The organism is Paenibacillus allorhizosphaerae, from assembly GCF_042659105.1.
Taxonomy (GTDB): domain Bacteria; phylum Bacillota; class Bacilli; order Paenibacillales; family NBRC-103111; genus Paenibacillus_G; species Paenibacillus_G allorhizosphaerae.
Genome location: NZ_JBHSRV010000006.1, coordinates 1 through 113,082, shown reverse-complemented (window position 1 = coordinate 113,082; position 113,082 = coordinate 1). Strand labels below are relative to the sequence as shown.

Sequence of the window (113,082 nt, the reverse complement as noted above, 5' to 3'; positions counted from 1 at the left end):
TTTCAGCGCCCGGATTTGTTCTTCCACTTCTTTTTTGCCGTACTTGATATGTCCGGGTACCCAAGTGGCGGTAAAGTCCTGAATCCAGGGCCGTATAATCGGCTTGAGGCTTTGCAGCGGCTCCAGTTTCTTGTGCGAATCTTTCGTCGCGCCGTTAATGGTAGCGTAGGGCTGCGCATCCGGTATGTTCGAGCCGAACCAACCGGTGGAGTAATGGCTAGGATAAATCATCGGACAAATGACGTCTACCTGCTGCGCAATTTTCTCAAAATCTTGACCGATACCTTCCGCCGCCGGAACGGACGCGGCATACCCGAATATATCGACCGATACGCGTACGCCGAGCGGGGTCAATTGCTCTCGCGCATATTTGATGAATTGCGCTATCACATCGATCCGTGCGCGGTCGTCTTTCGTATATTGGAGGGTGTCAGCCCGTTTCTCGAATCCTTCGGGAAAACGGACGTAATCGAATTGAACTTCTTTGAACCCGGCTTTAGCCGCTTCCTTAGCGATCGCGATGTTGTAGTCCCATACTTCTTTCATATACGGATTGACGAAACTGTCGGGCGGATTTTTGCCGTTGCCCCACAAGGAGCCGTCTTCGTTGAGAAAAGAGAGATCAGGCCTTTTTTTGGCAAGCACGGTATCCTTGAACACGACAACCCGGGCAATGGGATACACGTCATGCTCCTTTAACGTATTCATCAGCTTTGGCATGTCGGTAATAATTTTTTGCGTCGTCTCCATGGCTTGCAATTCGGGGTTGCCCGTATCGTAAGTGATGTAACCCCAGTCGTCCTTCACGTCGACCACCACCGCGTTTAGCTCGGTATCGTCCATCAGCTTGAGCAGCGTGTTCATTCTTGCTCCGCCGGCACTGTGGGCCGTGGCATAAACGCCCTTCACCTTCGGGGCGTTTTGCTGCGGATCGATTTTATTGTCCGGCTTCAGGCTGTCCATCGAAGGAGCTTGCTGCGCAGCGGTATTGCCTGAATCGATCGCCGCCTGCGCAACCTGTTCAAAGGTCATGTCGGGATGATCGGCGCTGACGCCGCCCCAAGCGAGCAAAAAAGCCGCTAGTAAAAGTTCCATTTCCATCCGTCTCCTTGCTAGTTTGCTATAATTCATTATAATAGAGTAGGCTGTCAAACGAACAGAGAATAAGGATGCATTTTGACGAAAAATATGGTCAATTCGACAAAGGATCGATATGATGAATAAACAAATATGGACGCTGCGTGGACTGAACTTCTCGTACTATGCCACCACGGCGGTTCTCATGCCTTTTCTGCCAATCTACTTCGAGAGCCGGGGATACTCTTCCTCGCAGATCGGGCTTTTAATGATGATCGGTCCTTTCGTCACGTTGTTCGCTCAGCCGTTCTGGGGTTATTTGAGCGACCGCTACCATACGCTGAAGCTGCTCATCTTCGGTTTGTGGGTCATGACGGTGCTGTCCAGCGTGGGCATTTTTCAAACGACGGGATATACGTTTGCTCTCCTGTTTATGCTGCTGCTCTACTTTTTCATGCAGTCGTCGGTGCCGCTCTTGGATACGATGGCGATCAAATCTACGGCCAAAGCGAAAGTGAACTACGGGACGGTGCGCATGTTCGGTTCGCTTGGCTTCACCTTACTGGCGATGTCAACGGGACCTCTGCTGCAGGCGCTCGGAGGACTGGATCATATACCGTATTTGTATTGGACGATCTGGATACTGCCGCTGGGGCTGCTCCTGCTGCTTAAAGACGACAAAGGGGCGGGAGGACGGCGCGCATCGCTGACGGACTTCGGCAAACTGCTCGGGAACAAACATTTCTTATGGTTTTTACTGCTGGTCTTCGTGCTTACGGTTCCTCACCGGATGAACGACGTTTTACTCGGACTGTACTTGAAAGACCTCAAAGCGACCGACACGATGGTAGGGTTGGCTTGGGCGCTGGCGGCGGCGAGCGAAGTTCCGACCTTCGCCTTGCTAGGCCGCTATATGCATAAATTCAACGAACTGGCGCTGCTTGGGGTCATTGGTTTGCTTTATACCGTCCGCTGGCTGCTATACGGATATGTGACAGATCCATTCGTCTTGCTGCTGCTTCAGGCGTCGCATTGCATCACGTTTGCGGCCTTCTGGATTACGGCTGTCCATTATGCCGTTAGGCTCGTACCGATGGAACTGCAATCCACGGGACAATCGATGCTGTCGATGGTGTTTCTCGGATTGGCGGGAATTACGGGAGGCCTCGCCGGCGGCTGGGTCAAGGATCATATGGGCGGGGCTGCCATGTATCAACTCGGTGCCGGGATGGCACTCGTTGCTGCCGTTCTGCTGCTGGGCACCCATGCGTATTACCGCAAAAAAAACCATCCGCAGTAACTGCAGCGGATGGTCGGATTATAAGCAAGCATTAGAATGTATAAGTTTTCAGCGGCACTGAACCATTCTGATGGTTCAAGAAAAGCTTCGACTAAAACACACGAATGTATCTTGATCGATAAGGCTTCGGTCAAATGCTTATCTTATTTGCCGGAGGTCGGGTGAGTCTGGGGAGCTTCGACTTGTACGGGAGCGGCCGCCAATTCCTTCTTGGGTGCTTCCGGTTCGCGCGGCAGCTCATCGGACGAGCTTCCGCTGTTTCCGCTGGTCGCGTCCTTGAATTCGCGGAACATTTTGCCGAATCCACGTCCAAGCTCAGGCAGTTTGCTTGGGCCGAACAAAAGCAGCGCGACGACGACGATTAATATTATATGCATGGGAGTCAACGCGTTAAACATAGTTTGGACACCTCCGAAATGGTTCAGCTACATCATAGCATGAATCTAATGGTACTGTAACATAAATTTATTACGAATCCATAACATTTTGTTTTAACGGTACCGTATCTTTCAAAAATGTATGCTATGTAATAGATGATTCAAAGCTTTTCTTGTTTAAAAAAAACGCCTCCTTCATTAATGAAGGAAGGCGTCTTTCTGATGTTCGGAAATGCTGTACTGAATAATTTCCATCGCATCCTCTGCCATTAACGATGCAAGACCGTTACGAAGGACGATTTCGGATTCCAGCTCAATCTTCGTAAGCGTAGGATACAAATCTGGGGTTAATTTCATTACAATCGTCGCTAACCTTACTGTTTCCACAAGCATCACCCTTCCCGTCGTCATCTGGTGCACAAGGTTCCGGAGCGAATTACGAGTAACAGAGGTAAAGCCATAGGAATCGAAATGAAATTGTAAGCTTTATGCTTCTCTCATTATACCATAAAAGCAATGCTTATGTATGGTCTCTTATACACATTTATGGATCGTTCTGCCAAAATATGCATTAGGTGCGCCGAAATAAGCCCATGACCCCCAACGTTTGAGTTACGTTCACAAACGCTTGCGGATCCCACTGCCGTACCAACTGTTGCAGGTCGTTCAGCTCATAACGGGTCGTGACGGTCATCAGCATATGCTGAGGCTCTTTCATATAGCCGCCTTCCGTCTCGATGACGGTGACGCCGCGATGCAGCTTATGCATTTTGCGCAGCAGCAAATCTTTTTTTCTCGTTACGATAAAGACGGTCACTTTCAAATGCCGGATATGGATCGTATCCATCACTTTGCCCGTTATAAACATCGAAAGCATGGAATAAAGCGCCAAATCCCAGTTTTGCTTGTAGTAGCCGAGGGACAGAATAACAAAGCCGTTAATGACAAACAAGAACGTGCCCAGCGAAAAATCGCGCTTCCGCGTCAGGATGGACCCGATAATGTCGAACCCGCCGGTCGAGCCGCCCGCTCGCATGGATAAACCGGCCCCGATCCCTATCAGTACGCCGCCGGTTACCGCAGATATGATCAAATCCTGGCCTACCGAACGAATCGGAATCAACTGCAAGAACCAAGTCGTCAATAAAACCGAAATAACGCTTAAAATGATAAACTTGCGGCCGATGGAGAGCATGCCCCAGACGAGTACCGGCAAATTGAGAATGAAATAGAGCAGCGAAATGTTAACGTCGGTAAAATAACCGACGATCATGGCGATGCCCGATATTCCGCCGCTGAGCAGCTGATGCGGGATCAGAAACAAATTAAAGCTTGCCGCTACGAGCGCGGAACCGATTACGGTGAACAAGACCGCCCCGGTCAAGGAGCGCTGAACCATGGCCAGCATACGTCACACCTCCCGTTACTAGTATGAGTCTTTTGTGGCTCTAGCAATTCAAATGCCGGGCAAAAGGGGAGAGGTATGGGCCAAACACCGGTTAAACGAAAAACAAGCTTTCCGGTATGGCCGAAAAGCTTGCTTTATGTCGATCGTTATTTGCGTTTAAAAGAACCGGAACGGCTGCTTGTGCTTGGTTTGCTGCCGGAAGGCGCTTTGTAGGTCGGTTTGGAGCCGTCGTTGCCGCGAATATTCGAAGACGATGAGGAGCTCGATTTAGGCGGCGTCGTCACCGAAGAGCTTGACTTCGGCGGCGTAGTCGAGGTCGAGCCGGAACTGGCAGGCGGTGTCGTCGTCGTACCTGACTTGGGCGGCGTTGTGGTAAAGCTGCCTTTTCGTTCCGAGGTGGTTGGCTGCTGAGTTTGCGCCGGTGTTTTGGACGATGTGCCGCTTGAACCCGCCGGGTACGGGGCAGCCTGGTATTTTCCGTAGTCTTCGTAACGCTTGCTGGACGTATATCCGCGATAATCGTAACCACGGCTGGAGTTAAACCACCCTCCGCCGAGCACCGACTGAAGAATGGAGGCCGTTAAGTAGCCTTGCAAAAAGGATGAATCGTAATTTTCCTTGGCATATTGAATGGAGTCGAGCTCTACCAGTGTATTCGCTTCGTTGCTCGGATCCTTTTGCACATTGATGATTTTGTTGTCGTAGACGAGAAACATACTGTCGAGCGATTCTTTGCTCACCTCTGACGGCTTCTCTTTGTCCGCCAATTCTTTCGCGACGGTAGGCACGTCTTTGCCTTCCACGACGTATACTTTTGCCGTACTTTTGCCTTGACCCTGGACATCGATTAACGAATAGTTGTCCTTGACGTAGTTGCCGGCGTCGCCGCATCCCGCCAAAAGCGCGAAAGCGAGCAATAAGGCTAGCCATTTATATGCTTTGTTCATGATGCGAAGGTCACCTCCTGTACACGCACCTGAAGCGATATATTCGGTATGAATAAGATAAATCCGGTACCATAATCGTCGTTAGCTCTGCGAGCCTTTGATAAATTTAATTTGTCCTGCAGGCGTGCGGCAGCCTTCCATCGCCACATATTTGCCGTCCTGCCACTGCAGGAAAAAATATTGATCTTCTCTGCCGAAATAACGCCAGAACAGCACCTGGTCGTTCGCGCGAAAGTCCGTATTCCCGTCGGAGCGAACCGTATCGCTTCGGTTATGCTCGAGCTCGTAGGTGAAATCGCCGCCAACGTCGAGCGAAGACGGGACATCGTTCGGATCGTCCAGCGACCCTTCGACAAATTCGCAAAGGAAGCATTCGTACGTGCGGCCTTTTTCCACCACCAGACAAGAAATATGCTTGCCATTCTGCAAATAGTACGCGAAACGGTGGGGGGCAAAGCCTCGGTCGAAATAAGTTAACTTGCCGGATACTACATATTCCTCGAGATCAACGGTAATAATATCGCCGAGTTGCGAATCCTCAAGCGGATTCGACGGTTTAGCTTCCGGTTCCTGCTTGTTGCTCTTCAGGATGGAACCTACTCTTTTCCATATCGACATGGATTTTCACTCCTTCTATTGTACTACCTGTATGTGAATGATGGTATCCATATTGTTATCCAATTGCAATTATATACGATCTGAAATGATTTAGGGTTTCAATTTGATCGATTATGGAATATGGATAACGATTATGGTATAATACTAAAGATATTCTTAAGTACGGCCTTTACTGTTCATTTTTAAACACGGCTCGGGAAGTGTTTATGAAGAGAAGAAATATATGGAGATAGGAGTCGCACTTAAGGGTATAGATATAATGAGAACCCTAAAAGACAAAGGAGACTGAAAACATTTGAAAACATTTAGTGAATTCGGCTTGGAGCCAAAGGTACTGCGCGCTATTACTGAGATGGGCTTTGAAGAATCAACCCCGATTCAGGATAAAGCCATTCCGGTAGCAATGGAAGGCCGCGACCTGATCGGCCAGGCACAGACAGGAACAGGGAAAACCGCCGCCTTCGGGATTCCGTTGATCAATAAGATCGATATTAAAGAAGAACGGATCGTGGCGCTCATCATGTGTCCGACGCGGGAGCTTGCCATACAAGTAGCTGAAGAGATCGAGAAGCTCGGGCGGTTCAAAGGCATCCGATCCCTTCCAATTTACGGCGGACAAGATATCGTGAAACAAATCCGCGGGCTCCGCAAAAAGCCGCAAATTATTATCGGTACGCCGGGTCGTTTACTCGATCACATTAACCGCAAAACGATCAAGCTGGACGACGTTCAAACCGTTATTTTGGATGAAGCCGACGAAATGCTCGACATGGGCTTCATGGACGATATTCAAGCGATCCTGAAGCTTGTACCTGAAGAGCGCCAGACGATGCTGTTCTCCGCTACGATGCCGATCAATATTCAGAAGCTGGCGCAGCAGTTCCTGCGCAATCCGGAGCATGTGTCCGTTATTCCGAAGCAAGTGAGCGCGCCGCTGATCGACCAGTCGTACATCGAGCTTCACGAGCGTCAAAAATTCGAAGCGTTGTGCCGATTGATCGATATGGAATCGCCGGATTTGGCCATCATCTTCGGACGGACCAAACGCCGTGTCGACGAGCTTGCCGAAGCGCTGCAAAAGCGAGGCTACACCGCCGAAGGCTTGCACGGGGACTTGTCCCAAAATCAGCGCGATAACGTAATGCGCAAATTCCGCGACGGAAGCATCGACGTGCTTGTTGCTACCGACGTTGCGGCGCGCGGCCTTGACGTTTCGGGCGTAACGCACGTCATTAACTTTGACCTGCCGCAGGATCCGGAAAGCTACGTACACCGGATCGGCCGTACCGGCCGTGCAGGGAAAGAAGGCGCGGCTTATACGTTCGTTACTCCGCGTGAGATCGACCATCTGCACTTCATCGAGAAAATTACGCGCCACCGCATCACGCGCAAGCCGATGCCGAGCCTCGCGGAGGCGATCGAAGGCAAGCAAAAGGTGACCGCGGAACGCGTGCTCGAAATTTTGCAAAATGACGAGCATAACGAATATAAAGGTTTGGCGATTTCTTTGCTGGAGCAGCATGATTCGGTTCATTTGCTGGCCGCTGCGCTCAAGCTGCTGACAGGCGATAAGAAGGAAATCGAAATCGAGCTGACGCCGGAAGATCCGATCCGCGCCAAGAAAAGAAGACCTGACGTTCGCAGCAGCGGACGCCGTCCTTCCGGTCCTTTCGGTACTGCCGGAGGCGCACGTCGCAACGATCGTCCGTATGACCGCGACCGCGGCGGTTACCGTGGCGGTGGCGGCGGAGACCGTTCGCGCCGTGACGGAGGTCGTGATAACCGCGATACCCGAGGCCGCTCGGATAACCGTGATCGTGGCGGCTATTCCCGTCCATCCAACCGGACCAACGAGGAAACGCTCGTATAAAAAGTCATGCACGGAGGCAAGCGCGCTCAGTTCGTTACGGCGTGCTTGCCTTTTTTGTACATAAAAAAACGGCAGACACCGCTTCCGCTAAACGGACGGAGGCGTCTGCCGATTTGCCAATCGCCTTCGGCTCTTAGTACAACAGACCGCGGCTCACAATCACAAGCAGTATAAACAATACGAGGATCGTACCTGTAGAAGTCCAGAAACCGCCATACGCTATGTGACTCATTGAACATGCCCTCCTTGACTCAGTTGTGGTTTGAGTGGGTACTATACTATCAACATATGCCCACCACGGGCGAATGGTATAGACGGGTACCTAGATCGCCATAAATAAGCTATAATGGATAATATATCGGATTTAGGAGGTCAAACGATTGGAATTTCGTGGACTAATGGGTGGACTATACCGCATTACGGAATGGATCATGCGGCTTTCCGTCATCAACTTGCTTTGGGTGCTTTGCTCCCTTCCGTTTTTTTTACTCGGCTTGATCCTGCTGCAAGCGCAAACCTCTGATCAAGTATTTCAAATGTTCTTTTTAATGTGCGTCGTATCGCCTTTTACGCTGTTTCCATCCACGACCGCGATGTTTAGCGTTGCCCGCAAGTGGCTAACGGGCGAAGAGGACGCGCCGCTGCTCAAAACCTTTTTCCGCGGTTACAAAAGCAACTTTTTGCAAAGCATGCTGGGAGGATTAATTTACATCATCCTGGGCGTTATTTTATATACCAACTACCGGTTTTACGGGGGCCAGTCCAATACGTTCGGCATATTGCGCTTTCTGGTGCTTTCGCTTTCCGTCATTTTGGCGATATCGCTGTTTCACTTTTTCTCGATATTATCGCATTTGCATATGAAGCTGCTGCAAATAATAAAAAATGCGCTCTTGATTACGATCGGCAGTCCGATTCGCTCGTTGTCGCTCATCGTGTTGATCAGTGTCATTGTGTATATCAGCTTCTTTAAATTCACCTTTTTAATTCCGTTTTTTATGGGAAGCTTGATCGCTATCGTTTCTTTCTGGCATTTCAATCTCATTTTCGGCAAGCTGCAGATGAAGCAGCAGGAATTGCTCGAGAAGGAAGCGGAAACTGCAGAGGCAGACCCGGAATCGGAGAAGAAACAAGACGGCAGCGAGGACGAGCACGAAACCTCAACCGAACCGAAAGCGCTGCGGTCGGAAGAAACACCGGCGGATTTGCGAGGGGAAGCGACGTCATCACCGGGGAATGATCAACGGGAATCGGAGCATACTAAGAAAGAGCAGCCGTGATTTTCCGCTTATTCCATAACAAATATGGCGTCATGAGGTTTACTTTCATTAGTGAAACCACTATAATGTAAATACAACAAAATCCTGCGATGTGCGTTTCGGTTTTCAGTTGTTTTGAACCAATGACTGTTTCACGGGAGACCTATATTGAATCGCGGCTGACATGCCCTCGAAAAGGGACTTCAAAACCGATTCTGCGGACACCCACCTGCGAGAGCGGGTTTGAAACACGAAATCGGACGGCATATGCGGGTTTTTTTTGTGCTTAAATGGTCGTATACATAGGAGAAAGGGTGTTAGAAATGAAGCTGTTCATCGATACAGCGAACGTGGATGAGATCCGCATGGCGCATGAGCTTGGTGTCATTGCCGGCGTTACAACGAATCCGTCGCTGATTGCGAAAGAAGGCAAAGATTTTTTTGCAACGGTTAAAGAAATCGTGTCCATCGTAGGCAATATGCCGATTAGCGCGGAAGTCATTAGCTTGAAAGCCGATGAAATGGTGGAACAGGGCAAGAAGCTCGCTGCACTCGGCGAAGGCATTGTCGTCAAAGTTCCGATGACCGAGGAAGGCTTGAAGGCGACGAACCAGTTCGCGAAGCTTGGGATCAAAACCAATGTCACGCTCATTTTCAGCTCTCCGCAAGCGCTGCTTGCCGCACGGGCGGGTGCAACTTACGTATCGCCGTTTGTCGGCCGTTTGGACGACATTAATCAAATCGGTATGAAACTGATCGAGGAGATCAGCCAAATCTTTAAAATGCACAGCATTACTTCGGAAATTATTACTGCTAGCGTACGCACGACAACGCATGTTATTGAGGCGGCGCTGCTCGGAGCGGATATCGCTACGGTTCCTTATAAGGTAATCCAGCAAATGACGAAGCATCCGCTTACGGATGTGGGCATTGAACGTTTTCTGGCCGATTGGAAGGGCGCAAACCTCTCGTCTTTCTAAGCGAATCATTGGGGTTTGCAGTTCCTATACAAATGAGAAGAGCAGTGCTCGCATTCCCGAAACAGGGAGCGCAGGCGCTGCTCTTCTTATTTATTATAGCATCAGAGCTTACAGTTTTCAGCGAAAAGGGTTCGATCAGAAAATTTTCATATGAACACTAAGCTAGGGTGTTTTATACCAGATCGTGAAGCCGGTGGAACGTGTCTTTCAATGTCCCGTAAAGCGAACGGTACACCGAATAGTACGCTTCATACCGCTCTTGATTCGCCGGGTTCGGCTCCACCCGGTCTACAACGCGAATCCACTGCTCGCAGAGCGTCGGGATGTCTTTCTGCATAACGCCGGAAGCTGCCATGACGGCGGCGCCGTAGGCCGGGCCGTCCGTTGAATTGACCGTGACGACCGGATATCCAAAGATGTCGGCGATCATTTGGCGCCAGAACAAGCTTCTGGCCCCGCCGCCGTTTACCCGCAGCTCCGTAATTTCGATGCCGGATTGCTTCACAAGCTCAAGCGAATCGCGCAGTCCGAACGTGATGCCTTCCAGCACGGCGCGGGTCAGATGCGCTTTCGTATGCCTCAGGTTGAGCCCGATAAAGCCGCCGCGCGCTTTCGGATCCGGGTGCGGCGTTCGTTCCCCGGTCAAATAGGGGAGGAACAGCAGTCCTTCGCTTCCGAGCGGGGCCGTTTGTGCGAGCGCCGTCAAATATTCGTACACGTCGCGGCCTTCGGTCGCGGCCTGCTGCAGTTCTTCATACGCGAAATGGTTTTTCCACCACTGGAACGAGCCGCCGGCCGCGAGCATGACGCCCATGCGATGCCATTTGCCCGGGACGCCATGGCAAAACGAATGCAGGCGGCATTCGGGATCGGCCTCATACGCGTCGTCGTGGACGAACACAACGCCGGAGGTGCCGAGCGCGACGGAGGCGATGCCGCGGGAGACGACGCCGACGCCGACAGCGCCGCACGCCTGATCCCCGCCGCCGGCGACGACCGGCGTACCGGCGATCAGGCCGGTGCGGTTCGCCGCTTCCGGCAGCACGCGGCCGGCCACGGCGTTGCTCTCGTACAGCGGCGGCAGCCATTCCGCTGGAATGTCCAGCCGCCCCAACACTTCCTGCGACCAGTGGCGGCCGGCCACATCAAGCAGCAGCGTGCCGCTGGCGTCCGCGAGATCCATACCGAAAGCGCCGGTCAGCCGGAGGCGGACGTAATCCTTCGGCAGCATCAAATGCGCCGTCCGCTTATAATGATCCGGCTCGTGATTGCGCAGCCATACGACCTTCGGCGCGGTAAACCCGGTGAGCGCCCGATTGCCGGTCAACAGGCCGAGCGTTTCTTTGCCGATCGTCCGTTCGATCCAGTCGCATTCCGCGGCTGTGCGCTGATCGCACCATAGCAAAGCCGGACGAACGACGGCCAGCTGCGAATCCAAAAACACGGAGCCGTGCATTTGTCCCGATAAGCCGATTCCTGCAACTTCTTCTCCGTTCACGCCGGACTGGGCAAGGAGAGCGCGAATGCAATCCGCGGTTCCGTTCCACCAGTCTTCGGGATGCTGCTCCGCCCAGCCCGGCTCGGGCTGAAGCAGCGGGTATTCGACGCTGTGACCGGCTTTCACCGAACCGGCTTCGTCAACCAGTATGCATTTCACGGCGGATGTGCCCAAGTCAATGCCTAAAAAATATGCCATTGCGATCACCTCATACAACTTTATTTTTGATTCATGCTTACCAAAGAACTTAGTTTATCGATTAAACAAATGCTGCATTTATTATATTCGCATCCCAATACCGAATTCCTGCCGAACCTATCATTTTTGTTAAGATTTCAGGAATTTTAACTTCGATATGCGCAAAGCGCGTAAAAAACTTTCTCCTCGCAAAAAAAGATCCTTTTCATCACGAATGTATCTTCATCGAAAATGCTTCGTTCCGCAGCGTTTGTTACAAAAATCGTAACAAATTGCCCATTTCCTCTTTCTCTTCTTAGCAAACAATGTTATCATAAGAAATAGTGTTAGCCCGGGTTTATACAACCTCATAGACCATGCTTACGAAGCAGTTTTGCTGAAAGCGCAGAACATATAGGAGGGAAGGCTTTGTTAAAGCGAACCTTAATCGGACTCATACGAAGCGCTGAAACAACAGGAGAAAAAGCAAAAGACCCGGCATTGAAAACCCGGTACTATAAAATCTCCATGGATCAGGCTTGGGATGAAATCATCAACATGTTTAAAAAATTGAACGGGTACAAATTGCTTCACGAAGTAAGAAACGTGGGGGAGATTGTCGTAGAGAAACGAACGATTACCGGAAGAACGCAAGATATTACGGTAACGTTGTTTTCGATTAATCCGCTGAAGACGGCGGTCGATATTTATTCGGCATCACGTGGTTCTTTGGGCGATTTAGGCTCCAATTACCGGACGATTCTTGATATTTACAAGCATATCGATAAGAAGCTCGCTGCTCATAAAATAAATAATTAGCAACAAAAAAACAGCGTGGGAGCTTTGGCGGCTCCCCGCTGTTTTTGCATGCACGTCGTGATTAAACCAGTTTCTTAACGGCTTCGACGGCGGCTTCGTAGTTCGGATGCTCCGTCATTTCCTTCAAGTATTCTACGTATTGAATCGTGTCGTTCGCATCGATGACGAAGATCGATCTCATGTCGAGTTGGAACTCTTCGATCAGAACGCCGTATGTTTTACCGAAGGAACGATCCTTGTAGTCGGACAGCGTTACAACTTTGTCGATGCCGGCAGCGCCGCACCAGCGGGATTGAGCGAACGGCAAGTCCACGCTGATCGTAAGCACGACCACATTGTCGCCGAGTTTCGCAGCTTCTTCGTTGAAACGGCGAGTTTGCGCATCGCATACGCCCGTATCGAGAGAAGGCACTACGCTGATCAACTTCACTTTTCCTGCATAGTCGGAAAGGGAAGCCGTTTCAAGCAAGTTTTTGCTGATGGTAAAGCTCGGAGCTTTGTCTCCGACTTTCAATTCCGGTCCGATCAATGTAATCGGATTGCCTTTGAATGTAGCTTGTGCCATATGTACATGGACCTCCTTCAAATGTATAGGAATGATTGGTATTCCACCGATTTTTATTATAAGCTTTTCATAAGGAACTTGTCCAATGGATGATACGAAAGGAAGTAGCGCTCTTGGAACTTAGACAGCTGCAATATTTTGTGAAAGTAGCGCGTAAACAACACGTCACCCAGGCGGCCGAGGAGCTTCACGTCGCCCAATCCGCGGTAAGCAGACAAATTCACCAGCTCGAAGAAGAGCTCGGAGTACAGCTTTTTGTGCAAAAAGGCCGTAATTTGCAGCTGACCTCCGTCGGCAAACTGTTCTTAAGCCGCGTGGAAGGCATTCTCACCGATTTGGAGCGGGCGGTAAACGAGATACACGAATATTTGGATCCGGAGCATGGCGAAATTCGCATCGGATTTCCGCACAGCCTCGGCATTTATTTACTGCCGACCGTCGTGGCGCACTTCCGCAAATCGCATCCCGGCGTAAAGTTCCGTCTGCGGCAGGGGACTTATAACAGCTTGATTCGCGATGTGCTGAAAGGCGAAATTGATTTGGCGTTCATTTCACCTTTTCCCGAGAAGCATGAACGCGTGTGCGGGGAACTGCTGCTGCAGGAAGAGCTGTATGCGATTTTACCGCAGGGGCATCTGCTGGCGGAATACAAGCAAATTCGGCTTGAGCAGTTGAAGGACGATTCTTTCGTCATGTTCAGCGAAGAGTATTCGCTGCGCTCGATTGTGCTTGACGCGTGCGCCCAGGCCGGCTTTACGCCTCAGATTGGGTTCGAAGGGGAAGAGACGGATACGATACGCGGTCTGGTCGCGGCGGGAATGGGCGTCAGTTTGCTGCCTGAGATGGCGCTTACGGAAATTAGTGAGCTGCAGCCGGTGAAAGTTCGGGTCGTCGATCCGCAAGTAACGCGGAGCGTAGGCCTCATTCATCGAAGCGGCGAGAAGCTGCCGCTCGTTGCCGGCGTGTTTCAGCGGTTTTTGATTGATTTTTTTCGCGATAAATGAGCTATGCATTCCGGCAGGAGCATTTCGAGTACGTTCAAAAGAAAAACCGGAGAGTTGGCTTCTCCGGCATTTTATAATATAAACATCAGGCTGGCAGCTGCGGTACCGAGCAGCCAATCCATCAGCGGCACCTGCGCGTAAAAGGTGCTTTTTGTTTTTTTATCGGCTTGTTGGATGTTTTCTTTCATTTGCATTTCAAGTTCGAATAAATTCATCATGGTTTGTCTCCTCCTGTTGATGCGGCTTTGAGTGGAACGGTTCATACTCCGTTAACTCTCGCTGCATTTGGTATACTTTTATTATAGCTTGATAAAGATGAACAAAAAGTGTAGCATAATATTTATTACTTTCATCTTTTATGGGGGGATCGCGAAAATGGATCAGTACTACATGAAATTACGTAAGCGCTATCCTCAGATGATCGAAGGCGATGAGATTGAAATTACGATGGGCGAGCTGACGGAGTTGTTTCAGTGCACCGGGCGCAATGTGAATCTTGTGCTTCGGCGCATGGGGGAATCCGGATGGATTGAGTGGATTCCCGGACGTGGGAGAGGCCATCGCTCCAAACTCGTGTTTTTGGCCAAAAGCGAAACCGTCGTACTCGAGAGCGCCCAGGCGTTTGTGGAACGAGGCGACATTCAGCAGGCATTTGCGCATCTCGACGAGCACTCGTACCTTCCTGCCATTAAAGACCAGTTCGTGTATTGGCTTGACACGCATTTTGGATTCAGTCCCGAGATGAAGAACGAGCAAAAAACCGACACTTTGCGACTTCCTTACAGCAAACCTATTGAAACGCTGGACCCGGCTTTTATTACCTATGTCGTGGAATGCCATATGGTACAGCAAATTTTCGAAGTGCTTGTAAAATACAACGAGAAGACGGACACGATCGAGGGCAATTTGGCGCATTACTGGACCAGTTCGAACAAAGAGATGGAATGGACGTTTTTTTTGCGAAAAGGCGTATATTTCCACCATGGCAAAGAAATGACGTCCGCGGATGTGAAGTTTACGTTGGAACGAATCAAGAACGAAGAGATGGGTTCTCCGTTTCACTGGCTGTTCGACGACGTGGAGCGAATTGAAATATTGGATAAATACGCGCTGCGGATTTACCTCAGCAAAGCGAATCCGCTGTTTTTGCACCATTTGAGTCTGGACCGGGCTTCCATCGTGCCGGAGGACGCCGCCAAAGAAATGGGGAGCCGGTTTCGGCGAATGCCGGTCGGAACGGGCCCGTTCAAGGTGGTCCGAAACGACGACAGCATGCTTGTGCTGGAGGCGTTCCCGCGTTATTTTGACCGGAGAGCTCACCTGGACCGGATCGAAATTTGGTTTACGCCGGAGCTCGAGCGCAAGGCCAGCCATTTGTCCGCGCCATCGTACCAAATGCATTATCAGTGCCATATCGACGGCGAAGTTCCAAACGATTGGCAGGCGATCGAGACGATCGGGCGCGATTGCAGCTTTGTTACGTTCAACATGGATTTGCCCGGTCCGCAGCAAAATTTGTACTTTCGGAAAGCGTTTCTGCACGGACTCGACCGGAAGCAGTTGAATGTCGCGGGGCTGGGGGAAGTATCACTGGCCAAATGGTTCCATGAACTGTCCCGGGAGCATAGCGACACGGATGACCAGTATGATCCGATGACGGCGAAACAATGTTTGACTCAGAGCGGGTACAAAGGGGAGACGCTGCTCCTGACGTATTCATCCAACTTCCGAAACATTGCCGAGAGCATTCGGGATCAGCTAGACGAGCTTGGCATTCGAATGGAATTGCGGCAGATGGATTCGTCCAAAAATGTGGAGCATCGTATGCGGCAAATCCATCAATCGCATTTTTGCTTATGCCGCAATGTGGTGGAACAGGACTTGGAGCTTTCGGTGATTGAGCTTTTTTTGGCGGCGACTTGCCATGTAAGGGCGCATCTCGGAACGGAAATGCAGCAGCAGACCGATTGGCTGATCCGCCGGTTGTATCAGGAAGGCTCGTCCGTCATTCGCAGCAGCTATTTGAACCGGTTGCGCAGTTTGGTTACGGACCAGGTGTATGTGTTGTTTTTGTTCCAGCACACGCAGCGAACGGTATTTCATCCGTCTTTGAAAAACGTATCGCTTAACGCGATCGGATGGGTGCAGTTTCGCGAATTATGGTTTGAGCCGACAGTAGGTCAGGTTGCGGCTGTCGCGGAATGAGCCGGGGAACCGGCTGTATCCAAGTCAAATTCATATTTTTTTCAATCCCTGACTGTATTTGTCAGGGATGTTTTTATATAATGCAGGCAAGGGGAGATGAGGATGAATAAAAAGGTTGGCGAGCTTCCGATTTTATTTTGCCGCGACCAGGCGGATTTTGAGAACTGGCTTGCGCAGCAACATGACGTTTCTCCAGGCGTACGGTTAAGGATGGCTAAAAAAAATTCGGGATTGGCCTCGGTCACTTATGACGAAGCATTGGAATGCGCTTTGTGCTATGGATGGATCGACAGCCAAAAGGAAGCGTACGACGACGAGACCTGGATTCAACGTTTTACTCCGCGCGGGCCAAAGAGCATTTGGTCGAAAGTAAACAAGGACAAAGCGGAACGGCTTATCGCTAGCGGCCGAATGATGCCGTCCGGGCTTGAAGCGATTGAATCCGCGAAGCGGAACGGTTTATGGGACAAGGCTTACGAATCGCAAAGCGTTGCTTCGGTACCGGACGATTTGGCGGCTGCGCTGGAAGCAAGTCCCGCGGCGAAGGCGTTCTACGACCGTCTGGACAAGCAGAATCAGTATGCGATCAAATTCCGCATTCACCAAGCCAAGAAGCCGGAGACAAGAGAACGTCGCATCCGGCAATTTATCGAAATGCTGGAAAAAGGCGAAAAAATTTATCCTACGAAATCCTAGCATACGAACCTCAAAATCTCGTTTCTTCGGACAAGGGCCCAACTGGCTGGTATTTGTAATTGTGGAATTGGACAAACAACGATGTGTGAATAGAAGGAGGATGACCATGCGTAAATTTGCGATGTATGGAAAATTTAAGGCACATCCGGGGAAAGGCGAGGCTTTGGCCGAAATACTGCTTGAAGCGGCGGAGCAATGCAAATCCGTGGAAGGCTGCGATCTCTACATCATCAACGTGTCTGAGGATGACCCGGATACGATCTGGGTAACGGAACTGTGGAACGATTTGGAAGCGCATGACGCTTCTCTGCGCAACGAAGACGCGATTGCTATGATTCAGCGCGCCAAACCGCTGATTGCCGGTGTCGAACCGATTAAGCTCAAGCCGCTCGGGGGCAAAGGGTTTTAAACGGTGAACCTACCAAGGAAGCTTCTTGAAATACATTCGCAAAAAAAAGACCGCCATGTGGCGGTCTTTTTTTTATGATCATCCATTAATCGTCGCTGCGGTTTGTAAAGATCATAATGTACTTGACGAGTTCCAGCAAAGAGATGAGCGCTGCGGCAACATAAGTAAGTGCGGCCGCATTCAGCACTTTGGCAACACCGCGCTCTTCATCGTTAGTGATAAAGCCTTCCGCGATCATCAAATCGCGGGCACGGTTGCTGGCGTTGAACTCGACCGGCAGCGTAACGAGCTGGAACGCCACCGCTGCGGAGAAAAATATAATCCCGAGGCCAAGCAGGAAGTTAAACTGCTGGAAAATCAAGCCGGCGATAATAAGCAGCGGCGCGACGCCGGAAGTGAAATTAACCGCCGGGAACATGCGGTGGCGCAGTACGAGCATAGGATAGTGTACTTTATGCTGTATGGCATGGCCGACCTCATGGCACGCAACGGATACGGCCGATATCGAGTTTTCATAGTATACCGGCTCCGACAGCCTTACCGCACGTGCCATCGGGTCGTAATGGTCCGTCAAAGCGCCTGGTACGGGTTCGACAGGCACGTCGTACAGTCCGTTCGCATCAAGCATGCGGCGTGCCGCTTCGTATCCTGTTATTCCGGATGCGACCGGAATGTCGGACCATTTGTTGAATGTCCCCTTCACGCGGAACTGAGCCCAGATCGACAGTCCGAAGGCGATGAAGATCAAGTAATCCATCGGATGAAACCACATAGAATCCATTCCTCCATATATTTATTTATTAGGAAAGGGGTCCTTTACCTAGCAGTAACAGAAGCGCTTCAATGCAGGCCGCTGCAGGCGGCGTCAACATCTTGTGCAGATTTTTCATCTGCGACGGCTTAAGCTTATCGAGCAGCGGTCCTACTTCCTTCGCTTCTTTTTCAAGCTGGTTCAGCAGCAGCTGCAATGATGTAAGCTTATCTGTCACGATTTCATCTCGGCTTACCTTATTTAAACGCGATAGGCTCGCCTTGATTTCCTCCAAGGTATACTTCTCCCTTTTCATATTTTCAATACGTTTCAGACGCGTTAAAGTTTCATCGCTGTACAGACGATAGTTTGTTTCCGATCTGGATTCCGGTTCGATCAGCCCGAGCTTCGTGTAATAGTCGATTGTTCTGGGACTGACTTCCGATAAGCGGGCCAGCTCACCGATTTTATACAGTCTCATATCCCCATCTCCCATCACCTCTTTACCCATTAATATGTGGCAACCCGTTTCGTTAGTATTAATGATACCTGAATCCAAACCATACAGTCAAACGTTATGCTTTCCATAAGGTGGTGCGCAGGCTTGGGGTGGCGGGAAATGTGAATATTCCTGGGCGTTCGCCCTTTAAAGAAAGCTGTGAAAACGGTAAAGCTCAAGTGTTACTGCCAAAACCCGAATTTTGTCATATATATGTGAGCTTATTTTTCGCATTTCACGAATAATTTTTCAGAAAACGTATTGCAAATTGAAATATCTATATTATAATGACATTAAGATTTTCAGTAAATGTTATAAAAACTAACATTAATGAGGAAGTGGTCAACATGGTTAAAAAATTATTATTATCCATGGGCTTTATGTCAGCATTCATGCCGGCAATGGCATTCGCTGCTGATGATGCAACACCCGCTCAGCTGCAAGGCGCTATTGATGCGGTATGGGTTATGTTAGCGGCCATACTCGTCATCTTCATGCAAGCCGGTTTCGCATTGCTTGAAGCAGGCTCCACCCGGATGAAAAATGCCGGTCACGTAGCCGGAAAAACCGTATTGACTTTCGGCTTGTGCGCCATTGCGTTCTGGGCGATCGGCTTCGGCTTTGCGTTCGGCGACGGTAACGGTTTTTTCGGAACAACAGGCTTTTTCGTCGACGGAACGGAAGAGCAGGCGCAAGCGGCATTCAACTCCTTGGCGTTTTCGGATGTGCCGATCGCGATTAAATTTTTGTTCCAGCTCGCCTTTGCTGGCGTATCGCTTGCGATTGCGTGGGGCGGCTTTGCCGAACGCGGCAAGCTTCCGGTTTACTTCATCTTCGGTATTTTATACACTGTACTCGTATATCCGATCGTTGCGCACTGGGTATGGGGCGGTGGCTGGCTGTCCAAAATCGGCATGCAGGATTTCGCCGGCTCGACGGTCGTTCATCTGCAAGGCGCGACGGCAGCGCTTGTCGCTACGCTGCTGCTCAAACCGCGGATCGGCAAATACAATAAAGACAATACGCCGAACCTGATTCCGGGTCACAACCAAGTATTGTCCGTCCTCGGCGTCATCATTCTCTGGATCGGCTGGTTCGGCTTCAATCCGGGCTCGACGCTCAGCGCAATGAACGACGGGTTCTTCGGGTACATTGCGCTTACGACGAATTTGGCCGCTTCGGCCGGTGCAGTAGCCGCGTTAGTCGTATCGTGGCTGTACTTCGGCAAAGCGGATATTCCAAGCATGCTGAACGGCGTCCTGGCCGCACTGGTGGCGATCACCGCATCCTGCGCCTTCGTGACGCCGCGAGATGCAGTCATTATCGGGGCTATTTCCGGCATTCTTACATTTTTCACGGCGCAATGGTTTGAGAAAGCCGGCGTCGACGATCCGATCTACGCTTTCTCCGTACATGGGATCGCCGGGGTTTGGGGTACGCTGTCGACAGGCATATTCGCAACGCCGGAGCTCGCAGAGAAGGTTGGCGTCGGCAAAGCGGGTTTACTGTACGGCGGCGGATTGGAGCAATTGGGCGTGCAGGCGCTGGGCGTTTTCGGCGCGTTCCTGTTCGTGCTTATCCTTTCCTACATTATATTGTATGTCATCAAACTGACGATCGGTCTGCGCGTCACCGAGGAAGAAGAAATAACCGGTTTGGACTTGTCCGAACATGGCACTTACGGGTATCCCGAACAAATGAGAAAAACGACCGACAGCGTCTCGCATACGGTCTAATTGACGGGCCTCTTCGACACTTGATTACAAACAAAGGAGATACTTTATGGAACGTCTCTCGTCGGAATGGATTCTTCAGGAAATCGCCAAGGCCCGTAATGTAACGGAGCTGCGCGCGTTCCGGGATCAGGCGCATGAGGAGTTTCAGCGGCGTCTCCTTTTCTCTCCCCCGCTCGATTGGAGCCGGGAAACGAATGCGTTCCATGATGCCGTGATCCGGCGTGCCGTGGAATGGGCGGAGCAGGAACTGAAAGACGAAGGAGCGGGCACGGCCCCGCTGCCCTATGCTTTTTTGCTCTTCGGCAGTGGCGGGCGGAGCGAACAGACGCTCTGGAGCGATCAGGATAACGGATTGGTATATGCCGACCCGGCGACGGAAGAAGAAAGGTTGGCCGCGGAACATTATTTTCCAAAGCTGGCGGCAAAAATTTACGCGATGCTCCTATCGGCCGGGTATCCGCCATGCAGCGGCGGGGTCATATGCACGAATGAGCGATGGCTGAAACCGTTAACGGCTTATCGCTCCATGCTGCTCGATTGGTTCGGCGAACCGGATTGGGAGCATGTGAGATATTTGCTGATCACGGCCGATCTGCGGGCGATTTACGGCGATACTTCGCTAGGCGATCAAATTATGGATGTGTTTCATCAATATTTGATCGACCGGCCCGAAATGATTGAGTATTTGCTGCGCAACACGCTTCATCATAAAGTTTCGATCGGACTGTTCGGGCAATTGATCAAGGAACGGTACGGGGAAGATGCCGGCGGCGTGGACATCAAGTACGGCGCATATATTCCGATTGTGAACGGCGTCCGGCTGCTTGCCCTTGAAGCCGGCGTTCGCAGCAGTTCTACGGAGGAGCGAATCCGTCAGCTGATCGCGGCTCGCGTGCTCGAGGAGGAGTTGGGAGACGACTTTCTGGAGGCGCTCGCGATCGCCATGAAGCTGAGGTCCATGACCCCGTTCCAAATCGAAAACGGTCACTACATGACGCGCGGCAAGCTGACGGCCGAACAACTGACGAAGGAACGGGCGTCGGAGCTAAAGCTTTGCTTGCGGATCGGAAACGATTTGCAAAAGTACGTTAAAAAGAAAGTACACCGGGAGTTGTGAGAAAAAGGTTAGGTGATCGGTAATGAAAGATAGGAAACCTGCTGGCGGAATGTGGAGTTTATATAAAATGGGAGGGCTGACGCCGGCCATCACTTCGATGTTCGATGTGCGGAGCGCCCAACAAATGGCTTTCATTCGATCCATGATGAAGGAGCAGCGCAAAAACTCGCTCTACGAAATTTCGTTGGACTCGGTGGAACTGGTTGTTTTCGATTTGGAAACTACCGGTTTTTCGCCGTATAACGGGGATGAGATCATTTCCTTCGGCGCCGTCTCGGTAACGGGGAGCGTCATCACGGAAGACACGTTTTACAGTCTCGTCAACCCGAAGCGGAACATCCCGAAAGAGATTGAAGAGCTTACGGGCATATCGAACGAAATGGTTCTGGAAGCGCCGGATGTACTGCACGCATTGAAAGGATTTCTAGAATTCGTCCAGTCCAAAATATTGATTGCGCACGGCTCGGGTCACGATAAGCACTTCCTCAATTCCGCCTTATGGAAAACGTCGAAAGTCAATTTATCGCATCGCCTGCTGGATACGATGATCATCGCCAAATGGCTGAATCCGAAGCTTCCTTCGTATGATCTGGATTCGATGCTGGACTTATATGGCGTGGAAACGACGATTCGCCACCATGCGCTGGAAGATGCGGTCATGACAGCCCGGCTGTGGGGGAAATTGCTGCAGGAAATCAGATCCCGCGACGTTCATACTCTGGGTGATTTATATTTGCAGCTAAGCCATCATTAATAAAGAGTCTTCAAGCATGCCGCGCTAGCGGCAAAGCCGGAGGCTCTTTTTGTTATAGGCTCCAAACGGAACTCGGATTGCGCTCAGCCATGTCATCGAATTTAGGACAAACCTGTGGTACACTGCTACTAAAGTGTTAAAGAACAAGTATGGAAAATTCGAAAGTAATTTCGTTATAATCGGAAGACGATTTGCATCAAGCGTAAAATCTCCGGCCGTCGGGTTCGAATTGAGAGAGAAGGAGACCAACACCCATGCGATCATTTTCCTTTTTGGATTACAAGCACATGCGGATCCGCAACAAGCTGTTTTTACTGATCGCATTCATAATCGCGCTGTCGCTGACGTTTACGATTTTGGTGCAGCAATATGCATTCTCGATCTACGACGGGCAAATTTACGACAAATCGTCGCGGGTGCTTAATTTGTCTTCTTCCGCGATTGAAACGGAGCTGAAGCGGCTTCGGCAGCTTTCGTACAATCTCGCTACGGATGTGTCCATTCAAGGGTGGCTGACTTCGTTGTCTGAAAGCGCTTCCGATAATGACAGGCTCATTATTCGCCAACACTTGGTCGATCGGCTGTTCAGCTACACGGGATCGGAGAAATATTTATACTTGGAGATGGGATGATTTCATTAACCCGCTGCTGTACTTGAACAAACCGGAATTGTATCCTGTATCGCTTGCTCTTAAGCTGTTTCTGGACGGGGAATCGCTTAATAACTGGGGCGGCATGTTCGCCATGGCGACGCTGTCGTTAGTGCCGATCTTCGTCGTGTTTCTGTTTTTCCAGCGATATATCGTAGAAGGTATCAGCACAAGCGGAATGAAAGGATAAGCCTGGTAAATCGCTAGGAGTTAAGGAGTGATCACGATCGGAAGTTCAGACCAAGTGAGCGTACCGTCATCTAGTTTCGAATACGCGTATGCTTTTGTGCTCGCGACATCGCCGTGAAGCGACACGATCCAATGACTTATCGCTTGGCGCCATGGGGTAAGCATGTCTTCGGCGGAAGGAACGGGGGGAGCTTGAGGATGGGAGTGAACGATACCGAGCAAAACGAGGTCGTCCGCCTCCATTTCGTAAAGGGCGCGCACCACCTCATGCGGTTCCATGTCAAAATGCAGTTCCGGCCGCGGCGACCGGTTTGCCACCGGGATAAAACGGCCGATCCGATTCGGACCGGAACAATCGCCTCGATAACCTGACAAAAAGCCGCATGCTTCATGCGGCCGTTGTTTCATGCAATAGTCGATCATATCGCGGTAAGCTCGATTGTTAATAAGAAGCATGACGTTTCTTCCTTTGCCGCTTTTACATCTCATTATAACCGCAGCAGTGATTAACCTCCAACTTTACCTTTCGGTTTGACGAGGAAGAAAACAAGCCCCAGTGTAATAAAGGCCATCGTAGAGACGGTAATGAACACCATCTGGTGCGATTTCTCCATCATCCACCCGAATAAAGGAGGACCGGCGGCTACGCCCAAAAAGCGCAAGCTGTTATATATGGAAGTAATCATCCCGCGCTGCTCTCGTTTGACCGAGCCTGTAATCATCGTATTCAAGCAGGGAAGAAGCAGACCGGTTCCGATACTGCTCAGCGTCAGCAGGCCGATGAACAAATAAATGTTTTTATTGTAAAGGAAGATGCATAATCCGAGAGCGACCGTCATGATCATGAGCCCGATATTAATAAGCCAGCGCATCACCGTGCCGTTCTTCTTAATCAGCGAGCCTGTCGTATACGAGGTGGCGACCAGTCCGAGCAGCGGAATGGCAAGCACTAACCCTTTCATCACGCCATCAATATTGTAAGGAGCTACCTCCAATATATCCGATAAGTAAAAGAGCACGCCGAACAAAACAAAGAGGGAGACCGAACCGGCAATGAATGATGTAATCAGCCATCGGCCCTTTTCCTTCAACACTTTGCCGATACTTCGCAAATATTCGCCAAGCTTCATCGGTTCTTTCGTTTTCTCGGGTTCTTTAATTAAGAACATGATCGCCAATAGGGATAACGCGCAAAAAATGGGAAAAGCAAAAAAAGCGGCGTACCATACGATGAGAGCGAGCAAAGACCCTATAATCGGACTGACGACTTTGCCCGTGCCGTTCGACGCCTCCGTTAAACCGAGCGCTTTACTTTCCGTTCCTTCCTTATATAAATCGCCGGCGAGAGCCATCGCAATCGGTGCCGTCCCGGCGGCACCAAGTCCTTGAATTGCCCGGGCAATTATGATCGTTGTATAAGAGTTCCAAACGGCGCCGAATCCTGCCAATACGCCGGCTGCCCCGTAAATGATAAGCGACGGAATCATGATGCCCTTTCTTGAAAATCGGTCGGATAAATAACCAGAGATCGGGATGACTAAACCGGCCGTTACGGAGAACAAGGTGATGACCAAGCTGCTTTGGAATTGGCTGATGCCTAGACGCTCCTGCATATCGGGCAAAATAGGGACCAGCATTGAATTGCCGAGCACAAGAACGAGCGGAACGGAAGCGATCGCAATGAATTCCCAAATTCTCCCTTTTGATTCTCCGCCTTTTTTCTCTTTGTTCTCCTCTTGCCCGCGGGACCGCCCCTTCGGTTTCCAGCTTACGTCGCTTTCAAACGTAATATCGAGTCTTCTTTGCTTCGTTTTTTCCATTACGTCATCCTGCTCCTCTATTTACCTAAGATGAACATAATGTACCCGAATCAATAACTTACCATGCTTTTTGCTTATACCTAATGAAGGAAAACAAGAGCAGCGTAACGTTTGCCGATGTTTTGGAGATACTGGAAAAAGAAGCGGGTTCAATCCGATGAGTGACAACAAGGAGAGAGTAGATGAAAAAAATCGCATTATTGACAGCCTTAGCGGTTGTATTGGTTGTGCTGGGCGTGTACCAAAGCAATGCAGGGGACGGAACGGCCGCAATAGCGCAGGCATCCGCTTCCAGGCCGGAGCTGAAGCATGGTCTGGCCGTACCTTCGTTTTCTTTAAAAGCGATGGACGGGGCCGACTATCATGTAGGCGGTCCGCGGGACAAACCGCTTATCGTCAATTTTTGGGCTTCCTGGTGCGGACCTTGCCACGAGGAAGCTCCCGACTTGGCGCAGCTGTACGAGCGTTACAAAGGGGAAATCGATCTGTACGCCGTTAATGTAACGAAAGGGGACAGCTTGAAAGACGCGCGAAGCTTCGTCAAGCAATACGGGTATCGTTTTCCGGTCCTGCTTGATTCGCAAGGGGAAGCGGCGGCCGCATACCGGATCTTATTTGTCCCGACCAGTTTCTTGATCGATAAGCACGGGAATTTAAGAGAAATCATCCATGTGCTCCCACGCGAGGAACTCGAGAAGCGTATTCAGTCCTTAATCGAAGCCTAGTACAAATAAAAGCTGCGGCATCTCCGTCTATAGTACGGAAAGCCCAGCTTTTATTTGGAAAGGAAAAGTTTTCGGTTACATGCAATAATCAATGGTTGACGAGTCCGACACGCTCGCGCTGTTCTTCTGGTTGATGATCGGTGCGCGATTGCGAGAGCAGCGCGTAGCGCATGCTGTCGACCAAGGCTTGCCAGCTCGCTTCGATAATATTTTCCGAAACGCCGACCGTGCTCCACGAATTTTTGAAATCGGACGATTCGATCAGCACTCTCACTTTGCCGGCCGTCGCATTTTTATCGTCCAGAACGCGTACTTTGTAGTCGGCCAGATGCATATTTTGAATGCCGGGATAACATTTCTCCAAACATTTGCGCAGCGCATTGTCCAGCGCGTTGACCGGCCCGTTGCCTTCCGCCGCATTGTACACGGTTTCCCCGTGCACTTTCACCTTGACGATCGCTTCGGATAGAACAGGGTGGCCCACCGATTTGGTAACCATGATCTTGAACGATTCGAGCGTAAAAATTTCTTCCAACAAGCCGTACGCGTTGCGCATCAACAGCTCCAGCGTCGCATCCGCCCCTTCGAACTTGTAGCCTTGATGTTCCATTTCCTTGATTTGCTCGATGAGCTGCTTGGTTTGTTGATTGTTCGTATCGAAATCGAGGCCCAATTCCTGCGCCTTGAATACCAGATTGCTTTGCCCGGCCAGTTCGGATACGAGTACGCGCTGCTTGTTGCCCACAAGCTCAGGCGTAATGTGTTCGTACGTACTGGAATCCCGCAATATGGCAGAAACGTGAATGCCGCCTTTGTGGGCGAATGCTGCCGAGCCGACGTACGGCTGGTTGATTGGCATATGCATATTGGCGATTTCGCTCACATAACGGGCAATGCTGCTCAGGCTTGCCAACTGCTCGGAGGAGATCACGTCGTAGTTCAGCTTCAGCTGCAAATTCGGGATAATGGACACCAGATTGGCGTTGCCGCATCGTTCGCCGTAGCCGTTAATCGTGCCTTGAACCTGCCTAGCGCCGGCCATCACGGCAGCGATGCTGTTGGCTACGCCCAGCTCGCAATCGTTATGCGCATGAATGCCGATCGGGGTACGAATGTTTTGACATACGGTCTTCACGATTTCCGATATTTCATGAGGGAGCGTCCCACCGTTCGTGTCGCACAGGGCGATCCAATCTGCGCCTGCCGCTTCCGCTTGCTTGATCGTGGCCAGCGCATATTCGGGATTGGTCTTATAGCCGTCGAAGAAATGCTCGGCGTCGTAAATGACTTCCAGACCGTTGGTTTTCAGAAAGTGGACGGAATCGTAAATCATCGCCAAATTTTCTTCAAGCGTCGTCTGAATCGCCGTATGCACCTGGAAATCCCAGGACTTGCCGAAGATCGCCGCGGCGGCTACGCCGACTTCAAGAATCCGGTTCAAGTTCGGGTCGTTCTCAGCCCTTGTGCCTTTGCGGCGCGTGCTGCCGAAAGCCGTTACTTTTGCCTGCTTGAAGGAGAGTTCTTTCACTCGAATGAAAAACTCAATGTCTTTGTTGTTGCTGCCCGGCCAGCCGCCTTCAATATAAGAAACACCCAGCGCGTCGAGCTTCTGGGCGATTTTCAATTTGTCTTCGACGGAAAGGCTGATTCCTTCGCCTTGGGTGCCGTCCCTGAGTGTCGTATCGAATATTTTGATCGTGGTGTTCATAAACTGGCCTCCTGATCCATCAACCTCTGTTGCGCTGATACGGGGTATTGAATCGCATTTTTGATTGAATTTCCGTTCTCAACCGCAAAGTATATTACATAATTATAGCACAATTTTCCCGGGGGAGTGTACTCTTTTTCGGTCAATGGTCCCTCGTTCTTCTTGACCTTGATTAGGGGTGTAGGTATGCTGAGAGAAGATGATATTCGCCGGAGGTGTTCCGAATCATGGCGAACCCGGGTTCAAGCGGTTATCCCGTCAATGGAAGAGTAATCTTGCATATCGATATGAACGCGTTCTACTGCTCGGTTCACGAAGCGGTAGAGCCGGAATTATATAAAGGCAAGCCGCTTGCCGTAGCTGGAAGCGTGGAGCTTCGCAAAGGCATAGTCGTGACTTGTTCTTACAAAGCGCGTGCCGTCGGCGTCAAAACGGGCATGCTGGTGAATCAAGCACTCCGATTATGTCCGGATTTGGTTCTGATCAAACCGGATTTCGACTTGTACAGGCAGTTTTCTCGCCGGTTTATGAAAATCGCATACGAGTACTCGCCGCTAGTCGAACCCGTTTCGATCGACGAGTGTTATGTCGATATCACCGGCTCCAAAATATTCGGTGCGCCGCTCGATATCGCACACATGATTCAGGTTCGCATTCGCGAGGAGCTGGGGCTTCCTTGCTCGATCGGCGTTGCGCCCAACAAGCTGCTTGCCAAGATGGCATCGGACATGAAAAAGCCGAACGGCATTTCCGTGCTGCGGAAGCGGGATGTTCCGCATGTATTGTGGCCGCGGCCGTGCAACGAATTGTTCGGCATCGGACGAAAGACGGCCGAGAAGCTGAAGAAGCTGCAAATTCATACGTTAGGCCAGCTGGCCAAAGCGGACGAACGGCTGCTTACCGATCGCTTCGGCGTCTATGGAGCCCACTTGCTGCTTGCGGCTAACGGGGAGGATGACTCGCCCGTCAATCCCGAGCGGGAGCAAAGCAAATCGATCGGGCATACGACGACACTGCCGGTCAATATGAAGGACAAGCATGATATCCATCGCGTATTTCTGAATTTGGCCGATCAGGTCGGGCGCCGTTTGCGAAAGCAAGGGCTTCTGGCTCATACGGTGCAAATTACGATCCGCGATCCGGACATGAAGACGATTACCAGAGCGTCCAAGCTGCCGCGCGCCTCCGAGAACGCCGATGAATTCTACAGAGCGGCGTGCAAGCTGTTCGATTCGCAGTGGAAAACCGGAGAGCCTGTGCGTTTGCTCGGGATTACGCTGCAAAATTTGGAGGCAAAGCGTGAGGCCGCCGTGCAGCTCGATCTGTTCGATTACGAGAAGCAGCCGCTCAAGGAGAAGCTGAACAAGGCGATGGATGCGCTGCGCGACAAATACGGCGAAAGCGTCATTCTTACAGCCGGCATGCTGAGCGACGATCCGTCCGCATTGATACGTAACAGTAAAGTGCGCGGGACTTCACTGCAAATGGACCACTTGAAGCTGAAAGGGCTGGATGAAGAATGACGAAGGTGATCGGCTTTGCCGGTTTTTCCGGCAGCGGGAAGACGACGCTAATCGAAAGGCTCGTTCCGCGGCTCGAAGCAGGCGGCCTGTCGGTTGCTGTGATAAAGCACGACGGCCACGGGCACTATAAGGAAGTCGCGGGTGCGGATTCAACGCGCTTCATTGATGCCGGCGCTTCGGCCGTCGCCGTCGTATCGCCGCACGCGCTCCATCTGTACGAACGCTCCGTCTCAACGCTGCACAGCCTGATCGAGCAGTGGAACGGAAGGTACGACCTTGTCCTGGTTGAAGGGTTCAAGCGGGAACCGTTTCCGAAAATAGCCGTATTCCGTTCCGCCCAGCAAGCGGAAGTGCTAGCGCAGCTGTCTGAAAGGCCTCTGGCTTTGGTCGCGAAAGACGCAGGCCACGCTCCGGAACCACCGGTCGATATTCCCGTCTATGATCCCGACGATATTGAAGGGATCGCCTGTTTCATTGAGCGTCGTTTCTTATACGATTGACGGTAGCTGCGTTCCATAGCAAGAAGTTATCATATCGTTCTCTACTTTCTATTTGAACTTTCAAGGCATTTATATTATATTTTAGGATGAGGCTGCACATTTAAGGAGGAATATGAGTCATGGCTAAATACACATGGGTGGAGAAAGACACCTGTATCGCCTGCGGCGCTTGCGGCGCAACCGCCCCTGACATCTACGATTACGACGATGAGGGTCTGGCAGAAGTTATTTTCGACGGCGACAGCAACACAGGTAACACAGAAATTCCGGAAGATCTTTACGATGATCTGCAAGATGCGCAAGACGGCTGCCCTACCGATTCCATTAAAGTAGCGGATGCTCCTTTTAATAAATAATCGGTTTTTGCGACGATGGAAAGAGCCTGTCCCTTTGTGAAAAGGGGATAGGCTCTTTTGATTATGTAGACCCCGCGGTCGTGGAAACTTTTACGGAAATGAAGCGGAAGCGTTAGCTGGAAGAGTAAACGCATCACTGGCAGTATGATGCCAGGCTAACCGTCCTGCGAATTTGAATAGAGCAATTAAGGCTGAATAACCTTTCCGATGGCGTTTCCCGCTTTCGGGAAGGTTTTTTTCTCAATGATCGCTTAACAAAAACCGATATAGAAAAGGAGAAGCCGGAAAGAGAGGGTTCGCTTGTCGTGAAAACGAAACCATCGGATGAACAATTGGAGCTGTTTTTCAAGCAGGACCCGATGTATTTGAAAAAATACGTCAAGGCACATCCGGAAAATAAAATGGCATGGTACCTGCTGGGCCGGGAATACGAGTCGCAAGGGAAACAGGGAAAAGCTCTCTACTGCTATGCACAGGCCGGGGAGATTTACGAAGCCTACGAGAATCAAAAGATAAGTTTGCCGGCGGAAGAGCTGGAAACGATCGAACGCTGGAGTACAAGCCGGAAACGGACGCGGAAGCGGAGCTTGCTGCGCATCGCGGTCATGCTGCTTTTCGCCATAGCGTCTGTATTGATCGCACCAGGTTCATGGCGGCAGGAACAACTAGACCGGGAAATGCCGCTTCCGCAAGGAGTGAGCAGCGCCCAGGTGCAGGAAACGAAAGTATATTATTTATCCAAAGGCAAAAGCAAGGAAACAGTTGGCGCCGCGCTTCAGGAAATGCTGCTCAAGGAGCGGGTCAGCAGCTTCGCGCTGCTGGCGCGAGGACTTCCGCTGGGCGGAACTTCGTGGATCGGCTGGCAGAAGAAGCCGCAGCTCATCCTTTCGGTCGAAGCGAAGCAGGATGCCTCGCAGCAGCAAATATATTATCATGACGCACAGAGCTGCGAGTGCGAGCCGAGCGACCCGGCGAAGGCGGAAGCGATTGTGAATGCTTGGATGACGACGCAGGAACAGGAGCTTGTATTGAAGTCCGCGTTGGCGGCTTACATCGGGCGGAACGGCCGGATGCCGAAGCAGAGCGCCGAGTTGACCGCGGCATACCCTAATAATATACTGCCGGGATTAACGCCGTACATGCAGGAACGGTTTGATCGGCAAAAGGAAGAGTTTGGCACAGAACTCACTGCTGCGGCAAAGCAAACCGCGGCAACCGCCGTCAGCGCGCTGCCCGAAGCGGGTAACGGCGGCTTGACCAAGCCGTTGAACGAACCGATGCGCATTATCGTGGACAAGACGGCGCATCGTCTCGCCGTGGTGAGCGGCAACATCATCGTGCGCAATTATGCCGTCGGCTTGGGCGGTTCCCGCACGCCGGAAGGAAGCTTCAACATTTCGGAGAAAGTGCGCAACCCGAACGGCAAATCGGACGGCGAGTTCGGCAGCCGCGGCATGACATTGTCCGATACGAATTACGCCATTCACGGAACGAATAAACCGTCCAGTATCGGAAAAGACCAATCACTAGGATGTATAAGAATGCGCAAGGAAGATATAGAAGAGCTATTCGATCTCGTGCCGCTCGGTACACAGGTGACGATCGGAAAAGGGCTGCTTCCGCTGGAAGAAGTGCGTTCAAGCAAGCCGTTCCTGCTGCCTGTGGCAAGCGAAGATACGAATCCGGGTAAAGTGTACCGTTGGCTGAATTAAGGCGTTACGTATTGCTGCTTGCACAGTTGAGGCGACTGCGATTCGTCCGATGATGCAGGGGACTTCCGTGGATCGGCATTTACGGGTTCAAGATGAGCAGCACGGTCATCGCGATAATAATGAGCGCGAATATGGAGCTGATCCAGATGATCAGCTTCTTGTTCGGCTCGTCTTTTTGTTTGCGCTGGGCATAAGAGGATTTCTTTTTAGGCATGCGGATCAGTCCTGCCTTTTCTAGGTTTTAAGCCTATTTTAGCATAATCGGGCCTGTTTCGCTGATGCAGTTTTCACATATGCCTACTTTATTTTTAAGCGATAAAACGATAAACTGTCAAAAGAAGGGTTGCACTAGGATACGCGGCTTTAGAGGGAGAGAACATACAGATGCTTTACAAGAAAATAGCAAAACCGGTGCTGTTTCGGATGGATCCGGAAAAAGCGCACCACCTTACGATCGACGGACTCCATACGATCGGAAATGTGCCGGGCGGCCGCAGGCTGCTCCGCGCCATGTATGGAGTGAGGCTGAGTCCGGAACTGCAGACGGAGCTGTGGGGGATTCGCTTCGACAATCCGGTCGGGCTCGCCGCAGGTCTCGATAAGAACGCGAAGGCGGTTCCGGGCTTCTCGAATATCGGATTCGGCTTTATGGAAGTCGGGACGGTAACGCCCAAGCCGCAGGAAGGCAACGAGCAGCCGCGATTGTTTCGGCTTCCGCAGGATGCGGCGCTCATCAATCGGATGGGCTTCAATAATGTAGGGATTGAAGGCATGAAGCGGAATCTCCGTAACCAGGGACACCGTTCCATCCCGCTTGCGATCAACATCGGCAAAAACAAAATGACGCCGAACGAACAGGCGGAAGACGATTATCGCGCTTGCATTCAGGCGCTGTATGGTTACGGCGATTTTTTCGTGGTCAATATCAGCTCGCCGAACACTCCGGATTTGCGTAATCTTCAGCATGGCGACGACTTATCCAGACTGCTTGCAGCGGTAACTAGCGAAATTCGTGCGCAGCATGCCAAGTTCGGAGGAAGGCAAAAGCCGGTGCTCGTGAAAATCGCGCCTGATTTGACGCCGGAGGAAGTAGAGTATACCGTGGCGACCATCGAAAGGAGCGGCGTGTCCGGGATCATCGCTTCGAACACGACGCTATCCCGCGACGGCTTGTCCCACGAGAACCGGAAGGAAGCCGGAGGACTTAGCGGAAGACCGCTTACCGAACGTTCTACTGAGCTCATACGGACGATTTACCGGCTAACGGACGGGAAGCTGCCGATCATCGGATCGGGCGGCATTTTCTCAGCGGAGGACGCCTACGAAAAAATACGGGCCGGGGCCAGTCTGGTCGAAGTATATACGGCACTTATTTATGAGGGTCCGGGGCTTCTGCGCAAGCTGAACGACGGGCTCCGAACGCTGCTGCGCAAAGACGGGTTCACCCGAATCGCGGAAGCGGTCGGATCGGCGCATCGGACGAAGTAGCGCAGTGGGCGGCCGATCTATCGATTCGAGGAAAGTTGCCATTGTTGGCAATTTTTCCTCTAAAGCGTATTGGAGGAAGTTGCAATTGTTGACAACTTCCCTCTAAAAGATTATTAGAGGAAGTTGCAACGTAGGAGGTTGACAACAATGGAAGGCTGGGACTGGAAAAAATTTCTTTTGCCCTATGAGCAAGCGATTGAAGAACTGAAAGTGAAATTTAAGACGCTCCGTACCGAGCTGAAAAGCCGGGAAGAATATTCACCCATCGAATTTGTTACCGGCCGCGTGAAAAAGGTATCCAGCATTCTGGAAAAAGCGAAGCGGCTCAATGTGCCGATGGAGCAGCTGGAAACCGGTATCGAAGATATCGCCGGCATTCGAATTATGTGCCAATTCGTTGAAGACATCGACCGGCTGGCGGAGTTGATCCGGCAGCGCGAAGATATGACGCTCCTCTATGTAAAAGATTACATTAAAAATAAAAAGCCAAGCGGTTACCGAAGCTATCATATTATTGTAGAATACCCGGTTCAAACCGCGCTCGGAATGAAGCGAGTGCTTGCGGAAATCCAGTTGCGTACGCTGGCGATGAATTTCTGGGCGACGATCGAGCATTCGCTGAACTATAAATACCGCGAAAGCTTGCCGCAGGAAGTGGTGAACCGGCTGAGTAAAGCGGCCGAGGCGGCGTTCCTGCTCGATCAGGAGATGAGCAGCATCCGCGAGGAAATTATGGAAGCGCAAAAGCTGTTCGAGGATAAGTCGAACATTATATCCAAAGTATTGAATGGCATCCATGAGCTGTACTTTTTCCATCGCGTGAGAGAGGCGGCGCAGTTCCAAATGCGGTTTAACGAGCTGTGGGATACCGATGACGTATGGCTGCTGAAGGAGCTGCTCGGCCAGGTAGAGGAAGCGATCGTCCGCGCGAAAAAGGGCAACGCCTCCAAATGACGCTCATGCGAACGAGGGAGATTCGGCGACATGCAGACGTATGACCGATTGTATGTTCAATTTATATATTACTTTAATATCGCCCGGGATTATTTTGAATGCCATGAGGTACTGGAGGAGCTGTGGCTGGAAGAAGGCCGCGACCCGCTGTATCAAGGGCTGCTGCAGGTGGCCGTCGGACTGTATCATCATCAGAACGGCAATGTGAGCGGCTCGATCAAGCTGTTCACGGCGGCGCTGGAGAAGCTGGAGGGTCATCCCGCGGAGACGCTTGGGATCGATCTCGAGTCGCTCCGGGAGCAAAGCCGTCTTTATTTGCAAAAGCTGCATCGTTTGCAGCAAGAACCGTTCGCTTTTTACGACTTGGACATTCGCATTGTCGATCCGATGCTCGAAGAAGGCGTGGAGGCGCTTCGATTGCATCCGCCGGGTGAGTACGAGACGGGACAGGACCATTAACCGTTAAGCTAATGAAGAATCACTGATCGAAACGGCACATGATATAAATGCAAAAAGTACTGGATCATTAAGATTCCAGTACTTTTTGCATTGGACGAATAGCGCTTTATGACTTGTGCTTGGAAATGAAATTTTTGAACGTGTCGGCCGTTTGCTCGCCTTCGATGCGTTCGACTTCCTTGCCTTCTTTATAATAAATCAGGGTCGGCGTTGCTTGAATTTTGTATCTGTCCCAGCCGTTTTTGAATTCTTCCAGATTAAACTGCTTGATGTCCGCATTCAAGGATTTGGCAACCGGTACGAGAACCGGAGTGGTTGCTTTGCAATGGACACAGGTGGAGGCAAAGTAATACAGGAAAAAGCTTTCTTTTGCCGCAATCTTTTTGTCCAGGGCGTCGGGTAAAATAATGTTCTGGTAATTCGGATCGTCGAGCTGCTTGATTGTCTCCGGATGGAGCTTATCCGGCGCAATTCCATATACATTGTTGGCATATTTGCCCAGCTTCGCCTCGGTGGATTGTTGGTTGACAATATACATTGCGCCAAAGAGTACAACAATGATCGATAAATAAATAGCCAGTTTCTTCATCTTGCTCCTACTTTCTTTTGGAAATGTAAAAAACAATACGTTTACCTGAAAAACATACGTTACTAAACAAATGTTCCTAACCTGATCATACACCAAACAGGAAGGAATTTCGACTGCCTTGTGGAATTAAAATTAAACAGATTTGCGAACATGAGCCGCAATCATGGATATAAACGACTAGGGAGGCGCAGGGGGATCCATGATCAGAAACATATCGGTGTATCTATGGTACTTGTTCGGCTTCAGTTTGTCGCTCTTGCTGTTTCTCGGCTTGTACTTGATCAGCGGTTCCTCCACGACGACAGGGTCCGCCATGCGGCCTGAGAACGCCGCGGACATGGTCACCATATTAACGGGTGCTCAAAGCTATCATGTCATCGATGCATTTAAGGTTGAGAACGCCACGGCGCCGGTATATGAGTTTCCTGCGCTGGCGGCATCCAAATCGAAAATTACGAAAGGGACGCTTTTCACCTTAAAAGACAAGGCACATGTTGTTGAGCAGTACGGCGTGCCGGATCACAATAAAATCGTTTATTTTGTTATGCGAACGGAAGAGCAGGACGGCGGGGTATGGAATCAAACGGACGCGGTGACGATCGATCCGAAAATGCAAACGATGCAGAGCGATCCGATCGGATATTCATACGGCAGTTCCCCCGAAGAAGTCGCGCAGGTTACGAAACTGCTCGGGTTTGTCAATAACGATGAATTTCTATACATTACGCTGAAAAACGAAGGCAGTGAACGGGTGCTCCGCGTGAACCGGTTTTCGGTTGCGAAGCGGACGGTTACGCCGGTGCTCGATCTGTATCGCTTCAAGGACGGAGACGGCGCACTTTCGTCGATAACCATTGCGGAGTCGGCCGTATCGCCGGACGGTCGGCGGCTGCTCGTGAAAGACAGCCGTAAAGGCATTGTCAGCTATGATATGAATACGGGCGCCGCGAAAGTGATTGCGCCGCCGGCGGAGCTTGGAGTCAGGGACAAGCTGTTCGTGTCCCGGGAGGCAGGGGTTGCATTGTATGAAGCCGGTTTATTCCGGAACGATGTCCGGTGGATCGATCTGAATTCGTCGGAGGCGAAGCTTCCTTTTGCATCGGAAACGGGGCTGCTGGAGGCTGGTATGGACGCGAGCCGCAAGCTGCTGTATTACAACTTCACGTACGACCGCGAGGTGAGGAACTTTAGTCTGAACGATAAAAAAGCGATGCTCTATTCTTACGGTGTGCAAATGACGGATTTGAAGGGCGTGCCGATCCAACGTTTCAGTTTGCCGAAGGAATCGCAGGAGCGTTTGGAATACGGGGGATGCTACAGCGAAGACAAGAAGATCGTACTGCTTCACCGATTCACGGTGGAAACGAACAGCAAAGGAATGCCTTATAAAAAAACGACAGGCTGGCTTACCGGCGACCTGGCGACGGGAACGATGACGGTGCTGCAAAAAATCGACGTACCCGACAGCTGGGAACGGAAAGATATGTTGTTCGGCAGCGTCTTCACTGATGTGAACAACGACACGGCTGCCGAGCAAGTGTTTGTGAACACGCTCGAACGTACGTACTATACCTCCCGGTGGAGGACGAAAGAAGCGGTGCTGCTTCCCGAAGAAGATGCGATCATGTTCGCGGATGAAACGAGCAAGCGTATATTCGTCAGTTCTTTTACCCGGCCGGACCTGATCGTTGCAGTGAACAATTATAAGAAGTACAATTGGGATAATCGCGATTTTGTTTGGCTGAGCGGGCACTGGTTATCCAGATATCATACGCAGCCGGAGGGCGACAAAATTTATTTCTTCCAGATACCTACGGAAACGAGTTGAATGTTGATGACAGGGCCGGTTGCGCCTGATGCGTTTTTAGAGCGAATGAAAGCAATGCTTGGGGCCGAGTATTCGGCCTTCTTGGCGTCTTACGAGGAAGACAGACTGTACGGGCTGCGGGTGAATACGCTCAAGGCTGCCGTTCCCCGCCTGCTGGAATTAACGGAGCTCAAGCTTGACCCGGTGCCATGGACGGAAACGGGCTTTTATTATAATGAGACGGCTCGTCCCGGCAAACACCCCCATTACCATGCCGGTTTGTATTATATTCAAGAGCCGAGCGCCATGGCGCCGGCAGAGCTGCTCGGCATAGAGCCCGGAGACTATGTGCTTGATCTTTGCGCCGCACCGGGCGGCAAAACGACGCAGCTCGCGGCGAAGCTGCAAGGAACGGGATTGATCGTAGCCAACGACGTGCACCCGGACCGGGTCAAGGCGCTCGTTAAAAATATCGAGCTCAGCGGGGTGACCAATGCGGTCGTACTCAATGAGGACCCGGAACGAATGGTTCGTCCGTTTGCCGGCTATTTCGATAAAATTCTCGTCGACGCGCCGTGTTCGGGAGAAGGGATGTTCCGCAAGGAAGAAGATATGGCCAAAGCTTGGCAGCCTGGGTGGGTGGATAAGTACGCGGGCATGCAGCGGACGCTGCTGCGTCAAGCGGCGCAAATGCTGCGGATGGGCGGACGGCTCGTCTATTCGACCTGCACGTTCTCGCCGGAGGAGAACGAAGCGATCATCGCCGAATTTCTCGACGAGCATCCGGCGTTCGAGGTGGTGCCCGCGATCGCCGGGCACGCAGGCTTTGCCCCCGGACGGCCGGACTGGCTGGCCTCGGGCCGTTACGCCCGAGCCGGCGAAGTGGCCGGCACGGCGCGCTTGTGGCCCCACCGCCTGCGGGGCGAGGGCCACTACGCGGCCGTGCTGCGCCACCGCGGCGAGGCCGATGCGCCGCGGGCTGCGACAGCGCCGCCGCGCGAGGCGTCGCCCGCGCGTGCACAGCGCGGCGGCGGCGGCTCCGCTCGCGCAGGCCGTGCGGCCGCGGCGGCAGCCGACCCGCGCGAGGCGCTGGCCCGCTTCGCGCGCGAGCATTTGGCCGCGGCGCTGCCCGCGGCCCTGGAACTGCGCGGCGAGCATGTATATGCCGCGCCGGAAGGGCTGCCGCCGCTGGACGGCATCCGGGTCATCCGACCCGGATGGTATCTCGGCGGCGCGGTCAAGCAGCGCTTCGTGCCTTCGCACGCGCTGGCAATGGGGCTGCGCGCGGAGGATGCGCTACGCCGCATTATGCTGACGGCTCAAGATCCGCGGGCCGTACGCTATCTCAAGGGCGAGACGCTGGAGCTCGCCCCGGGAGACCTGCACGCCGCGCATGACAGCGTGGAACCGAAAGGCTACTGCCTCGTCTGTGTCGACGGTTATCCCGTCGGCTGGGGCAAATGGCTGGACGGCCTGCTCAAGAACGAATATCCCCCCGGCTGGAGGTGGACATAAAGATGAAAGCAACGATGCGTCTGGACAAGCTGCTCGCGCATACCGGATTCGGCACGCGTAGCGAAATCAAGCAGCTCGTGAAACGCGGCGCTGTAACCGTCAACGACAAGCCGGCCAAAGACAGCGGCATGCAGGTGCAGCCGGATCGCGACCGCATTGCTGTCGAGGGAGAGCCGGTTGCGTACCGCCAGTTCGTATATTTGATGCTCAACAAACCGCAGGGCGTTGTTTCGGCCACGGAAGATACAAGAGACCGAACGGTGCTTGACCTGCTGGACGAAGAATACGCGCACTTCGAAGTGTTTCCTGTCGGGAGGCTGGACAAAGATACGGAGGGGCTGCTGCTGCTGACCAACGACGGGAAACTTGCGCACAACCTGCTGTCTCCCCGGAAGCACGTACCCAAAACGTATTACGCCGAAGTGGACGGCGCCGTCGGTCCGGATGATGCGGAAGCGTTCGCGCAAGGTGTGACGCTCGACGACGGCTATGTGACGATGCCGGCCAAGCTTAACATATTGCAAAAGGGAAGCCCGGACAGGGGAGAGAGGTCCGTCATCGAGCTGACGATTATGGAAGGGAAGTTCCATCAAGTAAAAAGAATGTTTCAAGCCGTCGGCAAAAAAGTCGTTTTCCTGAAGCGCCTCTCCATGGGCCCGCTTGTTCTAGACCCTGCTCTACCCACCGGACAAAGCCGCGAGCTGACGGCGTACGAGCTGGAACGGCTCGTCAAAGCGCATGAGACGCTTGAAGGATAAACTGGTTGCGTAGCCGTCTTGTACGATTGCCAAAGAAGGGTTCGGACTTAGGTCCCAACCCTTTTCGTGTTATAGGGAGACTGAAGGATAGCGGCGGGGAATTAATAAATACCTGCACGTAGGATGATCACCAGCAAAATAAACAATACAAGAATCGTACCTGTCGACGTGAAAAAGCCGTGAACATGAGACATGGAGAAATCATTCCTTTCGATGTTGTGACCCATGAGAACCCAGGTCATCAGTTTACTTTAGGTTATGGCCGAACGCCCGAGTCGGATCTGGTCGAATGTCCCGGCGAATAAATATTGGGCTCGACTGGACATCATATACAAGGGCGGCCGAAAACTAACTTGTCTTCCATTATCGCCTAACTTGGAGGGAACCGAATGGCTAATGTGATGCTTAGGCCGGACTTGAAAACGGCCGGCGGCGAAGTCAACGATATTTTATTCAATCATCGTTCTGTAGGCACATTATCGCTGGTATACCGGGAAAACGATCGCATAGCGGGAGCGCTTCAGTTGGAGCAAGAGGTTCTTTCGGAATCGGAAAAGGAAGCGGTTTTCGAAAGCGTGCACGCCTATGTACAGGCTTTGGCCGGAGCGGTTCAGGCGAAGAGCTGCGAAGTGATGGCTACATATGGCAGCTACGACCATATCATCGCGACGGAAAGTGTGGACGAAGCGTATCCGCAAATAACCGATACCGATGAAGACTTTGATTTCGATTCGGATTGGGTCGATACGGATACCCGGCTTGAAGACGACGGTCCATTGGAACGGGGAGATTACACGATGGCCGACTTCGAACTGGTCGTTGTGGGAGAAGCGGATGATGCGATTGAATATCATGTATACGACAAAGATGAAGATTGGGTGGCCGAGGCATTCCTTCAGATCGAAGACCGCGAAGTGAGCGGAACGGTGAATTGGCTGATGGAGCCGACGGAAGAAGAACTGGACATAGTGGCCGATTTGCTTGTCCTTGATTTTGACGACGACCAAGTGGACAGCTTTGTGATCGATATGAAGTTTAATCATGAAGTGATAGAAACGATCGAGTTGACCCACGAGGACATACTGGACGAAGCGGAAGCGGAAGCGGAGAGCGAGCATGTCTGGTACAAGCGCAGCGATAAGGACGACTATTCCGTGCTGCTTGCGCGGGACGACGGAGATGTGTTGACCTATGAGCTTTATCAATCGACCTACGGCGGACTGCCGATCGGTACGGCGACCATCGATATAAGCCAGCGGCAGCTGACCGGATTTATCGATTTTCGCGAGGCCGGCAGCAGCGATGACCGCGAATTGATCGCGATGATGCTGATGCAGGAGCTGGATAAAGAAAAAGATTTCGATACGATCAATTTAAGCATGATGCACAAAAACCGGCTGATCGAGGAAGTACGGCTCGAAACGGAACAGGTGCATTAAAAAGCAGTGCATGACAGTAAACCGTCCGGGCGGATTTTTATCGCCGGACGGTTTTGTACGTTTCACGATTTCCTGAGTCCTTTCGGGTAATGATTTTTCACCTGACCGTCCGATTGCTTACCCCAGCCTAACGGATAATCATCGACAGCGACAACGACCCAGCCCTGATACGGCAATGCAGCCGGCAGCGTCTCACCCTTCAAATAACGCAGAACTTGTTCGTCGTCGGCTTTGAAGTTGATCGTTTGGCGGGCCGCACCAGCCTGATCGCCGCGAGGTATAGCAAGTGCCAGGGCATGAGAAGGCTCGACGCGTCCTTTACGGATTTCGGCCAAATGCAGCCCGGGACGCAATATTTTGAGTCCCGGCAGCCAGGTGCTGTCGAACGGGCAATTGTCCGCGGAAGGCAGCCAGTAGAGCTGTTCTCCGAATAATACGGTTTCACCCGGAGGCAGAGGGAAGCGTTCCCCGTTCAGCGAATCCGCGGCCCAGCGGCGAAACTGCTCCATTGCCTCCTCCTCCGGCCGCCGTGTGCCGCGCTTTCCTTTGGAACGGCGTACGGCTTCCGTTCTTTCTTGCCCTTGCCGGTATGCCGGCTCCGCCTCCTGAGCCGCATCGGCGCTTAACCGGAGCACGGCGACGAAATGCCCCTCGCCGCGCTGACGGTGAGGCCAAATGCGTTCCGTGCGTTCGAGCGTCAGCTCTGGAAACCGCCGGGTAAGTTGTTCAACCGTCCGTTCATTCTCAAGCTCGTTAAACGTACAGGTCGAATAAGCGATTCGGCCGCCCGGCTTCAGCATCGCGATAGCCGATTCCAATATATCAAGCTGCCGCGCCGCGCACATTTCGACATGCGCCGGTGACCACTCCGCAACCGCATCCGGGTCTTTGCGGAACATTCCTTCTCCGGAGCACGGCGCATCGACCATCATTTTATCGAAGAACCGGGGAAACCGCGCGGCCAGCTGCTGCGGCGAGGCGCTTACGACGACGGCATTGCGGACGCCCATGCGCTCGATGTTTTCGGACAACGCTTTGGCGCGCACCCCGTGAATTTCATTGGAAATAAGCAAGCCTTCCCCGCCCAGCTTACCGGCGATTTGCGTCGACTTGCCCCCAGGCGCCGCCGCGAGATCCAGCACGATGTCCCCGGGCTGCGGATCGAGCAGCTCCACAGCGGACATGGCCGAAGGTTCTTGAATATAATAAAGCCCGGCGGCGTGATAAGGATGTCTGCCGGGTCTGGTCTCTTCCTCGTAATAAAACCCTGTTCCGCACCACGGTACTTGCTCCAACGAAAATAAACCGCGCAGCAGGTTCATTGCCGCATCATCGGCAACGTTCACTTTGGAAGGGTTCACGCGCAGCCCTTGCGTTCGGGGCATCGTGTAGCTATGAAAGAAGGCGTCCGCTTCGGCATCGTTGCCTAGCTGTTCCTTCATTTGTATTATATAGGCTTCCGGTAATTCAATCATCTCGGTTGTCAAAACTCCTTTTTCCGTATACATACGTTTCTGCGAGCAGATTCTCGTTTCATTATACAAGTTTCACCATATTGTAGGAAGCGAATCCCTCATGATATAATGGTGTGTGTTTTTTGGTAGAGAGGTGAACAGCGATGGAATACGAAATTCCTAGAAAAATACAAACCTTAGGTCAAGATATACAAGAAAGCGAGCTCAAATATCATGATAAAGAAGTGCTCGTTTCCAAAGAATTCACGTTCGACAGCGCTCACCACCTGCACTGCTATGACGGGAAATGCAAAAGCCTTCACGGCCACACATACAAGCTGCAGGTGATCATGCGCGGCAAGGTGGATCGCCGGGGCATTGCCATCGATTTTGCCGATATCAAAAGGATCGCCAAAGAACGGATTATCGACCGGCTGGACCACCGGTACTTGAACGAGGCATTGCCCCTCATGAACACGACGGCGGAAAACATGGTCGTCTGGATGTACGAGCAGCTGTATGCGGCACTTCGGGAAGAAGGATGGTTTCCGAGCGTGCGCGTGGAAGAAGTTCGTTTATGGGAGACACCGACGAGCTATGCAGCGGTGACGGCGCAAATGATGGGAGATGATCGCCAATGAGGCAGCCGGAATCTGCGGTGTACGACGTGAAGCTTCCCATGGTCGAAATATTCGAAACGGTCGAAGGCGAAGGAACGCGGGCGGGGTTTCCGACAGTGTTCGTTCGTCTCTTCGGCTGTAACCTGCGCTGCACCTGGTGCGATACGAAATACAGCTATCCGCCCGCGGAAGCGGAGCATGTGCTTACGATCGGACAAATTGTAGAGCAAGCGACGAGCTATCGGTCCACCCACGTATGTTTGACCGGAGGAGAACCGCTGCTGTACGGCGACAAGTCCGCAGCGCTCATCGAAGCGCTGGTCGCAACGGGCCGGTTTACCGATTTGCACATCGAAACGAATGGCGCGATTGATCTCGGCATGTTCCTGGATCGAATCACTGCACCGGAAGTGCGCTATATTATGGACTACAAACTCCCCGACTCGGGAGAGACGGATAAGATGATTACAGCCAACTTGGCGAAGCTGCGGCCCCAGGATGAGCTGAAATTCGTGATCGGCAGCGAGCGCGATTTCATGGCAGCCAAGGAAGTGCTGGCGGCGTATCCGACGGCTGCGCTTCCTTTGTTCAGTCCGGTCTGGGAAACGATGCCGCCGGTTCGCCTCGTGTCCTTGATGCTGGAGCATGGGTTATCTCGCGTGAAGCTGAACATGCAGCTGCACAAAATCATTTGGGACCCTGCGGCGCGGGGTGTGTAAAACGGAGAAATAGAAAAGAAGGTGCAATGGAAATGAGTATGAAAAAAGCGGTCGTCATTCTTAGCGGCGGTCTGGACAGTACGACATGCATGGGGATCGCGCGCGATCAAGGGTACGATATATACCCGATCACATTCGATTACGGACAGCGTCAAAAAAGAGAAATCGAAAATGCGCGCCAAGTGGCGGCATATTATCATACGGCTGGTCGGCACAAAGTCATATCGCTTGGCTTCTTGAAAGAGTTCGGCGGCAGCGCGTTGACCGACGAATCGATCGATGTGCCGGAAGCAGGCCACATGGGACCGGTCGACTCGGATATTCCGATAACGTATGTTCCCGGCCGAAACTTGCTCTTCTTGTCCATCGCGACATCCTATGCCGAAGTGATCGGAGCGGAAGCGATTTATATCGGCGTCAATGCGCTCGACTACAGCGGTTATCCGGACTGCCGGCCGGAATTTATCCGTAAAGTGGAGGAAGTGATGGCGCTGGCTACCCGCGTCGGCGTGGAAGGCGGCCCAATCCGCATTGAGACGCCGCTCATCCATTGGACCAAGGCGGAAATTATCCGTGAAGGAAACCGGCTTGAGGTTCCGTATCATTTGACGACCTCATGTTACAACGGGCAGGAAAAAGCATGCGGCGTATGCGATAGCTGCCGCCTGCGGTTGAAAGGTTTTGAAGAGAACGGTTCGAAGGACCCCATTCCTTACCGCGTATAGCTTAGCTTAATGAACAAAAGTCCGACTCTTCCAATGCGGCAAGCGACTGGAAGGGCCGGACTTTTTATTGTTAAAATCATTACTTATTTCTCGTATGTGAACGACTGATCTCCGGTCGGCTCCTTCTGCTTCTTTTCTTTCCAGAACAACACCGTCAGCATCCGTTCGATCCATTCTTTATCGTTCTCCGTCAGCTCGATGCCATCGAACGTCAGGTCGTTTTCCCGCAAAAACCGCCGCAAATTGATGCGCGGCTTGCGATAAGCGCCTTCTTCCCGGGCTTGCGGCGATTTCTCCAAATAGCCGGCAATCTGCATCAACTCCGTATAAGGCATGTTCAGCCCTTCCGACAGCTTCATCAGCACATCCGGGGACGGAATTCCGCGGTTTCCGTTCTCGAGCTGCGAAATATATGCTGCGGACACACCGGATCGGTCAGCCAGCTCCCGGATTGTAAACCCTTTCATTTTGCGCATATCTTTCAATTGCTCATAGAAATCCATTGCGACACCTTCAATTCTAGTAAATGGAAAGTTAACGTTATTATAATAACAGTAAGCAGAGGCCAGCACAAATATATTTTGTATCATCCTCGAAATCGCTTTGATTAGTAGTTTTCATATAAACTAAAGTAAATTTTATAGATTGCTAGTGCGAAATAACATGGTATAATTAAGGGGGAAGATACAAATATTGGAGGTCGTCCTGTGAAGATCAGAGCAAGAACGAATGCCATCGTACGAGCGAGAATTGTGAAAGGCTTGACGCAGCGGGATTTAGCCAAGCTCTCGGGACTAAGCTTCGCCTATATCAGTCTGCTTGAGCGCGCGGTGAAGCCGGTCGGACCGGCGACGGCCAAAAAAATAAGCGAGCTGCTGGAACAGCCGATCGATAATCTGTTTACGATCGAGTAGCGGGAAGCGGATTCGGTGTTGAAATATTGCATCTCATCCGGTATTCTGGATAAAGGAAAATCGTTCAAAACAAGGAAGGGTGATGGTTTTGCGGACGGATCGGGTCGTTCATATGCAATCTATCCTCTTTCGTATTTCGAAACTAAGGCGTTCGACGCTTTAGTTTTTTTTGTGTACACTTTTCACCCCACATGAAGGAGGCAGTTATGGATGGTTCATTATAAACGCGTATTGGTAAAGCTCAGCGGCGGCGCCGTGGCAGGCGACGAGGAGTTCGGTTTTGCGCCCGACCGGCTCGAGCACATCGCAGGTGAAATTTTATCGGTTGTGAACATGGGGGTCGAAGTATCGATCGTGATCGGCGGCGGCAATATTTTTCGCGGGCATATGGGAGAGGCGTGGGGGATCGAGCGTGCGGAAGCGGACAATATCGGAACGCTTGCCACCGTCATCAACAGCCTGATGCTGCGGGGCGTGCTGAAATCAAAGACGGATAAGGAGGTGCGCGTCATGTCCGCCATGCCGATCAACGCCGTGGCGGAGCCATATATTCGTCTCCGGGCTGTGCATCATCTTGAAAAAGGATATATTGTCATCTTCGCGGGCGGAAACGGGCAGCCGTACGTTACAACAGACTACCCTTCCGTGCAGCGGGCGCTGGAAGTGAACAGCGGGGCGATCCTGGTGGCCAAGCAAGGCGTGGACGGTGTATATGACGGCGATCCGCGAATCGTCCGTTCGGCACGGAAATATACATCGCTCCCGTACGACGAGGTGCTCGCCAAAAACTTGAAGGTGATGGATCAATCCGCTTTTATACTGGCCCGAGACTACTCGCTCCCTATCCATGTGTTCAACTTCGATCAGGCCGGATCGATGAAAGCCGTCTGCGAAGGCAAGCATGTGGGGACGAGCATTTATCGCGGCGCGCCTGTCGCTTACGGGAATTAAAACCCGACCACCTTGTTTTTTCCGCTTGTCTTCGCTTCATACATCGCTTCGTCCGCTTGCTTGATCAGCTCGTCGGCGGTTATTCCTTTCTTGGAACGGCTGTAGCCCATGCTGATCGTTACAATGGACTCGGTCTCCACCCTGGAGCGAATCCGCTCCGCCAGTTCAGCGGGGTCGGTCTCCGGGTCCGTCACCAACACGACCATTTCCTCGCCGCCGTACCTGCCGCATAGACCGGTATCGGCGGTTTCTTCCATCATGATCTGCGCTACCTGTTTCAGCATCGCATCGCCCGTTTGATGCCCTTTCGTATCGTTCAGTTTCTTGAAATTGTCGATGTCGCTGAAGATGACGGACACGGGCACGCGGCCCTCCACATACTGCGCGACCCGGCCAAGAAAATATTTACGGTTATACAGTTTCGTGAGCCCGTCCGTTATGGAAGAATTGTAAATCGCCTGCATAATCTCGATGACGCGTTCGAAAATGAACAAAAAGAGTACGACATGGAATAAAAATGGAATGATTTGCTCGCATAGCTTAAGATAAGGCTGCTTGTCGTCGAATAAATATACATTAGCCATATGCAGCGTATGCGCCGCAAAATAAACCGTCAGCATGATCTGGTACTTGCCGTTCTGACCGATCCGGGGGCCAACGAGCAAAAAACTGAGAAAAAGAAGCAGGAACAAATAAAGCTCCATGAAAAGCGGCTGCAGCAGCGCCGTCTGCTCCATGTTTTCCTGCAGCCAGACCGGAATGCTCCAATACGTAACGGATATGGCGACGGTACCCGCAATGAACAGTACGAACACGAGCAAGTCGCGTTTGCGCGTTGCATTGTACAGCTGATATATCCCGATGTTGAGCAGCACAAAGGCGAGCAGCTTGAGAAGCAGCGCCAGGAACATCCCGGTTTCGCTTTGGCTTTGCGTGACCGCGCGGGCAACCAACTGGCCGTATTGGACGATCAAAATGACAAGCGCGATAACCATGGAAAAATACCCGACTTTTCGCCGGGTGATGAGCAGACGCAGCGAGACGAGCAGCGTCATCGCAATGATCACGATCAGCATGGAATACATAAATAACGAACCGGCCGGTCCGAACAGCAGCTCTGTAAACGTGGCATTGTTCATGAAAACAAGGGATCCTCCCGATCAGGCCGCTTCTTCCGCGAAACAGGCACGTAGCGATTCGCGGTCGTCAAAGGGCGCAATATGCATATTATACCAAACATACATTCGTTTCGGGAAGTCTTGTCGCCGCGTTTTTTACCTGTTACGATATAATGGAGCCATCATTTTTTAGTTGTAAAATATTTATGCGACAGCGTTTGAGAGGATCGGACTGAAGGAGGATATCATGCGTATACTTCAAGCGTTGTTTTTTCCCCCGGAACAGCCGGGAGGCGTATCATCCATGGTGCCTTTTATGCTCGACCGGTTCAACAAGAGAGGCTGGGAAACGGAATTGTTCTCGCTGCCCAAAAGGGTGCGCGGCAAAGGGGCGGAGGAAGTTCGTTTCGTTACCTTCGATTGGAAGGCATATGCGGGCAACCCGGTAGTCGATAAATATATTCAAACGATCAAGGATTACATCTGGTGGACGAAGATGCGCATCAAATCCTCTTATGACATTATTCATGCGCATCATCCGATCGCTTGCCTGGTCATGAAGCGGCTGTTTCCGGACACGCCGGTGCTGATGACCGTGCATTCCAGCTATGAGCGCGAGCTTATGCTGAACGGCAAAATCGATAAGAACGGTCCGGAGTACGCGTTCCTGACCTCGATATACAGGGAGCTGGAAGAACAGGCGGATCAGCTCATTACCGTCTCGAACTCGTTCAAACAATATTTGTCCGAATTCGTGCAGGAGCCGGAGCGGATCGGCGTCATTCCGAACGGGTTCGACGAGAAGCGGTTCCGGCCGGTTCATCATGAAAATCAGGTGCCGCAGCTCATCACCGTCTGCCGCCTTGTGCCCGCGAAAGGGCTGGATACGCTGCTGTACGCATGCGCGGAGCTGAAGCGTAAAGGTCACCCCTTCGTGCTTCACCTGATCGGCGACGGCCCGATCCGCCCCGAACTGGAAGCATTGGCTCAGGAGATAGGCATATATGACGATACGATTTTTTACGGTTACATGCTGCATCCGGAAGATTTCATGCCGTTCTTCGACGTGTTCGTGCTGCCTTCGCGGGCGGAAGCGTTCGGATCGGTATTCGCGGAAGCGGCGCTATGCGGACTGGCGGTCGTCGGAACGGATGTAGGCGGCATCGCGGAGCAAATCGAGCATGGGGTCAACGGTTTACTCGTACCGGTAGATGACGTGCAGGCGCTGGCTGTCGCTTTGGAGAAGATGACCAGCGATCCGATGTACCGTTACCAGCTCGCACGAGTCGCGCTAGACAAGGCGCTCAATACGTATTCGATGTCGCGGGTCGTCCGGCAGCTGCGCAGCGTGTACCGCACGTATAGGAAAGAATCTTGACATACAGCGGCAATGAAACAAGGGCGGAATATCCGTATGCTCCCAAATGGGAAGGGTGCGGATCTCCGCTTTTCTTATGCTAAGGGAGTTGGTGAGGGTATGGTATTATTTCGGTTTATTCATGCGGCGGATCTCCATTTGGACAGCCCGTTTCGGGGACTGTCCAAGCTTCCCGAGCCGCTGCGGGAACAGGTGAGGGAGTCGACGTTTCGCGCACTGGACCGTCTGGTGGAGCTTGCGGTGCAGGAACAGGTCGATTTCCTGCTGATCAGCGGAGACGTTTACGATGCGAAAGATCGCTCGCTGCGCGCGCAGCTCCGTTTTCAACAGGCGCTCGAAGCGTTGGCTGGACACGAAATCCCCGTGTTCGTTATTCACGGCAATCACGATCCGATGAAAGACGGGTATGCCGCCAAGCTGAATCTGCCGGAAACCGTATGCGTTTTCGGCTGCGATGCAGTGGAAAGCAGGGTGATTAGAAATAAGGAAGGGACGGCCTTGTGCCGCATTTCCGGGATCTCGTTCGCTCACGCGGCAGTGACGGAAAACTTGTCGTACGGCTTTCGTCCGTGGGAAGACGGGCTGTATCATGTCGGTATGCTGCACACCAATGTCGACGGCGATCCGCAGCATGACAATTATGCACCGTGCAGCCTGCAGGATTTGACGGTTCGCGGCGTCGATTATTGGGCGCTCGGTCACGTACATACACGTCAAGTCATGCGTGAGCAGCCTTGGGTCGTCTACCCGGGCAACGCGCAGGGGAGACATATTCGCGAGACCGGTGCGCGCGGCTGTTACCTGGTGCAAGTATCGGATACCGGCGATACGGACTTGACTTTTCATTCGCTTGATGCGGTGCGATGGCTTGCGCAAGCGGTATCGATCGCGGGCATGGAAACCGAACAGCAATTGAAGGATGCGCTTGAAGAAGCGGTCGAAGCGGCGCGAGAGGCGGCGGAAGGCAGAACGGCGATCGTACGCCTCGTCTTGACGGGACGCGGTCCGCTGCATACCGTCTTGCAAAGGGCGGGCTCCAAGACGGAGCTTGCCTCCGGGCTGCGGGAGTCGGAGCAGCGGCTTGGCGGAAGCCGGATCGTATGGGTCGAGGCGATCGATGACCGGACCGGCATCGCGGCAGACCGCGGGGAGCTGGCGGCAAAGCCCGGTTTTCTGGGCGATTTACTGCGTTTTGCGGAGGAAGCGGGGGAAGACCGCGTACGATTGCTATCTTTTGCGTCCGAAGCGCTCGTTCCAATGGAAAGTCACCCCCAGCTTGCCCCGCTGCTTCGCGGCATCCCTGCCGAAGAGCTAGCGGAATGGTTGAGAGAAGCGGAGGAGCTTGCGCTCGAAGCGCTGGCGGACGGCTTGACGAAAACGGAGACGGGGTGGAAGGAATGAACATCGAGCGGCTGCAAGTTCACGGATTCGGAGTGCTCCGCGATATGGAGCTGGAGCTGGCCCCTGGTTCCACTTTACTGTACGGTCCGAATGAGGCCGGCAAAAGCACGCTGCTTGCGTTTATTCGCGGCATTTTGTTCGGTTTTTCCGCCCGCAGCGCGGCCGAGCGCTACGCGCCGCCCGGAGGAGGGCCCTACGGCGGCGCGGTAACCCTGGTGGACGAACAGGGAAGACGCGTTCGCGTCGAACGGTCGGATAGCCCGTCGACCGGAAAGGGGCGGGTTCCGGCCGCGGGCAGCGTGCGGGTGGTGTTCGAAGACGGGAGCACTGGCGGCGAACGCGAGTTGTCCGCAATGCTAGCTGGCATGACGCCGGAGCTGTTTCGCAGCTTGTTCGCTTTCGGGCTCACGGAACTGCAGGAGCTGGGCACGCTGCAGAGCGACGAAGTCAGCGGCTTTCTATACAGCGCCGGCCTCGGCACTAGCGCTTCCGCGTTCCGGACGGCGGAGCGGAGGCTCTCGCAGGAGCTGGAGCAGCTGTACCGGCCTCGGGGGCGGACGCCGCTGATCAACCGGGCGCTGCTGGAGCTGTCGGAAGCGGAGCGGGAGCTTGCCCGCAGCCGAAGCGAGGCCGAACGCTACGAATCGCTTCGTGCGGAGGCGGAACGGCTCGGGCGGCAGCAGGAGGAGCAGGAACGCCAGCTTGCCGCATTCGAGCGGCAGGCCGATTGGCTGCGGCATTGCATTAGGGCGCGTCCGCATTGGCTTCGCCGCCGCGAATTGCTGCGCGATGCAGCGGCGCTGCCGGAGCTGATCGGATTTCCGGAAGACGGCGTGGCCCGTCTGGAGGCGATCGAAGCGGAGCAGGAGCGGCTTGCCGCGCTGCAGGATGCGGCGGAACTTGCCTCGGCGGAGCTTTCCCGCGAACTGAGCGGGCTGGAAGCGCAGGCGGCGGACGGTGAGGATGTCATGCTTCATCGGGAAGAACTGGAGCGGCTTTTCGAAGAGCGAGCGGAGTACGAGGAAACGCAGCGCGGGGCCGCACGCGCAGCCTTCGAAGAAGAGCAAACCGCGGACGAGCTGGAACGGACGCTGCGGCAAATTCATCCGCAGTGGAGCGCAGAGCGGCTTGATGAGCTGCCGTCGATCGTTATGCTTCGCGAGCAGGCTGCCGCCTTCCGAGAAGAGTGGAACGCCCGTCGTCAGGAAGATGCCGCGCTGGCGGCGGAGGCAGATCGGCTGGAGCTGGAACTTGAACAATCGGACGGGTCCGGAGATGCAGAGAGCGACGCTGCTTTTGTTGAGCAATCACTCGATCAGATCGCATCGGCACGCCGCATGTTTTACGAGTGGAAGGAAGCGAAGCAGGCGGCGCGGCATGCCGAAGAACGGCAGCGGGATTGGGAGCGGCTGCAACCGTTCGGCGGCGGGCGGGGCGCGGAACGACGGTCGCCAAAGGGTGCTCCGCCTCTGCCGGCGTATACCCTTTACGCCTTAACCGTCCTGCTGCCCGCACTGCTCGCGGTGGCGCTGCGGGAGTATGTCGCCGCCGGCGTCGCCTTCGTGCTGCTGCTCGCGTTCAGCGCCGGCTTCACGCTGCTGCGCCGCCGCGAAGCCGGACGCAGCGGCACACCGCGCACCGGCGGCGGCGAAGCGCCTTCGGCTGCGCGCGAGCAGGCGCATGCGGCCGAGCGCGAAGCCGCGCTGATGGCGGCGCTGCGCCGCCTGCCGCGGCTAGGCGACGCCGTCGCCGAAGCTGCGGCCGCTCGCGAAGCGGCGCCGCCGCTTGAGGGCATCGAGCCGGGGCTCGACGCCCTCGAGCGGCAGCTGCGCGCGCGCGAAGCGCAGCACGGTGAGCGCCGCCGCGCCGCAGCGCGATCGCCACGCGACGGCCGGGGAGCCGCTGCGCCGCCGCTGGGCCGCGTGGCTGCGCGAGCTGGCGCTGCCGGACGCGGCGAGCCCCGACGCGGCGCTTGCGCTGCTGCAGATGGCCGAGCAGGCGCAGCGGCAGCTGCAGCAGCTGCGCCGCCAGCGCGCGGCCCGCGAGGCGCTGCAGCGTGCGGCCGGCGGCTTCGAGGCTGCGGTGGCCGCAAAGCTCGGCGCCGCCGCCGGCCGGGAGCCGGCCGCCGCGCTGAAGGCGTGGCAGGCGGCGCTGGGCCGCCAGCTGGCGCTGCGGGAGCGGCTCGCGCAGGGGCGCCGGCAGCTCGCGGAGCACGCGCGCCAGGCCGCGCTCGTGCAGCAGCAGCAGGAGCGGCAGCGCGAGCGGCTTGAGACGCTGCTGCAAGCGGCCGGCGCGGACGACGCGGAGTCGCTGCGGCGGCTGCAGCGGCAGGCGGAGCAGCGGAAGACGCTGCTCGGCGAGCTGCGCCAGGACGAGCTGGCGCTGGTCACGCTGGTCGGCGAAGCGCAGCTGGCGCGCTTGGACGAACAATTGCAGCAGGCGGACGAAGAAAAGCTGCAAGCGGAACTAACGCATACGGAGAGAGAAATCACAGAGCTTCAAGCGAAGCTTGAAGCATGCCGGGAACAAAAGAGCCGGCGCAAGTTTGAGCTCGAACGTCTGGAGGCGGGCGGCGACCATGCGGAGAAGCTGCAGCGGGTGGAGGAGCGCAAAGCGGAGCTGATGCAGCTCGTGAAGCGGTGGGGGGTGCTCGCCATGTGCGGCACGCTGTTTGACCGGACCAAACGGCTGTACGAGCATGAAAAACAGCCCTCCGTCATGAGGAGGGCTTCCGAATATTTTGCGATGGTAACCGGCGGACGCTTCTCTCGCATGGTCGCTCCGCTTGGCGAGCAGCGGGTGCTTGCGGAGAAGGCGAGCGGAGCGCTTATGTCTGCGGAACAGCTGAGCCGGGGAACGGCCGAGCAAATGTACCTGTGCATCCGATTTGCGCTTGCCGACGAATATGCGGCATCCGGCATCCGGCTCCCGCTCGTCATCGACGACCTGTTCGTCAATTTCGACGACGAACGGCTGGAGCGCGGAATGGAGCTGCTTCAGACGATAAGCGAGCGGCATCAATTGCTGCTTTTTACATGCCATCATCACGTGCTTGAAGCGTACCGCCGTCGTTTTTCAGATCAGTCGGTCATTCGGATCGGTTAGAGGCGGGGTACGGCACTACGCCGCCAACCGCAAAATCAAGATGCCGATGATGGCGCACATCAGGCCGCCCGTTTCGAGGCGGCTGAATTTTTCTTTCAGCACAAATCGCGCGTAGAGCAGCACGATGATGACATTCATGGCGATAACCGCGGAGACAAGGCCCGTCACGCCGAGCTTGAACGCGGGTAATATCAGCATCATGCCGCATATGTTCGAAATGCCGACGAACAAGCCCCACAGGAATGTTTTTTTGACGGACCAGCGGGGAGCAGCGACTTCGCCTGGAATGCCGGACGCTGATTCACTTCGCGGTACGCCACTCTGCGTATCGACGGATGCGGCCGGTTCCGCCGCGCCTGCCGCTGTTTCCTGCACTGCTTGCCGCAGTATTGCTCTTGCCTGGCGCTCGCGCGCCGAATCCATCGCCCACGATAGGCCGAACAGCAGCGTGCCGGTCGCGTACATGACCACGAGCGTAGGCAAAGGCGGAGCGCCCAGCATGGTCGAAGCTTTGGAGGACAAGTCGGTGAAGCCGAAAAACAGCATCGTCAGCACTCCCCAACCCGCGCCTTGCAGATGGCGTAACGAAATGTCGCTTGAATAGCGGATCATGAGAATGCCGCCCATGATGACGACGAACGCCCCGAACTGCCATATATTCAGCTTTTCTTCCCATAAAAAATATGCCAGCACGGCGACGACGACCGGCGGCAGCGCCGTGAACATCGCCACAAGCGAAGCTTTGCCGACGGCAAAGCCTTTATACATGGCGGCGTTGGACACGAAGGAGAACAAGCCCATAAGTGTTCCGATCCATACGGAGGATGTCCAAGCTTGTCCGGCGGCGAAACCGGCCACGGCGGCGATGACCATCCCGGAAAAATAAACGCCGAACAGCAGCAAATTGCGCTGGATCGGCCGCTGTGACGTCCATTGATATAAAATGCCTCTAAGACCGAAGCACACTGCTGCTGCTGCGGCAAATACAAACCACATGATGCATATCCCCTTGCTGCATTGTAATCGTTATTCCTCGTATATCATTTTCACGGTCATGCCCCCGTCAATGACCCAGTTTTGTCCTGTGATGAAGCCTGCACGGCTTCCCGCCAAGTACAGGCAGGCGGAGGCGATATCATGCGGCGTGCCGACGCGGCCTACCGGATGCTGCAAGCGGTCCTGCTCGGAATGAATCGGCTTTAGCCGCTTTGATGCTTTCTGCCAGTCCCGCGTCTCGATCCAGCCGGGACTGATCGCATTGACACGGATCCCGTATGGACCCAGACTTACCGCCATAGCGTGGGTAAGGGCGACGATCCCGCCTTTGCTTGCGGCGTATGCTTCCGTATCCGCTTCCGACATCAGCGCGCGGGTCGAAGCGATGTTGATGATCGAACCTCCGCCTTGCGGCGTCATGGCTCTGGCGGCCAGCTGCGAGCATTGGAACGTGCCGCGCAGATTGACGTTCAGCACTTCCTCGAATCGCTCGAGCGGCAATTCCAGCATGGAGCCGCCGCGTCCGATGCCTGCATTATTGACAAGCACGTCGATGCGTCCGAAATCTTCCAGCGTCAGCTTGAAGAAACGTTCCACTTCTTCGGCTTTTCCGATATGACACGGCACGAACAGTCCTGTTCCGCCTATATCCCGAATGTCCCGAGTCAGCTCGCTCCCGGCTTCTATATCCGTGTCGGCTGCGGCTACCGCGTAGCCGGCCTTGATGAACTCCAGCACAATGGCTTTGCCGATGCCTTGTGCTCCGCCCGTAACGACGGCCACTTTTTGCATAAGCCTTACCTCCCGCGATGGATTCGTAAGTTTTTCTTCCTCGTTATGTTACCATAACATTCAAAAATCAACTACTGCGCGTGAATTATGTATGGAAGTTATGCTAGAATAGGAAATCATGTCCTGTGAGACGAGAGAGGAGGCCGCACCATGGACCCCGAACAACGTACACCTCGCGAAATGACGTACAAGGTCGGCTGGAAACGGAGCAAGATCGTCTCCGCTCCGAATAAGACGGAGGCGTTGCCAGAGGCGACCGGACAGCCCGACCCGTATCGCACGGTTCCCGAACCGCTGCGTCCCGCCGTCCGATTCAACGATAACGTGCTTTGGAAGCAAACGCCGATCCCGCCCGTCAAGCTGATGAAGGTTGTCCTGATTCTTTTGCCGGCCGCCGTTTTTGTCTTGTTCGTTTGGATGGTCTACTGGCTGTCCCACTATTCATAAAGATCCGCTCCGGCACCGATTCGCCTAAGCGGCTTCGACATCAGATTCATTCGATCTTACATTTACCGAACGATTGAGGTGCTGTTCATCATGATGACATTTCTAGCCGTTATCGGCGGTTTGGTCGGCTTGACGGTTACAGGTTCCGCCGTGCTGTTGGGATGGACTCTTTACTCGCAGCTGAAAGCTTCGCATCCTGCGAATGCGGAGAAGGACGACGCGCACGCATCTTTTTACTTGAACGCAGCGCCGCATTTAATCAAATGGACTTTTTTCGATTACGCGCTGTTTGCTTTGTTTGTGATCGGCGGTTTGTTCCTGTTTACGGATTTGATCGCCGTGTTTCGTGACCGGGAAGCGTTTCCCCCTTACCACTACGGATATTTGTTGTGCGGCTTTATTTTTACGTTGGCCGGCATGCTGATGATGGCGGTGCGGCTTGTGCTTACCGTTTCGCTAAGTCGGACGCTCCGGTCCGCGTCTATGCCAGATCATCATCACCATCCAGGCCATGCTGAGCATGCCGAATAAAGGATAAAGCGAAGCCAGCAGCGTCTTGAAACCGATTTGGCTCACGCCGTAAGCAACTACCAAAATAATGGGGACGATGAAATTGTACTTTACCTTCGTCCGCTGCTCCATTTGCAGCGCCAGCCCGTAGACGTCGGATAGCAGCGTCGTGAAAATTTCTCCGTAGATGACGAGAATGAACGCCATTTGAAGGACCGGACCGAGCCTGTGCACGATTTGAGCCATCGGGATCTCGAATCGTGCAATGTCCGGCATTTGCGCCGCGAGCGCAAAATGGCCGGCCAGCAGCATGCCTCCGATCCATACGCCCCCCAGAATGCCGCCCCATCGCAGGACGAACCGGTCTTTAATCTGTGCTCCAAGCGGTACAAGCACGCCTTGCGCCATCGTCAAATTGAATGCGGCATACAGTAGAGGGGCAAACCAGACGCGCTGGGGGGAAACGTTGGATTCCATCTCAATCCAATTGAAGGAACCCGGGGCGTTCCATGTGTCCCAGACGATCAATACGCTGAAAAACGCCATCAGCGGAACGACGACCGAGTTTGCGGCCATGATGGCATCCATTCCTTTTGTCAGCAGCAAATAAGCGAGAAGCAGCGTGATCAGCAGTCCCGCCTGATACGGAAGATGAAGCTGTTCTCTGAATACCGATCCGGCTCCGGCCAACATGACGGTACACACGCCGAACAACGTGACGAGCGTAAACAGACTGACCCAGTTGCCGATTCGGCGTCCGAACAGCAAATTGTTCAGGTCCTCGTACGATTTTGCTCCCAAATCGCTGGCAATCAGCATTAATTTGATGCCGAGCCATACGAACAAAGCGGTCGCAAGGCCGATCGTCAGCGTGGCCATACCCCCGTACCGGGTAAAAAACTGCAGGATTTCCTGACCCGTAGCAAAGCCCGCCCCGACGACCGTGCCGACGTATGTAAAGCTGACCTGCAGTATGTTTCCCCATTTTTTCATGAGTCCGAGCGTCTCCCTTCCAACGGCTGTATAGTACAACCTATGAGATTCGTCCAAGCCTCATGCCTTATTATGGAGAAACGATGTTAAAGTTTCGTCAAAACGGGCCATCGCTTCTCTTTCTCCCTTGGGAAATGTCAAATATTCTGCTACAATAGAAGATACTTGTCTGTTAGAACATACTTTCGAATATCGCTTGGAGCGTGTCACGGTGGAGCAACTTATTGGGCTCATTGATCAGTACGGTTATATCGCATTATACGGACTTTTGGCGTTGGGCATTATCGGTATACCGGTCCCGGATGAAATATTGATGACAACCGTCGGTTCATTAACTGCAGGCGAGGAGCCGTTGCTAAGCTATTGCATATCCCTGTTTGTCAGCTTTTGCGGCGCGATGACAGGAATGATGATCAGTTATTTGTTAGGCAAAAAAGTAGGCAAGCCCTTTTTGTACAAATTCGGCAAGTGGGTGAAATTGACGCCAGAGCGGTTGAATGTCGCCGAGGGTTGGTTCAAAAAATACGGTCTTTGGGCCGTTGCTTTCGGTTACTACGTCCCCGGCATCCGTCACTTTACGTGCTACCTCGCCGGTGTGAGCAACGTCGGGATATGGCGTTACTTGCTTTATGCCGGTTCAGGCGCGCTGATCTGGTGCTCCACATTTTTGACGCTCGGGCATGTGATCGGCATCAATGCTCCGGTCATTCTGGATATGATGCATCAATACATGGGACTTAGCGTTACGATTATCGTCTTGTTGATAGCCGTCGCCGCCTATATTTATTGGCGCATTCGCAAAAGGCCGCTGCTGTAGTATACAAGTTAAAAAAAACCTTGACCCGTTGATCGGTCAAGGTTTTTTTGGCGTAGTATGTCGGTCCGGCTATTCGGCAAAAAGCTTGATGGAGTTCACTTTTTGCGATTTGGGATCGATGTCGAGCTTCAAAATGGCACCAGGCGATTTGTAAGTCATCACGAGGCTTGTGTTGGAATCCGGTTTCCCCAGCGCCTTGCTGACGTCCGCCACCGGATCGCCGAGCTTCAGCCCGTTTAATCCCGGATCGATGCCGTCGCTGCGGATATCGATGAATTGCAGCTGATTTTTTTTGTTGAAACCAGCCATAAAGTCGGTATAGTCATAGACGGTAATCGGATCGGCATCGTCTTCCATCAAGAAGGTGTCCTTCGGTTTGCCGAGCTTTTCCGTAATCTCCTCCAGGCTCGTTTTGAGCGTCAATCCGAGAAGCGTCGGCTTTTCTTGCGTATATGGCGACTTGATCTCAATTTTCGGCTTGCTGCTCGTATTCGGTTTGGCCTCACCTTTCTGCGGCTCTTCCGGCTTGGGCTGGTCGCTGCTGACCAGCGCTACTTTGCTGTCCGGGTCGGCAGGAGAATTGGCCGGAGCTTGCGGCAGCGCCGTGACCTCGGCGAGCTTCTCTTGATCCGCTTCGGGAGCGGACGGCGGTGTCGCGGTTGGTTCCTGCTTCTGAACCGCAACGGGCTGGGCCGGAGCCGGTTTGTAGTTCTGGCAACCCGCGGCAAGCAGCAGAACAATTACGAGTGCGGACATATAGCCGACGGAGTTTCTTTTTCTCTTCATCTCGAACTCCCTTTCCCTGTAACTTCCTCGTTACAGCCTTACTAATCATACCTGTTTGCCGAACGCTACTCAAAGAGCAAAAAAGGCCAAATCTATTCAAATAACATAGTTATCGCCCGTTTTCATTTTCAAAACTTGCTTTTCACTTCATAGAATACCAGTTTCACGCGTTCTAACCTTTTATAACCATATAGACGAAGGATGAACCGTAAAAGTTGCATAAATTTTTTGAAGTTCCAGTAAGGGGTACTTGAAACCTTCTTTGGCATTATGATAAGTTTACGGAAAAGGTTTTGACCAGCGAAAGGCGAGGGTACGATATGGAGTTATTGAAACAAAAAATAAAAGAGGTCGGCGTTGTCGTTTCCGACGATGTCATTAAGCTCGATGCCATATTGAATCATGCGGTAGATCCGGTATTGACGACGGCGATGGGGAAAGAGTTCGCCAGGTTGTACCGCGAGGAGAACGTGACCAAGATTATGACGATCGAATCGTCGGGCATCCCGATTGCCTTCGCCGCGGCGCAGGAGCTGAACGTACCGATGGTATTCGCCCGCCGCAAGAAAACGCTCAATACGGATACCGAAACGTATTGCGAGCGCGTCCCTTCGTTTACGAAAGGGATGGTTACCGACATCATGGTTTCGAGGGAGTTTTTAAACGAGTCGGACCGCGTCGTGCTCATCGACGATTTCATTGCAAACGGAGACGCAGCCAGAGGACTGATTCGGATCATTCGCCGTTCCGGCGCTACGCTGCTTGGACTTGGCATAGCCGTGGAGAAATCGTTTCAAGCCGGTGGCAGAACGATACGGGAAGCCGGCATCCGCGTCGAATCGCTTGTCAAAATTGCATCGTTGACCGGCGGCGTTATCGAATTCGAATAGCAACATTTGCATCGGATATTTCGTAAGCGAAAGCCTTCCCATGGTCGGCGTTTTCCATTATAATTACTTTCAGAACACTTAGGTCGCGCTCAAGCAGCAGGTTGTTTGGCGTAAATTTCCAGGAGGTGTGCTGCTGTGGGGAAAGAAATTCCAACGGATTTTTTCGTAACCAAACTGAATGAGGCGAAAATTCATTTCGAACGTGCCCTTGATTGTAAGCATACGGAGTTTGACGACCTGTATCCCTATATGATTGAGCATCCTCAGTTTTTTTGGTACAAACGGTATGTTGCTTGGTCTGAGCTGCTGACGGTCGTGAAGCTTTGTAAAGAATTGGAGATCGACTGGCAAGGACAGTTCTCCGAACAGCAGGTCGACTATATCAATAAGCGAGTCATGTCCAGCAAAGTGCTCGATTATTGGTTTGAGACGAATGATTCCAAAGAGCATGTTGGTTAAGTAAGACGCACTTATCCAAGCATAATAGACAGAGCCTGTCTCCGGACGTTGTCCGGGGGACAGGCTCTTTTTGTCGGGCTTGACGGACCAGGCCGGAGCTTACTGCCCAAGAACGTTCATCTGTTCGATGTGCTTTTTGGTTTCCGGTGTCCCGAGCTGATGAAGCAGCTTGTAAATTTGGGAAAGCGACCTGTCGTACTCGTCGTTAGGCTCGTCGTGGTGGTATTCCCGGAAAGGGATATGTGCGCGAACGGCCGATGCCTCCTCAGACACAAGCCGATCGTCAAACAATTCCTCCAGCTGGTCGATCTCGTCTTCGGTCGCCACGATTTCCAATTCAAAGTTGCCGATCACGTCCTCCGGCTCCAATATTTCGGCTGAGCCGACCGTGACGTAGTATGTTTTTTTCTCTGCGGGGGTTTCGGCTTGCATTGCCATTCATCCTTTCTCTTCTCGTGTCGCACTCGTCTGTTTTATTGTATCCCCAAAATGTTGTAATCTTATGAGGAAGGAACCTGAAGAGGTAAGGGAGGCGCTACTTATGATTTCGGATGAACAGTTGGACCAATACCGGTTGAACGGAACGCTGCTGCGCGTCGTCCGGGACGCGGATCGCACGAATGACGTCAGAGGCTATGTCGTCGCTTGGGACGACAAGACGGTGCTAGTCCGGAAGCGGACCCGCAATGTGGTGAAGTTGGACCGGGGTTATATATACCAGCCTTATGAAGAGCCGCGTGCCCAGCTGTGGCCAGAAGGGGAGGACAAGCCGTGATCCCCGGTCTAAGCGACAGCTTTACGGATCAAGGCTGGGCCAGTTTCTTCATGATTCGCTCGGAAACGCCAATGCGTACGCTGAATTCATCCATATGGGGCGGAGGCTTCGGATCGCACCGGTATTTGATGAACCGTCAGGTGGACAAGCACTACCATTGCCACGACCCGCAGGCGGAGATGCATGCTTTTATGGCGGACCATGGGATCGATGCGTCTCAAACAGCCGCACTGCTCACCGCTGCGGATCTGAAGGACAGAGCGTATGAAACGCAGCGTCTGCCGAATGGAAATGAAGTGTGCTGCTGGGTTACGGCCGGATTCAGCAACAAAGCGAGAGCGGGACTGACGCAGGATGCGGGTGCCTTATATCCCGGCACGATCAATACGATCCTCGTCGTGGACGGCTTGTTGACCGACGCTGCGTTTGTGAATGCGGTTATTACCGCCACCGAAGCGAAAACCGCTGCATTGCAGGATTTGGGCGTTTTTGTCGACAATCGGGACGGCGGCGTCTCGGCTACAGGTACGACAACGGACGCCGTATTGATTGCTTCGATGCAGCGCGGCGCATCGTTCCGGTATGCAGGCACCGCGACGCAGCTCGGCTATGCCATCGGCTGCGTCGTATATGAAGCGACGATGAAATCGGGAGCTCGCTATCAGAGGCGGACAACGACGCATGATCCGGGAATTTCCGGGCAAGCTTAGCTTACGAGCTTTGCGGTGAACAAAGGAGGCGAAACCCATTGAAGAAACGGCAAGCGGAGCAAGAGAAAGACGATTACATTATGCTGGAGAAAGATTACATATTGCGGCTTAGGGAAGGAAGCAGCGGGGTAGAAGGAGACGTCATTATGCTTGACGCCAAAAAGCCGGGCCAGGGCACGCATTTGTTCGATGCGCCGGCGCAGGATACCCCCGAAGCACTGGCCGCGTGGGCCAGACAAGCTTTAAGAGCGTATAGGGAAGGCTAAAAAGGGGGAGCGGGGGTACACGGAAATCAGGTACGGAATGCCGAAAGCAGCACCAAGAGTCCGAGGGTAGCCAGAAGGCTCACCGTCACGAAGACGAGACCCCCGAGCAGAAGCAAAATCCCCGGAAAAATAAATGCGACGATCATAGCGATTCCGACAGCCCAAAGCGCTGCTTTCAGCGTCAACCTCAGCATAGCCCACAGCAGCAGCGCGAGCAGTGTTCCCCCTGCGATTTGCAGCAAAATCATTGTTATCATCGCTCCTTTCTCCTTCGTTCCATTTATATGGCCAAGGCTCCGAAAGGATGACTCCGAAATCTACGGACAGGCATAAACGATGAAGGACTTGCATATGATGGTATTCACTCTACATGCATGGAGGGAGTGTGCTGCGCATTGAAGGAAGGATCCGCTTTAAAAGGAACGGTCTACGGTATTTTGTTTACGCTTCCGATCTGGGCGCTCATCGTTTGGGGTGTATGCGAGTGGCTGAACGGCTGATTCGTTTCAATCCGGGGCGACGGATGGCGTGCTTTAAAACATGTTGACTTCATTTTCGAAGGATGATAAGATACTATTTGTCTCCTTAAGAGAGGCTCTCTGAAAGGGATGTTGGTTTGCGGTCATGGCGGAATTGGCAGACGCGCTAGATTCAGGTTCTAGTGGTGTAACAACCGTGGAGGTTCGAGTCCTCTTGACCGCATTATCCTAGCCTCTTATCAGCGACATCTAGCATGATGTGTGCGGTCGTGGCGGAATTGGCAGACGCGCTAGATTCAGGTTCTAGTGGTGTAACAGCCGTGGAGGTTCGAGTCCTCTCGACCGCATCCCTACATATGAAGCGCAACCTTTCAGCAGCCTGCTGAAAGGTTTTTTTAACAAATGACGATCTCTTGAACAAAGGAAGTTGACAACGATGCAGATCAGATTCGCCTTATCTTCGGATTTACCGCAAATTGTTGAAATTTATAACGACGCTGTGTTGCACACCGTTGCCACGTTCGATACCGTGCCGCGCACACTGGAGCAGCAGGAGCAATGGTTTGAGCAGCATGGCGCCGCATACCCCGTGTTGGTGGCTGAACGGGACGGCCGGATTGCAGGGTGGGCTTCCGCGAATCGATATTCCGACCGGCAAGCATACGCAAGAACCGCAGAGCTATCGCTGTATGTGCGGCAAGATCAACGCGGCCAAGGCATCGGCAAAGCGTTGTTCGAACGCCTTCTGGCGGAAGCGAAGGCTGCGGGGCTTCATACGGTATTGTCCCGCATCGTGGAGGGGAACGACAACAGCATTCATATTCATAACTTACACGGCTTCGATACGGTGGGCACGATGCGCGAGGTCGGTTACAAGTTCGACCGATTGCTCAACGTAGTTCTCATGCAAAAAATATTGTAGACAAAAAAAAGCAGCTCCCACGACCATCCAGGATGTGCGCCGGAGACTGCTTTTGTCGTTTATTAATCCAAATTAATGAAACTCTACGTTAATGCGGCGATGCTCTTCTTGTTTGACTTTTGGCATTTTGACTTCCAGTATCCCGTTTTTGTAGGAGGCGGTCGAGCCTTCCTCCAACACTTCTACGGGCAGCGAGATTGAACGGTGGAATTTTCCCGTATATCGTTCCTGGTGATGGAAGCGGTCTTCCGTTTTCTCCTGAGACCGGTGGATAGTCCCGGAAATCGTCAACGTCCGCGGCTGTACGTGAATATCGACGTCTTCCTTGCGTTCCAAGCCGGCGATTTCAAAATGAGCTACGACTTCGCTGTCCGTCTCGAACACATCCATGCGCGGCGTTCCGAATTCGGATTGAAAGCCGAAGGCTGCCGGAATACTCTCGTTGAAAATGCGGTCCATTTCTTTTTTCCAGCGGTCTACATGACGACGCGGCTCGAATGGCGTTAATGGCAAGTGGACGACCTCCTTAAATGTTATAAAAATACGTTCATAACACATTTTTAACACTAACGTCGCGTTCATTCATGGAGACTGCTGGAAGCGGGGAAGGAATGCGCCGGGAATGAACATACTGACGAATAGGATGCGATCATAAGCGCCTCCATCCGCTTGACTCGTTTTTCTCAGGCCGATATAATGTAAGTTATGTAAAGACTGGCAAACTAGCACCTATGCTGCATGAATAGAGGCACCCCGTACGGGGTGCTTTATTAACGATTTGAAGTGCTCCGACAAGGAGTTTTACTTACATCAGAAGGCAGTACTTGGGGCTTGGAGCGGTCGCAGGACGAAAGGGGTTCATCCGTAATGAATTACAAACAATGGCTGGCCGAGCAATTGGCGGGGCAGCTCGAAGGCGTCACGCTGGAAACGATTGAGGAGCTGATCGAATATCCGCCGAATCCGCAGATGGGCGATTTGTCGCTGCCCTGTTTCAAGCTCAGCAAGCAGCTTCGCAAGGCGCCGCAGGCGATCGCCGAAGAACTGAAGGCGAAATGGGTCGCTGGCGACTCCGTTCAGCGCGTCGACGCCGTGTCCGGTTATTTTAACGTTTTTTTGAATCCGGCGCAGTTCGCTTCCGAAGTGATAACGGAAGTGCTGAAGAAGGGTGAGCGGTACGGCTCGCAGGAGTTGGGCAAAGGCAAAAACATCGTGATCGATTTCTCGTCGCCGAATATTGCCAAGACGTTCCATATCGGTCATCTGCGTTCTACCGTCATCGGAAAGGCGCTGTACAATATATTCGAATTTATGGGCTACAACAGCGTCGGGGTCAATCATCTCGGAGACTGGGGAACCCAGTTCGGCAAGCTGATTGTCGCGTACAAGCTGTGGGGCGAGCAATCGAAGGTGGAAGCCGAGGGCATTGACGAGCTGCAGCGGCTCTACGTAAAGTTCCATGACGAGGCGGACACAAAACCGGAGCTTGAGGATGAAGCGCGGGCATGGTTCGTCAAGCTGGAGCAAGGCGACGCGGAGGCGGAGAAGCTGTGGCGTTGGTTCGTGGAAATCAGCCTGAAGGAATTCCATAAGATGTACGACCTGCTTGGCGTTACATTCGATTCTTATGCCGGCGAAAGCTTTTATAACGATAAAATGGCGGCCATTCTCGACGAACTGAAGGCGAAGAAACTGCTGGAGGAAGACGAGGGAGCGCTGCTCGTCCGTTTAGACGATTACAATATGCCTCCTGCTTTGATGGTGAAGAAAGACGGCGGTACGCTGTACCATACGCGCGACGTGACGGCGGCGATTTACCGTAAGAACACGTATGATTTTGAAAAAGCGATATATGTGACCGATGCGGGACAAAGCCTGCATTTCCAGCAGTGGTTTAAAGTCATCGAGCTGATGGGACATGATTGGGCGAAGCAGCTGCAGCACGTACCGTTCGGCAAAGTATCGTTGGAAGGCGCAAAGCTGTCTACCCGTAAAGGCAATGTGATCCACTTGGAGGAATTGCTCGCGAAGGCGATTGAGAAGACGCGGGAAATTATCGAAGAGAAAAATCCGAACATGGAGAACAAAGACGAAGTAGCCCGCAAAGTCGGCGTCGGCGCGATCATCTTTAACGATCTGAGCAACAACCGGATTAAGGATATTGTGTTCTCCTGGGACGAGGCGCTCAATTTCGAAGGGGAGACCGGTCCTTACGTTCAGTATACGCATGCGAGAGCTTGCAGCGTGCTGCGTAAAGCGGGAGTCGAAGGGGACAAACCCGAAGCCGCGGCAATCGATGCCGAGCTGTTGACGAATGCGGAAGCGCAAGGCGTCGTACGCGAGCTGTACTTGTTCAAGGAGCGCGTAGAGCAGGCAATGCACAAGCTCGAGCCTTCCATCGTCAGCCGTTACCTGGTCGATCTCGCCCAAAGCTTCAACCGGTTCTACCACGAATGTCCGATTCTCGTAGACGATCAAGCGGTTCGCGCCGCCCGCCTTGCTCTGGTGCAGAGCGTGCGGATTACGCTCAAAAACGGTTTGAGACTGATCGGTCTGGAAGCTCCAGAAAAAATTTAGTTGCTTATCATAAAAAACACCCGCAGAAGCGGAAGAATCCCTTATCCAGGTTCTTCAAGCTGCTGCGGGTGTTTTCATTTCAGCCAGACGTTATTTGCCGCGGAATTTTGCCGGGCGACCTCGCGGGCACGCCGTTTTGGATTCACCCGACTCCGTCTGGCTTGAGACCCGATCGAGCGCGGATTTCGTCTGCTCCAACAGCTTCAGCATGTGCGTACGCACAAATTCGAGCATCTCCGCATCATGCGGTTAGGGGATCGCGTTTGCTGTCGCATTCTGTTGACTATACTAAGATTAGGAGGTTGATAGAATAATGGCCAAAAGCGACGAGCTGGTGAAATATTTGACGGTGCAAGTCGTGAAATATATCGAGACGCCGAAGGACGTGCGCAAACAAGTACGCGCCGGACGCAAAGAAGTGCGGGAGCAATGGCAGTATCGCTGGTTCGGTCTGCTGCCGGTTACTTTGCGGGTATGGCGTGAACGATATTTTCGAAAACGGGATTAAGTGCAAAAAAAAGGAAAAGCTTTGCACCCCGAATCGGCGAAGGCCGGTTCGATGTGGCGAAAAGCTTTTCTATATAGGGAAGAGGAGAAAAACCGTTAGTTAAGGATAAAATCCGCCGGCGGAAGCCAGCGTTTCAAACGGCAGGTAACGATCGTCGTCCTGAAGTACTTTGACGTAGACGTCGCCGCCGGACCATACGTGATAACCGGACACGGATAACGGAAGGATGACGCTTCCCGAGTACAGCTCGGCCGAGAAGACCGGTTTGCGGGCGCTGCGAATCCACTCCTGCAGCTTACGCTCCGTCATGCCGGCTTCCGGTTTGCCTTGAACCCACGGCAGCCGCTGATTCGGTTCGGCGGGTGCCGTTTGCCCGGCTTCTATTATATTATGCGCGGGTTCGGTTTTCGTGAACGGCTTTGTTCCTGGGCTTGTGCCGGTTTCAACCTTCGGAAGCTTGCTGCCGTCTTGGAACGGAAGCTCCTCGCCGGTTTTCGCATCGAGATACCATTCCCTGTCCGCACCCTGCACGGTAATTTTCCATACTGCTTGCAGCGGGTTGTAATACAGACGTTCGGTTTTGTAGGAATAATCGAAAAGTTCCAGCTGCACCATACTGCGGTACAGCGTTTGCATACTGAATAGCGGATACTCGCCGTTGCCGTATTCGGCCAAGCGGTACTTATCCGGTCCTGCGTCATACAGCACCAAATACCCGATGTCTCGGCCGCTTGACGCGACCAGAATCACCCACCCGTGAGTGCCAGGGCCTAGCGGATAGCTTGTCCACGTGCTTTGCTTCCACTGCTCGAAGCCTTGCTGCGACGACAAAACGCCAATGAACCGGTTTGCCGCCTCCGATAAGGAAGAAGATCGAATTTCGTCCGGGATTCCGGGTGAAACGCTGCCTGTCGCGGCGAGCTTCGTTTCCGTCGGCAGGACGGGCTGCTGCAGCGCAGCGGAAGGGTAAGGCCGTGCCATCAGCAAGCTTGTACAAAGAAGGAACGCCGTCAGTCCGAACGTTCTTAATTTCATCAATTCACCTGCTTCGCTGGTAGGATAGGCGGCGGTCGCTTTAAGTCGTAACTACCGCTCAAAGCTTCCTGAGCCGAAGGCCATATGCGCCTGCCGGTGCGAATATGACTTTATTTTATAGTGTATGTGATAAAAAGTTTGTTAGAACCTGTAGCCCGCATCAAAAAAGTTTTCCCGTTAATGCGCTTTCGTTCGCGCCCGTTCGTCAGTACGCCCTCCCATTCGTCTGTGGAAAATGAAACAAACCGCAGTTGATGGCGGATATTTGGATGCGGGGGCGGTACTGCCAGTCGACTTCCTGAAGACGACCGGCATATTGGGCTTCGATCACCGGTTTTTTGTCCGGTTCGGCTGCTTGCAGCAGCGACTCATAATAATCTTTCACGCGAATTTGCTCATCCTCGAGCCGAAGCTGTGCCTGCTGCGCCCAGCTGTGGTCGTAGGCGGCAAGTTTCTGCTCCAGATGCTGCTCCAGAAACAGAACGGCGCGCGGCAGCGCGATGCGATCCGGCGTTACGTATACATGCGCGGGCAAGCGCGGCGTAAGCCGCCTCGGCAGCACCCAATCGTGAAACTGCTCGCGAATTTCGCCGGTTTGCAGCTGAATGCCGATGGAGTGAATTTCGCTTCGCTTCATGTCGCAAGCAAGCTCGACTTTATAGTTCACGCCGAGCCAGCTTTCGTACGGCACCGTCTGTGAATGCTTCGTCGTGTCCGGCGCGTACTGTTCGAACAAGCGCACGAATCGGCCTTTGGCACGGACAGCGCCGAAGATTTGCTCGAGCCGGCCGCTGCCGTACGTCAGCTCGTCGCGGGGAATGCGCGCGGTGAACGTCGTCGGCACGAATCCGAAATAGCGGCCGAGAATGCTGTCTCCTTGCGGCTGAGGGCTATCCGGCACCTTGGACGCCTGCTGCTTGTCTGCCGCCGGCTCAGCGGCCGGTTCTTCGGCTTGAGCGGGAGCGGGCGCGGGCGCAGGAGACATGCCCGGCGGTGCAGCCGTGCTGATGCCGGGTGCCGGCCCTCCCTGCGGACTGTGAGGCTGGAGTTCACGATACATGATCGGATCGAAGATGTACGTGCAGGTCATCGTTTCCGGCGTGACGCCCGTTCGCTCCACGAATCCCCAATAATACGGCCGGTGCGTCAAGTCTTTGTCCGCCGAAACGGACAGCTTGACCGTGACGTAGGCGGGGTGCTTTTCCAATATGTCGCATTTTTCCGCTTCCAAATACTTGAGCACAAACGAGCGGATTTCCTCGGTGGTCATCATGCTACGGCTGCACCTCCGTTTGAATCGTCTGGCCGACGGCATTCAGCATCCGCTGCAGCCCTGTGCCTTCTTCGTGCTCCTGCTCCACTTCGGATTTCAGCATCGTGAAGGAACGGCCCAAATCGTCCAACTGCCTGCGAATGTCCTCCTGGCTGGCCGAGGATAAAACAATTTTGGCCAGATGGGATTCGAGCGACGTCTTTTTCTCGAAACGTTCGAGGATCGTATCCAATTCCCCGATGACGAGCTCGAACATGTTGATTTTCTCGTGCAGCAGCGACAAAATATATTCTTCGATCGTTCCCTGCGTCGACAGGTTGAATATTTTGACGTCTTCCTTTTGTCCGAGACGGTGAACGCGACCGATCCGCTGCTCGACGCGCATTGGATTCCAGGGCAGATCGAAATTGATCATGTTATGGCAAAACTGCAGGTTGATTCCTTCGCCGCCGGCTTCCGTCGCGACGAGCACCTGCGCTTTGTTGCGGAACAGGTCCATCATCCAGTCTTTTTTGCCCCGGTTCATTCCGCCGCGGTACGGAACGGCCGTTATTTTGTGATCTTTCAAATATTGCAGCAAATATTCCTGCGATGCCCGGTACTCGGTGAAAATAATCACTTTGTCGTTAATTTCCTGGACAAGCTCCATCGTTTTTTCCGCTTTCGTATTCGCTTTAATGCCGCGAATCAACTCGACAAGCTCCCATATTTTGGGGCGCAAGGGCGAATCTTCGGCCGTTTTTTTGAACAGGTTGACGAGGGTGATGAACACGGCGTCGCGGCTGGAGCATACTTCGCGCTGCAATGTCACTAAGGATAACACGCTGCCGATATCGCCTCCGGCTTCCTCGTACCGTCCTTTGACGAAATCGGTGACGCCATTGTACAGCGCCTGCTCCTCGTCCGACAGTTGAAGCGGGATGTTGCGAACGATCCGTTTCGTAAAATTGACATTGCCGTCGCTGCGCCGGTTGCGGATCATGACCTTCGACAGCTCCTGCTGCAGCTGCTCTTCGTTTTTCGGTACGCGCTTGTCGACGACAAAGTTCGCCTGAAAGCTCGTTTGGCCGCCAAGCTGTCCCGGCTTGAGCAGCGTAATCAGGTTGTACAGCTCCTTCAAGTCGTTTTGCACCGGCGTCGCCGTCAGCAGCAGGCAATATTTTTTGCGAAGTTCGTTAATGAACTGGTAGTTGGTCGTTTTTTTGTTTTTCAGCTTATGCGCTTCGTCGACGATCAGCAAATCGTATTCGAGGCCGAGCACGATTTCGCGGTGCGGGTCGCGTTTGGCCGTATCCATGGAAGCGACGACGACGTCGTGTTGCACCCACATGTATTCTTTTTTTTGCGCCACCGCAGGAATCCCGAATTTTTGGTTCAGTTCGCGCACCCATTGCAGCACAAGCGAGGCGGGCACCAGAATGAGCGCTTTTTTCACCAGTCCGCGAATCATGTATTCCTTCAATATCAAACCGGCTTCGATCGTTTTTCCGAGACCTACCTCGTCGGCCAAAATGGCGCGTCCCCGCATATCGACTAGCACTTTCCTAGCCGTTTCGAGCTGATGCTCCATAGGGACAAGACCGGGCAAATGCGTCAAGCATTGAAGCTCGTCGAAGCTGTGTATCAGTCCGGATTGTTCGGCCTCGTACGCGAGCTTGTACATCGTCCAACCGTCCCAAGGCCCGTTGCCCAAAGCTCTGCCGTGCAGCTCCTCGAACCATTGGCGGTCAAAATGCATCTGCACATGATCATTTAGCTGCCGCACGTGTTCTTTGGATTCGTTCGTCGTTTGCATAGTTACGGCGCCCCTTTTCTATAGCGAAATGCATAGAGTTACCATTTATTATGCTCAAAATACGGGCTTTCAAACCGGCAAGGGATGCATTATGATGGGGAAGAGGCGCTTAGGACAAGTTCTCGTCCGGCTTGAAGAATGAGGGAAAGGTAGATGGGCGATGAAGAAGGTCATGCTCTGCGGTATGGTAGCAGTTCTGCTGTTCGTAGCGGGCGCCGGTTGCCGGTCTGCGGCGTCAACACCACAAGGGGGAACCTTGACTCCTACCGGAGGGACTGAGGTAAAGGCGGCTGCTCAAGCAGGCGATATGCTCGTTGCCGACGATCACCGGGTATTCAGCGTGGATAGCAATGCGGAGAGCGCACAGGAAGTATTGCAAACCGAGCAACCGATCAGTTCAATCAGCTATACGAAGGAGCATACGGTCGTAACGGTATTCGATCGGGACAATCCGAACGCTTTCCGGGGACTCTATCTTCGCGATAATAACAAGGACGGGTATGAACGGGTTGCCACGCCGTCCATGTCTCCAAAGTTCAGCTACGTGAGCGGGGACTTGATGTTTCTGGCATCCGCCGATCTTACGTCGCAGCCGGACGGAGATTATACGAAAGTCGGCATCTATCAGCTTAAGCAGCGCAAATGGGTCAAAGAATGGACGATGCCCGGCGGGATCGAGGACGTTCGGGGGAACGGCAATACCGTTTGGATCGTCACATCGAACAACGCTTCGACCAGTTCGAATGTGTACAAGTTGGACCTTGCGGCCGGCGAGTGGAGCAAATTGATTCAAGAGCCCAGGCGCTACCCGCTCGATGAGGTGGAGGTCGACACGAACGGCGAACTTTTCATGATGATCTCCCAGCGGCATAAGAACGAATGGTCCAATAAAATATTTCGCTATAATCCGCAGCAAACTCCATATGAGCTGACCGGGAATTTCGTTAGCAATACGCGTCCGTTTTCTTTCACAATGCGGGCATTGAACGGCAAGATGCTTATTGCCCGTCACGATATGACCGGCAACAATCCGGAGCTGGAAAAACCGCTGTCGCTGCTTGATCTGAAATCGCGGAAGCAAGTGCATCTCGTATGGGAGCATCAACCGATCGCGCTGGATCGGACCGCGGGCGAATTTGTGGCGCTGGCCGAGGACGGTTCGCTTGCCTTTATCGGGACGGACGCGACGGAGAAGCCGGAGCGGACGCTCGTTATCCCGGAGCTTCAGGCAGGTCGCTGGATCAGCGTGAAAAGATAAGGTATTGTTAAGGAAGCAAGACCTCTCAAGTTCCGATTTCTAAAAAAGAAGGTGCGTACTACATGACGGAACAGTGGCGTTTTATTCATTCGGGGCTTTGTTCTCCGGAATACAATATGGCGGTAGACGAAGCGATCCTGACGGCCCACGGCGAAGGGAAGGTGCCGCCGACGGTCCGGTTTTATGGCTGGAACCCTGCGACGTTATCCGTCGGATATTTTCAGAAGGCAAAAGACGAGGTTGATTTCGAAGCGATTGATCGCGAAGGGATCGGCTTTGTGCGCAGAGCGACCGGCGGGAGGGCTGTGCTCCATGACCAGGAGCTGACGTACAGCATCATCGTGTCCGAAAGCTACCCGGGCATTCCGCGCAGCGTGACGGAGGCCTATCGCGTGCTGAGCGAGGGACTGCTGCTGGGATTCCGTAAGCTGGGGCTTGCGGCGGACATGGTGCAGCTGGTGAATGAGGAAGAAAAGGCAAAGTACGCTTCGATGGGGTCGGCGGCATGCTTCGACTCTCCATCATGGTATGAGCTAGTGGTGGAAGGGCGAAAGGTCGCAGGGAGCGCGCAAACAAGGCAGAAGGGTGTCGTGCTGCAGCACGGTTCGATTTTGCTGGACCTTGATGCGGATCAGTTGTTCCGTCTGCTTCGTTTTTCAAACGAACGTGTGATGGAGCGGATGAAGCAGCAGTTTTTGAAAAAGGCGGTTGCGATCAATGACGTGCTTCGCAGCTTGAAGCAACCTGAGGTCGGACTTGTCGAAGTCGAGAAGGCGTTTCGGGAAGGCATTGCCGACGGATTGCATGTGGAACTCGTATCCGGCAGGCTGACCGATTACGAAGAGGAACTGGCGCAGCAGCTTGCGCGGGAGAAATACGGCAGCGAAGAATGGAACCTTCGGAGATGAGCGAGTAGCTCCTCCGAAGGTTTCTTTCATTGTGAGTAAGGGGGGGCTTTTGACGGTTGCCGTTCAGGCGGTCGGAATGGCGGCTTCAAACGCTTGCTGCAACTGGCGGGTGACGGCTCCAGGGCGTCCGTCGCCGATCGGCTTGCCGTCCACGCTCGTTACCGGGGTCACCTCCACCGTAGTACCGGTTATAAACGCTTCATCCGCCTGCAGCAGCTCTTCAACCGTAAACGGCGTCTCTTGCGTCGGGATGCCTTCCGATTGCGCCAGGCGCAGCACGACGGCCCTTGTGACGCCGTGCAATATCAAGTTGTCCGCCGGATGGGTCCGCACAACGCCGTTTTTTACAATCATCATGTTGGAGGCGCTGCATTCGGTCACGGTGCCGCTGCGGTGAAAGACGACGTCCCCGGTGCCGTGATCGACGGCGGTTTGCTTGGCCATGACGTTGGGCAGCAGATTGAGTGTCTTCAGATCGCAGCGCAGCCAGCGGATATCCTCGGTTGTGACGGCGGAGATGCCTTTTTCCATAGTAGCAACCGGACGCGCCAATGGCTGGGTATAAGCCATGAGCACCGGCTCGGCACCGGCCGGAAAAGCATGAACGCGCGGCGCCGTCCCTCTTGTAATCTGCATGTAAACGATGCCTTCCTGCAGCCGGTTCGCCCGTACCAGCTCTTCCAGCTGCCGAGTGAGGGCCGTATGGTCTGCCGGAAGTTTGATGCGAAGCGCGTCAACCGTTTTTTTCAAACGCGTGAAGTGAGCTTCCGTTTCGTACAATATCCCGTTGTATACCCGAAATACTTCATAGGCGCCGTCACCGAAATAATAACCCCGGTCCTCTGGTGAAATATGAACTTGCGTCAGCGGAATCAGCCGATTTTGGTACAAGTAGATTTGCTGCATGTATGCATCTTCCTCCGATCGATGAGTAAGTTTGGTTTCAAGCAAGTCGCAGATCGTCCCAATAAAGCGAACGTATGTTTGTGATTTATTTTGTTTTATGTTATCATGGATATAACAGTACCAATCGCAACGATGATTGTCAAAATCGTTTTGACCGTTCATTTCGTTGAGTTGGGCAATAGGTCTTCCGGGTAGAAGTCGTAGTACTTTCGAACCCTGGACAGATCGAATGATGTCGAATAAGATGAAGAATCGGTAAGATAAGAAAGAGAGATTGATAGAGCAAATAGAAGATTTCGGCCCTGTTGCCAGAATTTCAGGCTTAAAATCGCATTCGCTTCATTAGAAACACTATATATTGTATTGTATAATGAATTTCGCATACCAGATATTGTGATTTTTCAGAAAACGAGATAAGCGTCCATCGCTCGTCAGAAATGGCTCTATAACGCCTTTTTTGACGTTTTTGGTCTTAAAACTGTGTCGTTGCGCTGCCGTATTTCGCAGCTTAACTGCTTAGAGTCGCTTGTTTCCGTTTCACCGTATGTCGAATTTGAGGGCGCGTTACACCCTCGCATGAATAACATTATCCGGGAGGTTGTCGATTTGAAGATCATGCAGCAAACCAAATTGGAAGGCCTGAGCGAGAAAATATTTCTTGACCGTTACGCGATGAAAAATGCCGATACGAGCCATACGAAAGTTGGCGATACGGTACTCGTGCTTACGAAAGACGACCCGAAGTTCCCCGCCAAAGAAGTGGGCGAAGTGGTCGAACGTCAAGGGAGACAGGTCAAAGTCAAGCTTAGAAACGGCGATATCGTTGAATCCGCCGTCGAGAAGCTGACACTGACGCTGGAGAAAACACCCGGACAAATGTGGGATCGCCTGGCCGCTGCAATGGCTTCTGTGGAAGCATCGCCTGAGAAGAAAAAAGAATGGACGGAGAAATTCCGCTACATATTAGATGACTGGAAGCTTGTACCGGGCGGTCGGATCGCTGCCGGCGCGGATGCAAGCGATGAACTCACCCTGTTCAATTGCTACGTTATTCCGTCCCCTCATGACAGCCGGGGCGGCATTATGGCAACATTGTCGGAGATGACGGAGATTATGGCGCGCGGCGGCGGCGTAGGCATCAATCTGTCCTCGCTTCGTCCCCGCCGCTCCGTGGTGAAGGGCGTGAACGGTTCTTCGAGCGGCGCCGTATCCTGGGGCGGTCTGTTCAGCTATACAACCGGCCTGATCGAGCAGGGCGGCAGCCGGCGCGGCGCGCTGATGCTGATGATTAACGACTGGCATCCGGATGTCGTCGACTTCATTACCGTGAAGCAAACGATGGGGCAAATTACGAACGCCAACTTGTCCGTTTGCGTCAGCAACAGCTTCATGAAGGCGGTCAAGGAAGATCTCGATTGGGAGCTGGTATATCCCGACACCACCGATCCGGAGTATAACGACATCTGGGACGGCGATCTTGAGAAGTGGAGAAAGACCGGCAAAAACATTATCCACTACCGCACGGTCAAGGCGCGAGACGTATGGCACACGATCATCGAGTCCGCTTGGAAATCGGCCGAGCCGGGCGTGGTGTTTATGGAATATTACAACCAAATGTCTAACAGCTGGTATTTCAACCCGATCATCTGCACAAATCCGTGCGGAGAACAGGGCTTACCGGCGTGGGGCGTATGTAACTTGTCGGCCATTAACTTGTCCAAGTTCTATGACGAGGCGAATAACGACGTGGCGTGGGATGAGCTTTCGAAAGTTGTCCGTTATTCCACCCGTTTCCTGGACAATGTCATCGACAAGACGCCTTACCATTTTGAAGAGAACCGGATCAACCAACAGGGCGAGCGCCGCATAGGCCTCGGGTCCATGGGTCTTGCCGAGCTGATGATCAAGCTGGGCATTCGCTACGGCAGTCCGGAGTCGCTTGAATTCCTCGATAAGCTGTACGGCTTTATGGCGAAGGAGTCTTATCTTGCTTCCGCCGATATCGCCGAGGAAAAAGGCTCGTTTAAGCATTTTGATACTGAGAAGTTTCTGCAAAGCGGCTTTATGAAAAATATGGTTTCCGTATTTCCGGAAGTCGGCGCTGCCATCAAGAATAAAGGAATGCGCAACGTAACGGTCATCACCCAAGCCCCAACAGGCAGCACGGGAACGATGGTCGGCACGTCGACCGGCATAGAGCCTTACTTCGCTTTTGAATATTACCGTCAAAGCCGTCTGGGCTTCGACAAGCAATATGTGCCGATCGCACAAGAGTGGAAGGATCAGCACCCGGGGCAGGAGCTTCCGAGCTACTTCGTCACTGCGATGGATTTATCGGCAGAAGATCATATCCGAGCGCAAGCGGCCATTCAAAAATGGGTCGACAGCTCGATCTCCAAGACGGCGAACTGCCCGTCCGACTTTACGGTAGACGAAACGAAGCGGCTGTACGAGCTGGCTTTCGATTTGGGCTGCAAGGGTGTTACGATTTATCGCGATGGCAGCCGCGACGTGCAGGTATTAAGCACCGATAAGAAAGAAGAGAAGGCGACCGAGGCGAAACCGGCTGAAGCGACAGCTCAAGCAGCTCCAGCCGCCGAGGCGGCAAACCCATCGAATGAATCTTCGCTCACGAACTTGTCGCAGTCGCTCGCGGTGAAGATCGACGCGAAGACGGAGCGCTCCTTCGACAAGCAGTACAAACGCCGTCCGCAAATTTTACGCGGCGCAACGTATAAATTCAATACGCCTTTCGGCATGGCGTATATTACGATTAACGATATGAATGGCAGCCCGAGCGAAATTTTCCTCAACGTCGGCAAAGCCGGTTCCGATGTGTTCGCGATGTCCGAAGCGCTCGGCCGCGTCTGCTCCTTGTTCCTGCGCTATGGCGATCACGGCGACAAAGTGCAGCTGCTGACCAAGCATCTGAAGGGCATCGGCGGCTCCGGCGCCATCGGCTTCGGCGCCAACCGCGTCGAATCGATCGCAGATGCCGTAGCTAAAGCGCTTGAAATGCACGGCGAGTCCACGGACAGCGCGGACGATTATGTGACCGCCACCCAAGAGGTCATCATGGAGACGACGGCGCAATACGCCGTTACCCGCAACGCGGCGACCTCGCTGGACCTGTGTCCGTCCTGCGGTTCCGCCTCGCTGATCAACACGGAAGGCTGCAAAAATTGCAGCAACTGCGGCTACAGCCGCTGCAGCTAAAAAAGGCCCGAAAGGGCCTTTTTTGTTTTGTGTGATATTCTAGAATTAATTGGAATTGTTCCATAATTCGTTAGACGGTTTGTTGCAGAATTCTTTAGAAATTTATATTTATACAAAGAAATGAATAATAATTGTTTGGCGTCATAATTCTTGAGAAAATTTCCATATTTAATGAGAAAGTAATCGAGGTGAAGCAGGGCGAGCTATTCGCGAAGCTGCAGCAATGCTATACGCTGCTGGAGTTCAAGCAATTTTACGAGCAGCTGTTTACGGCGTGCGCAGGTTTCATCCGAAATCAGAAGCTGGAGAAGGTCATACGATTGAATTCGTGATGAAGTGCGTGGAGACCCGGTATGCCGAAGATATTTCTCTCGATATGCTGGCCGACAAGCTGAACATGTCCTCCACTTATTTGTCCGTATATATTAAAGAAAAAACCGGCGCCAACTTCAGCGAGCACATCAACTCCATTCGCATTCGCAGAGCGAAGCAATTGCTCTGGAAACAGATCTGAACATCCACGATATCGGCCAGCAGATCGGGTACCGGAATGTAACTTCGTTTAACCGGATGTTTAAGAAATTGACAGGGATGTCTCCCGGAGAGTTCCGGAAAAATCAGGCGGCTCATGAAATGATGGATGAACTGTCGGGATGAGATCGCAGCCATCCAGCGCAAAACGCCGGCAGGACAAATGTCCCGCCGGCGTTCTTCATGGAAGCGAATATCTTTTTACCGTCACCTGGATCCGCTCAATGCGTTGGTCAAAGGCTCCATAAATGTCGTATGCTTTACCTCGACCTTTATTTGAGGCCATTCTTTTTGCCAATCCGTTTTGTCCATCTTCCTATGAAACGCCCCTAAAGCGAAAGTTCCCAAGTTCAAAGGATCCACCTTCATCTCCTGCATTTTTTTTAAAAGCGATGTCGTTTGTTTATCCATATAGGCTCCAATGTTCCGGTTAAGCTCATTTACCTGCACAGGGTCCAGTAAATCTTTATTCCCGTGATACTCCTCGATTCTGCATCGGATTTCCATATTCATCGTTACACTTGAGTGCTTGAGGTCTACTTTCCATTCGGGCTTGGCATGGACATCGCTAACATTGACCGATAATTCGGGCAGAGTAAGCTCTTGAAGACGGTGATTACTGTACAGGAGCTGGAACATTTGTTCTTCGGTTCGGCCTAGTACCGAGACCAACTTATCTTTAGTGAATAGCCCCGTACCCTCATATGTTAAATTATCCTGATCTGCCCGGTATACGGGCATAACCGGATCCGCAAGCGGAGAATATAGCTTTTTCATGAATTGATGCAGATTGACGACCGTGATTTCCCCGCGGCTTCTTCTCTCATAATGCTTGAATTTGCGGTATAGAAAATAATCCGTAAGCGGCTCTTTTTTAATCTGCTTCTGCAAGTACCCCAGCAAATCTCCCCTGTAAACGGCCAGATAAAGGCGCATGGAGATTTCGGGATCCGCCAGTACGGTGTCGATAATTGGCCGTACACCATTCCTTGCGACCTCCTCGCTTATTAACAGCATCCGAAGTTGGCCGGATTTCAGCTCCCGGTAGTAGTTTTGGTTAAAAGCTTTTTTGCCCTGCTTCAAAAGATCGACATTTAGCGTAAGCATCTTCTTCTCTTCTTTGCTCAGAGGGGGTGTGAGCGTGCTGATTTTCAGCTTCCCTTCCGGACCTTGATCGATGGACCAGAATATGACAGGGGCGATTTCTTCAATGATATTGTTATCCGGCCAGGGTTCGCATCCTGCGGTGACAAACAATAAACCCGCCACTGTCCATAACACAGCTGTTGTACGCCAACTCACTGCTAAGCACGCCCTTTCACTCGGACAGCGGCTACGAAAAAGGCAGGTACCGCCAAGAAGGATACTGCGGCAAAAGAGGCCTGAAGCACAGGCCAAAAATACCCCTGCGTACCGGATTTCCAGAACCAGTGATAGACGACGATCAAGCACAGGAGCAGCACCATGCAGCTTGCACTGAAGCCGGCCCGAGTAGTCGGTTTCTTGACTTTCCCTGCAATGACCCGGAGAGAACCGTAGAACAGCAGGATGAACAGCGAAATGGCAAAGACATAATGAAAAATATGTATGCAAATCATCAGAATATCGACCCGCTCGAAGATTGGCGACTGTAAGTAACGAACCATGTTGATGACAGGGTAGCTGCTTTTTTTCAGATATTCCGGTCCAAAATACAAAGAAGATGCGACAAACAGCGCCAAATATTCCACAATCGTTAACCCGTTTCCAATCGCCATCGACCTCAGCAGCTTGTCCCGATGGCTGAACCAGGCACCGAAGCAGACAAGATATTCCGGTCCGGACAACGACGCCCAAATGAGCAGGATGCCCTGCCATTGCTCGGTACCCCATTCCGTCGGAATGATCGGGTACAGATCATGAATCAAGGCGATGGGCGGGAAGAAAAAGGGAATGTACAGCAGTATGAGCCAGAACGAGCATAAATAGGCGATGAAGATGAAACGGATCGCTTTCTCCATCCCTTTCACGGCCAGATAGCAGCCGACCGCAAATATGAATGCTAGCAGCCACTCTTTCTGGATGGATGGCAGAACAAACTGATGGACGATTTCGGTATAGCCGAGTGTAATCACCGTAATCTTGATAAAGATGAACAGCATTCCGAGGAAGCAGAACAACCGCAACTTTTGTTCGCCGAAAAGCTCCACAAAGCCGGGGTATCCTTTGGCCGCGTAGGGTGAAGCAAACCATTTGGCCAGCAGCGCCAGATTCAGGGCGGAGGCAAGTCCGACGGCAACGATCGCCCAGACCATATAGGGATGAACCAGGTATTGCGGCATAAGTAGCACAAAGTACAGCATTTGCAGGCGATTCACGATCAGAAAGATATACTTGCCGTCAAACGCGGATTCTTTCTCGAACAGCAATATTGCAGACACGCGATCATCTCCTTCTGCTGTATCTCCACTTTTTCAATGGATGTAAAAATAAAGGCCGGCTCTTTAAAGAAGGCAGTGGAGCCCGAATGAACAGATCCTTCCAGTCCTTCCCGAAAAACGGGGCAAGCGGCGCAAGATAAGGCTGTTTAAGGGAAGAAAGCCCGTTAAGGTGGATCAGCAGCAAAATGAGTCCCAAAACCATGCCCAGAAGGCCGAGGAAAGAGGCAAGGATAAGCAGGACGAATTGAACCATCGTATTGGCTTTGGTGATCATATAGTTGGGTACCAGGAACGATGCGATGGCCGAGATTCCGACCAGTACGATCAGCACCTTGCTGGCAAAGCCCGCCTCGACCGCGGCTTGGCCGATGACGATACCCCCAATGACCCCCAAGGTTTGGCCTGACTTGGTCGGCATCCGCAGGCTGGCTTCTTTCATGATTTCCAGCGTAATCAGCATAAGGCAGGCTTCCCAGAAAGGAGTGAAAGGAAGCTTGCTCCTGGACTCAAGCAGCACGAACAGATTCTGCAGCGGAATCATCTGATAATGGTGAGTCGTTAACGCCACATAAAGCGGAATTAACGTGATGGAAATCATGAAGCTTAGATAGCGGATCAGCCGCAGGAAGCTGGCCACGAGCCACCGGTTGATGTAATCTTCCGGAGACTGGAACAAATGAAAGAACGTAATGGGAGCGACCAGAACAAACGGAGTGCCGCCCACCAGGATGACAAGCTTGCCCGTACCGAGGAAGTATGCTGACGCATCCGGCCTGTCGGTCTGCATAAACTGCGGAAACACGCTATGGACATGGTCTTCAATAAAAAAACCGAGATGGGACGCTTCCAGAATCATATCGTAATCGATGGCAGTGATTTTCTCTCTGGCTGTAGCTACATGCTTCGGATTGGTGACTCCTTCCATGTACATGATCACGATCGTGGTTTTGCTGAGTGAACCGACCGTGAAAGATTCGGCTTTCAGATTGGGCGTCGGCAGCCGTCTGCGAATGAGATTAATGTTATCCTCGATTTTTTCGCTGAAGCTGTCTTTGGGCCCCAAAATAATCGTTTCCGTCTCGGAAGACTCGATGCTGCGGCCCAAAGGATTCGGTAAAGATACCGCCCACCACCGGTCAATCCTGCTGTCGTGCACAAGGACGGAGCCCTGCATAAGAAGCCGCTTGGCGTTCTGCAGCCCGGTGACTTCCGAAATGCCGGCCGCGGCGATACATTCATTAACCGTGTTATCCGAGAGGTGGTTTAGCGGCTCGATGACGGTTTCATTCAGACGTTCGAGATCGATTAACGATTTTATATACAGGAGCGTAATTTTTCGCTCGTCAAGCACCGGACGTTCAATGATCTCCGCATCGGACATGTTGGCCGTCGCCTGTATGAGGGCTTCCATCGTTAAAGGAATTTCAACCTTGTCGGGGGAAGCCTCATTGTCGGGGGCGAGTCCGTTCGTTACCTTTTTCCATACCATGGATTCCATCACCTGAAAAAATGTATTTAGCACAGCATTGTTATTATGAACCATTGCCGGCGATTTCAACCAGACGGTTTGATACCGACCGCTAGTATAAGTCAGCGAATATATGCAAAAATACCACTGTTGAACATTTCAGGAGGTGATAACCCGGTGAATCAACATTTGGCTCAACACGAGTCGCTTGAAATTCACGAAATGCTGAACTTTAAGACGCTATGTTTGGCAAAATCGAAATTAATGCAGCCAATGCGACAATTCTAACGAAAACGCGGATATGGGTGCTTATTTCGGCTATTCCGGCACGACCGGAGGATACCCGGGAGGACAAGCGGAATATTTGCGGGTGCCTTTTGCGAACTTCACCTCTTTCAAAATTCCGGAAAGCTGCGAAGAGCCCGACGAGAAGCTGTGTCTGATCGCTGACGCCATGACGACCGCATTCTGGAGCGTGGATAATGCCGGCGTGAAGGATGGAGACACGGTCATAGTATTGGGCTGCGGTCCGGTCGGGCTGCTGGCGCAAAAGTTTTGCTGGCTGAAAGGGGCAAAGCGCGTCATTGCAGTGGACTACGTAGACTACCGTCTGCAGCATGCGAAACGGACGAACAACGTGGAGATCGTCAATTTTGAGCAGCAGGAGAATATCGGAAACTACCTGAAGGAAATAACAAAAGGCGGAGCCGATGTGGTGATCGATGCTGTCGGAATGGACGGAAAAATGAGCGATCTGGAGTTCCTCGCCAGCGGATTAAAGCTGCAGGGCGGTACGCTAAGCGCGGTTGTTATCGCCACGCAAGCGGTCCGCAAAGGAGGTACCATACAGATCACCGGAGTATACGGGGGACGCTATAACGGTTTTCCTCTCGGCGACATTATGCAGAGGAACATCAACATTCGTTCGGGACAAGCTCCGGTTATCCATTACATGCCTTATATGTATGAATTGATTAAGACAGGCAAGGTCGATCCGGGCGACGTCGTCACTCATGTGATTCCGCTTAGCGAAGCGAAGCATGGGTACGAAGTATTCGATACGAAGACGGATCATTGTATTAAAGTCGTTCTGAAGCCTTAGAAAGATTTAGACAGGAGGGACAACGAACAATGGCCTACGCATTGCACGAAACGCTGGAAGTTCACGAAATTGTGGCCTTCAAGTCGTTGTGCTTAACAAAGTCCAAGACGATGCAAGCGCTCGTATCGGACGAAGCACTCAAACAAATTATGAAGCAGGACGTTGAAATCTCCACCCGTCAGCTGCAGGAGCTCGGCACGATTTTGTCCAAAGCGAATTCATAGGAGATGACAGGATGAATACCATTCTTGAGCGTTTAACCGGAATGCATACGCTGACCGATCAAGTAATTGCAATGGACTGCTTAATTGCGGCCAAAAGCGGCGTAAGAAATTATGCGATGGCGGTTACCGAAGCGGTCACCCCGGAGATTAAGACGATACTGACAAAGCAGTTGGAAGAAGCGATCGATATGCACGAGAAAATCACAATGTACATGATGGAGCGGGGGCTGTACCATCCGTGGAATGTGAACGAGCAGCTTCAGCTTGATCTGCAAAATATAAATACGGCTTTAAACGCCCCTGTATTATAAAGATCACACGCGAACAGGTATCTTTTCGTGGCTTAATCGCTTTGAACGAAAATGCCGGATCCAGATGGAACGAGAGAGTTCGGCATCTTCACGGTCACGGAAGGTACCTGCTATTAAGCATGTTATGTGATACGCAAAGGAGGTATTTCAATTGGCATGGATTGTTTGGCTGTACCTGATCAATACGCTCTTTATGTTCATCGTCGCGATTCGCGAAGTACGCAGGCCGGCTAAGGCTTTGAACTGGTTGGCCATTCTCCTTGTTTTTCCTGTGATCGGTTTCGGACTTTACCTCAGCATGACAAACCCCGTTATTCGTCGAGAAAAATTGACCTCTCCTCGCAATGACTCGGATACGTTGCCGGATTCTTTCAGTCACTCCGCCTTAGTTATTGCCCACTCTTTACGGCATTTAGCTATTCATGGCCTTCGAAAAGGCAAAGTTCAGATGCTGATAAACGGCATTGAAACCTATGAGAGACTCATGGAGTCCATAACAAAAGCGCAGAACACGATTGACCTGGAATATTATATTTACCGGGATGACCAGATTGGCAGACGGTTCACGGAACTATTGATAGAAAGGGCCAACGCCGGTGTACGCGTACGCTTTGTGAGAGACGGTTGGGGGAGCCGGAAATTTCCAAGGTCACAAATCGCTCGGATGATGGACGCAGGGATTGACTGCCGAACGTTTTTTCCCATGCGATTCCCTTGGGTGCTATCCTATTGGAACTACCGGGATCATTGCAAGATTGTTGTCGTCGATGGACAGGAGGCTTTTACCGGAGGGATCAACATCGGGTATGAGTATACCGGTTTAAAACCGAACAAAGGATTCTGGCGCGATACACATATGCGTGTCACAGGTGAAACTGCAGTGGATCTGCGCGATGTTTTCAAAGCCCATTGGAACATGGGTGCACCGGAACGGATAAACTTAATGACTCGCAAGCACCAAGAGAAAACGCTAAAACCGATTGAGCAATCAACATCGAATAGCATCGCACCACAAAGCATGACAGCCTCTGTTTCCGGACTATCCGCGGAATGGGCGGCTGAACTCGGCACTTTGGATGATGAAGGCTCCGGTTCAGAGTCTGAAAAGTTGTTCGATGCATATGTACAGTCGTTTGAAGGTAATCCGGGATTACCCACCCAGGTTGTCCGGGAGGTCTACTTCATATGCATAACTCAATGCAGACAGACCCTCGACATCACTACACCTTACTTTATACCCGATGCAGACATTATCATGGCTTTGAAGACAGCCGCGGCGCGCGGGGTGCGTGTGAGATTGTTGGTTCCTCGCCAATCGGATCAAAAAATCGTGGACCTTGCAAGCCGCACATATTTCGGAGAACTGCTGGAAGCCGGGGTCCAGATATATCAATACAACAATGGGATGCTGCATGCAAAAGTGATGATCATGGATGGGGAGATTGCCGAGGTAGGTGCAGCAAACTATGATATGAGAAGTTTTCGCCTGAATTACGAAGTATGCGAAGTCATTTACAGTACCGATATTGCATCGCAGCTCACAGCACAGTTCGAGCGCGATCTCATGGATTCGGTACCGCTGCACATCGAAAATTTGCTCCAGAGATCATTTCCGCAGCGCATCATGGAGCAAGGAGCGCGCCTGCTTTCGCCAATGATATAATCTGCAACAAATACGGCCATTTATGTCAGTTTTGGGTGTATTTAGATCATGGCTCCCCGTATAGAAATACGCTTACAATAAGAAAAGCGGAACCATCTATTCATTGGGAGGGGATGAAAATGCAGCCTACAAACCAGTTGTTGCAGGAGATGAAATTATATTATCACAAGCCGGCCAAACGCTGGCTTCATGCGCTTCCGCTCGGGAACGGGCGGATCGGTGCGATGGTCCACGGACAGGTTAATCGCGAAGTAATACAGCTTAATGAGGATACGATTTGGACGAGGGGACCGAAAAACCGGAATAAGCCGGATTCCTTAAGCTAATCTTCTCCTAGGTCGACATACATTTCTTTACGAGTTAAGAGATAGTACGCAATCCTTAGCATCGCATGGGCATCGATGGCTGCACGTTTTTTACCATTTCGAGCTGCTGTACGTCTATACATCGCGCCGAGACAATTCTTTGATGCTGCAACGAAATGGGCTGCTTCAACCAATGCCGATTTTAAATACTTGTTCCCGTTCGTGGTTTTGGCGGATGCCGGCGCTTTCGTTATGTCCAGGTACGATTCCAACCCAAGTGCATAGATGAGCTGCACTGGGAAACTGGCTCCCATTTTCATCATCTGTGGTGCGGCGCTTGCGCTGCATGTGTGGCTAACGGGGTACGTTAGTTCAATGATTTTAAACAACTTTAATTCTGACCCGGCCCGCATCTTAGGCCGGGTTTCAATATTGTTTGATTCTACTTGCTTATTCATCCGTATTGCGCACGCAAAGCTCCCGGAGATGGAGAATGACGATCCGTTCAATAGTCTCTGGTGTATATACCTCCGGGCGAAGCAATGCTAGGATCGTCAAGCCTTCGACGACTGCGGCCAGTCTAAGCGTTTCGAGTTCTATGTCTATCGACGGGGGAAGAAGCTCCGCACTAACCAGAAGGTCGAGGACAGTTTTAGTCATGTGGTGAAGTCCGTCCGTGAGCTCGTCTTTTTTAACCCGCAGCGTCGAACTTGTGAGGGAACGGATGGCGAATACCCACCAGACGCCGGTTGCAGTTCGTTTTTCCGAATCCATAGGGAGCAGCTCTAAAAGCACTTGCTTCGCGGCTTTCATCGGAATACGGCTTATATCCAGCCCCTCTGCCTTGTGAGTTCCCCTCGTCAAAAAGTAATCCACGATAAACAGCAACAGCTCGTCCTGCGTTGAAAAATAATGCCGCAAGGCACCCGGCGACAATCCCGCCGAAGCGGCGACGGCGCGGATAGACGCATGCTCGATCCCTTTTTCTTCGATAATACTCCATGCCGATTCGGCGATCAGTTTCCTTTTTTGTTCATGGTCTACGATTTTCGGCAACGATAACCCCCCTTGCCTTATTTAATACACTGTATTAAAATAAAAAAACACAATGTGTTATTTAGATACTTATTCGGTTATAACGCATTGCGGTTATTCCGTCAATAATACGGGAACTTGTCGTGATTGACGAGAGGGGGATTTCGGTGCAGGACCAATCCAACGGAGGATTTCGTTTGCATTCGACCTGTTATGTTTGTAAAAAAGCGTTTTATGTCCTCGAGGGGACTCAAGCTTACGGCCACGTGAAGCGAAACATGAAAGGAATGCATTGCTGCGAAGATTGCAAGTTTATGATCGAGCTTGAAGCACGCCTACAGTTCGGGAGACGACTGTTGACCGGTAAAGATTAGGTTTTATGACACCCCGGAAACCCATTTTATGCACAATTTTATTTCAAAATTGTTCCATTAGAGGAGAGGGACCAACATTTTCAATCCTTGATACTCAGGAAGGCTTGTTAATTAACAGGATAGATCGTATGGAGCTGCCGCAGGGTAAGCTCCACTTTTATATACTTAGAAGTAACGGGCAGCAGGATAGCCATAACAAGGTGCACTCCACTCCATGACATTTATACAGTAGACCGACCAATGTCTACTTCTGATTTCGAAAAGTATTAAAACAGTTTAATCGCTTGGGAGGGATTCACGTTCAAATGAAAAAAAAGTCATTTCTGCTATTCGCCACGTTCGTTATCAACTCCATTGCCGCCCATTCCACCTTTGCCGCAAGCTTTGTGGACGTACCGGAGACGAGCCCCTATCACGTATACATAGAAGACTTAAAAACGCTCGGAGTCACCGACGGGATTGCACCCGGTCAATATGGACCGGAACAAACGTTGACCCGCGCCCAGTTCGCCAAATTCGCAGCATCCGCATTCGGCCTGAAAGACTCGAGCGGTACAAGCACTTTTCCCGATATCCGTGGTCACTGGGCGGAGCCTTACATTCGCGCGGCAACCCATGCTGGGATCGTCGAAGGTACATCAACAGCAACCTTCTCCCCGGATCTGCCGGTCAAACGCGAAGAAGCCGCCTCCATGGTTTGGCGATATGCAAGAAATCACGGCCTGCCCGTAGGTCCGGAGGTCGCTTTCACCGACAAGCCGAAAGCTTGGGCACTAGAAGCAGTCAATACCGCCATCGGCCACCGTTGGTTTGGCCCAGACGTCAGCCAGACCGCCGGCGGATGGTCTTACAGGCCCCATGATACGATGACCCGGCAGGAAATGGCAGCGCTGCTCGATTCGGCATTGAAAGAGTTGACTGCCCCTAAAACCCCTGTTGCGGCAGCCACTCCTACAGACCGCGCGCAGAAAAAGGCCACTTTTGTATGGAATACCGGTAAATTTCTGCAGAACAAATCCGAGGTTTTGCAGTATCTGAAGCGTCATCAGATCAATCTCATTTTTTTACAAGTGGACATCGATGTCCCGGCCAGCCAATACGCCGACTTTATTCGGGAAGCGGGTATTATCGGCATGGATGTTCATGCCATGGGAGGAGCGCCGAATTGGATCCTGCCTGACAACCAGCTGAAAATGTACAAACTGATCGATTGGGTGAAAACGTACAATGCCGGTACCGGGGCTGATGCCCGCTTTAAGGGTATTCAGCTCGACATCGAGCCGTTCGCCATGCCGATCTGGGCCCAACAAAGCGATGCGTTGCTTGGGAACTGGCGGGATACGATTAGCGGCTTCGTGCAGCAAACCAAAGAAGGCACCCCTGATTTGATTGCCGGAGCGGCCCTGCCAAGCTGGCTCGAACAATTTAACGTGCCGGACGGAAAAGGCGGACGAACCACGTTGTCTGAATGGATGATCCGCCAGTTGGACCAAACGACCTTGATGGCCTATCGCGATACATCAGAGGAAATCCTCTCCAGCATTTTGACCGAGATGGATCAAGCGGACCGGGACGGCAAATCCGTCATTATCGCCGTCGAAACGAATCCTAGCAAAGAAGGCCCCATCTCATTCTATACCAAGGGACAAGCCGTCATGATGGAGGAGCTCGGGAATGTGACCAATATGCTTCACAAGCGTCCCTCCTTCTCCGGCTGGGCCATCCACGATTATGACAGCTGGATTCATTTAAAGGAATAAAGTGACATGCATGATCGTTTTGCGAAATTGAACTTCCATCAAAAATACTCTCGGTATAGAATTTGATCTTGTGGATGAGCGTGGATCATCCTCATTTGACCTAAGGGCAAACCTACTGGGGTATAAACGAAACCGAGATTGAAGAAATGAAGCTCTCAGCGGTTAGTGCCTTAGAAAGAAATCCTGCACTAACGGATACGAAAGCACCCTGAATACCAGGCTGCCGGCATTTGAAGTGACCCCCAAAAGTTAGACAGGTATATAGTTAGGCCGTTTGTTGGGCATGAGTCCGGTATTGTACTGGACTCATGCCTTTCAATTTTGCCTTAATTCGTTTGTGGTTGTAGTAGTGAATGTACTGTTTAAGTTCTGCTTTAAACTGATTAATACTCTCGAATTCTTGTGTATACAGAAACTCGGATTTTAACGTGCCGAAGAAGCTCTCAATAACAGCATTGTCGTAGCAGTTTCCTTTACGGGACATGCTTTGAGTGATGCCTCGTTTTAATAATTCCTGCTGGTACTGGGGCATTTGGTAATGCCACCCTTGATCGGAATGAATCAATAAGGTGTCCTCGTCTGTCTTATGTTCCAAGGCTTTATCCAGCATGCCGGAGACAAGTGCATAGACTGGTCGTGAACTTACCGTGTACGTAACGATCTCCCCGTTGAACAAGTCCAACATAGGTGATAAATATAGCTTCTCACCGAATAATTTGAATTCCGTAATATCCGTAACCCACTTCTGATTTGGCTTTGTAGCCTGGAAATCCCGCTCGAGGATGTTAGGGGCAATCTTTCCGACTCCGCCTTTATACGAGCGATACTTCTTCATACGGAGCACGCGCTGCCGATAGGCGGGACGGAAGAGGCTCCCTCTGCAGATCTGCTGATCGGACGTGTCGTTTGCTTCCACATCGACGAGGCGCTGTACGACGGCAACGGGCATATCGACATGCATGCGCTTCAGCCGGTCAGCCGACTGGCGGGAGCTATGTACTCCCGGCTGGGAGAGACGTTTGAGCTGCCTCGTCCTGACTAGCCGATAAGCATGCTGACGTTCGGAATGTCCGATTCCGGCGTCGGCTTATTTTTTGTCCTCGGCTATTGACAGCAAGGAGGAAAGCTGCAGTTCAACATGATATTGATACAGGCTATCAATATGGGAAACCAACTGTTGCCCCATCGTTACTCCCAGGGTACCAATTATATTGGATTTGGTGGGATTAATCCGTTAAACCTTATGCATGAGGCCGCCGCGGGATCGATCGGGCAGCCTCATTAAGCTAAATGGCAGGATAATGGATAAAAAAGGGGTTTAGAGCTATGTATGGAAATACTTCTACAGACACTTTCGATGGATCCGTAGTAAAATCGAATGCGTAGAGGTGTGAAAGGTGGTGCCGACATGCCCGCTCGACGAAAACTGTGGCCGATCGCTTGCGGGGGTCGTCTGGTCTTTGTTGTTCGCCTGCATGAGCTTTTATTGGGCGGGCGGTGGCAAGCTTGGGGTCGACACGCTCGGGCCAGAAATTTCGCGGCAAGCCGTCATGCGCGACGAAGGCTTCATTCTCGTAGTATGGATAACAGGGGCGGCCAACTCTGCCGGTGCGCTCGTATTGCTTGCTCTGACGATCCGTTGGAACAGCGGGCTCATCCGTACAGCGCTGATCTTCGCCGCCATGATCGGCGGAATTTTTCTTTTCCTTTACGGGCTGTTCAACTTCGCGGCGGTGCTGCTCGCGCTGGTTCGAGTGCTGAGCTTGCCGGTAGACCCTTACTCGGCTTGGTGGCGGCTCCTCTTCTGGGAGCCGTTCTGGATGGCGGGTGGGCTGTTATATTTCGTTTCCGGCCGGACGGCGAAAGCCGGGGACGTGATAAACGAGAAGTAGGAATGTTCGTGGATAACAACATCATTCCGCTAAGGGGTAACGATAGTTAACAAACAACTAAGAAGCGGCTGCCGGCCAGTGATTGGCAGCCGCGTTACGCAAACGGGCAGGAATGCTTAGATAGTTCCTAAATTAGGAAAAACGAAACTTGTGCAAGCTACTTAGCGTCAATATGTATGATGAAGGTTTTCATGGAGGTGCATCAATGCAATTTATTTTTGCTTATATAACACCAATTGTTGCCATTATGCTTTTTGTTAATTGTGTTGCTCTTGCAAAGAAAATTAAAAATGGGGATGCAAATACAGCTTATAATACAGGCTGGGGTGCAATAATGTTTGGCTTTATTATTTTTTCGATTATTTGGAGTAGTTTGGTATCTCAATAGCAAAGAGAGTAAAGTGAGTTGTTTGATGCACTAACGGAGAACTATAGCTTAATAAACAATCAAGACGCGGCTGCCGGCATGATAATAGTAATCTAATGTAAATATGTTGAACTAATCCAGGTTAGGAGTGAAGAAATGAATTTCAACAAAAAGCTAATGATTTTAGTGAAGATTTGCTTATTCATGTTCACTCTTCCGCTTATAAGTGCATGTAGTCAAACCGAGAAATATGAAACCATTGAGGTTTTTGCAATAGAAACACTTGATGATAATCAAAATGATAAAGGATTCTTTGAACGAACGGGTTACAAAATAGTGAATGCAATAACCACTATTGAGGAAGGGAAAACCCATATGAAATCGGATATTAAATCTATTGAGGATTTTTATGACATAAGGGGTAATTATTTACAAACAGAAATAATCCATTCCTATTCAAACAAATCTAAGTTGTTGCTCACTGAAGAAGGAAATACACTTAAAGAAACAATTCAAGAACCCTCGACAATCCTTATAGCCCCTGATTATGCAAAGAATATAAAATTAAACAATATGACCCAGGAAGAAAAAAACACAGGTGAAAGAACATTTGTTAGTTTTCATGGAAAAATTGTAAGAAACGAATCTTTTATGGGATTTAGCCATTGTCGGTTGTGTCAAAGGTATGGCTAAATTCCCCTGTCATTACGCTCCCTCAGAGATATCCATAACAGTCGTACACCAGGTTTAATTGCAAGCCTTAGCAATTAAATGTAAAAATTGTTATATGAGTTGATGAGTGAGTGTTGGTAATAGTTGGAGGAATGTATATGATAATAAAATTAGCCGTAAATCAGAATTGGGCAATAGTCACTCTCTGGATAGGCATTATTTCTGCGATTTTATTATTTACATTTTATAATCCATCACAGGCAATGTTCTGGGCATTGGTCAATATTCCACTTTATCTGTTCCATCAGACTGAAGAACATTACAAACCGGGAGGATTCAAAGATTATATAAATCATGTTATCAACAATTTGCCTAGAGGCGAAGAAAAACTGACTGATCTTAAGATTTTCTGGATTAATATAGGGCTTGTTTGGATAGCATTTGCAATTTTCGGCATACTTTCATTTTATAATATAGCGTTTGGGTTGTTTATAATTATTTTCAGTTTGATTAATTGTTCGACGCATATCCTCCAAGGGCTTATAAGGCACGAATGGAATCCAGGGCTTGTAGTAGCAAGTATACAATTTCTCCTATCCATATATGCGGCATATTTTATAACAATCAATGCTTTAAACAACCCATGGTTATGGTGGAGCAGTTCAGCAATCTTTTCAATTGTTGTGCATGCATTGCTAATCAAAAAGATGCTTAAATGAAGGTGCTGATCCGTGAGATCGGATTCTCGATATCGAAGACGTTTATAGAACAACTGGGAAAACAAGTCCGCTATTGATGGAGATATATTTAGGACGGACTATAGTGGTTTCTTGATATCCCTGAATCTCAGCTTCGAAATAATAACATGCGAATCGGACCAGAACGCGCTCCATCCACATGGTGTCGCGGAAGAAGCCGTTCTCCAGTCTCAGGTGCATCTCTTTCGTCATGAGCAAATAGACTCTTTGAAAAATGACCCGGTGATCCTGCCTTCCCTGCAGCTTATCAAGACGCCGGGTCATTTCGTCGATGACTTGTTGAATGGAGCTCGGCTGTTCGTTGGGATTTTGGGCAATGTCGTTCATGTATGGCCTCCCGAAATTATATTCCATGCCTATCATCACATACCGTTCGCATAGTGCCCAAGCGTCTTCAAGTCTAATTTTGGGGTGAAAGATCAACATACAGGAACGCTAGCGCTGCCGGTCAACTCCAATAATTCGACAGGATAAATCCGAGACGGTGACGTTGCGGTCCTTCAGATTTCTGACCAAGGTGTTCGGCAGCGAGCCGATTCGCGTGATGGGAGAGACGCGATGCGGCAGGGATAAGGCTCCTGTTGTAGACGTGATTCACGATTTTCGGCTAGTTTTTATGAACCCTGCCGCAGATACGAAGGCTGCCTCCGAAGCGTCCTGATTACCCAACAGATTGGGAGGGGCCTGATTATGGGTGGGACTCTTTTGTTTATGTTTCAGAGTGAATTAATTCATCGTTATATAATAATTAAAAGAAGGAAAGATCCGAATGAATACTTCGCAATTTATAAAGATATTCATGAACTCGACGATATAGAGGCCGGAAATGAAATTAATCGAAATGAAGAGTTATTTGTTAAAGAACTAGCCTCAGTGCTTTAAGCTACCCCGAAAATTTCTCATAGCATAGACCTAAAAATGGCAATGCGAAACTAGACGCAGCCCAACGTTTTTTTTAAAACTGCGCATCGTAGACTTTATTGTAATCTGGATGGCTAAGATGCCGCAGTAGTGGACAGAGCGACCTGAAACCCTAGGTTCTCGAGCCTTCGAACTGCTTGCTTAACAATTGCTTCCTGCTGTCGTTTTTCAAAATAGTTACCACCTAAATCTTTGTAATCCTCGCCGCGCGTGAGGAGTTGGTAAACAATAGTCATGATGGAATGGGCGACAGCTACAGTCGCTCGATGTCTGCCTTTGCGGGCTGCGATGCGTCGGTACTGAGCTCCAAGATAATTGTCGGATCTGCAAACGGAGTGGGCGACTTCTATGAGTGCCGGTCGGAGGTATTTGTTTCCTTTGCGAGTTTTCGTGGATTTTCGTTTGCCGGCACTTTCATTTTGCCCTGGAACCAGACCAACCCATGCCCACTGGCGACGACTACAACTACCTTATGAACTATATTGCACTTCTCGAAGTTCGGACTCCGACGAGAAGAGAAATCTTCTCCGATTTCATGGAGGAAATTGCAAAGAGGACGCTTTAGCAATAGCAGGAGCAGTTGCCGCAGCAACCCTTGTTTATCATTGAAGTAACTAGCATAGGATACTACCAAAATACGTAAAATGTGTTATCGGGTGAATCTGAAAAATGGTTCATAAATGGATTTATATGAGGAGTAATATGAGAAGATTCCGATGCCGCTATGATGGAAATGGAAGAACGCTGTGTCGTGCGCTATCGACGATAACCAAATACCCGAACGAAGTTTCCAGGTGATCTCGATCGTAACGGAGCAGCAACATCAATTAAACATGACGAAGCAGGGTAGATTGTCCTCGATGAACGACCCGGAGATGAAAAGAAGCTTCGCTGAGGCTCTTTTGGAACCCAAGCAGCTGTGGCTGCTAGATAAGGAGTGGTGAATATGAATGTTCTTGTTATAATCTGTGACCAGCTTCGATATGACGCTTTGGCGTGCCACGGAAATCCCTATGTGCAAACGCCTAATATCGATCGTTTGGCCGCCAGAAGCGTGAATTTTACTAACGCGTTTACCTCCGCGCCTGTTTGCTCACCTGCGAGACACAGCCTTATATCCGGGCTCTATCCGTTCGCTCATGGTGTTGTGGATAACGGGATGAAGCCTGTGAGATCACTGGAGACGGCCGCCGATAGGCTCAATGCCGCAGGATACCGCAGCGTTCACATCAGCTCGGTGCCGGGCAAAGCAAATCCCAATTACGGCTTCGAAGCGGCGCCTCCCAAGGATTTGGACAGCATACTGTCCGAGGAAAACAGGAGGATTATGGAGTGGGAGAAAACCAATCCGATCAGGCGACGTACGGCCGGGCCGAGCACGAGGACGAAAGAGGAGCATAAAGGGTATCAGTCTGCGGAACGTGCCATACAACTGATCGAGGAAGCCGCAGCGGCCAAAGAGACGTTCCATTTATGGGTAGGCATTCATGAGCCGCATCCGCCCTTTTATCCGCCGAAGCCGTTTTTCGAGAAATTCGATCAATCCAAATTTAAACTTCCGGAAAAGCCGTCTGAATCCGTACCGGCTCCTCATCCTTCCATCCTGAACAAACAGCGCGAATGGATAGATATGACAAATGCGCAGAAGCGTCAAATGTTCGCGGGCTACTACGGTTTGGTCGAGATGGCGGATCAATTCGTCGGCATGGTATTGGATACGGTAGTTCGGTTGAACCTTACGGACGATACGCTGATTGTGCTGACTGCCGACCATGGGGAGCAGATGGGCGATCACGGCCTGTATTTGAAATTCGTTCTGCGGGAACAGTCGGTGCACGTGCCGTTCATGATAGCCCATCCCAAGCTTGCGCCGGGAGTCCGGCATGAGCTCGTCGCGCATGTGGATCTTTATCCGACCCTATGTGATATGACTGGTACGGAGATTCCCGAGAATATCCACGGCCGTTCCATGAGGCCCCTGCTTGAGAACGGGGATACCTCGGATAATTGGCGTGAAGATGTCATCTCGCAAATCAACGGCCACATCATGATTCGTACGGGGGAATGGAAGCTGAACGTATATGACGGAGAGCCCGGGGAGCTGTTCCATCTGCCGAATGACCCGCAGGAGTTCTACAATCTTATCCGAGATTCTGAATATGCAGAAGTTGTCGATAGGCTGCTGAAGAAGCTGGAAGCAAATATGGCACAAGTGACACCGTAAACTGTAATCGGAAGGCCTAGTCGGGGGAAATTATAATGCTTGTCATGAATAGAGGCTTTACTTTGCCTTAAGCGAAAGCTTGCAGGCAAGGTGAAGCCTTTTGTGGCGGTTAGTTTCCGCAATCTTCAGGCAGTTCGTCATGACGGACTGCGTTAAACTAACGGTCAGGATAGCGCAGTTACAGATGATGGAAAAAAGGGGGATTTGAAAACCGGAGGACATACAGCAGCGAGAAGATATAAGCAGGTATTTTATGCTGGCTTAACTGCTAAAACGATGATTGTTAAAATATACATAACCGTGCTTTCTTTGTTAGGCTCATTGATAGGGACAGGAGGGAACTACATTGCAAGAAGATCGATCGGAAACATTGCAACACCGATTGCCTAGATCAGTTATCCGTCACATTGTTTTTGATTTGGGCGGTGTGTTTTTTATATGGCCGGAACCTCGGTATTTTGAAGAGTGGGCGCTTCGGCTCGGGATTGCCTCTGAGCTTTTTAACCGTCTTTTGTTGCATGGGCCGGACATTGAGGCGGCTAACGTCGGAATGATTACCGCCGAACAATATTATGGCCGCTGCGCCGAGCGACTGCAAGTTGACGAATCAGTAGTGCGCGAAATCATCTGCCATGCCTTTTATAGTTGCAATGTTGACGCCAAGCTGGTTGAATATGTCGGTCGGCTTCGAAAAAGATATCGCGTATCCGCTTTAACCAATACATGGTCATTTGGCCGCGCATTGATAGAGCAGCGTGGACTTGCTAAACTGTTTGATTGTATCGTAACATCGGCAGAAGAAGGAATCCGAAAACCGGATGCGCGCATTTACGATATTACACTTCAACGGCTTGACGCTGCGCCTGCGGAGGTCATATTCGTAGATGATACGGAGGAGAATGTACGGGCCGCGCAAGCTATTGGCATACATGGCGTTCATTTCAAGGGAACCGATTCGTTCATTTCGGAAATGGAACAACGGTTGGAGAGATTCAGTTGAGAAGACTTAGGCTGTTAACGTGCTGAGTATTATTGATTGTGCGATTTTTTGACTGGATGTGGTATCTGGTGGAAAAGGAGTATAGGTAGGTTCGTCGAACTAAAAGGGAACAATAGTATGGAGCTGCCGTAAGGACAGTTCCTCTTTGGTATTCGTTGAATTGGCAGATTACTCTAATATCTAGCAAATGCTATTCTTTAGAAAGTGGTGTTCGAAAAGCAGAGGTCCACTAATTTCACTTAAAAGTCTGTAATCCATCTTATCCCAGCCTGAGCTAACTTTCATATCTGCAGAAAATACTGGACTTATCGTTCCGGAAAAGTATATACTGTGCCTACGGAAACGGAGGGAGAACCATGGGACGCTACAAAGAGTTTGATAAAGAAGCGGTGCTTCATAAAGCGATGCTCGTTTTTTGGAAGAAGGGCTACGAAGCGGCAAGCATTCCCGATTTGCTGGAAGCTATGGATCTTAGCAGATCAAGTCTGTACGAAACGTTCGGGGACAAACAAACGCTTTATATCGAGGCGATCAACTGGTACAAGAAGTGGAAGCAAGCCAAACGGGACATCCTCGTCAATGCGACATCCGCAAAATCGGGAATCCGGCAGTACTTCGAGATACACATCGATTCCGCCTTGGACGGCGAGTCGCCGAAGGGCTGTCTCATTACTAATGCAGCAGTCGGCATGGATTCGCCAGATGAGCAACTGAATGCGTTGATCAGGGAGCGGTTTGACGAGTTGGAGAAATCCTTCTACGAGCTGCTGCGCAAAGGTCAGGAGACGGGAGAAATCATGCCTGAGAAAGATATCAAGACTTTATCTTATCTGCTCTCAAACCTGAATCATAGTATAAATATCGTTGCGAAGGTGCAGGGTGACCGCAGCAAGATGCAGCAGATGATAGACATGGTGATGGAAATGCTATAAAACATTTTTTTTTCACATTCCGGAACGAATGTTCCAGAAAATTTCTGGTGAGCAAGGGGGACTTTCTATGCATTCAGCTTCCATTCCAATGGAAAAATCGGTTTCGCCATCGCTGATTTTTATCCTGGCAGCCGCTTGCGGTATCATAGCGGCAAATCTTTATTATGCTCAACCATTGATAGGCTCGATCGGTTCGACCATCGGGCTCTCCTCCGGGGCTGCCGCACTCATCGTTACGTTGACTCAAGTCGGCTACGGGATCGGCTTGTTATTTATCGTACCGTTGGGAGACATCCTGGAAAATCGTAAGTTGATCCATTCATCATTGCTCCTTACAGCCGCCGTTTTGACAATTGCCGCTGTAATCAAAAGCGCCATCCTGTTCCTCACCGCTTCACTCGTGATCGGAGTAGGTTCCGTAGCAGCACAAATCCTTGTGCCGTATGCGGCTCATCTTTCGCCTGAAGCCGTGCGCGGTCGCAATGTGGGTAACGTCATGAGCGGGCTACTTCTGGGGATTATGCTCGCGCGTCCCATTTCAAGCTTGGTGGCGGAGTATATGGGCTGGCGCGCCATATATTTCATCTCCGCAGCATTGATTTTCGCGCTGGCTCTTGTATTGGCAAAGGCACTACCCTCAAGGAAGCCTTCGACCGCTACAGCTTACCCGGCGCTGCTGCACTCCATGCTGCATCTGCTGAAGGCGACACCGGCATTGCGCCGGAGGGCAATTTATCATGCTTGTGTATTCGGAACGTTCAGTTTGTTTTGGACTACAGTTCCGTTGGTATTGACAAGTCCGCCGTTCCATTTCACTCAGAAGGAGGTCGCTCTGTTCGCATTAGTCGGGGTAATGGGGGCAATTGTGGCGCCAGCGGCGGGCCGTATGGCAGACCGTGGATGGGTTCGCCCGGCTACGGGATGGGCATTGGCCATCGTCATCTTTTCCGGGCTGCTTCCCTTGCTGGTTCCATCAAGTTCTACACTCGCAGTCCCCATCCTCGTAGTTGCGGCGATTTTACTTGACATGGGGGTTTCCGCCAACATGGTTCTCGGGCAGCGGGTGATTTTCTCTTTAGGAGCGGAATTTCGCAGTAGGCTTAACGGTTTGTATATGGCCATTTTCTTTTTAGGGGGCGCTATCGGCTCAGCGGCGGGGGGATGGGCTTACGCAACGGGGGGCTGGGAGGCGGCACTGCTGATCGGAATCGCCTTACCGGCCATCGCCATGGCGTATTATGCGACGGAGTTTTCGAGATTAAGGAAGGAAAATCTCATTGATTGAGGAGCACAGTTGAGTACTCCACACGTTCTAACGGATAACGACAGTTCAACCCTTTATGGAGCAGTTTTGCCCAGCGGCAACTGCTCAATTTTCATTAAGGGCAGGATAATTGGGAGAAACCTAGAATATCTTCGGTACATCTTAAAACATCCACAGGGACCAGTGGGGACGGATATTCACTATTGCATCGGTATAAATGAAATAGACCGGACATCGAAACTCTGACGGAGGTGTTCTTGACTCGAATGATATCATTAACTGAAATTCGTGAATTGGCTCTATCGCTGCCTGGGGCGGAAGAGGTGAAGCATTGGGGCAAATCCTCTTTTCGTATGAATAACAAGATCTTTGCTGTTATCCAGGTTGATAGGAAGACCCTTACCGTGAAAACTACAAAGGAAGAGAGAGAGTTCTCTATCCAGATGGCCCCTGAAACCTATAGTATACCAGATTCGTTCTCCAACCTTAACTATATGCACATCAACCTTGAAACAGCGAAAGATGCGGAAGTGAAGAACTGCATTCGAAATGCATGGGGATGCGTTGCTCCCAAGAAGGTAGCAAAAGCTTATTTTGAAAGCCGCTAGTGGGAAGGCCCGATATAGTAAAAGTAAAACAAGTGAAGCGTATGATGAAGCGCAATAGTAACGTTCAGAAGCATTGTAAAACGTTAGCTCAATAACACCTGGAGGCAGTACGATCGGCAGCCTCCATTACGTTAAAGGGCAGGTTAGTTACAATGATTTCTCGAATATGGAACAGTGATAAGGGAAGATGGGGATTAATTTAATGGAATTAGCATTATCGCTCCATTGAGGAGGTACTTATGAAAAAGGCGTTCGCTCTCCTCCTACTTACAGTGCTTTGTCTCGTGAATTACTTTCAGAACTCTACACCAGACCAGGACCCGTACCTGATTACCGACTACAGCCGACTACATCCAATAAAAGTATCCCAGGTTGTAAAAGGGCGTGAGGAAGAGCAGATACGGGACATTCTGCAGGAGGCCCAGAAAAAGCATCTTAGCATCTCTATCGCCGGACAACGGCATAGTCAAGGTGGACACACATATTACAAAGACAGCATCGTTGTGGATATGACGTCGTCTTGAGCGCGTTGCCAAATTCGGCCATTCAAGGAAAGACCGGAGATTCACTGATTGAAGCGATTGCCTCAGGTGAACGATTGGCCATATATTTTGCAGCAGCGGGCATTTTTATCGGAGCTTTGATCGCATTGTTACTTCCGCGAAAGAAGTAATCAAACGATATGAATAGGCAAGGCAAACCAAATGAAATCTGGTGCAACAACCAAAAGTGCAAAAATGCCTTCAAACAAGGCATTTTATTTATGTGACGAGCTTGAATTGTAAGTTGGTTGCGGGGGCAGGATTTGAACCTGCGGCCTTCGGGTTATGAGCCCGACGAGCTACCGTGCTTGAATTAAAGTTTTTTTATGATTGGCTACGTTAAACATTGTTGTTGATATTTGATATTTGAAAGCATTCATTTCTATAGTTGTAATATAATCATCGAAGATGATTACTTTTGATTGTGGGGGATAGTGAAATGTCTGAGGACAACATTCGATACGATCAAGTGAAAATTATTTGTGCAGAAGATTGTGGAAATGCACCGAAAAAAGAACTACTTAGAGCGTTTAATGTCGCCTTTGTTTGTAACGATATTGGATTTATCACGGAGACCATCATAGAAGATATCCAATGGAATTTTATCGGTAGCAATGTATTACAAGGTAAGGCTCAAGTTTTCAAAATGCTTGAAGAACTGATTGACAAAAAGCCAACGGAATTAGTTATTAGTAATATTGTAACGCACGGATACTCCGGTTCTTTAAATGGCATCCTAAACCTCGAAAGCAATATTAGCTACGCTTTCTGTAATATATATCGTTTCAATAGCAGTTTAAACAAAACAAAAATTAAGGAAATTACTTCTTATATAATTGACATTTCAAAATAATAAACGAGAAACAACAGCTAAATCAGCCGCCTTTTCATTAGGGCGGTTTTCTTTTTATCGAAAATCAACAGTGTGATTTAACATAGCCTTATGATTAAAAAATAAGTGTCTTTGTACATATGTAGCTGATTTGAGGTGAAACTTTCGACTTTCTTGTTGAGCAACCCTGAAAATTCACGACTCGATAGAAAAGACAATACCAAAGAAAATGCAGACCAAATCATTTTTCGAAAAGGTGCCGCGCAACAATCTCATAGGATGCTGATGATCTGTAGCTCAAGTGACAAAAGTGGGATGATTCCAAATGCACACCTGTTGCATCACAAGGAATTGTCAATGTTAATTTTAGCATCGGGGAAATTTTTCGGGGGCTCAGTTAGAGGGAAGGCAGGTGACATATCGGAACAAACTTCCTCGATGTCACTTGGTTCGGGAATTTTAGGTTGTTTGCCGTTTTGATCGCGTTAGTTGAAAAGCTTTTACAACAATTGATTTTCAATAGTGGAAAGAGGGACATCTTTGTTTTCTAATACAATAATTGAACCGGTTTTAGTTTTTTTGGTCTTTTTCGTGTGGGTAACCAATTGAAGAATGTTTTTACAACATTGCTTAGCACCTAATACTAATAGTGGAACTCCGATAAAATCAATTTTTAATCTTCTAGATAATAGTCCTCCAATTGTCATCGCGAATGGCACGGTAGGTGAAGTATTAGAAAACACAATTGTTTCATTGGCTTGATATCTACCTTGAAAAATAACACTCAAATTTTTTAATGCTGGAACTACAACCTTCGATGATCCTCGTCCGATCGTGTAAACAGAATCCCTGTTTTCGTCCACACCATGAAAGATGAGTTTACCCATATCTGAAGTTTGTAATTTGTTAAAATAATCGACTCTTAATATTTCTTCTTTTGTAAGTTTTCGGTCAACAGGCAATTTATTTAGATGATATGCTGCTGCCAAGGAAGTCGTATGTGTTCCACCATAATCATTATATATGTAAATCACGAGATTGCTCCTTTTCCCTTTTTATACCAATGGGTTTAGTATCGTCATTTATTTAATTAATCATTCGATATAAGTATATCCGTTAGATAACTTTTAAAGGCTTGCCTGCTACCAACCATTGGAACATGCGCGATTTTAACGTTATCCATTCTAGTGAAAGCAATGTTAGTAAAAACAAAGCAATGGCCGCAAAGGAACGCCAGATCGTTTGTTCTATAATGCTATGGGCCAATAGCTCTCCCGTAGCGATCATGACGACGGTTGTTGCGACGGTCATTTGCGAAATCGATTTTCGTCCTGACAGCCGGACGAGAACGATACCGGTAATGACGGTAAACACGTGCTAATTGGGGGAGTATTTTTCTAAATTAGTCGGTGACTGTTGCGGTCCGACTTTTTTCCGTTTTTCATGAAGTTCATAATTTCCATATCCCAATATCAATACAAAATAAATTCTTTGTGAGTCATTTTACCACCAAGTAATAGTGATCACTGGTCGCGCAGCTTTTATTTACATACTTTGTTTTATAGTTATAACTCAACTTTAGCAGAACGAAAAACAGCGTAAACGCGGATGTAATATGGGTCTGATAGCGTTGGAATGCTTGGCTTGGCGCGCTTCGTTCGGTAATGTGAAAGTGACGAGCAATCACTACCGCTATGTAATGCCTATTCGAGTCCGGGAGAGCACACATAGCGTAATATATTGTTCTACTTTTAATTTCGATGTATGGGCTCAATACCAATGCCTGCTGTTTTTGGATCACTCGACTCACCTATCTTCCTATGATTCCTAATTATACAGGAATCAAAAAGGCGGAGTCTCCCATAATCTTTGGGAGTCTACGCCTTTTTTCTTAAGGGACTTTTTCAGTGGCCTCGTGAAGTCCCCTGGCTTCTTTTCCGGTTTTTAGAACATCACTCTCCGCCATGAACATGTTCCGCTGGCGCTGAACAACAAATGTAGTAATTTTTTCATAAATTTCCTTCCCTTGTGGAATGGTAATGAAAAGGCTTTATACCATTCTTTTCGCTGGAGGAATTTTCAATGGATTGGAATGAGAATAAGCTAAAAGAAGCAGCGCATAAGCTTGCGCTTGAACACGACCCGCACGTAAAACGCATCTCAACGAATGCATTGTGGAAACGGATCGAATCCGATATCGAACAGGTGCGTGCCTTCGTCAAGGAACTACACGAGCATCGGAGCGAATGTGCGCAGCCTGCTGAAGAGTGGCTGCTTGATCATTCGGAGTTTTTAGAGGCTGAGGTATTAGGGATTCGCGAGGAGATCTCTCGGATCCATGCGACGCCTCTTCCGACAGTGGGCAAGAGCGATCAGTTGAGAGTCTCATCCATCTGCGAAGCGTACCTGGAACATACTGACGGGCTTTTGGACGAGGAGACATCCACGGTCTATCTCGCCTCCTATCAGGAGATGTCCGTGCTCACGCTCGCGGAGGTATGGTCCATTCCGCTATTTATGAAGATGGAGCTGATCCGCCGTCTGGCATCCATCATGAAGCCTGTAAAGGAACGGCGTTCCGTCTGCGAACTCGTGGAGCGCATGCTGTCGGGAATTCCGGCTGCAGAACTAACGCCAGAGCGTTTAAAGCAGGCTTTAGAGGATGCGCATGTGGAATTGCCGTTGTCCGGGGCATTGATTGTCCATCTCGTAAAGCATCTAAGAGAGCATGCTGACGATTCGGCACACATCGGCGAATGGCTCGTTTGCAAGCTGGAGAACGGACTCGAGAATCTGGATTCCATTCTCTCCTGCGAGTACATGCTTCAGGCTGAATATCAGGTGAGCACCGGCAATGTGATCGGCAGCTTGCGCAAGCTTTCCCGGTGGATGTGGACCGAGCTGTTCGAGCAAATCAGCGTGGTAGAGCAGACGCTGCGGGGAGAACAGGCAGGCGACTATACCAGGTTGGATGGCGCGAGCCGCCATACACTACGGCACCGGGTGGAGAAGCTGGCCCGGCGCATGAAGGTGCCCGAAAATTTAGTGGCGTCTCAAGCTGTTCGATTAGCGGGCATGCAGTGTGAAGCTGCATCTAAAGAAAGCCGCATTTCATTGCCGCCCAGAAATGTGAATGTGGCTTATTATTTGCTTGAGGCCCAAGGACTAGCGGAGCTGCAGCAAGCGTTAAAGCTGTGCGGAAAAACAGGCGCCCTCCCGGAGGCCTGGATTAAACAGCGCGCGGCCGGCGTATATTTCCAGGTGCTGGCGCTTTGCTTTGTCGTTGCCCTCGCCTGCATTTCGTTATGGATCGGTTGGAACGCCTCCATCACCCCGTTCGCCTGGGCGTTCGTGCTGATGCTGCTCGCCTTTCCGGCAAGCGAATTCGGGGTCACGGCCGTTCATTGGCTTATAGAGCGCGCGAAGCGGCCCATGCGGTTGCTGCGATACGATTTTTCCAAAGGCGTGCCTGAGGATGCTTCGACGATGGTCGCGATACCGGTCATATGGTCCCGAATCGAAGAGGTGAAGCGCATAACCGAACGTCTGGAGCTGCATTATTTAGCGAATCGGGACCCCCATATTCATTATTCAATATTAAGTGATTTCAGGGATGCAGACGCAGAACATCTCCCTGAAGATGAGGCTGTATTAAGATTCGCAAAGGCGGAGATCGAACGGCTGAATGAGGCTTACCCGAACAGCACCTTCCACCTGTTTCATCGCCGCAGAATGTGGAACCCGTCCGAACAAGTCTGGATGGGGTGGGAACGGAAACGGGGAAAGCTGGTAGAATTTGTCCAGCTGCTCAGAGGGAATGAAAGCACGAGCTACAGCACGATTCTCGGCGATACACCCGTGTTAAACAAAATCCGTTACGTGATTACATTAGATGCGGATACACAGCTGCCTCTAGAAAGTGCCCATCGGATGATTGGCGCCATGCATCTCCCTTTCAACCGTCCCAGGCTGAACAGCAGCGGGACCCGGGTAATTGAGGGCTACGGCGTTCTTCAGCCACGAATCGGGATGACCTATGAGAGCGCACAGAAATCGAGACTGTCCTCTTTATGGGCCTCTGAGCCCGGCCTTGATCCGTACGCCTTTGCGGTGTCGGACCCTTATCAGGATGCGATCGGACAAGGCATATTTACGGGCAAAGGGATCTTCGACGTCGAAGTATTCGATCATGTGCTGGGAAACCGAATTCCGGAAAATCGGGTGCTCAGCCATGACTTGCTGGAGGGCGGTTTTTTGAGAGCGGGCTTTCTTTCGGATATCGAGCTCATCGATGACCACCCGCCTACCTTCCTGTCGCATCAGAAGCGGCTGCATCGTTGGACCCGCGGAGATTGGCAGCTGCTTCCCTGGCTAATGCCTCATGCTCGGAATGGCAGGGGTGAGCTGGTGCCAACGAATTTATCCATCGTCAACCGATGGCAGATCATCGACAACCTGCGGCGCAGCTTGCTTCAGCCTGTACTGCTGGCGATTTTGCTGCTTGCCGTTCCGGTGCTTCCAGGCTCCGCTGTACGCTGGTTCGGGCTCGCGATGCTTACGATGCTGCTCCCGGTGCTCCGTCAGCTGGTCACCTTGCATACGCTGCTGTATCGCCCAAAAAGCTTACTCGTCACATCGAGTCATGTGCTCATTTCGCTCATGACTCTGCCATTCCAAAGCGTGATGCTGCTCGATGCCATCATCCGAACGCTGTACCGATTGTCTATTTCGAAGCGTCAACTTCTGGAATGGGTAAATCAGGCGGAGGTGGAACGGTTAAGCGGCAAGCCGGGCGCTCCCGCATTGTCCGGTCTAGGTAGCGGGTACGTCTTGATTGCGCTCATGGCTGCAGGCACCACTTGGAGCGAAAATGCAGCGGAACTGGCGATCGGCCTCTCCATCGCTGTACTGTGGAGTGCTGCGCCTTTCGCGATTCGATGGCTCGACCAGTCCCCGGCCCGCGTCAACGAGACGTTCACCCCGGAAGAAGCCGAGGAGCTTCGTAAGCTTTCGCATGACATTTGGTCCTTCTACGAGGATTACGTGACGGAGCAGGATAGCTGGTTGCCGCCCGATAACGTGCAGATCGAGTCGGAGAAGGGCATCGCGCACCGGACCTCGCCTACAAACATCGGGATGTATTTAACGTGTGTGTTAGCTGCCAGAGATTACGGGTTTATAGATACGCCGGGCCTTGTCGAGCGCCTGGAGCGAACCGTGGGTACCATCGAGCGCATGGAAAAATGGGAGGGCCATCTCTACAATTGGTATGATACGGAAACGTTGGCGCCTCTGTTGCCCGTGTACGTTTCTACGGTCGATTCCGGAAATTTCGTCGCCTGCTTGCTGACGCTGAAGGAGGGCTTGCTTGAATGGCTGCGAGCCGATCGAGATCGGAAGGTGGAGCACTCTCGCCCTAATAGCCCGGAGCGGTGGACGAAACAGCAATTCGAGGTCGCCTTCGCGGATGATTTCGACTCCGGCTCTTCGACAGACATGATGGTTCGCGGAAACCTTCTGGCCGCTCGGATCGACGCCTTGGTTCAGGCAACAAACTTTCGTCCGCTTTATGACCCGAAAACGAACCTTTTCTCTCTCGGGTATCACGTGAAGCAAGACGTAAGGGACGCCGTGCTCTACGACCTGCTGGCATCCGAGGCACGGCAAGCCAGTTTTGTCGCCATTGCCTTAGGTCAAGTATCGGTCTCGCATTGGAATGCGCTCGGAAGAACGCTGACGAAGGTGGGCAACCGGCCGTTCCTACTCTCCTGGTCCGGAACGATGTTCGAGTATCTTATGCCATGGCTCTTCATGAAGACGTATCGCCAAACGTTATGGGACAGCACATACCAAGCCGTGGTAAAACGCCAAATCGATTACGCGCATGAGCGGGGCGTTCCGTTCGGCATCTCCGAGTCCGGTTACTTCGCCTTTGATTATCAGATGAACTACCAGTATAGAGCGTTCGGCGTTCCCGGCCTCGGGTTTAAACGGGGGCTTGAGCAGGATCTTGTCCTTGCCCCGTATGCAACGATTATGGCACTGCCGTATGCCCCGAAGGAGGGGCTCAACGCATTGAAACAGATGGCGCAGTTAGGCGGGCGCGGCAAATACGGCTATTATGAGGCCATCGATTTCACACCGAGACGGATGCCGGAAGGCCGCAAGCATATGGTGATCCGCAGCTTTATGGCACATCACCAGGGGATGAGCCTGCTGACATTGTCCAATCTGCTTCTGCCGCGCACCATGTATGAACGGTTCCACCGGAACAAAGAGGTGCGCGCTGCAGAGCTGCTATTGCAGGAGCGCATTCCGCAGCGCCCGAAGTGGATCAAGCATCCTGCGATGTATCGCTCGCCGGTGCGCGCGGAGAAATCCGTCCAGGATGCCGGATCGGTCAGAGAGTATACGTCACCCCACACCGCAACGCCGGAGACGTGCCTGCTTTCGAACGGACGCTTTACGACGATGGTCACAAACAGCGGAAGCGGGCTCAGCAGCTGGGAAGGTCTCTTTGTTACCAGGTGGAGAGAAGATCCTGTAAGGGATGGTTGGGGGAGCTATGTTTACATTCGGGACGTCTTGTCCGATCTAATCTGGTCCCCTTCGTACCAACCGTGCAGAGTGGAATCGCCGGAGCAGCGAATCCGTTTCGAACTGGACAAGGCGACCTTCGTGCGCAAGGACGCCGGTATAGAAACACACATGGAAATATGCGTCTCCCCTGACACCGATGCGGAAGTACGCCGCATCACACTTACAAACCGAGGGGATCAAACGAAGACGCTTGAAATTACGTCTTTCGTTGAGCTTGCGCTCTCAAGCCCGATTGCGGATGATGCCCATCCCGCTTTCAGTAAGTTGTTTATCCGCACTGCGTATGATGAAGAGCGCGGGTGTCTTGTTGCCAGCCGGCGCAAACGAGAGGCGAAGGACAGTGCGCTTTGGTCCGCTCATATTTTGACGGCGGAAGGCCACACGCTAGGGCCTGCCGAGTTCGAGACAGACCGGGCCGCTTTCATTGGACGAGGGTATTCGCTCACGGAGCCGCAAGCCATCCGTTCCCGGCTGAAGGGGAAGACAGGGTCTGTCGCCGACCCGGCCTTCGTCATGCGGCGTCGGGTGCAAGTGGAGCCGGGTGAGCAGGTGCGCCTTTATGCGGTCACTTCGGTTGCCGAAACGAAGGAAGAAGCCGTGGACGTGGTGTCCAGACTGACCCATGCGCAAGCGGTGGAGCGGACCTTCCAACTCGCCTGGACCCGAAGCCGAATCGAGCTTCGCAACCTTCGCCTGGATCAGGCGGACGCTGCCGCCTTTCAGCGGCTCGCGGGCCAAGTATTATACACGCCGCCGCTAAGAAACGAGCGCAGCATCCGGATCGCCGTAAATTCAAAGGGACAGTCGGGCCTATGGTCCTTCGGCATATCCGGCGACAGACCGGTTATCGCTCTGCATATTGATAACCGAAACCATCTGCCGTTTCTCATGAAGCTGCTGACAGGACACGAGTACTTGAGGAGGCTGGGGCTCCGGTTTGACCTTGTCATACTGAACAAATCTTCAGGCGGCTATCAGCAAGACCTGCAGCATGCTCTGGAGCGCGCGGTAGAGCATGGTGTTGACCGCTTTGGAGCAGGTTCAGCCGGGATTCATGTCATTCCGGAAAACCGGCTCGGCGAGGAAGACCGGACGCTCCTCGCCGCAGTAGCACGAGTGGTGCTGAACGCCGGCGGACCCAGCATTTCCGGCCAGCTTCGTCTGCCGCGGCGCAGTGCCGGTGCCGTGATGCCGGAGTCTTTACCGGCAGCGCGGCGGAGCCGACGGCAAGCCGTTCTACCCGCACAAGCACCTTCTCTCGAGGTGAAGGATGTACGGTTCTATAATGGCTGGGGCGGGTTTGCTGCGGACGGCAGGGAATACAAGCTCCTGATCAAGGACGGCAAGCATTTGCCGGCGCCATGGATTAACGTCCTCGCCAACCCAGGCTTCGGCGCTCTTGTCTCTGAGCTCGGCACCGGGTACACGTTCTGGAGAAACAGCCGGGAATGCAAGCTGACGCCATGGTCTAACGATCCGGTGCTTGACCCGCCGGCGGAGCTCGGTTATTTGCGGGATGACGATTCGGGCGAACTGTGGACCATCACGCCGGCTGCAGGAAAGCACGCGGCTCCCTATCTTGTTACTCACGGCCTCGGCTTTACAACGTTCGAGCACGAGCGCGAGGGGATTCGGCATACGATGACCGTGTTCATCCCAAAGGAGGATCCGGTCAAAATTATGCGGTTGCGCATAAAGAACAACACGTCCGAGGATCGGCGGCTTTCGGTCACCTATTATGCCGAATGGGTTATCGGCGTGCTGCGCCAACCGAATGCCCCCTTCATCGTAAGCGAGTGGGATGAAGCGGCGTCTATTCTTACCGCTCAGAACCGGTATCAAGAGACGTTCCGGGATGCGACGGCGTTCCTCGGCATCTTCCCGCAGAACGCCTTGGCTTCCAGCGACTTATCCTGGACCGCGGATCAGCTGGAATTCATCGGCAGGAACGGAAGCTTAGAGCGGCCCGCAGCGCTGAACCGTACCCGCCTATCCGGGCGAACGAACGCACAATACGCAAGCTGCGGCGCCATCCAGTGCACGCTTAGCCTGCAGGCCGGTGAGGAAACGGAGGTCATCATATTGCTCGGCTGCGAATCATCCGGGTCTGCGGCAGCGAGCCTGGCACAGCAATACCGCTCAGCGTCCGGCTGCGACGCAGCTTGGAAAGAGATGAAGGACTTCTGGGATCGTACGCTGGATCAGATTGTTGTTGACACTCCCTCTCCCGAGGCCAATATACTCCTTAACGGTTGGCTGCTCTATCAGACGCTGGCTTGCCGGATGTGGGCTCGCTCCGCCTTCTACCAAGCGGGAGGCGCGTACGGATTCAGGGATCAGCTACAGGATTCTCTTGCGCTTCTTCATACGCTGCCTGAGCACGCAAGGAAGCAGATTCTTCTTCATGCGTCCCATCAATATGAGGAAGGCGATGTGCAGCACTGGTGGCATGAAGAAACGGAACGCGGCATCCGAACGCTGTTTTCCGACGACTTATTGTGGCTGCCGTACTCGGCGGCGCGTTATGCAGAGCATACGGGGGATGATGCGATTTTTGCAGAGAAGGTCCCTTACATTGCGAGTGAACCGCTGAAGGAAGGCGAGCATGAGCGATATGAGCCGACGGTGCAGTCCGGCCAAAGCGGCACGGTGTACGAGCACTGCATCCGGGCGATCGACAAAGCGCTGCAGCGGATCGGCGAGCACGGGCTGCCGCTCATTGGGGTTGGCGATTGGAACGACGGCATGAACCTGGTTGGTGATGAAGGGCGCGGCGAGAGCGTGTGGCTCGGTTGGTTTCTATGCGAGATGCTGCAGCGGTTTGAGCGGCTGTGCGGGGAACGGGGCGAGACAGAGCGACAGACACGTTATAAGCAAATCCGCGAGCAGCTTGCACAAGCGATTCATGAGCATGCTTGGGACGGTCATTGGTATCGGAGGGCATTTACGGATGCAGGCACTTGGCTCGGCTCTATTCATAACGGAGAGTGCCGAATCGATTCCATTGCGCAATCTTGGTCCGTCATCTCCGGAGCAGCACCGCAGGACCGCGCCCATCAAGCGATGAAGTCGTTCGACCGAGAGCTAGTAGACCGCGAACTGTCCGTTGTCAAGCTCCTGACACCGCCGTTTGACCGCACCGACCCAAGCCCGGGGTATATTCAGGGCTATCCGCCCGGCATTCGCGAAAACGGGGCTCAATATACGCACGGAGTTATATGGAGCATCATCGCTTGGAGCAAGCTGGGCCAAGGCGATAAAGCGTTCGAGGGAGGCCTGAAAGCCGGACCCGATACCTATATCGAACTGCTGGACGAAGGCGGAGAGCGTCGCGTCTCGGTCATTTTATGATCGAGACGCTCAATCACGATTCCGAAAACGGAACATACAATGAATTCGTTCACGCCACTAAGTGTATCTATGAGGAATTTCGAAAAGCCTCAAACAGAACAACAAATATCTTTACGAAGTTACGTCGATCAATACGTATCCAGGCTCACAATTTAAGAAGTAAAATGCATTGAAACCCATCGCAGCTAGTGATGGGTTTTCGTCTGTCGGGAATGGGATAAGGTTCTTGTTATCCGACAACAGAAGATGAATTAAACACGCAACTTGAATGGCTTTTAATGACTAATGTATAAAAGCTGGAATTTGTGTCCATAATAATTTTATTAAAATTCCTTGATCGAAATGAATCAAGAGTTTCAGTGCTTTTTTTAGAAATATTATCTTATTCCTGTAAATTGGCTTGCAATGAAAATTGGTTCCAGAAGTCACTAGAATATAAGATATGATTGGGAGATATGTATCTATAGTAGTATGAATCTTAAAATAATATACTTACCTGATTTTAACTTTGAAGAATGTCGTTTAATAGAAAAGTTTCGTAAGGTTCCCCATTGTATTTGATATTGAAATAGGAATAGCCTATCGTGAGAAATACTAGATTAAAAACTATCTATTATTAAAATAGCTTGGAGAACAACATTTCAGTGCTTAACTTTGACTAATAGTCAATGTTAAGCACTTTTTTTGTTCAAGATGATTTACGCCTCGAAACAATCAAATACATTGTGGTGTATGAAATATGCAGTGAGTACTTTGCGGATATTCTCATTAATTATGGAAAAAAAGTGCATTCTAAAACTTTTAAGTTATGAGTGCTTCTCATAAATTTTGAAAATCTTCCTTGATAAATCGACATTTTATACTGTTATATTCTCAATAATTATGACGCCACACAGTTCTTCTGTTTTGTGATATTCCAGAATTAATTGGAATTGTTCCATAATTCGTTAGACGGAATGTTCCAAAATCTGTTAGAAAAGTTGTTTATGCAGCGTGGTGAATAATCGCAAAAGTGCTGTCCAAAAAGGGGTCATCTTCCTCGAATGTGATCGTTACTTCGAGCGGATTTTAGGTCTACGGAGATTTTTTTCAGTAGATTATGGACAAAGGAAAGCCGCCCGACCTTTAAGCTTGCTCTTGGTAAGCCGTGAAACAGGAAGTGCCTAAAACCCCAAGGTGGTTGTCAAATCACAATCATAAGTAAAAGCTCTGAATCTGTAGTCTTGAAACTTAAAAACCCGCAGGACTTTTCATTAAAAATGCCTTCTTGCGGGTCACCGTTTAGAGTCAAGGTTATAATGCACCTAGTCCCCGACCACCTACGATGGTTGTGATCTATTACCCTTGACTTGTTATTTCTTCGACGATGTTTCCGTTTTGTGTTCAATAATTTGCAATACTTTTGGTTCAACAGCTTTTAACAGTTGTTCATTGGAAAGATTGCTTTTTGGAACATCGCCACTATTTTCGCCTTGAATTTGTAAATCAACCTGTGTTTTTGCAATGATATCAACCACTTGTTGTCTAGATACATTTTTAGATGCTGCAATTTCCACAACCGATTTACCTTTTGCTAGTTCTTGCTTTAATTCCGTTGGGCTAATTTTTAGTAAAGAAAACAGTTTTTCATCATTTAAATAGGCATCAGCAAAATAATCAGGCTTACCATTTGTAGAGAAGAAACCTTCTACTTTAATGTTTGAAGGTGTAGTCTCCCCTCCGATCAGAGAAACACTGATTGTATTGCCCTGAACAAATACCTGGTAGAACGGTGTTTTTGATCCCTTTTTGGTGTAATTCAACATAAACGTTTTATGATCCGGGTTCTCCATTTGCTCCATAGCAAACTCGTATTCTTCGATGTTGCCATACATTTTATCAATGAGATAATCTACCTTCGACTTGATTTCCTGATCGGTTAAAGCAGTGAGCGGCTTCTCCTTAGGCTCCCAATTCTCTTGATTCACGTGTTCAATCGCACCCGTAATACCGTTTGTATGAAGGGTAATCTTTTTGCCGATTCCTCCTTTTTCCTGTAATGTGATGCTTGTTTGGACACCTTGAACGCTGCTTGCATCGATAATCTCAAACGATTTTGTTTCGGGAAATGCGCTATACAGCTTCTCAAGTGTTGCTTTGCCCACCTCATCCACCTTGACTTGCTCAGCAGTTATTGGTGCTCTAGTAAGCATTTCAATCAGGGGAGGGGCCGCAATTGCTGCGGTTGGAATCAAAATCGCAGCAGCAACTATTCCGCCAATGAATCGTTTTTTCATGGTTATTTCGCTCCTTTTTCGTTGCAAATATTGAGAATAGGATTGTTCTATTCGTTTGGAAACGGTTGGAGGACACTCCATAGTTTCCCCCTCTTTGTGCAGATGTTCACGAATTTTGCGTTCGATAGTCATTGATTTTTTCCATCCTTTCCGGGGGGAGATTCCATAAGTTTTTTCGAAGCGACTGAAGGGCAGCATGATATCTGGACTTGACTGTACCCAGTGGAATATCGAGCAAAGTTGCAATTTCCTCAAGAGTATAGTCGTGAAAAAAGCGGAAGATAATCACTGTCCGCTGTTTATCGGTCAGTTTTTGGATTGCCTGCGATATCATTTGGTTCGTCCCATCCATCAACACAGTAGGTTGATCCCAATGAGACTCTTCCCGAGAGAAGGCACGAATGCGTTCAAAAATTCGGAATCTCCGCCAGCTCTTGACCCGAAATCTTTGCACTTGACGGATTACCAAGCCGTGTAGCCAGAAGCGGAAAGGTCGGTTCGTATCGTAGTTGGCAAGTGAGGTCCACATTTGCATATAGATCTCATTCATGATATCTTCCCGATCCTGCTGATGATTCACCAGAAAGGAGACTGTCCGGTAGATGTCCTGATAGGTGGCATCATACATCGTATGAAACGCCTGTTGATCACCATATTTCATTTTTTTGAGTAATTGGTACATGTATTCACTTTGCATTCAGAGGGCCCTCCTGAGTAAGCAGCTTACACACTATATTGTCTCTCTATCGGAAAAAGGTTCGGTTCTCTTCTTATTTTTTTGAAAACGGTAGGGTGCAAAAGGCTATCGATCCAAGCAGGAGTACCACGACCCACATGGGTAAATTAGGATTCGTATTCAAGACAATCCCTCTACTCAGGGAAATAGAAATTGTATGTTGCATTGCCGTCCTGACCTTACGATCACCCGGGCTGAGATGGTCGCTATTATTAACCGACTTGTGAATATGAACGCCGTGAAGCAAAGTGATGCGGTTGGCACATTTTCGGATATTAGCAATTCGTTTGCTGCCACACAAATCCAAGACGCCGCTAAGACCGGCATTATTACGGGGAAAAGCGGGGATAAATTCGAGCCAGAAGCTCCTTCTACGAGAGCGGAAGCGCTGACGATCATATTGAATACACTGAATTTGAACCCTGAGATCAAGACGCTGCTGGATGGCTCTAGTCGTATATAATGTGGATTAGTACAAAAAATGCTTGCCTTTGGATTTTCAACGGCAAGCATTTTTTTGTGTGTCTTACACGGACAGAGGTAATTATAATGGAGTATTTGTGAATATGAATCTCATGTATAAATATACATTATATCTTCTGCGGATAGTCTCATCCATTCTGAAAATCACCTTCTTCAGTAAATCCGGGTACGGCTGCCCGAATGCTCCGATGACGCGGAAAATCTGTGGATTGAAGATAACGGCCGGTTGCGGATCATAAATTTTTGGGCGGAGGGAAAGTACGGACGACGCGGTGTACCGGGGCTGGCACTGCTATTGTACCAGCTGGGTGCCAAAACAGATATCCCGACATTCTCTATTAGTGTCTATTCATTCGAGATGAATCGGTTGTTTGCGGATTTGTCGGATGAAGCTCGGGAACGTGCCATAGCTTTGGCCTGCAGGGCGTATGAAGGGTTATGCACGCTTGCCGATTTTCAGCAAGAGCTGG

At 51.4% G+C, this 113,082-nt stretch carries 112 protein-coding genes, 2 tRNA genes, 1 other RNA gene and 5 pseudogenes (1 of these 120 only partly in view); 76 read left to right on the top strand and 44 right to left on the bottom strand.

What is annotated here, in order from left to right:
* Positions 1–1,095: the 5' portion of a putative glycoside hydrolase gene (locus tag ACFQI7_RS21905; protein ID WP_218101062.1), read on the bottom strand. 72 nt of this gene lie to the left of the window's left edge; the window shows 1,095 of its 1,167 coding nt (coding positions 1–1,095); it begins with the start codon at positions 1,093–1,095; its stop codon lies off the left edge, out of view.
* Between the two features lie 118 nt (positions 1,096–1,213).
* Here ACFQI7_RS21905 and ACFQI7_RS21900 point away from each other — a divergent pair, with 118 nt between their 5' ends.
* A complete protein-coding gene (locus ACFQI7_RS21900; protein WP_377517596.1) occupies positions 1,214–2,377 on the top strand; it encodes an MFS transporter in 1,164 nt (387 codons plus the stop codon).
* A 143-nt stretch (positions 2,378–2,520) separates the two neighbouring features.
* Here ACFQI7_RS21900 and ACFQI7_RS21895 read toward each other — a convergent pair whose 3' ends face one another.
* From ACFQI7_RS21895 to ACFQI7_RS21875, 5 genes are all read right to left on the bottom strand, one after another.
* Positions 2,521–2,775 (bottom strand): Sec-independent protein translocase subunit TatA/TatB, encoded by a 255-nt coding sequence (locus ACFQI7_RS21895; protein WP_218101064.1) that lies wholly within the window; start codon positions 2,773–2,775, stop codon positions 2,521–2,523.
* A gap of 177 nt (positions 2,776–2,952) precedes the next feature.
* Positions 2,953–3,147 carry a hypothetical protein gene (locus tag ACFQI7_RS21890; protein ID WP_218101065.1) on the bottom strand — a complete coding sequence of 65 codons (195 nt, stop codon included), beginning with the start codon at positions 3,145–3,147 and terminating at the stop codon, positions 2,953–2,955.
* A 178-nt stretch (positions 3,148–3,325) separates the two neighbouring features.
* Positions 3,326–4,162: a YitT family protein gene (locus tag ACFQI7_RS21885; RefSeq protein ID WP_218101066.1), complete on the bottom strand. Its 837-nt coding sequence runs from the start codon at positions 4,160–4,162 to the stop codon at positions 3,326–3,328.
* 146 nt (positions 4,163–4,308) lie between these two features.
* Positions 4,309–5,109 carry a DUF4247 domain-containing protein gene (locus tag ACFQI7_RS21880; RefSeq protein WP_218101067.1) on the bottom strand — a complete coding sequence of 267 codons (801 nt, stop codon included), beginning with the start codon at positions 5,107–5,109 and terminating at the stop codon, positions 4,309–4,311.
* Positions 5,110–5,190: 81 nt separating this feature from the next.
* Positions 5,191–5,727 carry a DUF4178 domain-containing protein gene (locus ACFQI7_RS21875; protein WP_218101068.1) on the bottom strand — a complete coding sequence of 179 codons (537 nt, stop codon included), beginning with the start codon at positions 5,725–5,727 and terminating at the stop codon, positions 5,191–5,193.
* A gap of 295 nt (positions 5,728–6,022) precedes the next feature.
* Here ACFQI7_RS21875 and ACFQI7_RS21870 point away from each other — a divergent pair, with 295 nt between their 5' ends.
* The gene (locus ACFQI7_RS21870) at positions 6,023–7,597 is read left to right on the top strand and encodes a DEAD/DEAH box helicase (RefSeq protein WP_218101069.1); all 1,575 of its coding nucleotides are present in this window, start codon (positions 6,023–6,025) and stop codon (positions 7,595–7,597) included.
* A gap of 133 nt (positions 7,598–7,730) precedes the next feature.
* Here the strand turns inward: ACFQI7_RS21870 and ACFQI7_RS21865 are convergent, their stop codons facing one another.
* Positions 7,731–7,829 carry a sporulation protein YjcZ gene (locus tag ACFQI7_RS21865; protein ID WP_218101070.1) on the bottom strand — a complete coding sequence of 33 codons (99 nt, stop codon included), beginning with the start codon at positions 7,827–7,829 and terminating at the stop codon, positions 7,731–7,733.
* A gap of 148 nt (positions 7,830–7,977) precedes the next feature.
* Between ACFQI7_RS21865 and ACFQI7_RS21860 the strand changes: the two genes are divergently transcribed.
* The 3 genes from ACFQI7_RS21860 to fsa all read left to right on the top strand — a co-directional run bounded on the left by ACFQI7_RS21860 (position 7,978) and on the right by fsa (position 9,836).
* Positions 7,978–8,877, top strand: coding sequence for a YesL family protein (locus ACFQI7_RS21860; protein WP_218101071.1), 900 nt, complete (start codon positions 7,978–7,980; stop codon positions 8,875–8,877).
* A gap of 78 nt (positions 8,878–8,955) precedes the next feature.
* A non-coding RNA gene (gene ssrS, locus ACFQI7_RS21855) (6S RNA) lies at positions 8,956–9,136 on the top strand.
* A gap of 43 nt (positions 9,137–9,179) precedes the next feature.
* Positions 9,180–9,836 carry a fructose-6-phosphate aldolase gene (gene fsa, locus ACFQI7_RS21850; protein WP_218101072.1) on the top strand — a complete coding sequence of 219 codons (657 nt, stop codon included), beginning with the start codon at positions 9,180–9,182 and terminating at the stop codon, positions 9,834–9,836.
* Between the two features lie 172 nt (positions 9,837–10,008).
* On the opposite strand, the gene xylB is transcribed toward fsa, so the two are convergent.
* On the bottom strand, positions 10,009–11,532 hold the full coding sequence (xylB, locus tag ACFQI7_RS21845) for a xylulokinase (RefSeq protein WP_218101073.1): 1,524 nt from the start codon (positions 11,530–11,532) through the stop codon (positions 10,009–10,011).
* Between the two features lie 408 nt (positions 11,533–11,940).
* On the opposite strand from xylB, the gene ACFQI7_RS21840 reads away from it, so the two are divergent.
* Entirely contained in the window at positions 11,941–12,330 is a 390-nt protein-coding gene (locus ACFQI7_RS21840; protein WP_218092465.1) for a DUF1499 domain-containing protein, read from the top strand.
* A gap of 61 nt (positions 12,331–12,391) precedes the next feature.
* Here ACFQI7_RS21840 and tpx read toward each other — a convergent pair whose 3' ends face one another.
* A complete protein-coding gene (gene tpx / locus ACFQI7_RS21835) occupies positions 12,392–12,895 on the bottom strand; it encodes a thiol peroxidase (RefSeq protein WP_218101074.1) in 504 nt (167 codons plus the stop codon).
* 113 nt (positions 12,896–13,008) lie between these two features.
* On the opposite strand from tpx, the gene ACFQI7_RS21830 reads away from it, so the two are divergent.
* Entirely contained in the window at positions 13,009–13,899 is an 891-nt protein-coding gene (locus ACFQI7_RS21830) for a LysR family transcriptional regulator (RefSeq protein ID WP_218101075.1), read from the top strand.
* A 71-nt stretch (positions 13,900–13,970) separates the two neighbouring features.
* On the opposite strand, the gene ACFQI7_RS21825 is transcribed toward ACFQI7_RS21830, so the two are convergent.
* Complete coding sequence (locus tag ACFQI7_RS21825; RefSeq protein WP_218101076.1) at positions 13,971–14,117, bottom strand: hypothetical protein; 147 nt, start codon at positions 14,115–14,117, stop codon at positions 13,971–13,973.
* A 157-nt stretch (positions 14,118–14,274) separates the two neighbouring features.
* Between ACFQI7_RS21825 and ACFQI7_RS21820 the strand changes: the two genes are divergently transcribed.
* The 3 genes from ACFQI7_RS21820 (at position 14,275) to ACFQI7_RS21810 (ending at position 17,209) form a co-directional block, all read left to right on the top strand.
* A complete protein-coding gene (locus tag ACFQI7_RS21820; protein ID WP_218101077.1) occupies positions 14,275–16,104 on the top strand; it encodes an ABC transporter substrate-binding protein in 1,830 nt (609 codons plus the stop codon).
* A gap of 102 nt (positions 16,105–16,206) precedes the next feature.
* The gene (locus ACFQI7_RS21815; RefSeq protein WP_218101078.1) at positions 16,207–16,800 is read left to right on the top strand and encodes a YdeI/OmpD-associated family protein; all 594 of its coding nucleotides are present in this window, start codon (positions 16,207–16,209) and stop codon (positions 16,798–16,800) included.
* A 106-nt stretch (positions 16,801–16,906) separates the two neighbouring features.
* On the top strand, positions 16,907–17,209 hold the full coding sequence (locus tag ACFQI7_RS21810; RefSeq protein WP_218101079.1) for a putative quinol monooxygenase: 303 nt from the start codon (positions 16,907–16,909) through the stop codon (positions 17,207–17,209).
* Positions 17,210–17,294: 85 nt separating this feature from the next.
* Here the strand turns inward: ACFQI7_RS21810 and ACFQI7_RS21805 are convergent, their stop codons facing one another.
* Positions 17,295–17,981, bottom strand: coding sequence for a zinc metallopeptidase (locus ACFQI7_RS21805; RefSeq protein ID WP_218101080.1), 687 nt, complete (start codon positions 17,979–17,981; stop codon positions 17,295–17,297).
* Between the two features lie 28 nt (positions 17,982–18,009).
* Entirely contained in the window at positions 18,010–18,441 is a 432-nt protein-coding gene (locus ACFQI7_RS21800) for a helix-turn-helix domain-containing protein (RefSeq protein WP_218101081.1), read from the bottom strand.
* A 365-nt stretch (positions 18,442–18,806) separates the two neighbouring features.
* Here ACFQI7_RS21800 and ACFQI7_RS21795 point away from each other — a divergent pair, with 365 nt between their 5' ends.
* The 5 genes and pseudogenes from ACFQI7_RS21795 to ACFQI7_RS21775 form a co-directional block, all read left to right on the top strand.
* A complete protein-coding gene (locus tag ACFQI7_RS21795) occupies positions 18,807–20,195 on the top strand; it encodes an ammonium transporter (RefSeq protein ID WP_218101082.1) in 1,389 nt (462 codons plus the stop codon).
* 46 nt (positions 20,196–20,241) lie between these two features.
* A complete protein-coding gene (locus ACFQI7_RS21790; RefSeq protein WP_218101083.1) occupies positions 20,242–21,312 on the top strand; it encodes a DUF294 nucleotidyltransferase-like domain-containing protein in 1,071 nt (356 codons plus the stop codon).
* A 22-nt stretch (positions 21,313–21,334) separates the two neighbouring features.
* Positions 21,335–22,066, top strand: coding sequence for an exonuclease domain-containing protein (locus ACFQI7_RS21785; protein ID WP_218101084.1), 732 nt, complete (start codon positions 21,335–21,337; stop codon positions 22,064–22,066).
* Between the two features lie 254 nt (positions 22,067–22,320).
* Entirely contained in the window at positions 22,321–22,698 is a 378-nt protein-coding gene (locus ACFQI7_RS21780) for a hypothetical protein (protein ID WP_218101085.1), read from the top strand.
* 1 nt (position 22,699) lies between these two features.
* Positions 22,700–22,906 (top strand): annotated as a pseudogene (locus ACFQI7_RS21775) (carbohydrate ABC transporter permease); the annotation flags it as partial.
* 20 nt (positions 22,907–22,926) lie between these two features.
* Here ACFQI7_RS21775 and ACFQI7_RS21770 read toward each other — a convergent pair.
* Entirely contained in the window at positions 22,927–23,361 is a 435-nt protein-coding gene (locus ACFQI7_RS21770) for a Mov34/MPN/PAD-1 family protein (RefSeq protein WP_218101086.1), read from the bottom strand.
* A 50-nt stretch (positions 23,362–23,411) separates the two neighbouring features.
* Positions 23,412–24,725, bottom strand: a complete 1,314-nt coding sequence (locus ACFQI7_RS21765) for an MFS transporter (protein ID WP_218101087.1) — start codon at positions 24,723–24,725, stop codon at positions 23,412–23,414.
* Positions 24,726–24,907: 182 nt separating this feature from the next.
* On the opposite strand from ACFQI7_RS21765, the gene ACFQI7_RS21760 reads away from it, so the two are divergent.
* Positions 24,908–25,450, top strand: a complete 543-nt coding sequence (locus ACFQI7_RS21760; protein ID WP_218101088.1) for a TlpA family protein disulfide reductase — start codon at positions 24,908–24,910, stop codon at positions 25,448–25,450.
* An 88-nt stretch (positions 25,451–25,538) separates the two neighbouring features.
* Here the strand turns inward: ACFQI7_RS21760 and cimA are convergent, their stop codons facing one another.
* Positions 25,539–27,158, bottom strand: coding sequence for a citramalate synthase (gene cimA / locus ACFQI7_RS21755; protein ID WP_218101089.1), 1,620 nt, complete (start codon positions 27,156–27,158; stop codon positions 25,539–25,541).
* A gap of 227 nt (positions 27,159–27,385) precedes the next feature.
* Here cimA and ACFQI7_RS21750 point away from each other — a divergent pair, with 227 nt between their 5' ends.
* The 4 genes from ACFQI7_RS21750 (at position 27,386) to ACFQI7_RS21735 (ending at position 31,249) form a co-directional block, all read left to right on the top strand.
* Positions 27,386–28,681, top strand: coding sequence for a DNA polymerase IV (locus ACFQI7_RS21750; RefSeq protein WP_218101090.1), 1,296 nt, complete (start codon positions 27,386–27,388; stop codon positions 28,679–28,681).
* On the top strand, positions 28,678–29,181 hold the full coding sequence (gene mobB / locus ACFQI7_RS21745) for a molybdopterin-guanine dinucleotide biosynthesis protein B (protein WP_218101091.1): 504 nt from the start codon (positions 28,678–28,680) through the stop codon (positions 29,179–29,181). Before ACFQI7_RS21750 ends, mobB begins: the two co-directional genes overlap by 4 nt.
* Positions 29,182–29,300: 119 nt before the next feature.
* Positions 29,301–29,537 (top strand): ferredoxin, encoded by a 237-nt coding sequence (locus tag ACFQI7_RS21740; protein WP_218101092.1) that lies wholly within the window; start codon positions 29,301–29,303, stop codon positions 29,535–29,537.
* 305 nt (positions 29,538–29,842) lie between these two features.
* Complete coding sequence (locus ACFQI7_RS21735) at positions 29,843–31,249, top strand: L,D-transpeptidase family protein (protein ID WP_230415308.1); 1,407 nt, start codon at positions 29,843–29,845, stop codon at positions 31,247–31,249.
* A 79-nt stretch (positions 31,250–31,328) separates the two neighbouring features.
* Here ACFQI7_RS21735 and ACFQI7_RS21730 read toward each other — a convergent pair whose 3' ends face one another.
* Positions 31,329–31,463 carry a hypothetical protein gene (locus tag ACFQI7_RS21730; RefSeq protein ID WP_268966844.1) on the bottom strand — a complete coding sequence of 45 codons (135 nt, stop codon included), beginning with the start codon at positions 31,461–31,463 and terminating at the stop codon, positions 31,329–31,331.
* Between the two features lie 170 nt (positions 31,464–31,633).
* On the opposite strand from ACFQI7_RS21730, the gene ACFQI7_RS21725 reads away from it, so the two are divergent.
* The 3 genes from ACFQI7_RS21725 to ACFQI7_RS21715 all read left to right on the top strand — a co-directional run bounded on the left by ACFQI7_RS21725 (position 31,634) and on the right by ACFQI7_RS21715 (position 34,150).
* Positions 31,634–32,737 carry a quinone-dependent dihydroorotate dehydrogenase gene (locus tag ACFQI7_RS21725; RefSeq protein ID WP_218101093.1) on the top strand — a complete coding sequence of 368 codons (1,104 nt, stop codon included), beginning with the start codon at positions 31,634–31,636 and terminating at the stop codon, positions 32,735–32,737.
* Positions 32,738–32,884: 147 nt separating this feature from the next.
* Entirely contained in the window at positions 32,885–33,691 is an 807-nt protein-coding gene (locus tag ACFQI7_RS21720; RefSeq protein WP_218101094.1) for a GTP pyrophosphokinase, read from the top strand.
* A gap of 30 nt (positions 33,692–33,721) precedes the next feature.
* On the top strand, positions 33,722–34,150 hold the full coding sequence (locus ACFQI7_RS21715; RefSeq protein ID WP_218101095.1) for a DUF309 domain-containing protein: 429 nt from the start codon (positions 33,722–33,724) through the stop codon (positions 34,148–34,150).
* A 106-nt stretch (positions 34,151–34,256) separates the two neighbouring features.
* On the opposite strand, the gene ACFQI7_RS21710 is transcribed toward ACFQI7_RS21715, so the two are convergent.
* Positions 34,257–34,739, bottom strand: coding sequence for a thioredoxin family protein (locus tag ACFQI7_RS21710; RefSeq protein ID WP_218101096.1), 483 nt, complete (start codon positions 34,737–34,739; stop codon positions 34,257–34,259).
* A 199-nt stretch (positions 34,740–34,938) separates the two neighbouring features.
* Here ACFQI7_RS21710 and ACFQI7_RS21705 point away from each other — a divergent pair, with 199 nt between their 5' ends.
* The 3 genes from ACFQI7_RS21705 to ACFQI7_RS21695 are packed head-to-tail and all read left to right on the top strand — an operon-like array spanning position 34,939 to position 38,819.
* Positions 34,939–36,567 carry a hypothetical protein gene (locus ACFQI7_RS21705; protein ID WP_218101097.1) on the top strand — a complete coding sequence of 543 codons (1,629 nt, stop codon included), beginning with the start codon at positions 34,939–34,941 and terminating at the stop codon, positions 36,565–36,567.
* On the top strand, positions 36,568–38,061 hold the full coding sequence (locus tag ACFQI7_RS21700) for an RsmB/NOP family class I SAM-dependent RNA methyltransferase (protein ID WP_377517585.1): 1,494 nt from the start codon (positions 36,568–36,570) through the stop codon (positions 38,059–38,061).
* Between the two features lie 2 nt (positions 38,062–38,063).
* The gene (locus ACFQI7_RS21695) at positions 38,064–38,819 is read left to right on the top strand and encodes a pseudouridine synthase (RefSeq protein WP_218101098.1); all 756 of its coding nucleotides are present in this window, start codon (positions 38,064–38,066) and stop codon (positions 38,817–38,819) included.
* A 101-nt stretch (positions 38,820–38,920) separates the two neighbouring features.
* Here the strand turns inward: ACFQI7_RS21695 and ACFQI7_RS21690 are convergent, their stop codons facing one another.
* On the bottom strand, positions 38,921–39,013 hold the full coding sequence (locus tag ACFQI7_RS21690) for a YjcZ family sporulation protein (RefSeq protein ID WP_230415309.1): 93 nt from the start codon (positions 39,011–39,013) through the stop codon (positions 38,921–38,923).
* Positions 39,014–39,208: 195 nt separating this feature from the next.
* Here ACFQI7_RS21690 and ACFQI7_RS21685 point away from each other — a divergent pair, with 195 nt between their 5' ends.
* Entirely contained in the window at positions 39,209–40,258 is a 1,050-nt protein-coding gene (locus ACFQI7_RS21685; RefSeq protein ID WP_218101099.1) for a hypothetical protein, read from the top strand.
* A gap of 62 nt (positions 40,259–40,320) precedes the next feature.
* On the opposite strand, the gene ACFQI7_RS21680 is transcribed toward ACFQI7_RS21685, so the two are convergent.
* Entirely contained in the window at positions 40,321–41,733 is a 1,413-nt protein-coding gene (locus ACFQI7_RS21680; RefSeq protein WP_218101100.1) for an RsmF rRNA methyltransferase first C-terminal domain-containing protein, read from the bottom strand.
* Positions 41,734–41,876: 143 nt separating this feature from the next.
* Between ACFQI7_RS21680 and queD the strand changes: the two genes are divergently transcribed.
* Genes queD through queC form a run of 3 tightly spaced genes read left to right on the top strand, consistent with a single transcriptional unit; the run spans position 41,877 to position 43,776 of the window.
* A complete protein-coding gene (queD, locus tag ACFQI7_RS21675; protein ID WP_218101101.1) occupies positions 41,877–42,353 on the top strand; it encodes a 6-carboxytetrahydropterin synthase QueD in 477 nt (158 codons plus the stop codon).
* Positions 42,350–43,051 carry a 7-carboxy-7-deazaguanine synthase QueE gene (locus ACFQI7_RS21670; protein WP_218101102.1) on the top strand — a complete coding sequence of 234 codons (702 nt, stop codon included), beginning with the start codon at positions 42,350–42,352 and terminating at the stop codon, positions 43,049–43,051. Before queD ends, ACFQI7_RS21670 begins: the two co-directional genes overlap by 4 nt.
* A gap of 38 nt (positions 43,052–43,089) precedes the next feature.
* A complete protein-coding gene (gene queC / locus ACFQI7_RS21665; protein WP_218101155.1) occupies positions 43,090–43,776 on the top strand; it encodes a 7-cyano-7-deazaguanine synthase QueC in 687 nt (228 codons plus the stop codon).
* Positions 43,777–43,859: 83 nt separating this feature from the next.
* On the opposite strand, the gene ACFQI7_RS21660 is transcribed toward queC, so the two are convergent.
* A complete protein-coding gene (locus ACFQI7_RS21660; RefSeq protein WP_218101103.1) occupies positions 43,860–44,279 on the bottom strand; it encodes a helix-turn-helix domain-containing protein in 420 nt (139 codons plus the stop codon).
* 204 nt (positions 44,280–44,483) lie between these two features.
* On the opposite strand from ACFQI7_RS21660, the gene ACFQI7_RS21655 reads away from it, so the two are divergent.
* Positions 44,484–44,690, top strand: coding sequence for a helix-turn-helix domain-containing protein (locus ACFQI7_RS21655; protein WP_218101104.1), 207 nt, complete (start codon positions 44,484–44,486; stop codon positions 44,688–44,690).
* Between the two features lie 210 nt (positions 44,691–44,900).
* Positions 44,901–45,641, top strand: a complete 741-nt coding sequence (pyrH, locus tag ACFQI7_RS21650) for a UMP kinase (protein WP_218101105.1) — start codon at positions 44,901–44,903, stop codon at positions 45,639–45,641.
* On the opposite strand, the gene ACFQI7_RS21645 is transcribed toward pyrH, so the two are convergent.
* Positions 45,638–46,780, bottom strand: coding sequence for a GGDEF domain-containing protein (locus ACFQI7_RS21645; protein WP_218101106.1), 1,143 nt, complete (start codon positions 46,778–46,780; stop codon positions 45,638–45,640). The genes pyrH and ACFQI7_RS21645 overlap by 4 nt on opposite strands.
* 226 nt (positions 46,781–47,006) lie before the next feature.
* Between ACFQI7_RS21645 and ACFQI7_RS21640 the strand changes: the two genes are divergently transcribed.
* The 3 genes from ACFQI7_RS21640 to ACFQI7_RS21630 all read left to right on the top strand — a co-directional run bounded on the left by ACFQI7_RS21640 (position 47,007) and on the right by ACFQI7_RS21630 (position 51,808).
* Complete coding sequence (locus ACFQI7_RS21640; protein WP_218101107.1) at positions 47,007–48,137, top strand: glycosyltransferase family 4 protein; 1,131 nt, start codon at positions 47,007–47,009, stop codon at positions 48,135–48,137.
* Positions 48,138–48,236: 99 nt separating this feature from the next.
* The gene (locus ACFQI7_RS21635) at positions 48,237–49,538 is read left to right on the top strand and encodes a metallophosphoesterase family protein (protein ID WP_218101108.1); all 1,302 of its coding nucleotides are present in this window, start codon (positions 48,237–48,239) and stop codon (positions 49,536–49,538) included.
* Positions 49,457–51,808 carry an AAA family ATPase gene (locus tag ACFQI7_RS21630; RefSeq protein ID WP_377517580.1) on the top strand — a complete coding sequence of 784 codons (2,352 nt, stop codon included), beginning with the start codon at positions 49,457–49,459 and terminating at the stop codon, positions 51,806–51,808. The genes ACFQI7_RS21635 and ACFQI7_RS21630 overlap by 82 nt, the downstream gene beginning before the upstream one ends.
* An 850-nt stretch (positions 51,809–52,658) precedes the next feature.
* On the opposite strand, the gene ACFQI7_RS21625 is transcribed toward ACFQI7_RS21630, so the two are convergent.
* On the bottom strand, positions 52,659–53,639 hold the full coding sequence (locus tag ACFQI7_RS21625; protein WP_218101110.1) for an EamA family transporter: 981 nt from the start codon (positions 53,637–53,639) through the stop codon (positions 52,659–52,661).
* A 30-nt stretch (positions 53,640–53,669) separates the two neighbouring features.
* Entirely contained in the window at positions 53,670–54,431 is a 762-nt protein-coding gene (locus tag ACFQI7_RS21620; protein ID WP_218101111.1) for a glucose 1-dehydrogenase, read from the bottom strand.
* Positions 54,432–54,581: 150 nt separating this feature from the next.
* Between ACFQI7_RS21620 and ACFQI7_RS21615 the strand changes: the two genes are divergently transcribed.
* On the top strand, positions 54,582–54,878 hold the full coding sequence (locus ACFQI7_RS21615) for a hypothetical protein (RefSeq protein WP_218101112.1): 297 nt from the start codon (positions 54,582–54,584) through the stop codon (positions 54,876–54,878).
* A 90-nt stretch (positions 54,879–54,968) separates the two neighbouring features.
* Positions 54,969–55,409, top strand: coding sequence for a hypothetical protein (locus tag ACFQI7_RS21610; RefSeq protein WP_218101113.1), 441 nt, complete (start codon positions 54,969–54,971; stop codon positions 55,407–55,409).
* On the opposite strand, the gene ACFQI7_RS21605 is transcribed toward ACFQI7_RS21610, so the two are convergent.
* Positions 55,335–56,381 (bottom strand): YkvI family membrane protein, encoded by a 1,047-nt coding sequence (locus ACFQI7_RS21605; protein WP_218101114.1) that lies wholly within the window; start codon positions 56,379–56,381, stop codon positions 55,335–55,337. The two genes, ACFQI7_RS21610 and ACFQI7_RS21605, sit on opposite strands and share 75 nt — an antisense overlap.
* A gap of 211 nt (positions 56,382–56,592) precedes the next feature.
* Between ACFQI7_RS21605 and ACFQI7_RS21600 the strand changes: the two genes are divergently transcribed.
* The gene (locus tag ACFQI7_RS21600; RefSeq protein ID WP_218101115.1) at positions 56,593–57,198 is read left to right on the top strand and encodes a DedA family protein; all 606 of its coding nucleotides are present in this window, start codon (positions 56,593–56,595) and stop codon (positions 57,196–57,198) included.
* 69 nt (positions 57,199–57,267) lie between these two features.
* Here ACFQI7_RS21600 and ACFQI7_RS21595 read toward each other — a convergent pair whose 3' ends face one another.
* A complete protein-coding gene (locus ACFQI7_RS21595; protein WP_218101116.1) occupies positions 57,268–57,984 on the bottom strand; it encodes a DUF4309 domain-containing protein in 717 nt (238 codons plus the stop codon).
* Positions 57,985–58,304: 320 nt separating this feature from the next.
* Here ACFQI7_RS21595 and ACFQI7_RS21590 point away from each other — a divergent pair, with 320 nt between their 5' ends.
* The gene (locus ACFQI7_RS21590; RefSeq protein ID WP_218101117.1) at positions 58,305–58,874 is read left to right on the top strand and encodes a xanthine phosphoribosyltransferase; all 570 of its coding nucleotides are present in this window, start codon (positions 58,305–58,307) and stop codon (positions 58,872–58,874) included.
* A gap of 135 nt (positions 58,875–59,009) precedes the next feature.
* Positions 59,010–59,333: a hypothetical protein gene (locus tag ACFQI7_RS21585; RefSeq protein WP_218101118.1), complete on the top strand. Its 324-nt coding sequence runs from the start codon at positions 59,010–59,012 to the stop codon at positions 59,331–59,333.
* Between the two features lie 99 nt (positions 59,334–59,432).
* On the opposite strand, the gene ACFQI7_RS21580 is transcribed toward ACFQI7_RS21585, so the two are convergent.
* On the bottom strand, positions 59,433–59,771 hold the full coding sequence (locus ACFQI7_RS21580; protein ID WP_377517576.1) for a hypothetical protein: 339 nt from the start codon (positions 59,769–59,771) through the stop codon (positions 59,433–59,435).
* A gap of 103 nt (positions 59,772–59,874) precedes the next feature.
* Between ACFQI7_RS21580 and ACFQI7_RS21575 the strand changes: the two genes are divergently transcribed.
* Genes ACFQI7_RS21575 through ACFQI7_RS21565 form a run of 3 tightly spaced genes read left to right on the top strand, consistent with a single transcriptional unit; the run spans position 59,875 to position 61,084 of the window.
* Positions 59,875–60,108, top strand: a complete 234-nt coding sequence (locus ACFQI7_RS21575; RefSeq protein WP_218101120.1) for a hypothetical protein — start codon at positions 59,875–59,877, stop codon at positions 60,106–60,108.
* A complete protein-coding gene (locus ACFQI7_RS21570) occupies positions 60,105–60,818 on the top strand; it encodes an adenosylcobinamide amidohydrolase (RefSeq protein ID WP_230415310.1) in 714 nt (237 codons plus the stop codon). The genes ACFQI7_RS21575 and ACFQI7_RS21570 overlap by 4 nt, the downstream gene beginning before the upstream one ends.
* Before the next feature lie 38 nt (positions 60,819–60,856).
* Entirely contained in the window at positions 60,857–61,084 is a 228-nt protein-coding gene (locus tag ACFQI7_RS21565) for a hypothetical protein (protein WP_230415311.1), read from the top strand.
* Positions 61,085–61,110: 26 nt separating this feature from the next.
* On the opposite strand, the gene ACFQI7_RS21560 is transcribed toward ACFQI7_RS21565, so the two are convergent.
* Positions 61,111–61,341 carry a hypothetical protein gene (locus ACFQI7_RS21560; RefSeq protein WP_230415313.1) on the bottom strand — a complete coding sequence of 77 codons (231 nt, stop codon included), beginning with the start codon at positions 61,339–61,341 and terminating at the stop codon, positions 61,111–61,113.
* A 361-nt stretch (positions 61,342–61,702) separates the two neighbouring features.
* Here ACFQI7_RS21560 and ACFQI7_RS21555 point away from each other — a divergent pair.
* From ACFQI7_RS21555 to ACFQI7_RS21545, 3 genes are all read left to right on the top strand, one after another.
* Positions 61,703–61,786 (top strand) — tRNA-Leu (locus tag ACFQI7_RS21555).
* Between the two features lie 40 nt (positions 61,787–61,826).
* Positions 61,827–61,910, top strand: a tRNA-Leu gene (locus ACFQI7_RS21550).
* Positions 61,911–61,999: 89 nt separating this feature from the next.
* On the top strand, positions 62,000–62,485 hold the full coding sequence (locus tag ACFQI7_RS21545) for a GNAT family N-acetyltransferase (RefSeq protein WP_218101121.1): 486 nt from the start codon (positions 62,000–62,002) through the stop codon (positions 62,483–62,485).
* A 72-nt stretch (positions 62,486–62,557) separates the two neighbouring features.
* On the opposite strand, the gene ACFQI7_RS21540 is transcribed toward ACFQI7_RS21545, so the two are convergent.
* The gene (locus tag ACFQI7_RS21540; RefSeq protein WP_218101122.1) at positions 62,558–62,998 is read right to left on the bottom strand and encodes an Hsp20/alpha crystallin family protein; all 441 of its coding nucleotides are present in this window, start codon (positions 62,996–62,998) and stop codon (positions 62,558–62,560) included.
* A gap of 354 nt (positions 62,999–63,352) precedes the next feature.
* Here ACFQI7_RS21540 and argS point away from each other — a divergent pair, with 354 nt between their 5' ends.
* Positions 63,353–65,062, top strand: a complete 1,710-nt coding sequence (gene argS, locus ACFQI7_RS21535; RefSeq protein ID WP_218101123.1) for an arginine--tRNA ligase — start codon at positions 63,353–63,355, stop codon at positions 65,060–65,062.
* Between the two features lie 90 nt (positions 65,063–65,152).
* Here the strand turns inward: argS and ACFQI7_RS21530 are convergent, their stop codons facing one another.
* Entirely contained in the window at positions 65,153–65,284 is a 132-nt protein-coding gene (locus tag ACFQI7_RS21530) for a hypothetical protein (RefSeq protein WP_268966845.1), read from the bottom strand.
* 91 nt (positions 65,285–65,375) lie between these two features.
* Between ACFQI7_RS21530 and ACFQI7_RS21525 the strand changes: the two genes are divergently transcribed.
* Positions 65,376–65,570 (top strand): YqzE family protein, encoded by a 195-nt coding sequence (locus ACFQI7_RS21525; protein ID WP_218101124.1) that lies wholly within the window; start codon positions 65,376–65,378, stop codon positions 65,568–65,570.
* A 99-nt stretch (positions 65,571–65,669) separates the two neighbouring features.
* On the opposite strand, the gene ACFQI7_RS21520 is transcribed toward ACFQI7_RS21525, so the two are convergent.
* From ACFQI7_RS21520 to ACFQI7_RS21510, 3 genes are all read right to left on the bottom strand, one after another.
* Complete coding sequence (locus tag ACFQI7_RS21520) at positions 65,670–66,605, bottom strand: hypothetical protein (protein WP_218101125.1); 936 nt, start codon at positions 66,603–66,605, stop codon at positions 65,670–65,672.
* A 205-nt stretch (positions 66,606–66,810) separates the two neighbouring features.
* Positions 66,811–67,878: a YqhG family protein gene (locus tag ACFQI7_RS21515; RefSeq protein WP_218101126.1), complete on the bottom strand. Its 1,068-nt coding sequence runs from the start codon at positions 67,876–67,878 to the stop codon at positions 66,811–66,813.
* Position 67,879: 1 nt separating this feature from the next.
* Complete coding sequence (locus ACFQI7_RS21510; RefSeq protein WP_218101127.1) at positions 67,880–69,673, bottom strand: DEAD/DEAH box helicase; 1,794 nt, start codon at positions 69,671–69,673, stop codon at positions 67,880–67,882.
* A 160-nt stretch (positions 69,674–69,833) separates the two neighbouring features.
* Here ACFQI7_RS21510 and ACFQI7_RS21505 point away from each other — a divergent pair, with 160 nt between their 5' ends.
* Together ACFQI7_RS21505 and ACFQI7_RS21500 are read left to right on the top strand one after the other, a co-directional pair.
* Complete coding sequence (locus tag ACFQI7_RS21505) at positions 69,834–70,931, top strand: hypothetical protein (protein ID WP_218101128.1); 1,098 nt, start codon at positions 69,834–69,836, stop codon at positions 70,929–70,931.
* A gap of 62 nt (positions 70,932–70,993) precedes the next feature.
* The gene (locus ACFQI7_RS21500) at positions 70,994–71,839 is read left to right on the top strand and encodes a lipoate--protein ligase family protein (RefSeq protein WP_218101129.1); all 846 of its coding nucleotides are present in this window, start codon (positions 70,994–70,996) and stop codon (positions 71,837–71,839) included.
* A gap of 63 nt (positions 71,840–71,902) precedes the next feature.
* Here ACFQI7_RS21500 and dat read toward each other — a convergent pair whose 3' ends face one another.
* On the bottom strand, positions 71,903–72,745 hold the full coding sequence (dat, locus tag ACFQI7_RS21495; protein WP_218101130.1) for a D-amino-acid transaminase: 843 nt from the start codon (positions 72,743–72,745) through the stop codon (positions 71,903–71,905).
* Between the two features lie 606 nt (positions 72,746–73,351).
* Here dat and ACFQI7_RS21490 point away from each other — a divergent pair.
* The 4 genes from ACFQI7_RS21490 (at position 73,352) to ACFQI7_RS21475 (ending at position 76,618) form a co-directional block, all read left to right on the top strand.
* Complete coding sequence (locus ACFQI7_RS21490; RefSeq protein WP_218101131.1) at positions 73,352–75,961, top strand: adenosylcobalamin-dependent ribonucleoside-diphosphate reductase; 2,610 nt, start codon at positions 73,352–73,354, stop codon at positions 75,959–75,961.
* 131 nt (positions 75,962–76,092) lie between these two features.
* Positions 76,093–76,293 carry a hypothetical protein gene (locus tag ACFQI7_RS21485; RefSeq protein ID WP_230415315.1) on the top strand — a complete coding sequence of 67 codons (201 nt, stop codon included), beginning with the start codon at positions 76,093–76,095 and terminating at the stop codon, positions 76,291–76,293.
* Complete coding sequence (locus ACFQI7_RS21480) at positions 76,293–76,475, top strand: helix-turn-helix domain-containing protein (RefSeq protein WP_230415317.1); 183 nt, start codon at positions 76,293–76,295, stop codon at positions 76,473–76,475. Before ACFQI7_RS21485 ends, ACFQI7_RS21480 begins: the two co-directional genes overlap by 1 nt.
* Complete coding sequence (locus ACFQI7_RS21475) at positions 76,454–76,618, top strand: helix-turn-helix domain-containing protein (protein ID WP_377517665.1); 165 nt, start codon at positions 76,454–76,456, stop codon at positions 76,616–76,618. The genes ACFQI7_RS21480 and ACFQI7_RS21475 overlap by 22 nt, the downstream gene beginning before the upstream one ends.
* 81 nt (positions 76,619–76,699) lie before the next feature.
* Here ACFQI7_RS21475 and ACFQI7_RS37930 read toward each other — a convergent pair whose 3' ends face one another.
* From ACFQI7_RS37930 to ACFQI7_RS21460, 3 genes are read right to left on the bottom strand one after another with little or no spacing between them, the layout of a single operon-like run.
* Positions 76,700–77,761, bottom strand: a complete 1,062-nt coding sequence (locus ACFQI7_RS37930; protein WP_452458373.1) for a Ger(x)C family spore germination protein — start codon at positions 77,759–77,761, stop codon at positions 76,700–76,702.
* Between the two features lie 35 nt (positions 77,762–77,796).
* The gene (locus ACFQI7_RS21465) at positions 77,797–78,912 is read right to left on the bottom strand and encodes a GerAB/ArcD/ProY family transporter (protein ID WP_218101132.1); all 1,116 of its coding nucleotides are present in this window, start codon (positions 78,910–78,912) and stop codon (positions 77,797–77,799) included.
* Between the two features lie 4 nt (positions 78,913–78,916).
* Positions 78,917–80,401, bottom strand: coding sequence for a spore germination protein (locus tag ACFQI7_RS21460; protein ID WP_218101133.1), 1,485 nt, complete (start codon positions 80,399–80,401; stop codon positions 78,917–78,919).
* A gap of 156 nt (positions 80,402–80,557) precedes the next feature.
* On the opposite strand from ACFQI7_RS21460, the pseudogene ACFQI7_RS21455 reads away from it, so the two are divergent.
* The 6 genes and pseudogenes from ACFQI7_RS21455 to ACFQI7_RS21430 form a co-directional block, all read left to right on the top strand.
* Positions 80,558–80,650, top strand: a pseudogene (locus ACFQI7_RS21455) (spore gernimation protein GerQ); the annotation flags it as partial.
* Positions 80,649–81,482, top strand: a pseudogene (locus ACFQI7_RS21450) (zinc-binding dehydrogenase); the annotation flags it as partial. The pseudogenes ACFQI7_RS21455 and ACFQI7_RS21450, both read left to right, overlap by 2 nt.
* Positions 81,483–81,511: 29 nt before the next feature.
* Complete coding sequence (locus ACFQI7_RS21445; RefSeq protein ID WP_218101134.1) at positions 81,512–81,706, top strand: hypothetical protein; 195 nt, start codon at positions 81,512–81,514, stop codon at positions 81,704–81,706.
* Positions 81,707–81,717: 11 nt separating this feature from the next.
* The gene (locus tag ACFQI7_RS21440; RefSeq protein WP_218101135.1) at positions 81,718–82,017 is read left to right on the top strand and encodes a spore coat protein; all 300 of its coding nucleotides are present in this window, start codon (positions 81,718–81,720) and stop codon (positions 82,015–82,017) included.
* Positions 82,018–82,168: 151 nt separating this feature from the next.
* Positions 82,169–83,680, top strand: coding sequence for a phospholipase D-like domain-containing protein (locus ACFQI7_RS21435; protein WP_218101136.1), 1,512 nt, complete (start codon positions 82,169–82,171; stop codon positions 83,678–83,680).
* Between the two features lie 119 nt (positions 83,681–83,799).
* The gene (locus tag ACFQI7_RS21430; RefSeq protein ID WP_230415319.1) at positions 83,800–84,006 is read left to right on the top strand and encodes a glycoside hydrolase N-terminal domain-containing protein; all 207 of its coding nucleotides are present in this window, start codon (positions 83,800–83,802) and stop codon (positions 84,004–84,006) included.
* On the opposite strand, the gene ACFQI7_RS37925 is transcribed toward ACFQI7_RS21430, so the two are convergent.
* Together ACFQI7_RS37925 and ACFQI7_RS21420 are read right to left on the bottom strand one after the other, a co-directional pair.
* A complete protein-coding gene (locus ACFQI7_RS37925; protein WP_230415321.1) occupies positions 84,003–84,443 on the bottom strand; it encodes a hypothetical protein in 441 nt (146 codons plus the stop codon). The genes ACFQI7_RS21430 and ACFQI7_RS37925 overlap by 4 nt on opposite strands.
* Positions 84,436–85,041 carry a TetR/AcrR family transcriptional regulator gene (locus ACFQI7_RS21420; protein WP_218101138.1) on the bottom strand — a complete coding sequence of 202 codons (606 nt, stop codon included), beginning with the start codon at positions 85,039–85,041 and terminating at the stop codon, positions 84,436–84,438. The genes ACFQI7_RS37925 and ACFQI7_RS21420 overlap by 8 nt, the downstream gene beginning before the upstream one ends.
* 658 nt (positions 85,042–85,699) lie before the next feature.
* On the opposite strand from ACFQI7_RS21420, the gene ACFQI7_RS21415 reads away from it, so the two are divergent.
* Positions 85,700–87,154, top strand: coding sequence for an S-layer homology domain-containing protein (locus ACFQI7_RS21415; RefSeq protein WP_218101139.1), 1,455 nt, complete (start codon positions 85,700–85,702; stop codon positions 87,152–87,154).
* A gap of 265 nt (positions 87,155–87,419) precedes the next feature.
* Here the strand turns inward: ACFQI7_RS21415 and ACFQI7_RS21410 are convergent.
* Positions 87,420–87,998 (bottom strand): annotated as a pseudogene (locus ACFQI7_RS21410) (IS3 family transposase); the annotation flags it as partial.
* A gap of 553 nt (positions 87,999–88,551) precedes the next feature.
* Here ACFQI7_RS21410 and ACFQI7_RS21405 point away from each other — a divergent pair.
* The 4 genes from ACFQI7_RS21405 to ACFQI7_RS21390 all read left to right on the top strand — a co-directional run bounded on the left by ACFQI7_RS21405 (position 88,552) and on the right by ACFQI7_RS21390 (position 90,804).
* Complete coding sequence (locus ACFQI7_RS21405) at positions 88,552–89,046, top strand: DUF3995 domain-containing protein (protein ID WP_230415323.1); 495 nt, start codon at positions 88,552–88,554, stop codon at positions 89,044–89,046.
* Between the two features lie 205 nt (positions 89,047–89,251).
* Positions 89,252–89,434, top strand: a complete 183-nt coding sequence (locus ACFQI7_RS21400; protein WP_218101140.1) for a hypothetical protein — start codon at positions 89,252–89,254, stop codon at positions 89,432–89,434.
* Between the two features lie 135 nt (positions 89,435–89,569).
* Positions 89,570–90,106 carry a hypothetical protein gene (locus ACFQI7_RS21395; protein ID WP_218101141.1) on the top strand — a complete coding sequence of 179 codons (537 nt, stop codon included), beginning with the start codon at positions 89,570–89,572 and terminating at the stop codon, positions 90,104–90,106.
* A 137-nt stretch (positions 90,107–90,243) separates the two neighbouring features.
* Positions 90,244–90,804 (top strand): HXXEE domain-containing protein, encoded by a 561-nt coding sequence (locus tag ACFQI7_RS21390; RefSeq protein WP_218101142.1) that lies wholly within the window; start codon positions 90,244–90,246, stop codon positions 90,802–90,804.
* Between the two features lie 42 nt (positions 90,805–90,846).
* Here the strand turns inward: ACFQI7_RS21390 and ACFQI7_RS21385 are convergent, their stop codons facing one another.
* Entirely contained in the window at positions 90,847–91,170 is a 324-nt protein-coding gene (locus ACFQI7_RS21385) for a DUF5995 family protein (protein WP_218101143.1), read from the bottom strand.
* 157 nt (positions 91,171–91,327) lie between these two features.
* On the opposite strand from ACFQI7_RS21385, the gene ACFQI7_RS21380 reads away from it, so the two are divergent.
* Positions 91,328–91,504 (top strand): hypothetical protein, encoded by a 177-nt coding sequence (locus tag ACFQI7_RS21380; RefSeq protein ID WP_218101144.1) that lies wholly within the window; start codon positions 91,328–91,330, stop codon positions 91,502–91,504.
* Positions 91,505–91,838: 334 nt separating this feature from the next.
* Here the strand turns inward: ACFQI7_RS21380 and ACFQI7_RS21375 are convergent.
* Positions 91,839–92,201: pseudogene (locus ACFQI7_RS21375) on the bottom strand (transposase); the annotation flags it as partial.
* 509 nt (positions 92,202–92,710) lie between these two features.
* On the opposite strand from ACFQI7_RS21375, the gene ACFQI7_RS21370 reads away from it, so the two are divergent.
* The 7 genes from ACFQI7_RS21370 (at position 92,711) to ACFQI7_RS21340 (ending at position 99,187) form a co-directional block, all read left to right on the top strand.
* A complete protein-coding gene (locus ACFQI7_RS21370; protein ID WP_218101145.1) occupies positions 92,711–93,988 on the top strand; it encodes a sulfatase family protein in 1,278 nt (425 codons plus the stop codon).
* A 346-nt stretch (positions 93,989–94,334) separates the two neighbouring features.
* Positions 94,335–94,988: an HAD family hydrolase gene (locus ACFQI7_RS21365; protein WP_218101146.1), complete on the top strand. Its 654-nt coding sequence runs from the start codon at positions 94,335–94,337 to the stop codon at positions 94,986–94,988.
* Between the two features lie 356 nt (positions 94,989–95,344).
* On the top strand, positions 95,345–95,920 hold the full coding sequence (locus ACFQI7_RS21360; RefSeq protein ID WP_218101147.1) for a TetR/AcrR family transcriptional regulator: 576 nt from the start codon (positions 95,345–95,347) through the stop codon (positions 95,918–95,920).
* 67 nt (positions 95,921–95,987) lie between these two features.
* Complete coding sequence (locus tag ACFQI7_RS21355; protein ID WP_377517567.1) at positions 95,988–97,205, top strand: MFS transporter; 1,218 nt, start codon at positions 95,988–95,990, stop codon at positions 97,203–97,205.
* A 245-nt stretch (positions 97,206–97,450) separates the two neighbouring features.
* Positions 97,451–97,792, top strand: coding sequence for an MmcQ/YjbR family DNA-binding protein (locus tag ACFQI7_RS21350; protein ID WP_218103109.1), 342 nt, complete (start codon positions 97,451–97,453; stop codon positions 97,790–97,792).
* 239 nt (positions 97,793–98,031) lie between these two features.
* The gene (locus tag ACFQI7_RS21345; protein ID WP_218103107.1) at positions 98,032–98,316 is read left to right on the top strand and encodes an FAD-binding protein; all 285 of its coding nucleotides are present in this window, start codon (positions 98,032–98,034) and stop codon (positions 98,314–98,316) included.
* 457 nt (positions 98,317–98,773) lie between these two features.
* Entirely contained in the window at positions 98,774–99,187 is a 414-nt protein-coding gene (locus ACFQI7_RS21340) for a nuclear transport factor 2-like protein (RefSeq protein ID WP_218103106.1), read from the top strand.
* A gap of 479 nt (positions 99,188–99,666) precedes the next feature.
* Here ACFQI7_RS21340 and ACFQI7_RS21335 read toward each other — a convergent pair whose 3' ends face one another.
* Positions 99,667–100,200, bottom strand: coding sequence for a DUF3189 family protein (locus ACFQI7_RS21335; protein WP_218103105.1), 534 nt, complete (start codon positions 100,198–100,200; stop codon positions 99,667–99,669).
* Between the two features lie 1,048 nt (positions 100,201–101,248).
* On the opposite strand from ACFQI7_RS21335, the gene ACFQI7_RS21330 reads away from it, so the two are divergent.
* Positions 101,249–109,117, top strand: coding sequence for a GH36-type glycosyl hydrolase domain-containing protein (locus ACFQI7_RS21330; RefSeq protein ID WP_218103104.1), 7,869 nt, complete (start codon positions 101,249–101,251; stop codon positions 109,115–109,117).
* 1,352 nt (positions 109,118–110,469) lie between these two features.
* Here ACFQI7_RS21330 and ACFQI7_RS21325 read toward each other — a convergent pair.
* Positions 110,470–111,525, bottom strand: a complete 1,056-nt coding sequence (locus tag ACFQI7_RS21325; protein WP_218103103.1) for a hypothetical protein — start codon at positions 111,523–111,525, stop codon at positions 110,470–110,472.
* Positions 111,500–112,090: a sigma-70 family RNA polymerase sigma factor gene (locus ACFQI7_RS21320; RefSeq protein WP_218103102.1), complete on the bottom strand. Its 591-nt coding sequence runs from the start codon at positions 112,088–112,090 to the stop codon at positions 111,500–111,502. The genes ACFQI7_RS21325 and ACFQI7_RS21320 overlap by 26 nt, the downstream gene beginning before the upstream one ends.
* 196 nt (positions 112,091–112,286) lie before the next feature.
* Here ACFQI7_RS21320 and ACFQI7_RS21315 point away from each other — a divergent pair, with 196 nt between their 5' ends.
* Entirely contained in the window at positions 112,287–112,592 is a 306-nt protein-coding gene (locus ACFQI7_RS21315; protein WP_218103101.1) for an S-layer homology domain-containing protein, read from the top strand.
* A gap of 246 nt (positions 112,593–112,838) precedes the next feature.
* Positions 112,839–113,082 (top strand): hypothetical protein (locus tag ACFQI7_RS21310; RefSeq protein WP_377517563.1); only part of this gene is annotated, 244 nt, incomplete at its 3' end.

What these genes read in the sequence shown, in the direction of transcription:
- ACFQI7_RS21385 (WP_218101143.1), bottom strand. Translation starts at nt 91,170, where the DNA reads ATGAACGACATTGCCCAAAATCCCAACGAACAGCCGAGCTCCATTCAA.
- ACFQI7_RS21710 (WP_218101096.1), bottom strand. Translation starts at nt 34,739, where the DNA reads ATGAAGAAACTGGCTATTTATTTATCGATCATTGTTGTACTCTTTGGC.
- ACFQI7_RS21515 (WP_218101126.1), bottom strand. Translation starts at nt 67,878, where the DNA reads ATGATGACCACCGAGGAAATCCGCTCGTTTGTGCTCAAGTATTTGGAA.
- ACFQI7_RS21505 (WP_218101128.1), top strand. Translation starts at nt 69,834, where the DNA reads ATGAAGAAGGTCATGCTCTGCGGTATGGTAGCAGTTCTGCTGTTCGTA.
- ACFQI7_RS21700 (WP_377517585.1), top strand. Translation starts at nt 36,568, where the DNA reads ATGTTGATGACAGGGCCGGTTGCGCCTGATGCGTTTTTAGAGCGAATG.
- ACFQI7_RS21545 (WP_218101121.1), top strand. Translation starts at nt 62,000, where the DNA reads ATGCAGATCAGATTCGCCTTATCTTCGGATTTACCGCAAATTGTTGAA.
- ACFQI7_RS21785 (WP_218101084.1), top strand. Translation starts at nt 21,335, where the DNA reads ATGAAAGATAGGAAACCTGCTGGCGGAATGTGGAGTTTATATAAAATG.
- ACFQI7_RS21360 (WP_218101147.1), top strand. Translation starts at nt 95,345, where the DNA reads ATGGGACGCTACAAAGAGTTTGATAAAGAAGCGGTGCTTCATAAAGCG.
- ACFQI7_RS21770 (WP_218101086.1), bottom strand. Translation starts at nt 23,361, where the DNA reads ATGCTTCTTATTAACAATCGAGCTTACCGCGATATGATCGACTATTGC.
- ACFQI7_RS21800 (WP_218101081.1), bottom strand. Translation starts at nt 18,441, where the DNA reads ATGAGACTGTATAAAATCGGTGAGCTGGCCCGCTTATCGGAAGTCAGT.
- ACFQI7_RS21610 (WP_218101113.1), top strand. Translation starts at nt 54,969, where the DNA reads ATGATGACATTTCTAGCCGTTATCGGCGGTTTGGTCGGCTTGACGGTT.
- ACFQI7_RS21895 (WP_218101064.1), bottom strand. Translation starts at nt 2,775, where the DNA reads ATGTTTAACGCGTTGACTCCCATGCATATAATATTAATCGTCGTCGTC.
- ACFQI7_RS21625 (WP_218101110.1), bottom strand. Translation starts at nt 53,639, where the DNA reads ATGTGGTTTGTATTTGCCGCAGCAGCAGCAGTGTGCTTCGGTCTTAGA.
- ACFQI7_RS21340 (WP_218103106.1), top strand. Translation starts at nt 98,774, where the DNA reads ATGTCTGAGGACAACATTCGATACGATCAAGTGAAAATTATTTGTGCA.
- ACFQI7_RS21395 (WP_218101141.1), top strand. Translation starts at nt 89,570, where the DNA reads ATGAATTTCAACAAAAAGCTAATGATTTTAGTGAAGATTTGCTTATTC.
- ACFQI7_RS21885 (WP_218101066.1), bottom strand. Translation starts at nt 4,162, where the DNA reads ATGCTGGCCATGGTTCAGCGCTCCTTGACCGGGGCGGTCTTGTTCACC.
- ACFQI7_RS21890 (WP_218101065.1), bottom strand. Translation starts at nt 3,147, where the DNA reads ATGCTTGTGGAAACAGTAAGGTTAGCGACGATTGTAATGAAATTAACC.
- ACFQI7_RS21690 (WP_230415309.1), bottom strand. Translation starts at nt 39,013, where the DNA reads ATGTCTCATGTTCACGGCTTTTTCACGTCGACAGGTACGATTCTTGTA.
- ACFQI7_RS21790 (WP_218101083.1), top strand. Translation starts at nt 20,242, where the DNA reads ATGGAACGTCTCTCGTCGGAATGGATTCTTCAGGAAATCGCCAAGGCC.
- ACFQI7_RS37925 (WP_230415321.1), bottom strand. Translation starts at nt 84,443, where the DNA reads ATGAATAAGCAAGTAGAATCAAACAATATTGAAACCCGGCCTAAGATG.
- ACFQI7_RS21370 (WP_218101145.1), top strand. Translation starts at nt 92,711, where the DNA reads ATGAATGTTCTTGTTATAATCTGTGACCAGCTTCGATATGACGCTTTG.
- ACFQI7_RS21740 (WP_218101092.1), top strand. Translation starts at nt 29,301, where the DNA reads ATGGCTAAATACACATGGGTGGAGAAAGACACCTGTATCGCCTGCGGC.
- ACFQI7_RS21390 (WP_218101142.1), top strand. Translation starts at nt 90,244, where the DNA reads ATGATAATAAAATTAGCCGTAAATCAGAATTGGGCAATAGTCACTCTC.
- ACFQI7_RS21325 (WP_218103103.1), bottom strand. Translation starts at nt 111,525, where the DNA reads ATGACTATCGAACGCAAAATTCGTGAACATCTGCACAAAGAGGGGGAA.
- ACFQI7_RS21330 (WP_218103104.1), top strand. Translation starts at nt 101,249, where the DNA reads ATGGATTGGAATGAGAATAAGCTAAAAGAAGCAGCGCATAAGCTTGCG.
- ACFQI7_RS21725 (WP_218101093.1), top strand. Translation starts at nt 31,634, where the DNA reads ATGCTTTACAAGAAAATAGCAAAACCGGTGCTGTTTCGGATGGATCCG.
- ACFQI7_RS21630 (WP_377517580.1), top strand. Translation starts at nt 49,457, where the DNA reads ATGGTTGAGAGAAGCGGAGGAGCTTGCGCTCGAAGCGCTGGCGGACGG.
- ACFQI7_RS21415 (WP_218101139.1), top strand. Translation starts at nt 85,700, where the DNA reads ATGAAAAAAAAGTCATTTCTGCTATTCGCCACGTTCGTTATCAACTCC.
- ACFQI7_RS21760 (WP_218101088.1), top strand. Translation starts at nt 24,908, where the DNA reads ATGAAAAAAATCGCATTATTGACAGCCTTAGCGGTTGTATTGGTTGTG.
- ACFQI7_RS21460 (WP_218101133.1), bottom strand. Translation starts at nt 80,401, where the DNA reads ATGGTATGGAAAAAGGTAACGAACGGACTCGCCCCCGACAATGAGGCT.
- ACFQI7_RS21605 (WP_218101114.1), bottom strand. Translation starts at nt 56,381, where the DNA reads ATGAAAAAATGGGGAAACATACTGCAGGTCAGCTTTACATACGTCGGC.
- ACFQI7_RS21795 (WP_218101082.1), top strand. Translation starts at nt 18,807, where the DNA reads ATGGTTAAAAAATTATTATTATCCATGGGCTTTATGTCAGCATTCATG.
- cimA (WP_218101089.1), bottom strand. Translation starts at nt 27,158, where the DNA reads ATGAACACCACGATCAAAATATTCGATACGACACTCAGGGACGGCACC.
- ACFQI7_RS21805 (WP_218101080.1), bottom strand. Translation starts at nt 17,981, where the DNA reads ATGTGGTTTCATCCGATGGATTACTTGATCTTCATCGCCTTCGGACTG.
- fsa (WP_218101072.1), top strand. Translation starts at nt 9,180, where the DNA reads ATGAAGCTGTTCATCGATACAGCGAACGTGGATGAGATCCGCATGGCG.
- ACFQI7_RS21750 (WP_218101090.1), top strand. Translation starts at nt 27,386, where the DNA reads ATGGCGAACCCGGGTTCAAGCGGTTATCCCGTCAATGGAAGAGTAATC.
- ACFQI7_RS21580 (WP_377517576.1), bottom strand. Translation starts at nt 59,771, where the DNA reads ATGGCAATGCAAGCCGAAACCCCCGCAGAGAAAAAAACATACTACGTC.
- ACFQI7_RS21865 (WP_218101070.1), bottom strand. Translation starts at nt 7,829, where the DNA reads ATGAGTCACATAGCGTATGGCGGTTTCTGGACTTCTACAGGTACGATC.
- ACFQI7_RS21595 (WP_218101116.1), bottom strand. Translation starts at nt 57,984, where the DNA reads ATGAAGAGAAAAAGAAACTCCGTCGGCTATATGTCCGCACTCGTAATT.
- ACFQI7_RS21345 (WP_218103107.1), top strand. Translation starts at nt 98,032, where the DNA reads ATGAAAAAGGCGTTCGCTCTCCTCCTACTTACAGTGCTTTGTCTCGTG.
- ACFQI7_RS21730 (WP_268966844.1), bottom strand. Translation starts at nt 31,463, where the DNA reads ATGCCTAAAAAGAAATCCTCTTATGCCCAGCGCAAACAAAAAGACGAG.
- ACFQI7_RS21825 (WP_218101076.1), bottom strand. Translation starts at nt 14,117, where the DNA reads ATGATGAATTTATTCGAACTTGAAATGCAAATGAAAGAAAACATCCAA.
- ACFQI7_RS21820 (WP_218101077.1), top strand. Translation starts at nt 14,275, where the DNA reads ATGGATCAGTACTACATGAAATTACGTAAGCGCTATCCTCAGATGATC.
- ACFQI7_RS21705 (WP_218101097.1), top strand. Translation starts at nt 34,939, where the DNA reads ATGATCAGAAACATATCGGTGTATCTATGGTACTTGTTCGGCTTCAGT.
- ACFQI7_RS21560 (WP_230415313.1), bottom strand. Translation starts at nt 61,341, where the DNA reads ATGATAACAATGATTTTGCTGCAAATCGCAGGGGGAACACTGCTCGCG.
- ACFQI7_RS21520 (WP_218101125.1), bottom strand. Translation starts at nt 66,605, where the DNA reads ATGAAATTAAGAACGTTCGGACTGACGGCGTTCCTTCTTTGTACAAGC.
- ACFQI7_RS21430 (WP_230415319.1), top strand. Translation starts at nt 83,800, where the DNA reads ATGCAGCCTACAAACCAGTTGTTGCAGGAGATGAAATTATATTATCAC.
- ACFQI7_RS21680 (WP_218101100.1), bottom strand. Translation starts at nt 41,733, where the DNA reads ATGATTGAATTACCGGAAGCCTATATAATACAAATGAAGGAACAGCTA.
- ACFQI7_RS21355 (WP_377517567.1), top strand. Translation starts at nt 95,988, where the DNA reads ATGCATTCAGCTTCCATTCCAATGGAAAAATCGGTTTCGCCATCGCTG.
- ACFQI7_RS21815 (WP_218101078.1), top strand. Translation starts at nt 16,207, where the DNA reads ATGAATAAAAAGGTTGGCGAGCTTCCGATTTTATTTTGCCGCGACCAG.
- mobB (WP_218101091.1), top strand. Translation starts at nt 28,678, where the DNA reads ATGACGAAGGTGATCGGCTTTGCCGGTTTTTCCGGCAGCGGGAAGACG.
- xylB (WP_218101073.1), bottom strand. Translation starts at nt 11,532, where the DNA reads ATGGCATATTTTTTAGGCATTGACTTGGGCACATCCGCCGTGAAATGC.
- dat (WP_218101130.1), bottom strand. Translation starts at nt 72,745, where the DNA reads ATGCAGCAAATCTACTTGTACCAAAATCGGCTGATTCCGCTGACGCAA.
- pyrH (WP_218101105.1), top strand. Translation starts at nt 44,901, where the DNA reads ATGGTTCATTATAAACGCGTATTGGTAAAGCTCAGCGGCGGCGCCGTG.
- ACFQI7_RS21500 (WP_218101129.1), top strand. Translation starts at nt 70,994, where the DNA reads ATGACGGAACAGTGGCGTTTTATTCATTCGGGGCTTTGTTCTCCGGAA.
- ACFQI7_RS21900 (WP_377517596.1), top strand. Translation starts at nt 1,214, where the DNA reads ATGATGAATAAACAAATATGGACGCTGCGTGGACTGAACTTCTCGTAC.
- ACFQI7_RS21670 (WP_218101102.1), top strand. Translation starts at nt 42,350, where the DNA reads ATGAGGCAGCCGGAATCTGCGGTGTACGACGTGAAGCTTCCCATGGTC.
- ACFQI7_RS21445 (WP_218101134.1), top strand. Translation starts at nt 81,512, where the DNA reads ATGGCCTACGCATTGCACGAAACGCTGGAAGTTCACGAAATTGTGGCC.
- ACFQI7_RS21615 (WP_218101112.1), top strand. Translation starts at nt 54,582, where the DNA reads ATGGACCCCGAACAACGTACACCTCGCGAAATGACGTACAAGGTCGGC.
- queC (WP_218101155.1), top strand. Translation starts at nt 43,090, where the DNA reads ATGAAAAAAGCGGTCGTCATTCTTAGCGGCGGTCTGGACAGTACGACA.
- ACFQI7_RS21575 (WP_218101120.1), top strand. Translation starts at nt 59,875, where the DNA reads ATGATTTCGGATGAACAGTTGGACCAATACCGGTTGAACGGAACGCTG.
- ACFQI7_RS21645 (WP_218101106.1), bottom strand. Translation starts at nt 46,780, where the DNA reads ATGAACAATGCCACGTTTACAGAGCTGCTGTTCGGACCGGCCGGTTCG.
- ACFQI7_RS21880 (WP_218101067.1), bottom strand. Translation starts at nt 5,109, where the DNA reads ATGAACAAAGCATATAAATGGCTAGCCTTATTGCTCGCTTTCGCGCTT.
- ACFQI7_RS21635 (WP_218101108.1), top strand. Translation starts at nt 48,237, where the DNA reads ATGGTATTATTTCGGTTTATTCATGCGGCGGATCTCCATTTGGACAGC.
- ACFQI7_RS21400 (WP_218101140.1), top strand. Translation starts at nt 89,252, where the DNA reads ATGCAATTTATTTTTGCTTATATAACACCAATTGTTGCCATTATGCTT.
- ACFQI7_RS21715 (WP_218101095.1), top strand. Translation starts at nt 33,722, where the DNA reads ATGCAGACGTATGACCGATTGTATGTTCAATTTATATATTACTTTAAT.
- ACFQI7_RS21315 (WP_218103101.1), top strand. Translation starts at nt 112,287, where the DNA reads ATGTTGCATTGCCGTCCTGACCTTACGATCACCCGGGCTGAGATGGTC.
- queD (WP_218101101.1), top strand. Translation starts at nt 41,877, where the DNA reads ATGGAATACGAAATTCCTAGAAAAATACAAACCTTAGGTCAAGATATA.
- ACFQI7_RS21620 (WP_218101111.1), bottom strand. Translation starts at nt 54,431, where the DNA reads ATGCAAAAAGTGGCCGTCGTTACGGGCGGAGCACAAGGCATCGGCAAA.
- ACFQI7_RS21810 (WP_218101079.1), top strand. Translation starts at nt 16,907, where the DNA reads ATGCGTAAATTTGCGATGTATGGAAAATTTAAGGCACATCCGGGGAAA.
- ACFQI7_RS21640 (WP_218101107.1), top strand. Translation starts at nt 47,007, where the DNA reads ATGCGTATACTTCAAGCGTTGTTTTTTCCCCCGGAACAGCCGGGAGGC.
- ACFQI7_RS21875 (WP_218101068.1), bottom strand. Translation starts at nt 5,727, where the DNA reads ATGTCGATATGGAAAAGAGTAGGTTCCATCCTGAAGAGCAACAAGCAG.
- ACFQI7_RS21440 (WP_218101135.1), top strand. Translation starts at nt 81,718, where the DNA reads ATGAATACCATTCTTGAGCGTTTAACCGGAATGCATACGCTGACCGAT.
- ACFQI7_RS21480 (WP_230415317.1), top strand. Translation starts at nt 76,293, where the DNA reads ATGAAGTGCGTGGAGACCCGGTATGCCGAAGATATTTCTCTCGATATG.
- argS (WP_218101123.1), top strand. Translation starts at nt 63,353, where the DNA reads ATGAATTACAAACAATGGCTGGCCGAGCAATTGGCGGGGCAGCTCGAA.
- ACFQI7_RS21720 (WP_218101094.1), top strand. Translation starts at nt 32,885, where the DNA reads ATGGAAGGCTGGGACTGGAAAAAATTTCTTTTGCCCTATGAGCAAGCG.
- ACFQI7_RS21765 (WP_218101087.1), bottom strand. Translation starts at nt 24,725, where the DNA reads ATGGAAAAAACGAAGCAAAGAAGACTCGATATTACGTTTGAAAGCGAC.
- ACFQI7_RS21685 (WP_218101099.1), top strand. Translation starts at nt 39,209, where the DNA reads ATGGCTAATGTGATGCTTAGGCCGGACTTGAAAACGGCCGGCGGCGAA.
- ACFQI7_RS21780 (WP_218101085.1), top strand. Translation starts at nt 22,321, where the DNA reads ATGCGATCATTTTCCTTTTTGGATTACAAGCACATGCGGATCCGCAAC.
- ACFQI7_RS21695 (WP_218101098.1), top strand. Translation starts at nt 38,064, where the DNA reads ATGAAAGCAACGATGCGTCTGGACAAGCTGCTCGCGCATACCGGATTC.
- tpx (WP_218101074.1), bottom strand. Translation starts at nt 12,895, where the DNA reads ATGGCACAAGCTACATTCAAAGGCAATCCGATTACATTGATCGGACCG.
- ACFQI7_RS21320 (WP_218103102.1), bottom strand. Translation starts at nt 112,090, where the DNA reads ATGCAAAGTGAATACATGTACCAATTACTCAAAAAAATGAAATATGGT.
- ACFQI7_RS21510 (WP_218101127.1), bottom strand. Translation starts at nt 69,673, where the DNA reads ATGCAAACGACGAACGAATCCAAAGAACACGTGCGGCAGCTAAATGAT.
- ACFQI7_RS21590 (WP_218101117.1), top strand. Translation starts at nt 58,305, where the DNA reads ATGGAGTTATTGAAACAAAAAATAAAAGAGGTCGGCGTTGTCGTTTCC.
- ACFQI7_RS21660 (WP_218101103.1), bottom strand. Translation starts at nt 44,279, where the DNA reads ATGGATTTCTATGAGCAATTGAAAGATATGCGCAAAATGAAAGGGTTT.
- ACFQI7_RS21525 (WP_218101124.1), top strand. Translation starts at nt 65,376, where the DNA reads ATGGCCAAAAGCGACGAGCTGGTGAAATATTTGACGGTGCAAGTCGTG.
- ACFQI7_RS21350 (WP_218103109.1), top strand. Translation starts at nt 97,451, where the DNA reads ATGATATCATTAACTGAAATTCGTGAATTGGCTCTATCGCTGCCTGGG.